Below are 110,835 nucleotides of genomic sequence, written 5' to 3' on the forward strand. Positions count from 1 at the left end.
CTATGGGACAGCGACGACCGGGCGGTGACGCCTTTTCTTGAAATGCTGCGGCAGCCCGGCGATATCGTCGTCGGCGATAACGAACCCTATGACGGCGCGCTAAAGGGCGATACCATGTATCGCCACTGCATGGTGCCCGGCATCCCCCATGCGCTTCTGGAAGTGCGTCAGGACCTGATCGGCGACGAGGCCGGCATGGATGCCTGGGCGTCAAGGCTGGCACCGATCTTCACCGCCCTCAATGCCGATCCGATGCTGCACGAATACAGGATCTTCCCGTCGCGGACCGGCCCATACCCTGCATCCGAGAAATGATCCGGAAAGGCGCAAGCATGACCGAACTGACGAAAGAGCAGCAGACCGAATTCGAGGCGGCCGTCTTCCGCCGCCTCGTCAATCATCTGCGCGAGCGCACCGACGTCCAGAATATCGACCTGATGAACCTCGCGGGCTTTTGCCGCAACTGCCTGTCCAACTGGTACAAGGATGCGGCGACAGACGCCGGCATCGACCTTTCCAGGGATGCCTCGCGCGAGATCGTCTACGGCATGCCCTATGAGGACTGGAAGAACCTCCACCAGAAAGAGGCAAGCGACGCTCAAAAAGCCGCATTCGACGCCAACAAGCCGGACCATTGATGATCAGGGCTAAATGGCAGCCGTGATTGATTGGGCTTGACCTCCGGCCCGCTTTTCGGCACTTGACCATCACTTGAAAGCAATCCGACCGAGAGCGGCAACGGTCTTGTGTTCGGAATTGCATTGCACAGGAAGACAGAGCGGTTTCGCCTTTCGAAGGAAGGTGGAAAGGCTCTTAAGAGACACTTTCACTATCAGGAGACCCCGATGTCTGATGCTCATGGCGTCGCCCGCGACCAACTCCGCGCCTTTGTCGAGCGCATCGAACGGTTGGAAGAAGAAAAGAAGACCATCGCCGACGACATCAAGGACGTCTATGGCGAAGCCAAGTCGATGGGTTACGATACCAAGATCATGAAAAAGGTCATCGCCCTTCGCAAGAAGGATGACCAGGAGCGCATGGAAGAGGACCTGATCCTCGACACCTATCTGAGCGCCCTCGGCATGATCCCCGGCGCACCGACCGACGAGGAAGAAGCCGCCTGATCCGCTTTTAAAGCCCGCCCCCAAGGCGGGCTTTTTCATGCCGTCAGCCGGCAGGCACCCGCCGCATATCTGAGCATAACCTCTCTTTGCGTGAGAAACCCATGGCAGATCACGATGTCATCGTCGTCGGCGCCGGTTTTACCGGCCTTGCGGCATCCCGCGCCCTGATCGAGGCCGGATGCGACGTGATCACCGTCGAGGCCCGCCACCGCGTCGGCGGCCGGGTGGAATCGGATTTTCTACCCGATGGCACGCGGGTCGATACCGGCGGCCAGTTCCTCTGCCGCGACATGGTCAACCTCGTCGAGGTCGCGCACCGGCACGGTGCACGCATCGTACGCTCCAGCACTGAAGGTGAGCAGTCCTATCGTCCCGCCATCCCGCCTGAAGCCGGAGAAGCTATCTGGGATGGCGTCGAGCAGCTGCGGGAGAAAATGCTGGCGCTCGACATGAGCGATCCCTCGCTTGCCCGCCTGACGGTCGGCCAGTGGATCGACCGCCAGACAGATATTGCCCCCGAGATCACCGGCTCCTTCCGCCGCCTGGTCAAGGGCCTCTGGTGCCGCGCGCCCGAGGACGTATCGCTCGCCTATCTCGTCTCCAACGATCGGCGCATCACCAATGTCTATCCCGAGCTCGAAATGTTCCTCGGCGATACGATGCATGCCTTGGCGGAAGCGCTCGCGGCACCGCTCGGCGACCGCCTGCGACTGTCGGCTCCCGCCACCTCGATTACCATGATGGACGACAGTATCGAGGTCGACATCAACGGCCAGGCCATAACCGCACGCCAGGTCATTCTCGCAGTCCCGCCCGTCATGGCAAGGCGGATCGAGATCTCCCCTGCGCTCCCTGCCCCCTTGCAAAAGGCACTGGCCGCCTGGGAACCGGGTTGCGCCATCAAGCTGCTGATCGGTTACGAGCGCCCGTTCTGGCGCGACAGGGGCCTGAGCGGCTCCGTCATCTGGAGCGATCCGCAGGGCATGTACGCCTTCGATACCAGCCACGACGCCTATTGCGGCATCGTCGTCTTCCTCGGCGGGCCGCTGGCGTCAGAATGGCACCGCAAGCCGCAGGCCGATCTCGTGGCCTTCGTCATTGGCGAACTCACCGCAGCGCTCGGCGATGACGCCGCGCACCCTACATCGACCTGCATGCGCGACTGGGTCAACGACGCCTGGAGCGACGGCGCCTATAGCGACGTCATCACCGATCTCGATGCGGCGGATGCGGAGGACGTGCTGCTTGAAGGCTTGCCGCGGCTGCATTTCGCCTGTTCGGAACTGTCGCCGTCATTTCCGGGCTATGTCGAAGGCGCGATCGTCGCAGGACGGGAGGCGGCAAAATCCGTGCTCGCCGCCTTGGGCCATCGGCAAGAGTAAACTCGACTACTGGTGAAACTCAGTTCGAACCGCTGAAACGGCCGGGATCGATCGCCACCGTATCCGATACCGGATGGAAACCGTCGCTGGCATAGACCGACGAAGACTGGCCGTCGATCGTGCGCGTCACAACGCGCGGCGCCTTCATCGAAACGACGTCGCCGGACCGCTTGTTGTCCAGCGCCCATTTTTCCAGCGCGTCCTTGGTCAAAGATCCCGGAGCAGCAGCGGTATCGGGCTTCGTCGTGCGACCGCCCTTGGTCGGCACCGCAGCAGCGGCTGCCGCGACCCATTTCGGCGTATCGAAGCCGTCGCCGAACTGCCCTGTAACGGCCGGCTGGCTGCCCCTCTTCGGCAGCGACGCGACTTCCACCGGCTTGCGAGCCGGGGCAGCCGCCTGCGCGGCCTGAGGAGCCACATTGGCAACCGGGCGGACATTCGCTGCGGCCACGGCCGGCTTGCGATCGTCATCCATGCTGCGCGACAGAGCCGCCACCAGCTCGGGCGTCAAGCTCTGCTCCCGTGTCTGACCCTGAGGCCGCTCGGATGGAACGCCGATGGTCGGCGCAGCCACCGCTACCTGACCGGCACCGGGACGATGGGTCGGCACGGGCACGCTTGCCATCTGTTCGAGCGGTACAGGCACATTGCCGAGCGAAGCCGTCATAGCCGCCGTACCCGCGTCGCGGTTTGCACCGCGGCCGCCAAGCAGCGTCGGGACGGGAATGGAATAGTTGGACAGATCGGCGAAACCGTCACCCTGCGGCACGGGCGCGGACGCCTGCATCGCAAGCGCTTCCTGCGCCGGATTGCGCTGCTGCGAATAAAGAGCGGTCGCAAGCGCGCCCGGGCCGTCCTGGCGGAATGCCGGACGCGATGCCGGAACAGGCGGCGCGATCATATCAGGCTGCTGCTGCGGCTGCACGGAAGCAAGCGCGACAGGTGCAGTGGGCGCAGCCGGGGCGCCTGGCGCAGCAACGGCCGCAGGAGCATCGTCATCACCGGCATCGCCGGGCCGTACTGCCGGGCCGGGAGACCGCGAGGCCACGACCGGGGCAGCGCTTTCGCCGTTATCCTCTTCCTCGTCGGCACCGCCGCCGCCGAACAGGCTGGCGAAGAAACCTCGGCGCTTGGCAGCCGGTGCGCCACCGGCCGTAGAGGCGATCTGGATCGAATCGGCACCGACGCGCTTCTTGTAGTCGGCCAAGGCCTCTTCATAACCCGGCAGCGGCTGGCCGTCGGCGGGCAGATGCAGCGTATGGCCCTTCGGGAAGATCTTCACGAGTTCCTCGCGGCTCATCCGCGGCCATGCACGCACGCCGCCGACATCGAGATGCACGAAGGGCGAACCGGATGTCGGATAGAAGCCGACGCCGCCGACCTGCATCTGCATGGCAAGTGCCCTGAGCGTCGCAAGCTTCACGCCGGGAATATAGAAATCCATCGCCTTGCCGAGCATGTGCTGGCTGTTCTTGGCAACACCGGTATAGCGCGTGCGGGTCCGCAGCATGTTGTTGGTGTCGGGAGAACGGAAGGCGGAAACCACGTGGATATAGTCCGTCGCGCCGCTGCGGCGATAGACTTCCCAGACGAGATCGAACAGGCGGGGGTCCATCTTGGTCGGCTGGTTCTTGCGCCAGTCGCGCAGGAACTGGTTCAGCTGCGCCAGCCCCTTGGGATCGAAACGGCCGTTGCGCTTGAAGGTGATGACCGCCTTCTCGCCGGTATGGATGAAATAGAGCTTGAGGCTGCGGTCTTCGGCGGCCGCATCGGCAACGCAGGCAGACCAGGAAAGGGCGGCAAGCACTGCAATTGCCACAGCCGTCGCGGCACGCCGAGCCAGCGATTGAAAGGCTCTGAGAGCGAGACTTTGAACGCTCGTGCCCGAGGAAGTCCTCGAGGGCATTTCTTTTGCATTCAATTCAGGCAAAGCGATCCCCGTCCGGCAGACAACGTCCCTCGTCGTCTCAATGACTGACAATTGCGGTCACACGATGGCAAATATGCCACAGGTGTACAACGATCTCTCCTATAGTCAATGATGTGCTAAAGAGAGATTGACAGAAATTGCCATGCTTCGCTTGCGTGAAAATTAACTCTCTCTAATCGAGCAAGCCCCGGCGCTATGGCCAGGGCTTCCCCATAGTCTCGGCTCAGGCCGCTTCCTTGAGCGGATCGTCCGGATCGATGCCGTAATCCTTCAGCTTGCGATAGAGCGTCGAGCGGCCGATGCCGAGCTTGCGCGCAACCTGGCTCATCTGGCCGCGGTAGAATTTCAGCGCGAAGCGGATCAGCTCCTCCTCGACATCGGCAAGCTTGCGCACCTCTCCGGTATCGTCGGTGCTGACGATGATGTTTTCTTGCGGATAGGCGGCAGCGAGCAACGCCCGCGGGTCCGGCCGGTTCGGGCGCGGCGGCATCATCGGCTGCGGGAAACCCGGCTCCGGCGAGAATGTGCGGACGACCGGCGTCTCCAGCGCAATCGGCGTGCCGACGGCGGTCGCGGCAAGCTCGGCAGAGCGGAATTCCGGCACCTGTGCGGCGATCTGCGGGAAATCGAGTTCCGTCAGCTCATCGCCTTCCGCCAGGACGATGGCCCGGAAGATGGCATTTTCCAGCTGCCGGATATTGCCCGGCCAATCATAGGCGGTCAGAAGCGCAAGCGCTCCGGCACTGACGCCGAGGTTCTGCGGCAGCTTCTGTTCCAGCGAAAAACGCTCGGCAAAGACCCGAACCAGATGCGGGATATCTTCCTTGCGACGACGCAGCGCCGGAATGGTGATCGGGAAGACGTTGAGGCGATAATAGAGATCCTCGCGGAAGCGCCCGGCGCGAACCTCTTCGATCAGGTCCTTGTTGGTGGCTGAAATCAGCCGCACATTGACCTTATGGACGCGACCTGCACCCACCGTCTCGATCTCGCCCGACTGTACGGCGCGCAACAGCTTCACCTGCACTTCGAGCGGCAGGTCGCCGATCTCGTCGAGGAAAAGCGTGCCGCCATCGGCTTCGACGAACTTGCCGGTGTGACGTTCGGTAGCACCGGTAAACGCTCCCTTTTCGTGACCGAACAGGATGCTCTCGACCAGATTGGCCGGAATGGCGCCGCAGTTGACGGTGATGAACGGCTTGCCGGCGCGGTCACTGGCCGACTGGATGGCCCGCGCAATCATTTCCTTGCCGACGCCGGACTCACCCTCGAGGACCACCGGAATATTGGAATGGGCGGCACGCTGTGCCAGATCAATCACGCGCAGCATGTCCGGGCTTGCCGAGACGATGTCGTTGAACCCGACGACGCCGGCGCGGCGGCGGCCGGCCCTGGCCTTGCCTTCGCGGTGATCGAGCTTGAGCGCATTGGCGATCGAGGTCGCGATCCTTTCCGGCGACACCGGCTTGACGACGAAGTCGAAGGCGCCGGCCCGCATCGCCTGCACGACGAATTCGATGCTGCCCTGTCCCGTCTGGACGATCACCGGCGTGGCGATCCCCATCTCGCGCAGTGCGGCGAGGAAGGTCAGCCCGTCCATTTCCGGCATCATCAGGTCGAGCACGATGACATTGATGTCACCGCTGGTACGGCTGAGGAAGTCGAGCGCGACCCGTCCGTTTTCGGCCAGATGCGCGACATAACCCTGCCGCTCGATCGCGTTCTTCAAAAGGCGGCGCTGAATGGGGTCGTCATCGACCACGAGGATATGAGCAGACATGCTTGAACTCCCGGCAACGTTCATCGTGCACCCTTTGCGGGCTCTTATGCTCAAGGTTGTGCCAGAAAGGCTTGAACATCCCCTTTTGAGAAAAGCTCACATTTTAACCGTCTGGACGGAAAACGGACGGGTGGCGACGGGGAGGCCGAAATGCTACCTCTCTGCCAGCAATTTGAGTGCCCAGTTGAGTGAAAGGAATGACCATGACGAAACGCTCTGCGCAGTCCACAAATGTCCTTGCCGCATCGACCGCGGGCGGCGGCTCCGGCAAGGCGGCGAGTGACTCCGCGCTCGGTCTTCTTCCCGTCTGGAAGCTTTCCGATCTCTATGCCTCCAGAGATGCCGATGCGTTCAAAGAAGACCTCAAGACATCGGAAACCAAAGCGATCGCTTTCGAAGCCAAGTGGAAGGGCAAGCTTGCCGAGGCCGCCACGAAGATCGGTGCCGGCGGTATCGGCGAAGCCTTGCAGGAATACGAGGCGCTCGACGAGCTCATCGGCAAGATCGGCTCCTTCGCCGGCCTCACCTATTTTTCCGATACGACCGACCCGGCCAATGGCAAGTTCTTCGGTGACGCCCAGGCACGATTGACCGACATATCCGCGCATCTTCTGTTCTTTGCGCTCGAACTCAACCGCGTCGACGACGCGACGATGGATGCCTGCATGGATCGTGATCCGGTGGCCGGCCACTACCGCCCCTGGATCGTGGACTTAAGAAAGGACAAGCCCTTTCAGCTGGACGACAAGCTGGAACAGCTTTTCCTCGAAAAGTCGATGACATCCGCTGCGGCCTTCAACCGCCTGTTCGATGAGACAATGGCGGAACTGCGCTTCGATCTCGATGGCGAGATGCAGCCGCTCGAAGTCACCCTCAACATGTTGCAGGAAGCAGACCCGGCCGCCCGCGCCAAGGCCGCAGCCGCCTTGTCGAAGACATTCGGCGACAACCTGCGCGTCTTCACCCTGATCACCAACACGCTCGCCAAGGACAAGGATATCTCGGACCGCTGGCGCGGTTTCGATGATATCGCCGATAGCCGGCATCTGGCGAACCGCGTCGAGCGCGAAGTGGTCGACGCGCTGGCGGCCGCCGTTCAGGACGCCTATCCGCGCCTGTCTCACCGCTATTATACAATGAAGGCGAAGTGGCTCGGCATGGACCAGCTGAACTACTGGGACCGCAACGCCCCGCTTCCCGAAACACCGAAGGCCGTCATCCCGTGGGAGACCGCCAAGGAAACCGTGCTCTCGGCCTATGGTGCCTTCGCACCCGACATGGCCAAGATTGCCGGCCGGTTCTTCGACGAGGAGTGGATCGATGCTCCCGCCCGCCCAGGCAAGGCGCCGGGCGCCTTTGCCCATCCGACCGTGCCGTCGGCCCATCCTTATGTTCTGGTTAACTATCTGGGCAAGCCGCGCGACGTCATGACATTGGCCCACGAACTCGGCCACGGCGTGCATCAGGTTCTTGCCGGCGGCCAGGGCGCGCTGATGTGCCAGACACCGCTGACACTTGCCGAAACCGCCTCCGTCTTCGGTGAAATGCTGACCTTCCGCGCGCTTCTCGAAAAGACCAGGGATAAGCACGAGCGCAAGGCGATGCTGGCCCAGAAGGTCGAGGACATGATCAACACGGTCGTGCGCCAGATCGCCTTCTACCAGTTCGAGCGCAAGCTCCATACCGCGCGTAAGGAAGGCGAACTGACCTCCGAGCAGATCGGCGAATTGTGGCTGTCGGTGCAGGAGGAGAGCCTCGGCCCGGCGATCAGGATCTCTGAAGGCTACGAGACGTGGTGGACCTATATCCCCCACTTCATCCACTCGCCCTTCTATGTTTATGCCTATGCCTTCGGCGATTGCCTGGTGAACTCGCTTTACGCGGTCTACCAGAATGCAGCTCCGGGCTTCCAGGAGAAGTATTTCGAGCTTCTGAAGGCCGGCGGCAGCAAGCACCATTCCGAACTCCTGAAACCTTTCGGCCTCGACGCCACCGACCCGACCTTCTGGTCCAAGGGCCTGTCGATGATCGAAGGCCTGATCGACGAACTCGACGCTCTGGACAAGGAACTGGCCTGAGGGTCTGAAACAACAAACGGCCGGGTAGACCCGGCCGTTCGCCTTTCGAAAGTAATCTCTCTACCTGACCACCGGCTCGACCGTCAGATCCCTGCCGCTCGATGCCACGACCCGTACGCGGGAGCCGACCGGCAGGTCCGGCCCCATCACCGACCACATCGTATCGTCGAGCTTGATCCGCCCTCGCCCTTCCTGGATGGGCTCGGACAGCGTCGCCGTGCGGCCGACAAGGCTTTCACCGCGACGATTGAGCCAGGGCTCGTCGGTCGTCGTCCGCTTGCCGTTATAGATCCGTCGCCCCAGCACGGCGAAGATGACCGACAGGACGGCAAACAGCAGCAATTGCAGATGCCAGCCCCAGAAGGCATCGTCCCAGAAGGCCAGCGACAGTGCACCAAGCACGATTGCCGCAGCGCCGATCCAGACGATGAACACGCCGGGCACCAGAAGCTCGGCGGCAAGCAGGATGACGCCGACGATCCACCAGCTCCACGGCCCAAAACTGTTCCACAGTTCGATGATCATCACATCACCTGTCGGATGTCGGCGGCGTGAAGGGCGGCACGACGGCCGTCACCGTCGGCGTGCTGCGCGCCGGACGCGGATTTTGAGGCCGCGGCGCAGTCGGTGCCGGGCCGTTGCCGTCGCCGAACACTTCCTTGGCAATCGCGCCGATACCGCCGAGTGAACCGATCAGCGACGAGGCTTCGAGCGGCATCAGCACGATCTTGGAATTGTTGGCCTTGCCGATCTCGACCAGCGCCTCGGTATATTTCTGCGCCACGAAATAGTTGATCGCCTGCACGTCACCCGCAGCGATGGCCTCCGAGACGAACTGCGTCGCGCGCGCTTCGGCCTCGGCCAGACGCTCGCGCGCCTCGGCCTCGCGGAACGCCGCCTCGCGCTCGCCTTCGGCCTGCAGCACCGCCGCCTGCTTGGCGCCTTCGGCCCGCAGGATCTGCGCGTTGCGCGCACCTTCGGCCTCCAGCACCAATGCGCGCTTCTCGCGCTCGGCCTTCATCTGCCGCGCCATGGATTCGACGAGATCCTTCGGCGGCTGGATATCCTTGATCTCGATACGGGTCACCTTGATCCCCCACGGATGCACCGCCTCGTCGACCACCCTGAGCAGTCGCTCGTTGATAACGTCGCGGTTGGAGAGCAGCTCGTCGAGATCCATCGACCCCATGACGGAACGGATGTTCGTCATCGTCAGGTTCTGGATGGCGTTTTCCAGATTGGCGATCTGATAGGCCGCCTGCGCCGGATTGAGCACCTGATAGAAGGCCACCGCATCGGCCGCGACGCTGGCATTGTCCTTGGTGATGACTTCCTGCGTCGGAATGTCCAGCACCTGCTCCATCACGTTCATCCGCGCACCGATGCGCTCGATGAACGGCGTCAGGATATTGAGCCCCGGCTGCAGCGTGCGGGTATACCGCCCGAACCGCTCCACCGTATAGGCATAACCCTGCGGCACCGTCTTCACCAAGGCGAACAGCAGCAGGATCGCCAGGATCACCACCACGATCACGAAAATATCGAACCCGCCCAAGCCCATATGAGCCTCCCTTATGAATTGCTTTATATGCCGCCGATCCTATTCAACCGGGACGGCATTCACAAGCGCAGGACGATGGTCTAGAAGGCGCCGGTACCACCGGTCGCAGCCTACCCGGTCAAAACAAGGACACTGAACATGAAGACATTCGTCGTCTGCTCCGGCGGACTGGATTCCGTTTCGCTTGCCCACAGCATCGCCGCCAGGGGCGAGCTGATGGGCCTCATCTCCTTCGACTATGGCCAGCGCCACCAGAAGGAACTCGAATTCGCCGCGCTGGCAGCCAAGCACCTCGGCGTCTTCCACCAGATCATCGACATGCGCGCCATCGGCAGCCAACTGACCGGTTCGGCACTGACCGACGATCTCGACGTGCCCGATGGCCACTATGCCGAAGAGACGATGCGCATCACCGTCGTGCCGAACCGCAATGCGATCATGCTGACGATCGCCTTCGGTGTTGCCGCCGCGCGCCAGGCCGATGCGGTGGCGATCGCCGTGCATGGCGGCGACCATTTCATCTATCCCGACTGCCGCCCCGGCTTCATCGACAGTTTCGATGCCATGCAGCGCCATGCGCTGGATGGCTATGCCTCGGTCAAGCTGCTCGCCCCCTATGTCACCGGCTCCAAGGCCGATATCGTCACCGACGGCGCAAGACATGGCACGCCCTTTGCCGAAACATGGTCCTGCTACAAGGGCGGCGAGCGCCATTGCGGCCGCTGCGGCACCTGCGTCGAGCGGCGCGAGGCCTTCCACCTCGCCGGCGTCGAGGACCCTACCGATTATGCCGATCCGGACTTCTGGAAGGCCACGACCCAAGGCTTCAAGGCCCCGGAATTCAAGGCCGAGGAAGTCCGCTGATGTACCGGATCACCAAGGAATTCCACTTCTCCGCCTCGCACCAGCTGTCGCATCTGCCGGCCGACCACCAATGCGCACGCCTGCACGGCCACAACTATATCGTTGTCGTGGAACTCGCCTCAGCCGGACTGAACGATGACGGCTTCGTCCGCGACTATCACGAACTCGCACCGCTGAAGCGCTATATCGACGATCATTTCGACCATCGCCACCTGAACGAGGTTCTGGGCCACGACAAGGTGACGTCGGAATATCTGGCCAGGCATTTCTACGACTGGTGCAAGGAGCGTCTACCGGAAACGTCGGCCGTCAAGGTCAGCGAAACGCCGAAGACCTGGGCTGAATACCGCCCCGATATGTACCTCGGAGCAAGGGCATGACCTCGGCTGCGGAGATCATCCGCGTCAGCGAGATTTTTGGCCCGACCATTCAGGGCGAAGGCATGCTGATCGGTCAGCCGACCGTCTTCGTGCGCACCGGCGGCTGCGACTATCGCTGCTCATGGTGCGATACGCTGCATGCGGTCGACAGCGACTATCGCCATGACTGGAAGCCGATGGATGCCGGAACGATCTGGGATGAGGTGCGGGAGCTTTCCGGTGGAAGGCCGCTGATGGTATCGCTCTCGGGTGGCAATCCCGCCATCCAGCCGATGAAACCGCTGATCCGCCGCGGCAAGAACGACGGATACCGGTTTGCCATCGAAACCCAGGGCAGCATCGCCCGCGACTGGTTTGCCGATCTCGACGTCCTCGTACTCTCGCCGAAACCGCCGTCGAGCGGCATGGAAACCGACTGGGACAAGCTTGCCGACTGTCTGGCAGCAGCTGGCAAGGCGCCGCGTATCGCGCTGAAATTCGTCATCTTCGACGACGCCGATTATGACTTCGCCAGAGAGACATCGGGCCGCTATCCCGAACTGCCCGTCTATCTGCAGCCCGGCAACCACACGCCGCCGCCACCCGATGACGACGACGCCCGCATCGATCTCGACCGCATCATGGACCGCATGCTCTGGCTGGTCGACAAGGTAACGGCCGACCGCTGGTTTTCGGCAACCGTGCTGCCGCAGCTTCACGTCCTGCTCTGGGGCAACAAGCGGGGCGTGTGAAAGGCGCCCGACACCTTCACTCGGCGTAGATCATCTTCTTCGTCATACCGCCATCGACGGTCAGCACCTGACCGGTCACAAAACCGGCGCCGGCCAGATAGAGAACCGCATCGGCGATATCCTTCGGCCGCCCCACCCGGCCGACCGGATGCTGGGCCTCGTCTTCTTCGCTCAGCTCCGTCTCGTTGGTAATCCAGCCGGGGGCGATGGCGTTGACGCGGACCGAAGGCCCGAGGCTGACGGCAAGCGCATGGGTCAGCGCCACGACGCCACCCTTGGAGGCTGCATAAGCCTCCGAATTCGGCTCCGACATGAAGGCGCGGGTCGAGGCCATGTTGACGATCGAGCCACCACCCGCCTGCATCAGCGGCACGACTGCTCGCGTCATCAGGAAGGCCCCGGTCAGATGGCTGTCGATCACCCGCCGCCAGTCGACATAGGACATGTCGGTAATCGGCGTGCCGAGCGCATTTCCTGTCGCACCCGCATTGTTGACGAGCAGGTCGAGACGGTCCCAGCCGAGTTCCGCCACCGCGATCTCGACTGACGCCTCGTCGGCGACATCGCATTCGACGGCGCGGACATTTGCGACGGAATGGATCTTGCCGGCCATGTCGAACGAGGCGACCTCATAACCACGCGCGCCGAGCGCCTCGCAGATCCCGGTCCCGATCAGCCCCGCACCACCGGTGACGATTGCTTTCATCATGGTTGGCTCCTTTGGAATTAGCTTTCCCCAAACTCGTCGCTCATCGCGGAAAGTCCCCCTCTGGCCTGCCGGCCATCTCCCCCACAAGGGGGGAGAAAATCCGCGGCACCCGCCTGCCCAAAATGAGGATTCGGCGGTAGGCCTAGGTTAAGCCCTCCCCTTTGTGGGGAGGGTTGGGAGGGGTCTTATCCTGTATGTAACCCATCCGATCACACCCAGCCCTGCAGCTCCCGCCGCACCACCGCTTCCAGCACGTTCATGCCGTCGTCGCTGTCGTTGAGGCAGGGGATATGGACGAATTTCTCGCCGCCGTGATGCATGAAGATCTCGCCCGCCTCGCCGGCGATTTCTTCGAGCGTCTCCAGACAGTCGGAAACGAAGCCCGGATTCATGATGGCGACCCGCTTGATACCCTCGCCGGCCAGCGCCTCCATCGTCTTGTCCGTGTAGGGCTGCAGCCATTCTTCCGGGCCGAACCGCGACTGGAAGGTGATGCGCAGCTGCTTGTCGCTATAGCCGAGTTCTTCGCGCAGCAGGCGGGCCGTCTTATGGCAATGGCACGGATAGGGATCGCCCGCCTTGGCATAGGATTGCGGAATGCCGTGGAACGAGGTGATCAGAAGCTGCGGCTCCCAGTCGAGCGTCGAAAGCGTCGCCCGCACCGAATTGGCCAGCGCTGTGATATAGGCCGGATCGTCGTGATAGGGCGGCACGGTGCGCACGGCAGGCTGCCAGCGCAGCTTCATCAGATGCTCGAAGGCCTTGTCATTGACCGTCGCCGTCGTCGAGGCGGCATATTGCGGATAGAGCGGGAACAGCACGATCTTGTCGCAGCCCTTCTGCTTCAGCGCGTCGATGCGTTCGGCGATCGAAGGCTTGCCGTAACGCATGCCCCAGTCGACCACCACATCCGGCAGGTCCTTCAGCCGCTCGGCCATCTTCTCACCCTGGTTGCGGGTATAGGTGCGCAGATAGCTTTCGTTGAGATCCTTGTTCCAGATCGCCTCATAGGCCTTGCCCACCTTCTGTGGTCGCTTGTTCAACACGATGCCGTAAAGGATCGGATACCAGTAGAGCTTCGACCATTCGATGACGCGGCTGTCCGACAGGAACTCGGCCAGATAGCGCCGCATCGACCGGTAATCCGTGCCGTCGGGCGTGCCTAGATTGACCAGCAGCACCCCCACCTTGCCGAAGGATACGGAAGGGTGACCGGCAGGCGAGGCAGAAGACGAAATACTCATGAAAGCTTTCCAGACAGACGAACCATACCCATTACGGTGATGGATGAGATGCGGATCATTTAGAAACAAAAAACGGCTCGGGAAACCCCGAGCCGCCATCGTCGCTGGGACAATTTGTCCCGATCCATGATTTGTTTCTAAAATCCCGGCATTGACCGGGATCAAGATCATCACTTTGCCGGCAGGTCCAGTTCCTCGCCGACCAGAATGACATCCGGGTGGCGCAGCTTGTTGAGCCTGGCAATGTCCGTCCACTTGCCGCCATCGCCATAGGTCGTCTCGGCGATCTTCCACAGAGAATCGCCCTTCAGCACCGTATACTTGCCCGACCCCTCGACCGGCGGCGTGGGCGTGGCCGTACCTGGCAACTTGGCCGCTGGTGCGGGAGCAGGCGCCGGCGCGGTAGCGGCAGGTGCCGCCGGAGCGGCAGTGGAAGCAGCCGCCGAAGGCGCTGCAGCGGGAGCCGGCGGCGGGGGCGGCGTATAGCCGGCCGGCGTCAGGTCGGTGATGCGGCCGTCCGTATAGGGCTTGTAAGGATTATGTGCACCGAGATAATCGGCAACCGCCTGTTCGAGGTTCGGGCCGAAATCATAGGCATTCTGGGCGTTGGTCGCGAAGATCTTGTAACCGTCGCCGCCGCCGCGGACATAGTTGTTGGTGACGACGCCATAGACCTTGTTCGGATCGATCGGCACGAACTTGTCGCCCTCCTTCACCTCGACATCACTGGTGCGCGAACCGACCGGCTTGGACTTGTCGAAGGAGAACTTCATCCCCGCCACCTGCGGAAAGCGCCCTGCCCCATCATCGATCTGGCTGACACCGTTCTCCAATGCGGCAACCAGATCCGAACCCTTGATCTGGAAGGTGGCGATCGTATTCTGGAAGGGCAGCACGGTCAGCACTTCGCCCATGGTGATCTCACCGGCATCGATCGAGGCGCGCAACCCGCCGCCGTTCTGGATCGAGATCGTGATGCCCTGGTCCTTGACGCGGTCGAGCTGCGCATCGGCGAGCAGGTTGCCCATCGAGCACTCGACAGCGCGGCAGACCTTGCGGTCGCCCTCGATCGGGCTCTCGGCACTACCGACAACCTTCTTCTTCAATTCCTCGATCGGCGCCTTCAGCTCGTTGATGCGGGTGACCATCTGGGCATTGGGCTGGAACTTGGTGTCGACCGGGATCGGCTCGCCCTCGGCGCTTTTCACCACGCCATTGTCGTCGAACACGACCCTCAGGTCGCCGAGATAGCGGCTGTACTGGAACGCCTGCACCACCGGCACCTTGTAGCCGCCCGGATTATCGACCCAGGTCGGGTACGGGCCGGCAGCCCCCTTGACGGTGTTGGACAGGAGCGTGTGCGTATGCCCGCCAACGACCACGTCCACATCGGGGATCTTGGCGATATAGGCGAGGTCGCGCGGATAGCCGACATGGGTGAGCGCGATGATCTTATCGACACCCTCCGCCTTCACCGCCTTGACCGCCTCGGTGATCTTGGCGACATCGTCTGCGATCGTGATGTTCGGGCCGGGATTGGCGATTTCCGGCGTGTCATTGGTCACGGCGCCGACAATGCCGATCTTCTGGCCGCCGACTTCAAGCACCAGATAAGGCTTGATTCGGTTGCCGATCTTGGCCGCGGCCGACGGCACGACATTGGCCGTCACCACCGGAAACTGGATCTTGTCGAGAAACGTGGCGAGCACATCGTCCGAATCGTCGAATTCGTGGTTGCCGACAGTCATCGCGTCGAACTTCATCGCGTTCAGCACTTCCGCCTCGACCGCGCCCTTGTAGGTCGAATAGAATAGCGAGCCCTGGAAATTGTCGCCGGCATTGAGCAGCAACACATTCTTGTTGTCGGCCTTCAGCGCATCGCGCGTCTGGTCGATCGCGGTCAGCAACCGGGCCGCACCGCCGAAGCATTCGCCCTTGCCCTCTTCCTCGGCCGAGCAGGTGCTGTCGTATTTGTTGACGGATTCGATGCGGGAGTGTAAATCGTTGATGTGCAGGATATTGAGTTCGAAATCGGCAAATGCCGCACCGCTCGACAGCACCATGACCGATGCGGTCAAAAGCCCCAACCCTATCGTCTTCATCATCGTCTCTCTCCTTGTCTATCAAGCCCCGCAACGCGCGCGGCCGTCCCCGATCTCTCGATATCCCCGCACAACCGGGCTGACGCCACGGCGATTGTGCGGCGCATGGTTTCATCAAGCAAAATCGGTTGCAAGGCGAATATGACAAGGGCCTATCGGGCCATTTTACCCCAAAGACGCGAAAACCCCGCTGTCGCGGGGTTCCCAGGGAACGGATCATGCTGCGTCCAGCAGGTTCAGGATTTGCGGCTGAGCGAGAATTGCGCGCCGCTGTCCTGGGTGCAGTTGAGCTGGCTCGGAGTGACCAGCGCGCAGTTGACGCGCGACTGTGTCTTGCGCACCAGGGAAGTCATGTTGATCTCGACCAGCGTCGGCGAAAGGCTCGTATAGGTGCCGGATGCAAGCAGGGCGTTGCTGTCGCTGGCGCGGGTATTGAACGTGCCGCCCTGGAAGGTCGAGACGATGCCGTTCGGATCGACCCAGGACCCTTCGACACCCTGCGGCTGGGGTGCCATGGCGACCTGGCGCGGCGGTGGCGAGGTCACGCAGGCACTCAGACTGGCGGCGGCGATGAGCGCAAAGCCCAATTTCAGTTTCATGATCTATCTCCCGCGGTAAGCTCGGTCATGCTGATCCTGACCATGGCGCCCCGCTACATGTATGGCAAGCTGTGAACTTGGCTAGATATGGCACAGGAAGCTTACATGCAAAACGCCCGCCTATGCGGCGGGCGTTGCAATATTGCACAATTTTCTGGGACCTGATGCCTTAGCGCACCAGGATGTTGCGGAACTGCCAGGCATCCTTCTCGTCGATATCGTCCGGGAACAGGCCCGGACGGCCTTCGAGCGGGGTCCAGTCGGTATAATGGCCTTCGACCGGGCCGAGATAGGGCATCTGCACTTCGAGGCAACGCTTGTAGTCGACCTCGTCGGCTTCGACGATGCCGGCCTTCGGATTTTCCAGCGCCCAGACCATGCCGGCGAGAACCGCCGAGGTCACCTGCAGGCCGGTGGCGTTCTGGTAAGGTGCGATACGGCGAGTTTCCTCAAGCGACAGGCGCGAACCGAACCAATAAGCGTTCTTCTCGTGGCCGTAGAGCAGCACGCCGAGTTCATCGACGCCGTCTTCCAGTTCATGCTCGTCGAGAACGTGCAGCACCGGCTGCGGCTTGCCGCCATTGCCGAACATTTCATGCAGCGACAGAACCGCATCATTGGCCGGATGGTAGGCATAGTGGCAGGTCGGACGGAAAGTGACTTCGCCGTCCTTGTCGCGGACGGTGAAATAGTCGGCGATCGAGATCGACTCGTTATGGGTGACGAGGAAGCCGTATTGCGGGCCGGGCGTCGGGCACCAGGTGCGAACGCGCGTATTGGCGCCCGGCTGTTCCAGATAGATGGCGGCCTGGCAGCCCTTCTTGTGCTTCTTGGCGTTCTTCGGCATCCAGTTTTCATGCGTGCCCCAGCCGAGTTCGGCCGGCTGCAGACCTTCCGAGATGAAGCCTTCGACCGACCACGTGTTCCAGAATACGTTGAGCGGCTTCGGATGCTTGGCCCGCTGCGTGTCGCGCTCGGCGATATGGACGCCCTTGACGCCGAGCTTCTTCATCAGCTTGGCCCAGCCTTCGCGGTCGTTCTGATCCGGCTCGTCGAACTTCAGGCCGGTGTCGTTGGCAAGGTTGACCAGTGCCTGCTTGACGAACCACGAGACCATGCCCGGATTGGCGCCGCAGGTGGAAACCGCGGTCGTGCCGCCGGGGTTCTTCTTCTTCTCGTGGCGCACGGTCTCACGCAGCGCATAATTGGTGCGCTCGGAATTCTTCATGCCCTTGTCGAAATAGAAGCCGAGCCACGGCTCGACGACCGTGTCGATATAGAGAACGTCGAGCTTGCGGCAGAGCTTGATCAGGTCGAGCGAAGACGTGTCGACCGACAGGTTGACGCAGAAGCCCTGCCCGCCCTTGCCGTCGTCGAGCAGCGACTTCAGTAGGTCCTTGTAGTTTTCCTTGGTCACGTATTCCTTGACGTGACGTACGCCGTGCTTGGCAAGGATTTCCATGTCGGCGGCATCTTCGCGCGGGTCGATGACCACCATCCGGCTCTTGTCGAACTTGAAATGACGTTCGATCAGCGGCAGCGTGCCGCGGCCGATCGAACCGAAACCGATCATCACGATCGGACCGGTAATTTCGGCATAAACCGGGTAATTGGTATCCGACATGTCATACTCCCTGTGAATGGACTTCTCTTGCACAACCGCTGCCGGTTTTCTCCGGCCTAACGGTCGTGTGTAACGCCCGTTTGATTGCGCGGCCTAGATCATAAAACTTCGTCACAATAAAGGGTTTGTTCCGCGAAGACGGCAAGCCCAAGGCACTATTCCGCCAAACTCTTAACGGCTTCTGCCCGGCGAAGCATCGCAACGATCTCCGACCGCTTTTCAGTGAGCCCCTTGTAGGCAACTTCGTCATCCGACATCGCCTCCAGCTGCCCCGCCATGGAAGCAGAAAGTTCGGCCGCATTCGGCTGGGCAAGAATGGCGGAAACCGGATCGAGATAGATGCGGATCGTAAACAGGATGTCGCCGGAAACCGGCAGCTTGCGCAAGGTCTGCCGCTCCACCCGGATGAAGGCCTTTTCGGCCGCCACGCCACGCTTTTCCTCCGGCGATTTGGCGTAAGGGTGATACAGCGAATAGGACCAGTTCATCGACCAGTTCCAGCGCACGACCAGGCGTCCGGGCGCAAGATTATCGAACATCCGGTTAATCAGCCCGGCATTGCGGCTGCCGCCCTGAAAACCCGGTACATGCGCGTGGATCTCATCCATCGGCAGGCCGAATTTTTCCGAAAGGCGCCATGACGACGGAAAGGCAAGGAAAGCGGCGGCAATTCGCCAGCCATTGTCGCCCCTGCGCATGATGACCAGATCGTCCTGTACGAGCAGCCCGGCGCGATGGAGCGGCATCATGTCGCCATCGGCAATATCCGTCTCGACACCGGCAACCGCCATGCAGGTGCCCTCAAGACAGTAGTGGTCGGGATGATGCGCCGGCAGGTAGTCCAAAAGCAGGTCGAGAACCTCCTGCTGTGCCGCCTCAGTGCCCGGCTCCGCCCTCAGCACAAGCTCGCCATGTTCGCCAGCCAGCTGCCGCTTCAACAGCACCTGCTCCGCAAGATCGTCATCCGGCTCGATCCAGCCATCCGCCTCAAGCTGCGCCAGGCCGATAGTGAACGGCTTCGACGATCCGTCATAGGGGGTGTAAGTCAGCGAAGGATGGGAGGGGACTGCAATGCTCTCGGGCCGATCATGCGCGGTTTGATCACGCGCGGTTTGGTCATGGGAAGGTGCGGGAACGGACATCGGGCGCGGCATCTCCTGTTTGCCGCAGTCTGAGTGCAAGCCATCGCCTTTTCAACCCGCCACCTGCCAGCCAAGCGGCATTTGTGACAATCAGCCGGCAAGTTGCGCGCGGATCAGGCCCCTCAGCGAATTGCCGACATAGATTGCACGGCCGGCCTTCGTCGCCTCTTCGAGATCGGCTGGCATCAGCACCGCTCCTTTCGCCCGCCTTTCGCGGATTAGATCGGCCCTCAGCACACCGGGCAGGATGCCGCTGGTAATCGGCGGCGTCAAAAGCATGCCTTCGGCATCCTCGACGAACAGATTGCTGATCGTGCCCTCGCAGAGTTCTCCGCGCTCGTTGGTGAGCAGAACCTCGTCCGCGTCCTCGGCGGGAAACTCGGCCCGCGCAGCCTCATAGGGCTCGCGCCGGGACGTCTTGTGACGATAGAGCGGATCGTCGGACTTGAGCTTCGTCTTGCCGACCCGGATCTTCCAGATCGTCTCCTCACCTTGTGGCGTAAAGGGCGTCGCCGTGATCTCGATCTTGCCGCGAAACGACATGACCAGCCGGACGCGCAGCGGCTCGTCGCCACTGACCGCATCCTTCAGGTCCCGCTCGATGTTTGCCGGCTGGCGAAAGCCGAGCGCGTCGGCCGAACGGGCAAGCCGCCGGCGATGCTGGTCCAATCGCAGAAACCCGTCATCCGGCATCCATCGCATCGTCTCGATCAACGAGAAATCCATTGGTCTCCCACCGCAAATCGCGCCTTGAGCAGGCACTCCTGATATTCCGCCTCAGCCATCGAATCGAAGACGATGCCGCCGCCGACATTGAAAACCGCGCGCCCACCGGAGAAAAGAGAGAGCGTGCGGATAGCCACCGAAAATCGCATCGGCCCGTCAGGATCGCACCAGCCGATCGCCCCGCAATAGACATCCCGCGGCCCTGCCTCGAGCTTGTGCAGAATGTTCATGGCGCTGAGCTTCGGCGCGCCCGTGATCGACCCGCAGGGAAACAGCGCCCGCATGATCTCCGGCAGCCCCGCCTCGGCCAACAGTTTCGCCCGCACATGGCTGACCATCTGATGCACGGTCGGGTAGGTCTCGATATCGAAGAGTTTCGGCACCGAGAGCGTGCCGGTCTCGCTGATCCGCGAAATGTCGTTGCGCAGGAGGTCGACGATCATCCGGTTTTCGGCCAGCGTCTTCTCGTCAGCAAGCATCGCCTTCTTGATCGCTTCGTCCTCCGAGGACGAGGCGCCCCGCGCCGCCGTCCCCTTCATCGGATGCGTCTCGATCCACCCCTCTTCGTCGACGGAGAAGAACAGTTCCGGCGAACGCGAGACGATCGCCGGCCCGCCGAGCTCGACAAGCGCTCCGTAGCGCACCGGCTGACGGGCGATCAGCGAATGAAACAGCGCGCGCGGATCCCCTTGCCAGCACGCCTCGATCGGCATGGTCAGATTGCCCTGAAAACAGTCACCCCTGCGCAGGTGGTCGTGCAGCACGGCAAAACGCTCGGCATAGGCCTGTTCGCTCCACAGGGCGCGCGGCGCGCTCAGCGCAGCAGGCATGCCCCCGTCGTCGAACGACGGCGCGCCAACCGCCCTTTCCTCGCAGGGTGCATCAAACACGCCCATGCAGACGAGCGGGGTCTCGCGCCCGGACGGCGCAAGCGGAATGAGTTTTTCCTCGAAGGCAAACCCGGCTTCATAGGAGAGATAACCGGCCAGCCACCTGCCCGAGCGCCTGTACTCTTCGAGCCTGCGTAAGGCCGGCAGAACCTCATTCACCCTTCGCGCCACCACGAGCTCGGTCGGAGCGGAAAACACCAGCGCTCTGCCGGCGAGATCGTCGCGAAACAGGATATAGGGAGACGTAAGCCGATCCATGTCCTCCGCCTGCCTCCCCCCGCAAGATCGCACTTCAATGCGAAAGCGCTAAACAAGCCGCGCCATTAACATCATGGCTGCGACGTTAGAAGCATCATTTACGAAATCGGCTGACGCCCTTCGGACGGTCAGCTGTCATGGCGGAAGCTGCGTAGGTGATCGACCAGCGCCCGCAGTTTCGGTGCCATGTTTCGTCGACTTGGATAATAGAGATAAAAACCGGGAAAACTTGGGCAGAACGGCTCCAGCACTGGCACCAATTCGCCCCGATCGATCGCGGATCGGAACGTGTCTTCCATGCCAAAGCTAATCCCTGCACCGGCAACCGCCAGCTTGACCATTAGCGCCATGTCCGTTGTCGTGATCGTGTCGGCGACCGCCACCGAGAATTCCCGGCCATCTTCCGCGAACTCCCAGCGGTAAGGCGCAACACCAACGGCCTTTCGCCAGCCGATGCAACGGCGCGTGGCGAGTTCGACAGGATGCTCAGGCGCTCCGAACCGATCGAGATAGACCGGCGATGCAACGGCAATCTGTCTCTGAGCGCCCGAAACCGGCACGGCGATCATGTCCTGCGCTATCACTTCACCGAGCCGCACACCGGCATCATAGCCTTCCGCGACGATATCGAATTCCTCGTCGGTGACGGTGATATGCAGCCTGACCTCCGAATTGACATCGACAAAAGACGCAATCAGCGGACCGGACAGAAAACCTTCGGCGATCGACGAGACGGCAAGCCGCAATTGCCCCCGCGGCCTCCCGCCAAGCTGCCCGGCGGCATCGACCGCACCTTGCATCTCGGCCAGAGCGGGCGCGATCTCCGAAAACAGCCGCTCGCCCGCTTCCGTCAGCGCCACGCTGCGGGTGGTGCGGCTGACAAGCGCGATACCGAGCGTCTCCTCCAGCTTTCGGATCGTCTGGCTGACGGCCGAACGCGTAACACCCAGCCGATCGGCCGCAGCACGAAAACTGCGCTTTTCGGCCACGATCGAAAATACGGAAAGCGCATTAAAGTCCGGCAACATTGGTTAGATCTGCTTACCTTTGAATGAACAAAAAGACGGCTTATCGCGACAATGCCCAAAGCCTACCTTCCTGGCAACCGCAATCCCGCGGACATTTGCAGGGAGTTCGTCATGGACAAGGTTGTTCTCATCACCGGCGCATCGAGCGGCATCGGCGTCGGTATAGCTCGCGAACTGGCGAAAGCCGGCGCAACCGTCGTGCTCGGCGCCCGACGCACCGACAGGCTGGAAGCTGTGGCCGCCGACATACGGGCGGAAGGCGGCAAGGCCATGACCCGCAGGCTCGACGTCACCGACCGCGCCGATGTCTCGGCGTTTGCCGACGCGGCGCGAGAGGAATTCGGACGCGTCGACGTCATCGTCAACAACGCCGGCGTGATGCCGTTATCGCCGATGGCATCGATGAAGGTCGACGAATGGGACCGCATGGTCGATGTCAACATCAAGGGCGTACTCTATGGCATCGCTGCAGTTCTGTCGGAAATGACGACCCGCGGCTCCGGCCATATCATCAACATCGCATCCATCGGTGCTTTGCGAGTATCGCCGACCGCAGCAGTCTATTGCGCCACCAAATATGCCGTCCGGGCGATATCCGATGGCTTGCGGCAGGAAAATGACCGGCTGCGTGTCACCTGCATCCACCCGGGCGTGGTTGAGAGCGAGCTCGCCAAGACGATCACCGATCCCGCCGCAGCCGAAGGCATGAAGACATGGCGCGCCATAGCGCTGACCCCGGATGCGATAGGCCGCGCCGTACGCTTTGCCATTCAGCAGCCCGAGGATGTCGACGTCAGCGAGATCGTCATACGTCCCACCCGGTCGCCGCATTGAACGGTCGATCACAGGGAATACGACCATGAGTAGGCCACTTCTCATCATCGTCGGCACGATCATCCTCGCCGCTGCCTCCGTCGGCGCGGCGGTCCATCTTGCAAAAGCAGAGGAAACCATGAGCAACGAACAGCAGATAGACACCCATCCCTATCTCGGAATGTGGGTCACCGGTGATGGCCATATCCGCCAGGAACTCCTGCCCTCGGGGCGATATGACGAGGCGCGCGGCAGCCGCAGCAGCGCCTATCAGGGCCGCTACGAGATACGCGGAGACCATATCGACTACTGGGACGACACCGGCTTCACCGCGGACGGAACATTCGTGGACGCGGACACACTGCATCACGGCGGCATGATCTTCCATCGGAAGAGATAAGACCGCAATCCTTTGATGATGGTGAAGGTGGGTGACCTCAGGCCACCCCGACCCTGAGCAGATCGTGGAAATGCACGATGCCGACGGGCCGCTTGTCTGCGTCCACCACCAGCAGCGCACCGATGCTGTGCTTGTTGAGGATCGCCATCGCCGCGGTCGCGAGCGTCTCCTTGCCGACAGTCTTTGGATTGACGGTCATCACGTCATCCACACACATGGCACCGAGATTGTTGTCGAGATGGCGGGCAAGATCGCCGTCTGTCACCACGCCGCAAAGGCGCCCTTCGTCATCGACCACGCCGACGCAGCCGAACCGCTTGGCCGACAGCTCGTGGATAGCCGCCGACATCGGGCATCCCTTGGAAACCAGTGGCAGCTGATCCCCCACATGCATGAGGTCGCTGACGTGAGACAGCATCGCGCCGAGCTTGCCGCCGGGATGGTAGACACGGAAATCGGCTGCGGAAAATCCGCGTGCCTCCAGAAGTGCCACGGCCAGCGCATCACCGAGCGCAAGCTGCATCAGCGTCGATGTCGTCGGCGCCAGCCCATGCGGGCAAGCTTCCTGGGCCTTTGGCAGAAGCAATACGATATCCGCCTCGCGTGCCAAGGTCGAAGTCTCGCCGGACGTCATGGCAATCAGCGGGATCGAGTAGCGGCGCGTAAATGACACCAGCCCCTGAAGCTCTGCGGTCTCGCCGCTCCAGGAGAGGGCCAACACCACGTCGCTCGCCGTGATCATGCCGAGATCACCGTGATTGGCCTCAACCGGATGGACGAAGAAGGATGGCGTTCCGGTGGATGCGAGGCTGGCGGAAATCTTGCGTCCGACATGGCCACTCTTGCCGACGCCGGTGATGACCACCCGCCCCTCGATCGTGCCGATCAGCTCGACGGCCTTGCGAAAACAGGCACCGAGCCCGTCCTGCAGCGCCGCATCCAATGCGGCAAGCCCTTGCTGGCCATAAGAAACAGTCCGCAGGGCGGACTCCACGACGTCATGTTCGACGAGTTGTAAAGCGCGCTTGATCATGGCCGAAGGCTTAGTCCTTTTGGGAAATCAAGTCCATTGGCATTATTGACTACAGGTTACCCCGTCCACCGCTGTTCCATTTCCTCACCAGATCGTCGACGGCCGTGTTGACCATTTTGCAGGCCATCTTCGAGCCGGCAACCATCGATGGTATTCTTCAGTTCCGAATCACGACCAACACGTTCAAGGGCAGATATCGAAAGGCTTGCCGTCATGCCTTTACCACCTGTTAACCATAAACTAACCCTTCTGCCCTAGGATGCCGGCAAGCGCCCGAAAGCATGGAAAATCATTATCTCTCATGCACTTACCATATAGGTGGCTGTGGAGGAAAGATGACGGCGAACATGCATTCGGGCAGAGATCTGAGCTTGCCGGGCATTTGATGAAGAACATCCTACAGACAGGTGCGACCCGACAGGGGCGACGGACGACCATCGGTGTCGTCGCCGCACTGGCATCCCTGTCTGCAGCCTGCAACGTCGCGGCCCAGAGCCTCCCGTCGTCCGGCTCAAGCACGCTCCCCGCTCTCTCAGACAGCCAGTTCGGCACGGCCGGCACGACAACCATCACGCAGGGCGCGGCCACCGCCGATCCTTCAGCCATAACGGACCAGTCAGACCCGACGCTCGATCCGACCGGCATCGCCACGGCCGATCCGAGTGCATCTGCCGTTCGCACCAACGCCAGCACCGCCGCCAGAGCAGCCCAGCGGAATGCCGATGGCGCACTGGACACCACCCAGCCCTATGAGGAAGACCTCAACCAGCCTGCCGATGAGGCGATCGATCAGGGCACGACGCCGATCGGGCGGCCGGAATGGGAAGAGCAGCGCGCCTCGACCGATGACGCGCCCGGCATTCCTCTGGGCACCTTTCGCCTCAGGCCCACGGTCAGCCAGAGCATCAATACCGAAGTCACCCACGACAGCGGCTACAAGGAAACGCGTAACTTCCTGGCCACGGGCATTCGCGGCACGCTTTCCTCGGACTGGTCCCGCCACGCGCTGACCGTCACCGGCGACGGCGTTTTCCAGCGCAACATCAACGGCAGCCAGAACGATACGGAACCGCACGCCAACATCGAGGCAGACCTGCGCCTTGACCTTGCCGACCACACGACGGGCCATGTGATCGGTCGCTACAATTTCCAGCGAGAGGATGTTTCGGATCCGAACGCCATCGGCGACGCGTCCGAGCAGGCCGGCGTGCACGAATTCGGCGGCGAGGCTTCGATCGAAAGAGAAGCGGGTCGCATTCGTGGCCTCGCGGCGATCGGCGCAAGCCGGCAGGTCTATACCGATGCCAAACTCGCCGACGGCACGGTGCTGAGCATGAAGGACCGCGACCGCACCGGCATCGATGGCCGTCTGCGCCTCGGCTACGAACTCTCACCCGCCATCATTCCCTTTGCCGAAATCGCCATGGGCCATACAGTCTATGACCGGCGCCGCGACGATTCGGGCTATGAACGATCGTCCAACAACTATGCCGGCCGCGCCGGCGTGGCATTCGATTTTGGTGAGAAGCTTAGTGGCGAACTCGCTGCCGGCTACCAGCACGTCGCCTATGAAGATCCGCGCCTGAAAGCTGTCGATGGCCTGACACTGGATGGCAAGGCCAACTGGTCGCCGCATCGCGGCACCGATGTCAGCTTCGGGCTGCGCACTACAGTCCAAGATTCCACCACGCCCGGCGAAAGCGGCTGGGCCGAATACCAGTTGAGTTCCGTCCTCGCTCACCAGATGCGCGACCATCTCGTCGCCCGTCTCACCGGCAGCACGACATATCGCGACTTCGGCAATGGCGGCGAGGATAACGTCACGTGGATCGCCGGCACCGGCCTCACATGGAGCATCAGCCGCTATGTCGAACTGACCGGCGACGTCGAATATGAACGCACGACGGGCGGCGGCTCCGATCAGGGTATCCTGCGCGCCGGCGTCGGCCTTGCGGTGAAACGATGATCACTTTTCCGTGATATTCGGATTGCAATACAAGCATGGATACCTAAGGCGGACCAATAACTTTGCACTCAATTTGAGCAGATGCATAAGAGGCAGCTTAATTTCTCGGGCCAATATGCCGCATAGTGTCCTTACTTGACAGAGGCACGAACGATTGTTTCGCCGCCCCATCACAACCGATACTTTTGCCATGTCTCAAACGCAAAGGTAGCAAGCCATTTTTCGAAGCCGCGATCCGCTTTAACCGGTGGAGTATTCACAATTGCAGCGAAAACCCTCTTCCAACTGTGAGCAACTGCAACATATAGCGGATTCAGACGGCACATTTTTGCCGCAATGCAGCATTGCCGCATGGCGTAAGTTTGAGGTTCCAAATTGGCTAGTCCCATCACCAGCAGCACAAAGGCCGGAGGCGCCCAGCCGTCCGGCACCGGTGCCAACAACTATCAGTTCGCTCTTGTCGCCCTGACGTCGCTCTTCTTCATGTGGGGCTTCATCACCTGCCTGAACGACATCCTGATCCCGCATCTGAAGAACGTCTTCTCGCTGAACTACACGCAGTCCATGCTGATTCAGCTCTGCTTCTTCGGTGCCTACTTCATCGTCTCGCTGCCCGCCGGCGCGCTGGTCAAGCGCATCAGCTACAAGTGGGGCATCGTCGTCGGCCTGCTGATCGCCGCACTCGGTTGCGCGCTCTTCATTCCGGCCGCCAGCTACCGCGTCTACGGGCTGTTTCTCGGCGCGCTCTTCGTTCTCGCCGCCGGCGTAACGGTGCTGCAGGTCGCAGCCAACCCCTACGTCACCGAGCTTGGTGCACCTGAAACCGCAGCCAGCCGTCTGACCCTCACCCAGGCCTTCAACTCGCTCGGCACCACAATTGCCCCGCTGTTCGGCGCCTTCCTGATCCTGTCGGCAGCCACGGGCGACATCGCCACAGCAACTGGCCAGCAGCTGGAAACCCTGCGCCTGGAAGAAGCCGACTCCGTCCGCTTCCCCTACATGATCCTCGCCATCGCCTTCCTGGTCCTGTCGGCGATCTTTGCTGCACTCAAGCTTCCCCATATCGAGGAAGAGGAAGTATCCTCCGAAGGCGGCGAACGTGCCTCCGCATGGTCCTACCGGCACCTCATCCTCGGCGCGGTCGGCATCTTCGTCTATGTCGGCGGTGAAGTCTCGGTCGGCAGCTTCCTGGTAAACTATCTGCACGAACCGTCCATCGCCGGCCTGCCGGAATCCGAAGCCGCCCACTACGTCTCCTATTTCTGGGGTGGCGCAATGGTCGGACGTTTCATCGGCGCCTATGCCATGCGCTATATCGCCGATGGCAAGGCACTGGCCTTCAACGCCCTCCTGGCTGCGATCCTGCTTCTGGTCACCGTCTTCACCGGCGGCAAGCTTGCCATGTGGGCAGTGCTGGCAGTCGGCCTGTTCAACTCGATCATGTTCCCGACGATCTTCAGCCTGGCGCTGAAGGGCCTCGGCCGCCATACCAGCCAGGGCTCGGGCATCCTGTGCCTGGCAATCGTCGGCGGCGCCATCATCCCGGTGATCATGGGCGCCCTGGCTGATGCGTTCACCATCCACATGGCATTCCTGATGCCGGTCCTGTGCTACATCTACATCTTCTATTACGGTCTCAAGGGCCACAAGGTGGTCTGAGACCGAAGACAGGACGGGCAGGTCCCCGCCCGCCCAATAGGAAAAGCCCCCGCGGATGCCGCGGGGGCTTTTCTGTTTCGGGATATCGGTCTCGTTATTTCAGCTTGGCGGCCAGCGCCTTCAAGGGACCTTCGATCGCCGGACGAATGTCCGCACGCTGTAGCGCGAAAGCAAGGTTGGCCAGAATGAAGCCGTCCTTTGCGCCGCAGTCATAGGTCTCGCCGGTGAACGGATAGGCGGCGAATTCCTGGCTCTTGGCAAGCGCCAGCATGCCGTCGGTCAACTGGATCTCGTTGCCGGCACCGCGTTCCTGGGTTTCGAGGATCTTGAAGATCTCCGGCTGCAGGATGTAGCGGCCGTTGATGAAGAAGTTCGACGGAGCAGTGCCCTTGGCCGGCTTTTCCACCATCTCGGTAATCTTGAAGCCGCCATTGCCGACGGAAGCGCCCTTGCCGACGATACCGTATTTATGGGCCTGTTCCGGATCGCATTCCTCGACGGCGAGAACGTTGCCGCCGGTATGCTCGTAGAGCTCGACCATGCCCTTGAGGCAGCTCTTTTCCGACGACATGATCATGTCGGGCAGAAGCACGGCGAAAGGCTCGTCGCCGACGATGTCGCGGGCGCACCACACGGCATGTCCAAGACCGAGCGGCACCTGCTGGCGGGTGAAGCTCGCCGTGCCGGCCTTCGGCAGGATGTGGGACAGAAGCGTCAGTTCGGCATTTTTGTTGCGCTCGCGCAGCATCTGCTCGAGTTCAAATTGGATATCGAAATAGTCTTCGATGACGCCCTTGCCACGACCGGTGACGAAGACGAAATGCTCGATACCGGCTTCGGCGGCCTCGTCGACCACATACTGGATGACCGGCTTGTCGACGACAGTCAGCATTTCCTTCGGAACGGCCTTGGTGGCCGGCAGGAAACGCGTCCCGAGCCCGGCGACCGGGAAGACTGCTTTGCGGATCTTACGCTTTTCAGACACTCATGCCTCCTGAATGCACATCATTGTGCAGAATTGAACTTTTAGGCGTCTAGCGCTCATTTGCTACCGTTTCGCAAAGGACTGCCACAAACGCGCTACCTATGGTAAAGAATTTGTTGACTCTATTCCGTTAAGACATCGTTGAGCCGCATACCAGTCACGCCATGAACGGCGAATGAAGGAACGGATAGACTACCGATGACGAATTTCCGCACCCGCTCGCGTAGCTTCGCCCTCATGCTTGCAGCAGGCCTTGCCATGGGCATGATGCCATTAGATGCCCGCGCAGACGCCGGCTTCAAGGCCTGGGTTGCAAATTTCTACCGCACAGCCGCAGAGAGCGGCATTACCCGTACGACCTATAACAAGGCTTTCGCCGGCGTGAGCGAGCCTGACCAGGAAGTGCTTGAGAAGGCGCAATTCCAGCCGGAATTCAAGACGCCGATCTGGGAATATCTCGATAGCCGCGTCAATCCCTATACCGCCCAGGTTGGCCGTCAGATGTTGTCTCGCCATGGCGCGACGCTCAACGCGATCGAGCGGCATTTCGGCGTCGATAAATATATCCTGCTCGCCATCTGGTCGATGGAATCCAATTATGGGGCAGTGCTGGACAATCCCGAGCGCATGCATCACGTGCCGCAGGCGCTGGCGACCCTTGCCTGGGCCGATCCCAAGCGGGCAAAATTCGCTCGCACCCAGCTCATCGCAGCGCTGAAGATCCTGCAATCCGGCGATGTGACGGCAAAACAGCTGACCGGCTCCTGGGCCGGCGCCATGGGCCATACCCAGTTCATCCCGACGAGCTATCTTCTCTATGCGGTCGATGCCGATGGCAACGGCAAGCGCGACATCTGGCACTCGATCCCGGACGCGCTGGCAACCTCCGCCAACCTGCTTTCGCAGAACGGCTGGACGCCCGGCAAGACCTGGGGTTACGAAGCCGTCCTGCCCTCTGGCGCCGCCAGATACGAGGGCCAGACGAAGACGCTCTCCCAATGGGCAGCACTCGGCTTTACTCGGCCGAACGGCAAGAGCTTCCCGCGCGGCTCCGACCGCGCGACGCTCAAGCTGATGGCCGGCGCCAACGGCCCCGCCTTCTTGATGATGAAGAACTTCTATACCATCAAGAAATACAACGCCGCCGACAGCTACGCATTGGCAGTCGGGCTTCTGGCCGACGAGATCGCCGGCTATGGCGGCCTGCAGCAGTCCTGGCCGCGCCCGGATGGCACGCTCGACGTCAAGGAGAAATTCGAGCTGCAATCGCGCATGAAGCAGCTCGGCTATTATGACGGCGAGATCGACGGCAATTTCGGCTCCGGCTCGAAAGCGGCGATTTCCGCCATCCAGCAGCGCCTCGGCATGCAGGCCGACGGCGAGCCGTCGCAGCGCCTACTGCGCGCCCTGCGTTGACCGACGGACGGTATGGGCGCAGGATCGTGTAGAACCATAGCCCGTCTGGATCGATGAGAATGGCTGGATTGGCGAAAATGTCTGGCAAAAGTTCCGAACGCCCTCTTCTGCGACGCCTCGCCTGCGGCATCCTCGCGGCGATCATGACGGTTGGTAGCTATCCGCTTACCGCGGAAGCGCAGGAAATGGTGCGACGGCGCAATCTGTTCGATCTGCTGTTCGGCGGACCCCGCTACGAGCGCGAGGAGCCGCCGCCGCAATATGACCGGCGTGACGGTTCGATCATCGACATGGCGCCGCGCCGCGACCGCAATCGCGGTTCGGTCCGCGCCACGCCGCCGACTAGACCGCCCGTCCCCATGACGCCGCCCAAGCCGGAGCCCGTGGCGAAGCTGGAAAATGCCCGCAAGATTCTGGTTGTCGGTGACTTCCTTGCCGGCAATATCGGCGCGGAGCTTGAAACTACCTTCGAAGCCTCGCCCGGTGTCGCAGTCATCACCCGCAGCGACGGATCCTCCGGTCTCGTCCGCGACGACCACTACAACTGGATTGCGGAGCTTCCCGGCATACTGGACGAAACCAAGCCGGCAATCGTCGTCGTCATGCTCGGCGCCAACGACCGCCAGCAGATGACCTCGGGCGGCAAGGAGAAGTTCCGCACCGACGCATGGTTCGACGAGTACCAGCGCCGCGTCACGGAGATCGCCCGCATCGTGACCGCGCGCAAGCTGCCGCTTCTCTGGGTCGGGCTGCCCTCCTTCCAGTCGCCCTCGATGATGGCCGATGCCGCCAAGCTCAACGCCATCTACCGTGCCCGTACCGAAGAGGCCGGTGGCGAATTCGTCGACATCTGGGACGGTTTCGTCGACGAGGACGGAAAGTTCATCGTCACCGGTTCCGATGTCAGCGGCCAGCAGGTGCGCCTGCGCAGCGCCGATGGCATTACCTTCACCCAGGCCGGCAAGCAGAAGCTCGCCTTCTATGTGGAAAAGCTCGCCCGCCGCCATCTGGGCGACATGGCAAGCCCCGAAATCGTCAATCTGGATGCTGCAAGCCTGCCCGCCCTCGGCCTGCCGGCAGATCCCGCAGCGGCCCGTCTGGCGCAGCCGATCAGTCTGTCTGATCCCGATCTCGACGGAGGCAAGGACCTGATGTCCTCGGTCCCCGCAGCAGGCGGGCTCACCCAGTCGCCGCGCGACAAACTCGTCAGGCGCGGCGAACTCGACCCGGCCCCGGCAGGCCGTGTCGATAATTACCGGATGATCAAGACACAATAACAGGACAGGCGCCGCTTCCGGCGCCTGCTCCATTGCTTATCGAAAGGATCTGCTGCGCGGCAGCGGGCTCACCAGTAGCCGAGAGCCTTCCACCAGATGGCGCCGGCGACCGCGAAGATCACCAGATTGACCACGCACATGATGAAGCCAACGCCCCACCACTTGCCCATGGTGATGTAACCGCTGCCGAAGATGATCGGCGAGGTGCCGGTGGCATAATGGGTGAGCGTCATCATGATCGACGAGGCGGCCGCCATCATCAGCAGGAACACGGCCTGATACTCGGCCGGGATCAGCATCACGCCGACGGTGAGGAACGCAAGCATCATGGCGCTCACATGCGCGGTCGTGCTGGCGAACAGATAGTGCGACAGGGTGAAGATCAGCACCAGCACCGCGGCGGTCATCTGCCAGCTGAGGTCGGCATGGGCGATGACGTCCTTCATGCCGGTCGAGAACCAGCCGATCACCCCGAGCTTGGTCAGCTGGTCGGCCATCATCACCAGCGCACCGAACCAGATCAGCGTATCCCAGGCACTCTTTTCCGAAAGCACGTCGTTCCAGTCGATCGTGCCGGTAATCAGCAGTGCGAAGAGGCCGATCAGTGCAACCCCGGTCGGGTCGAGCGTGAAGGCATCGCCGAAGATCATCGCCGGCACATTGGCCCAGAGCACCAGCAGCAGCGCGAAGGTGCAGATCATCACGATTTCCTTGCCGGAAATCGGGCCCATCATGGCCAATTCCTTGCGGGCATAGGAAACAGCGTCCGGCGTGCGCTTCAATTCAGGCGGCGAGATAAGGTAAAGCACCAGCGGCATGATCACCATCGCGATCACGCCCGGAACGAACATGGCAAGCGCCCAGCTGACCCATGTCAGGTGCATGTGTCCGCCGGTCGCCTTCGAGATATATTCGAGCACCAGCGGGTTCGGCGCAGTCGCGGTGACGAACATGGCCGACGAAATCGGGTTGGCGTGATAATTGACCAGCGCCAGATAGGTGCCGACGCGCCCTTGAGTGCCCTTTTCCGGCTCCGAATCGAAGGCATGCGCGATCGACTTCATGATCGGATGGATGATGCCGCCACCGCGCGCGGTGTTGCTGGGGGTGAAGGGGGCGAGGATCAGTTCGCAAAAGACCAGACCGTAACCGATGCCGATCGTCCGCTTGCCGAGCAGAGCGATGAACCCGAGGCCGATGCGCCGGCCAAGCCCGGTCTTCCTCAAGCCCAGCGAGATCAGAACCGAGATAACGATCAGCCAGATCAGCGGATTGGCAAAGCTACTCAAGGCATCGGCAACCGCGCCCTTGGAACTGGGCGAGGTGACCTCAGCAAGCGAGACGATGACGATCGCCATCAGCGCCATGACGCCGATCGGCATAACCTTCAGGATGATGGCCAGAATGGTGGTGAGGAAGATGGCCAGCATGCGCCAGCCGTTCTCGTCGAGGCCCGTGGGAGCGGGCAGCGCCAGAAGCACGACGAGGAAGACGGTGGTGATGACGGCAGGGATGATCCGGAACGGAACCATCGCCTTGAAGTAATTCAGGATGGCGGGGATGTTCATAGGCGGAGGCCTTGTATTGCGGGTGTCTCGGGCCAAGACTTCTGCCTTGCCCTGTCCCTCAAGGCGTTACCTCCCCGAATGCCCTCTCCCCTTGACGTTGGTCAAATTGGCGTGAATTCCGCGGCACCATCCATGCAATAAAAAACCGCCTTGCCCGGTGGGAGCAAGACGGTCTCGTTTCGTGGCGACGGGGCCTGCTGGCCCCTCTGCATCTCAACGCGGCAGGACGGAGCTTCCCATCAGAGCTTCGTCGATCGCGCGGGCAACCTGACGGCCTTCGCGGATTGCCCAGACGACCAATGACTGGCCCCGGCGCACGTCGCCGGCGGTCCACAGCTTGTCGACCGAGGTCTTGTAGTCGCGATCATTGGCAACGACATTGGTCGAGCCGCGGCGGTCCACATTGATCTCAAGCTTGCCCTCGAGTTCGCTCAGCACACCTTCCTTCATCGGACCGGAGAAACCGATGGCGATGAAGGCGAGATCGGCCTTGATGATGAAATCCGTGCCGGCGATCGGCTTGCGGCGTTCATCCACTTCGCAGCAGCGCACGCCGGTCAGCTGACCGTCTTCGCCGATGAATTCGAGCGTTGCCACCTGGAACTCGCGGATCGCACCTTCCGCCTGGGAAGACGAGGTGCGCATCTTGGTGGCCCAGAACGGCCAGACGGCAAGCTTGTCTTCTTTTTCCGGCGGCTGCGGACGGATGTCGAGCTGGGTCACCTTGACGGCACCCTGGCGGAACGCCGTGCCGACGCAGTCGGATGCCGTATCGCCACCGCCGACGACGACGACATGCTTGGCACCGGCGAGGATCGGCTCGGCCGGCCATGCGACGCTGTCGATGTTTTCGCGGCCGATGCGGCGGTTCTGCTGCACCAGATAGGGCATCGCATCATAGACGCCATGCAGTTCGGTGCCGGGAATGCCGGCCGGGCGCGGGGTTTCCGAACCACCGCAATAGACGACGGCATCATATTCCGCCGTCAGCTCCTCAACCTTCTTGTCGATGCCGATATTGACGCCGTAATGGAAGGTCACGCCCTCGCCGGTCAACTGTTCGACGCGGCGATCGATGAAGTTCTTCTCCATCTTGAAGTCCGGAATGCCGTAGCGCAGCAGGCCACCGGCCTTGCTCTCGCGCTCGTAGACATGCACTTCATGGCCGGCGCGGGCGAGCTGCTGGGCAGCCGCCATGCCTGCCGGGCCGGAGCCGATCACGGCAACCTTCTTGCCGGTCTTCACCGTTGCCGGCTGCGGCACGATATAGCCGAGCTCATAGGCCTTGTCGGCAATCGCCTGCTCGACCGTCTTGATCGCAACCGGCGCATCCTCAAGGTTCAGCGTGCACGCTTCCTCGCAAGGCGCCGGACAGACGCGACCGGTAAATTCCGGGAAGTTGTTGGTGGAATGGAGGTTGCGGATCGCCTCTTCCCACTTGTTGTTATAGACCAGATCGTTCCAGTCCGGGATCTGGTTATGCACCGGACAGCCAGTCGGACCGTGGCAATAGGGAATGCCACAGTCCATGCAGCGGGCGGCCTGCTTGGTCACTTCCGCATCCGACATCGGAATGGTGAATTCGCGGAAATGGCGGATACGATCGGATGCAGGCTGATACTTGCCCACCTGCCGGTCGATTTCCATGAAACCCGTAACCTTGCCCATGTCATTCCCTCTTCAAAGCAGGGTGCCCGTTGGCCCCCAGTACCGACAGGCGACACCCACGGTCGCCCCCAGCACGATGAATTCTATTGCGAGATTGCCGCTCGCCAGGAACACGGCCGCCGGAATGGCGACCGCGATGCCCACCGCAATCAATCGGTGGGCCAGAGCCATTCGGCTTACTCTGCCGCCACGCCCATCCGCATGCGTTCCATCTCGACTAGCGCGCGGCGATATTCGACCGGCATGACCTTGCGGAACTTCGGACGGAACTCGGTCCAGCGGTCAAGGATCTCCTTGGCGCGGGTCGAGCCCGTATAGTGCATGTGGTTGGAGATCAGCTGGTAGAGACGCTCCTCGTCGTGGCGCGTCATGTCCTCGGAAACGTCGACACGTCCCTTGTGCATGATGTCGCCGCCGTGATGGTGCAGCTTCTCCAGCATGTCGTCCTCTTCCGGAACCGGCTCGAGTTCGACCATCGCCATGTTGCAGCGCTTGGCGAAATCGCCCTTCTCGTCGAGCACATAGGCGACGCCGCCCGACATGCCGGCCGCGAAGTTGCGTCCCGTTTCACCGAGCACGACGACGATGCCGCCGGTCATGTATTCGCAGCCATGGTCGCCCACCCCTTCGACGACCGCGATCGCGCCCGAGTTGCGCACCGAGAAACGCTCGCCGGCAACGCCGCGGAAGTAGCACTCCCCCGTCGTCGCACCGTAAAGCACGGTATTGCCGACGATGATCGAGTTCTCGGCGACGATCTTGGAATTCTCCGGCGGGCGCACGATGATGCGGCCACCCGACAAGCCCTTGCCGACATAGTCGTTGCCGTCGCCCACGAGATCGAAGGTGATGCCGCGCGCGAGGAAGGCACCGAAGGACTGGCCGGCCGTACCGGTCAGCGTCACATGGATCGTGTCGTCCTTCAGCCCCTTGTGGCCCCAGCGCTTGGCAAGCGCGCCCGAAAGCATCGCGCCGGCAGAACGGTCGACATTCTTGATCGGCACTTCGAAGACCACCGGCTCCTTGTGTTCGAGCGCGGCTTGAGACTTCTCGATCAGCTTGCGGTCGAGAATGTCGTCGATCGGGTGCTTCTGGCGGGTCGTCCAGTAGGTCTCTTCCTTCGGAGCATCGACCTTGTGGAAGATCTTGGTGAAATCGAGCCCCTTGGACTTCCAGTGCGCCAGCATGTCGTCCTTCTCGAGCAACTCGGAAAGACCGACGATCTCGTCGAACCTGGTGAAGCCGAGCGATGCCAGGATCTCGCGCACTTCCTCTGCAACGAAGAAGAAGTAGTTGATGACATGCTCCGGTGTGCCCTTGAAGCGCTTGCGCAGAACCGGGTCCTGGGTGGCAACGCCAACCGGGCAGGTGTTGAGATGGCACTTGCGCATCATGATGCAGCCGGCGGCGATGACCGGAGCCGTCGCGAAGCCGAATTCGTCGGCGCCGAGAAGCGCGCCGATGACGACATCACGGCCGGTCTTCAGGCCGCCATCCACCTGCAGCGCGATACGCGAGCGAAGACCGTTCAGCACCAGCGTCTGCTGGGTCTCGGCAAGGCCGATTTCCCACGGCGAACCGGCATGCTTCAGCGAGGTGAGCGGCGAAGCACCGGTACCGCCATCGAAGCCTGCGACCGTGATATGGTCGGCGCGCGCCTTGGCCACACCGGCGGCAACCGTGCCGACGCCGACTTCCGAGACCAGCTTGACCGAGATATCCGAGGTCGGGTTGACGTTCTTCAGGTCGTAGATCAGCTGCGCCAGATCTTCGATCGAATAGATGTCATGGTGCGGCGGCGGCGAGATGAGACCCACACCCGGCGTCGAGTGACGGGTCTTGGCGACGGTTGCATCGACCTTGTGGCCGGGCAGCTGGCCGCCTTCGCCGGGCTTTGCACCCTGCGCCACCTTGATCTGCAGCATGTCGGCATTGACCAGATACTCGGTTGTGACGCCGAAGCGGCCCGATGCGATCTGCTTGATTGCCGAACGCTCGGGGTTCATCGAACCATCCGGCAGCGGCAGGTAGCGATCGCTCTCCTCGCCACCCTCGCCGGTGTTCGACTTGCCGCCGATCCTGTTCATCGCGATCGCAAGCGTCGTATGCGCCTCGCGGGAGATCGAACCGAAGGACATGGCTCCCGTCGAGAAGCGCTTGACGATATCAACCGCCGGCTCGACCTCGTCGATCGACACCGGCTTGCGGCCGAGCGCATCCGCCGACTTGATCTTGAACAGGCCGCGCACGGTGTTCATCCTGACCGAGGTCTCGTTCACCATCTCGGCGAACTCGCGGTAGCGGTCCTGGCTGTTGCCGCGAACGGCATGCTGCAGGGTCGCCACGACATCCGGTGTCCAGGCATGGCTTTCGCCACGCATGCGATAGGCATATTCGCCGCCGATATCGAGCGTCGAGGCCAGAACCGGATCCTTGCCGAAGGCGGCATGGTGACGCGACACGGTTTCGTCGGCGATCTCGGTCAGGCCGATGCCTTCGATCGAAGTCGCCGTGCCGAAGAAATACTTGTCGACCAGCTCAGAGTTCAGACCGACCGCATCGAAGATCTGGCCGCCGCAGTAGGACTGGTAGGTCGAGATGCCCATCTTGGACATGACCTTGAGGATGCCCTTACCGACAGCCTTGATGTAGCGATAGACGATTTCCGACGCATCGACTTCCTTCGGAAACTCGCCGCGCATATGCATGTCGGTGAGCGTGTCGAAGGCAAGATACGGGTTGATCGCTTCCGCGCCGAAGCCGGCAAGGCAGCAGAAATGATGGATTTCGCGCGGCTCGCCGCTCTCCACCACGAGGCCGACCGAGGTGCGAAGCCCCTTGCGGATCAGGTGATGATGCACGGCAGCGGTCGCCAGCAGCGCTGGGATCGCAATGCGGTCCGGACCGATCTGGCGGTCGGAAAGCACGATGATGTTGTAGCCTCCCTTGACCGCCGCTTCTGCCCGTTCGCAAAGGCGGTCGAGCATTTCCGGCATGCCTTCGGCGCCACGCTCGATGTCATAGGTGAAGTCGAGCGTCTTGGTGTCGAACAGCTCTTCCGTATGGCCGATGGAGCGGATCTTTTCGAGATCGCCATTGGTCAGGATCGGCTGGCGCACTTCAAGACGCTTGGCATTCGCCATGCCCGTATGGTCGAGAATGTTCGGCCGCGGCCCGATGAACGACACGAGGCTCATGACCAATTCTTCGCGGATCGGGTCGATCGGTGGGTTGGTCACCTGCGCGAAGTTCTGCTTGAAATAGGTATAGAGCAGCTTCGACTTGTCCGACATGGCCGAGATCGGCGTATCGGTGCCCATCGAGCCGATCGCTTCCTGGCCCGTCGTCGCCATCGGCGACATCAGGATCTTGGTGTCTTCGCTCGTGTAGCCGAAGGCCTGCTGGCGATCGAGCAGGGACACGTCGCGGCGCAGCGCGCGCGGCTCGACCGGCTTCAGGTCTTCGAGGATGAGCTGCGTGCGATCGAGCCACTGGCCATAGGGATGGCGCGTGGCAAGCGAGGTCTTCAGCTCCTCGTCGGAGACGATCTGGCCCTTCTCCATGTCGATCAGCAGCATCTTGCCCGGCTGCAGGCGCCACTTCTTGATGATCTTCTCTTCCGGCACCGGCAACGTGCCGGCTTCGGAAGCAAGAATGACGCGGTCGTCGTCGGTGACGAGATAGCGGGCCGGACGCAGGCCGTTACGGTCGAGCGTCGCACCAATCTGCTTGCCGTCGGTGAAGCAGACGGCCGCCGGACCGTCCCACGGCTCCATCAGCGCAGCATGGTATTCGTAGAACGCCTTGCGCTCCTTCGACATCGACTGGTTGCCGGCCCAGGCTTCTGGGATCAGCATCATCATCGCATGCGCGAGCGAATAGCCGCCGCGGGTGAGGAACTCGAGCGCGTTGTCGAAGCAGGCCGTATCGGACTGGCCTTCGTAGGAAATCGGCCAGAGCTTGGAAATGTCGTCGCCGAACAGCGGCGAAGACACGGAAGCCTGACGCGCCGCCATCCAGTTGACATTGGAGCGCAGCGTGTTGATTTCGCCGTTATGGGCGACCATGCGGTAGGGATGCGCCAGCTTCCACGACGGGAAGGTATTGGTCGAGAAACGCTGATGGACGAGTGCCACCGCCGTCTCGAACCGCGGGTCGGCCAGATCCTTGTAATATGCGCCGACCTGATAGGCCAGGAACATGCCCTTGTAGACGATGGTCGAGGACGACAGCGACACCGGATAAAAACCGGTCTCCTGCCCGCCGAACTGGTCATAGATGCGGTTGGAAATAACCTTGCGCACGAGGAAGAGCTGTCGCTCGAATTCGGCATTGGTTGCGGCATCGCGACCCGCACCGATGAAGACCTGACAGTGATAGGGCTCGGTCGCGGCAATCGCCGGCGCCTTGGAGAGCGACGAGTTATCGACCGGAACCTCACGGAAGCCAAGAAACTGCTGACCTTCTTCGGCGATCACATCGATGATCGCCTGCTTGAAATGTTCGATCTGCTCGGGATCGCGCGGCATGAAGAAGTGACCGACGGCATATTCGCCGGCCTTCGGCAGGGTGATGCCCTGCGCCGCCATTTCCTCACGGAAGAAGCGATCGGGGATCTGCACCAGAATGCCGGCACCGTCGCCCATCAGCGGATCTGCACCCACGGCACCGCGATGGGTGAGGTTTTCAAGAATAAACAGACCATCCTTGACGATCTGGTGCGACTTGATGCCCTTCATGTTGGCGATAAAGCCAACGCCGCAGGCGTCATGTTCGTTGCGCGGATCGTAGAGACCCTGTGCCGCTGGAATGCCGGACGCAACGAAAGGCACACGCTCTTCCGCCTTCGCGGAAGCTATGTCGGAGGGACAGTGCACGTCTATCGTCTTCTTTGTCATCGTCATTCCTCCTGTTGGCCGCCGATCAGGCGAGCAAGGTGGCACTTTATCAAATCCTGCAGATGACACCTGCACCTGCCGGTCATGCGACGGCGCCGCTCAGGTACCAAACGAGAACCCAAATTAAGTTCAAGTCCAGCCCGGATCGGCGCTGAGGTCAGCGGCACGCATCCGATTTAGAAGCTTTGCCGCCGGAATTAGGACAGAAAAGCTGTCCTAATTTCCATTTTTCTATCGCACGATTTTAACCTTCCGGCAAGGGCATGTCTGCAAAAAACCACACCGTAGACGACACTCTGTTACGATTTCCGTGAGTTACACGAAATTTAATTACGCCGATTGCAACCGGAACACCTTTTCATTGCCAGACGGAAAGGACCGCGGCTCCCGGACCGGCTTTCCCGTTGCGTGAAAGCGAAAAAGCCTTAATCTCCACACACCCTCCAAACCAATCCCAAGGTGCCTTTCCATGTTCTTCGCCTCCGACAACTGGGCAGGAGCCCATCCTGCGATCAACGACCGTTTGTCGAAGGAATCGACCCGCTTTGCCGCGGCTTATGGAACGAGTGACCTCGATCGCTCCATCGAGCAGCGATTTAACGAAATATTCGAGAAGGAAGTCGCGGTCTTCTTCGTCGCCACGGGCACGGCAGCCAACTCCCTGTCGCTCGCCAGCCTGGCGCGGCCCGGCGGGCTGACCTTCTGCCATTCCGAAGCCCATGTGATCGAGGATGAATGCGGTGCTCCGGACTTCTTCTCCGGCATGCGCATGGTGGCGGTCGAGGGCCCGGCAGGCAAGATGCTGCCGGAAAACCTGGTCGAACGGATCGCAAGATATCCGCAGGATGCCGTCCATCACGGCCGCGCCGCCGCCGTCACCATGACCCAGGCCACCGAGGTCGGCACCATATATACGCTCGATGAGATCGACACGATCGCCAGGATTGCCAAGGACAACGACCTGCCGCTGCACATGGATGGCGCCCGCTTTGCCAACGCATTGATGGCGCTGGGATGCACGCCGGCCGAGATGACCTGGAAGCGCGGCGTCGACGTTCTCTCCTTCGGCGGCACCAAGAACGGCTGCTGGTGCGCCGAGGCGATCGTCTTCTTCGATCCCGAACTGGCCAAGGATTTCGCCTTCCTGCGCAAGCGCACCGCCCAGCTATTCTCCAAGTCGCGCTTCATCGCCGCCCAGTTCGAGGCCTATCTCAAGGACGATCTCTGGCTTGGCCTCGCCGGCCATGCCAATGCGATGGCAAACCGCCTGCGCACTGGCTTCGGCGCACTCAACAGCGCCCGCCTCGCATGGCCGACCCAATCGAACGAAGTCTTCGCCATTCTGCCCAAGTCAGCAGCCAAGGCAGCAGCCGACAAGGGCGCCAAGTTCTATGACTGGCTGGAACCGCGCGACATGCCGGAAAAGGTCGGCGAGGACGAGACCCTGATCCGCATGGTCACCTCGTTTGCCACGACGGAAGAGGATGTCGACCAGTTCCTGTCGATCTGCGCCGCTGCCTGATCCGAGCCTTGCGAGCAACAACCACGAACTAGACTGATTGCGGCGTAATCCGCGCCGCAATCAGGCTCGACAGGGCCTCGACCATCACCGCATCGGCGCCACGCCGCGGGATCAGCACGAACTCAACGTCATCGAGCCGCGGCAGCCGGTCGCCGGCAATTTCCCGCAACCCCTCCGGCACCATGCTGCGCGGCTGCACCATGACGCCCATGCCGGCTCGCGCTGCGGCCGTCAGCCCGCTCAGGCTGCCGCAGGTGCAGACGACCCGCCATGCAAGCTTCTCCCGGTCCAGCGCCTCCTGCACCACCCGTCGCGTGATCGAGGGCGGCGGAAAGGCGATCAGCGGCAGCACGCCATCCTTGGCCGGCGCAAAGTGGGGATCACGCGCCAGCCATACCAGCGGCTCGCGATAGAGCAGCCTGCCATGCGTTTCGCCGATATGGCGCTTGGCCAGCACGAGATCGAGATCGCCGGCATCCTGCATCTGGTTGAGCACCGCCGACAGCGCTACAGTCAGTTCCAGGTCGACCAGCGGATGCAGTCGGATGAAATCCTCCAATATGCCCGTCAGCCGATTGGCAACCACATCTTCCGACACGCCGAGCCGCAGCCTGCCGCGCAGCCGGCTTTCGCCGAACAGCGACAGGACCTGACCGTTGAGATCGAGCATGCCGCGCGCATAGCCGACCAACGCCTCGCCATCGACAGTCAGCCGCACCTGGTGAGTGTCACGGAAGACCAGTTGCCGCCCAAGCGACTTCTCCAGCCGCTGGATATGCTGGGTCACCGTCGACTGGGACAGGCCGAGCCTTGATGCCGCCTCGGTGAAACTGCCGGTCCGCTGCAGCATGAGGAAACTGTCGAGATGATGAAGGTTCAGCATCGCAATTACATTTCACAATAACTGTTAATGGTTGCATTCTAATTCACGATAAGAGAAACCACAAGAATTCCATTTTGACGGGCGCAGCTTGAGGAGCATCCGATGAAACGTTTCCTGCCTGACCAATATACGATGATGCTGGTCGGGACCGTGATCCTGGCCTCCATCTTTCCCGTTTACGGGGCTTTGGCGGATTGGTTTGCGATCGCAACCGACATCGCCATCGGCCTGCTGTTCTTCCTGCACGGCGCCCGCCTTGCCCGCGACACGGTGGTCGCCGGCCTGCTGCACTGGCGTCTGCATCTGACGATCCTGCTCACCACGTTCGTCATCTTTCCGATTTTGGGCCTTGCCCTCGGCTTCATTCCCGAAAGCATCCTGCCGAAATCGCTTTATCTCGGCCTGCTGTTCGTCTGCGTCCTGCCCTCGACGGTGCAGTCGTCGATCGCCTTCACCTCCATGGCGGGCGGCAATGTTCCCGCCGCAATCGTCGCGGCATCCGGCTCCAACATTTTCGGCATGTTCCTGACGCCCGCGCTGATCGCGCTGCTCCTCTCGACGACCGGCGGTGGCGGCGTGTCGCTCGACGCACTGGAAAAGATCGCACTGCAGCTTCTCGCACCTTTCGTCCTCGGCCAGTTGCTGCAGCCCTGGATCGGCAGCTGGATCCGCTCCAAGAAGAAGCTCCTGATGCCGTTTGACCGCGGCTCCATCCTGATGGTCGTCTATTCGGCCTTCTCGGCGGCCGTCATCGGCGGCATCTGGCACACCTTCTCGCTGGCCGATATCGCCGTCGTCATCATCCTCGATATAGTGCTGCTCGCAGCCGTCCTGTGCATCACCATGTTCGGCAGCCGCCTGCTCGGCTTCAACAAGGAAGACGAGATCACCATCACCTTCTGCGGCTCGAAGAAATCGCTCGCCAGCGGCGTGCCCATGGCAAACGCCATCTTCGCCGGCGGCTCCGCCTCGATCGGCGCCATCGTTCTGCCGATCATGCTGTTCCACCAGATCCAGCTGATGACCTGCGCAGTGCTCGCCCAAAAATATGCCGAGCGCCTCAAGGCCAAGGAGATCAAGGCAGAACCAGCCGCGGCCTGACCGCCGCTAACACGAAAGCGCCCCCTCCGTTTCCGGAGGAGGCGCCTTGGACTGTCTTCGACTGGAGATCGAAGGATAGTGCGTTAATTGACCTGCTGCGGAGCGATCTGTGCCTCGATCGTCTTGGCGGTATCGCCGGCTTCGGCGGCGATCGCGATGCGACGCGGCTTCATCGCTTCGGGGATATTGCGCACCAGATCGATGTGAAGCAGCCCGTTCTTGAGAGATGCGGTCTCGACTTCGACATGATCGGCAAGCTGGAAGCGGCGCTCGAAGGCGCGCTTGGCAATTCCGCGATAGAGATATTCGCTCTGGTCTGCCCCGTCTTCCTCGCTCTTTTCACCCTTGACGGTCAGCGCATGGGCCTGGAATTCGATCGAAAGCTCGCTTTCGTCGAAGCCGGCGACGGCCATGGTGATGCGATAGGTGTTTTCGCCGGTCCGCTCGATATTATAGGGCGGATAGGTCTGGGTCTGGTCGGCAAAATTGCGATTGTCGAGCAGATTGAAAAGACGGTCGAAACCGACGGTGGAGCGGTAGAGAGGGGAAAAATCGACGTGACGCATAATGTCCTCCATTGAAGCGACGTTGCGGTTTTCGGTTTGGGTGTCGACATCCCGTTCTGGCGATGAAGACCCCGTTCAGCGGACCCTTTCGGCGCCCGCAGAATGAAGATGGGAATTGCCAAACCCGGCTTCAAGCCCCCTCCGAAACCACCTGAAAATTCCGAGGCCAACGGCATCGAGGGCGCCGGAACCAGCCATGAATGCCGGGTGAATGCCCGGTTCGGCAGCGGTTCAGCCGCCGGCATCTAGAACGAACACAAGGGAGGTCGAGTACCCCTCCCCGGCTGAAGTCGCATACGTGCCTTCTTCGCTTCAGCTCCTTTTGCCGGAACCGTGCAGCCCCCGTAACGCCGGTTCCGGCCTTCTTTCCCCACCGGCAGAAACCCGCCCACGCCGCAGCTGTTCTTTGTGTCGGGGATATTTCACTTGACCTCGACGCCCCTTCGCCCGACCCTGACCGGCATGAGCGAACTGCCCCAGATCAACGACGACATCCTCCATCCGACCCCGGACAATCCGGCACCGGAGGATTTTACCGCCGGGTATTTTGCCGGTCATCGCGGTGCGAGGCTGCGCTATGCCCTGTTCCGCAGCCACATCCTGCCGGCCCGCGGCACGATTGTGCTGCTCCATGGCCGCAACGAGTTCATCGAGAAATATTTCGAGACCATCCGCCAGCTGAACGACATGGGATTGTGGGTCGCCACCTACGACCTGCGCGGCCAGGGCGGCTCGGAGCGACTGACGAAGGATCCGCGCAAAGGCCATGTCCGCCGCTTCAGCGACTATGAGAAGGACCTCGAGATATTTCTGGAGCAGATCGTCCTTCCGGATGCCCGCCTGCCCTTCTTCCTCGTCGCCCATTCCACCGGCGCGCTGATCGCGCTTTCGGCCGCGCCGCGACTGTCCAACCGCATCAGCCGCATGGCGCTCTGCGCCCCCTATATCGGCTTCCACAATCAGCCCGCCTCAGAAAAACTCGTGCGGCCTCTGGCAAGGGCGATGGCCTGGACCGGCCTTGGCGGCATGCAGCTCGGCGGTGACCACCGCATCATCCCCTTTGAAGGCAACGGCCTGACCGGCGACCGCCCGCGTTTCGAGCGTAATATCGAACTCTACAAGACATTCCGGGAGCTGACGGTCGGCGCGCCGACGGCACGCTGGGTTCACGAGACACTGAAGGCTGCAAGCCGCGTATCGCTTCAGGCTCACCTCACGAAGATCACGATCCCCACCTTGATCCTCGCACCGGTCCTCGACGGCGTCGTGCCGTACCGGCTGCAGGAGGAACTGTCTCGCAATTTCCGTGCCGGACAGCTGATCACCGTAACCGGCGGTCGCCACGAACTGTTTCAGGACAAGGATATCTATCGCGCCCAGGCTATGGCCGCGATCGAGACATTCATGCCCGGCCTCGACGGCGGGCTGGATATTTTCGAGACCGCCGCCTGAACGGACATGCGGACAGCGCCGCCGCGCAAACCGTCGATCAGGCCTTCGAAAGCAGTTCCATCGCCTCTTCGTAAACGGCCCTCGATCCGGCCGCGATGATATTTCCGCCGCCTTCCGGACGCCCGCCATCCCAGGTGGTGATGATACCGCCGGCCTGCTCGATGATCGGGATCAGCGCACCGACATCATAGGGCTGCAGGCTGTTTTCCACCACCAGATCGACATGGCCTGCAGCAAGCAGAGCATAGGCATAGCAATCACAGCCATAGCGGAACAGCCGCACCTTGCCCTCGACCGCACGATAGCGGACGAGATCCTCGCCCTTGAAGATATGCGGCGAGGTGGTGAACAGGATCGCATCCGAAAGCGACCCGCAATCGCGCACGGAAATCTGCCGCTCGCCATCCGGGCCGGAATACCAGGACCGGCTGCCATCGGCGAAATAGCGCTCGCCGGTAAACGGCTGATCCATCACACCCATCACCGCCCGTCCGTTGGAGCGGAAGCCGATCAGCGTGCCCCAGACCGGTAGGCCGGAGATGAAGGCGCGCGTGCCGTCGATCGGATCGATCACCCAGACATGCTCCCGGTCGAGCCCGACATTCTCGTGCTCCTCGCCCAGAATGCCGTGATCTGGAAATTTGTCCGCAATCAGCGCCCGGATTGCCGTTTCGGCCGCCCGGTCGCCCTCGGTCACCGGATCGAAGCCGCCCGCCGCCTTGTTGACCACCGAAATGCCGGTGCGGAAACGCGGCAGGGTCTCCTCCTTTGCAGCTTGGGCAAGCGCATCGAAGAAAGCGCGGTCGGGCAACATCGGCAACTCCTGTGTCTTTGAAATACGGCGCATGGATACGCCTGTCATAAGACGTCCCGACGACGATGAAAACCACGATAACCGCAAATCCATGCCGCAGCATTCATCATAAAGCCTAAAAATGACGCAAATTTAATCACCACAAAAAGATGCTTGACAAATGTGCATACCTGACAGTATGTTCTTCCTCACAGTCTTTGACTGTAAATACCCTCCTTGGGTGTTTCCTCCCTAGACTTAGCCGCGCGAATAGCGCGGTTTTTTTTGCCCGTTTTTCCGCTTCGAAGCACAGCAAGAAGCGTGCTGCGCCCGCGGGCGCCCATCCAGCCAGAGATTTGCAAGATTTTTATTCCGCCGCGAGCGCGGTCATGCCGCCTGAGAAATCAGCGACATAGTCGGACATCCGACGCATGAAGGTCGAAAGCGCTGCAGCGATGATCGGAAATTCGTCCCGCTTTTCGAGTGTCGTCTCATCAACATAAAGACCACGGTTGATCTCGATCTGCAGGGCATGCAGCCCCCTGACCGGTCGGCCGTAATGCTCGGTGATGAAGCCCCCGGCATAGGGCTTGTTGCGCACGGCGGTAAAACCCATGTCGTCGAAAAACTGCAGGGCTGCACGCGACAGCTCGGCCGATGCACTGGTGCCGTAACGATCGCCGATGATGAAATCAGGCCGCACATCCGATCCGGAAAGCCGGATATTGCCAGGCATCGAATGGCAGTCGATCAGTACGCTGAGGCCAAATCGCGCATGGGTGCGCGCGATCAGCTTCCTGAGGCAGGCATGATAAGGCTTGTAGATGCCCTCGACCCGCGACAACCCCTCGTCCACCGACAGACGCTTGCGATAGATTTCCATGTTTTCCGCGACGATCCGCGGGATCGTCCCGAGCCCTCCGGCGACCCGCATCGAACCGATATTGACGTATGGCGGCAGAGGACCGTCGAACATCCTGGGATCGAGCTCATAGGGCTCGCGATTGACATCGAGGTAGGCACGCGGAAAGTGTGCGACGAGCAGCGGCGCGCCAAGCTCCGGCGCATCGGCAAACAACTCGTCGACGTAATGATCGGCCGAACGACGGATGGAAAGCGCGTCCAGATTGCTCTCCGCCAGGAAATCCACAGGATATTGGCTGCCGCTATGGGGAGAGTTGAAAACGAAGGGAATGGTTTGCAGCGCGGGCTCTCTGACCTCGAAATGCTGGCAATCTCCCGCGGCCTGATCCATCCTGCCTTTACCATTTCACGAACTAGTCTGACGCGTCATGTTGCCAGTTGCCCGGCGCCAAGTCCATACTATCTATAACCTACCAACACCCTTCCAGGCCGGTTAAACGGAAATTTACCGCAAACAGGCATTGTGGAGTGACCATTACAACCTCTGGCATGCACGGATAGCGGTCTCGAAGATGATACAGAAAATCCTTCTCGCCGAAGACGACAACGATATGCGCCGTTTTCTGGTGAAGGCACTGGAAAAGGCGGGATACAAGGTCGCCTCTTTCGATAATGGCGCAAGCGCCTATGACCGGCTCCGCGAAGAGCCCTTCTCCCTTCTTTTGACCGACATCGTCATGCCGGAAATGGACGGGATCGAGCTTGCCCGCCGGGCGACCGAACTCGACCCGGACCTGAAGGTGATGTTCATCACCGGTTTTGCAGCGGTCGCGCTCAACTCCGATTCCAAGGCTCCGAAGGATGCCAAGGTCCTGTCCAAGCCCTTCCACCTTCGCGACCTCGTCGACGAAGTGAACAAGATGCTTGCCGCAGCCTGATTCAATCGGCTGATTCTTTTGAGAAATCCGGCCCCGCCAGACGGAGGCCGGATTTATTCGGGGCCAAGGCTGGCAATCCACAGCCGCAAAATCCCGGAAATGTGGGGCCTTCAAAAAAGCTTCGCATTTCTTCCAAAAAACCAGTTGACGGCCCGACCACTCTATGGTCTATGCGCCGACATCGGATGGGCGTGTAGCTCAGCGGGAGAGCACTACGTTGACATCGTAGGGGTCACAGGTTCAATCCCTGTCACGCCCACCATTCCGATACTCGCAAGGCCCTGTTAACGCAGGGCTTTTTGCTTTTCTGGGGCTATCAAGACCCCTCACCTACCCCCTCGCAGCGCCCATTGAAAACGTTGAGCAACCCGCTACGCTCCCCTCACCTAAAAATCACTTTCGGAGGGGTTTCGCATGAGTCGCGGTGCATTCCGGCAGGCCGATCTTGAGAGGATTTTCCGAGCCGCCAAGACGGTTGGATCAATAGTAAAGATCGATCTCCGAACGCTGGTCGTTACCGTCATTGCCAGGGAAGAAGCAGAGCCTGATCCCTTGACGGACTTGGCACCCGACGGGAAAGATAACTTTGACGATTAGCGCGAGATGGAATGGTGCCCGACGAGGAATACAATCCCCTAATCGAACTCGCCAAAGCACTTGCCCGCCGTCAGGCGAGGATAGATGCTGAGGAGGAATCGAACGGGAGGGATAGGATGGACGGTCCTGCAGGGGGAAGAGGAAAATGGTCGGAAGCTGGCGTTCCTAAAAAAGGTTGGGAGTGCATCAACGTCGAGGATCTAGGCGAGCCGGCGAAGCGGTGCGAGATGTGCGAGGCAGTCGAAATCCGCTACGTTCACTACATGGTCAATACACGATACGACGGGCAGCTTGCTTGCGGCGTAGTTTGCGCTGGTCATATGGAAGAGGATTTGGCAGGAGCCGAGGTCCGTGACAAATCAATGCGTAGCGATGCCGCAAAGCGGAAACGCTTTCCTACCCTAAAGAGCTGGGGGTTAAGTCAAAAGCAAAATCCGACCCTCAAGAAGGGGCCATTCACTATTACTGTTTTTCAAAGAGGGAAATATTGGCGAGCGGTTGTTAACACCCGAGGCGTAGACAAACCGCTGTATACTCGCGATGTGTTCTCAACCAAGGAGGAAGCGCAACGCGCCGCGTTCGACACGCTCATCGTTGCGGAGCAACGGGCGAAGAAAAACCGTCGAACCGCCCCTCTTGCAGATGATTTCGATCTAGAGTTCTAACGTCTGAATGTTGAGTACGCTTCTCATCTGCGCTTCGCTGTTCGTAATCGACGGCGATACCGTGAAGTGCCAGCCCGGCGGTCAGAACCTTCGCCTGCTTGGCGGTGGCGTCGTGAACGAGTGGGGGATAGACACGCCTGAGATCGGCAGTCACGCCCGATGCACGAAGGAACGCAAGCTGGCACTGATCGCCAATAAGCGCTTGCGGGATATCATTGAGGGGAAAGATATCAGGATCGAGGTGAAAGGCCACGACCGGACGCCGAGCAAAAGGCCACTTGTGAACCTCTATCTGCCCGATGGGCGCGAGGTTGGCCAAATCCTAATCAAGGAAGGGACGGCCCGAGCATGGCGCCCGGGCATCAGGAACGATTGGTGCAGCGGCCAGCAAGGTAACGGTCGATGATGATCAGTTTCCTTGTGCGGCTTTAAATACCTCGAGCAGGTGCTGGAGATGAGGAGGAAGCATTTCGTCCTTGTTACGGTCTCCATGCGTTCTGAATAGCCCAGCGAGGATCTTGATTATTATTATGACGCTCGATGAAATGACCGCCACGATCAATCCCACTCGGCCGTAATTACCAATCAAAATGAAGAACCATTGATGGTAAAAGAGCATGCAGACCAAAAGAAGGTTGACAAACAGGACGTAGACCAGTGCGCATGTGACCATCAGCTTACGAAGCTTGCTTATCGTCGAAGCCTCGCTTCGCAGGTCTGAGACGTAATCGCGCACCTCGTTAATGAGATCCGACTGCAGACCTTTTTGCTCGAGAAGCAGCTCTACTGCAGGCCATTTCTCAAGGATCATAGAGACTTTGTCTTGTCCCTGTCCATGCGATGGCTCTCCGAGCGGGTTTTCACCGGTGATAGCCATTTAGATGCTCGCAATGCCGCGCTGCTTCGCGAGAGATCTATAGTGCTCTTTCATCCCTGATTCCGGTATCTCTGAATAGGCTCCAGTAGAGTTAAATGCCTTTTCCCACGGCCCGCCGTCCTGATGGGTAATACGGGAAAGCTCGAAGGCGTGCTTCTTGCCGTAACTCTTGAGAACTGCATCCACCACACGCTTTTGATAGTCGGTCAGACTTGGATAAAACTGGGCTCCAGTAAGACGATCGGTCACTCTGTCCGTCACAGGGTTTCCACCAAAATGGTTGAGAGCTCGGTAGACCTGCGGATACACGGGTCCATACTGCCAGGCCTGAGGCGTTTGCTCCACCAAAGGTGTATCACTGAACGCCAGGGACCAGCCGTGCGAAAGGTAGACCAGCTTCAGGAGCTGCATAATAGTGAGCTTTTCGACGCCTAACGCCGGCGCACGATCCAGTATGTAATTGGCAACCGCACGGGCGTCTTGCGACCGCTCCGGCGCGGTCATGTTCGGTTCCTTCGATACAGAGTAATCATGGAAGCTCCGACGTTAACGAGAGTTTTGCTCGCCTTAGCACCGGCGACTAACATAAAGATAGTTGATTCTCGTAAAGTTCACAGTGCAAGACTTGACACGCTGCCTAAACGTCGTGCAGCGACAAGAGAAATTCTTATTCATTTTGCTGGCGTGAATCCCTTTTTCTCAGCTTCGCCGACCGTTCGGAAGCACCATTCAGGCGACATCATCGCCCGGTATTGGCTGTCGGCAACGTGATACTTCCGGTTTTCAGACCCCCATATCTGCCGATCAGGAGGGCAGACAGGCCGATCGGCAAAAGCACCTCGGATTGATCGCCAGTAGACCGCCTGCTCTTGCGGCACAGTCTTACGGCCGGCGAAGAATGATCCGACAGCAACCGCCACAATCAGCAGCACAATCATAATGAGGTTCGGCATCTTCACGCCCGACGGCGTCCTGTCAGGGCTGAGGGCCATCATCGCAAAGCCTACCGAACAAACGGCGCGACCAAATCCAGATATCGACGTCCCAAGCCATGATTGCGGCTGATCGGCCAGCACCCACAGGAAACCAAACATTCCTATGAAGCAGGAGCCACCTGCTATCAGCGTGGCCCCATAGAGTGAGATATGGCTGTTCTCTCCGCCCTCCCCGCTATCTCGTCGGCCATTGACGACGACGTCGAAGGCATGCGGCGCATACCGCAAGAACATCCATGCGCTCGATAGTAGCAGCGCGAGAGAGGCGGCGCTGGAAACATACGGGTTTGGGGTGATGGCTCCAGCGAGCCAGTAAATCGCGTTCGCTACCAGCGTCCAAAAGACGAGCTGGTTACCTTTCAGTCTTGCCACCATCATTCTCCATTAAGAGGCGCATCATCCCCGACATGTTCCGGAGCGCGCGGTCTCCTGAATCGATGGCGACGGAATTGTATCGGGTCTTTTCCTGAGCCTCGGATATCGTTTGGCTCATTTCCGCCAGCCGGTGTTGCTCCGGGTGACCTCTAATGATCCGCGAAAGGATGCCTGATAACGTCATGCTCTCCCCCTATCTCGCAGGATCTCGATAGTGGTCTTCATGAGGTCGGCCTGATCCTCCATCTGATTTTTCATGACCTCGGACATGCCCGACCATTTCACCGCGTCGTCTTTGTGCGACGTCACGGCATCCATCAGTTTGTCCTGGACCGAAAAAAGCCTCTTGGTCACGAAGACCAGCGCCGCCATCGTGAGCAGCAGCACGGCACCGACGACGCCGACGTCGATAAGGCTCTTGCCCGCGCTGATGGCTGTTTCATCTGGCAGCAACGGAATTCCTTTCAGGCATGAAAAAGCCGCCCAGAAGAGCGGCCGAAGATTGCGCAGAAACGCGCAGATTTACGCAGAAATGCGCAGGCGACTTTCCCTCAAAAACGAGGGAAAGGTAGCAGCTTTTGATTTCCGGGCGGTGGCTCCACAGACTGCCTGAAGCTCATCGTGTGATGAGCGCGGGGTTCACGACGCCCGTATTTTTCAGCCAGACATTTCCGGGCGGTGTCAGATGCAATCCGTCAGTCGTGAAAAATCCACCCGCCGTTATCGTCGTGCTGGCGACCGCGCTAGCTGGTCGAGTGCCAAGCGTATATGTGCAAGTTGCGGTGCAAACACCCAAACTCGTTACGTTCGTTCCGTAACCGGCGATAAACGTTCCCGGTGCAACGTTCGTGCCGACGATAGACGAGCCGATAGGCAAGGTGCAAACCGTGCAAGCGGTGATCGTCAATATTCCCGGTGTTGCGACCGAAATACTTCCTGTCCCGCTGAACACTGGCGACAAAGCCGTCGCGTATGGATTTGGCGCAACCGGCCAAATATTCGAGCGCGTCGGATCAATCGCCCATGCAATATCAAAGACGCCTTTTTCGCCAGCAATACCCGCGCGCACCAACTGATTGAATGCAGCAATTTTCGCGTTGGGCGTTGACTGATTTGCAAGCGTGGTGAAATTATCGGTTGATAAAAGCGACGGTTCAATTGTCGTGCCAAAACCGATCAGACCGGGGTAGAGCGCCGCAATAGAAGCGCGATTTGCAGCGCACTGAGCGGCGGTCGTTGCTGTCGCCAGATCGTTGATGCAATAATTGTCGATGAAGTGCGAAAAATAGGTCGAGACAAACGCGTCTCGAAATGTCCGCGCATTCGCCAAATATTGCGCCGAAAGAGACGCACCGATACCGAGATTTGAATATCCGAACGCGGGGCCGATAGAGCGCGCCACGTTGCCGATGTCGCCGGTATAATCTGTCGCGTAATCGACACCGCCTTGAATTTTGCTGTCACCAATCAAAACGACTGACGGTCGTGTTGTAATCGAGGCAATACCAAGGGGGAATACAGTGTATGATCCGCACTGATTATTTGCAAAGCTTCCGCTTGTCAGCATGTCGGTGACGGAAAGATTTCCGGTTGTCCAGCAATCCGGCGCAGCGTCCTGATCGGGAATACTTTGCGGGCTGATCTGAGTGAAAATAGCGCCGCTTGCGTTGGTCTGGAGCATTCGCACATAGAAGCGGGAGTTAATCGGGATCGTTAAGCCGCTGCACTGGATGGTATTCAGGCCGATCGTAGTTGCGATGGTGCGCGGCCCGGTCCCGCAAAGGGTGTAGTTCGAACCGACATTGCACCGCGTAAAATCGCCAACGCAGATAGAAGCGCCGAGAGTTCCCGGTCCTGTCGTTACCTCCCCCGCCCCGTTGGTGACATAGAAGTTTCCGAAGATCACGACAGGGTCGACCATGCGGTCACGCGACCAGTGCATGGTCTGCGACATCGTGCCAGAGTTGGCGCCGAGTGATTGATACGCAATTCGCCCGCGTGTCGCGGTGACACCGAGATACGGCGTCGTCACGGCCATTTTGCCGACATAGCCGTTGGCATCATGGCCAACGACGTTCGTCAGGTTCCGGGCGGGGAGCTGGTCGATTTGCAAGGTCTGGGCAGTCGCCAGAGACGCAAGCGACAATAGGCACAACAGCCCATAGAAAAATCGGCGGATCATGGTGCAGTCTTTCCTGTAAGGGGGGAAGTGGTGCCGTCCGGGCCTTTGCCAGTCAACGTGATGTAGGAGCCGTCCGGCTGCTTGCCGGTCAGAGTGGAGTAGCCAGCAGGCGGCGCTATTCCACCGCCCTGGCCCATGGGTCGCGAAAGCGAAAGAGAAATACCGATCTCCATTGATCAGCTCCCCAGTGGCTTCTTTGCGACCCATCGGCCATAGAGAGCGAGGGCACCACCGATCAGCGGAGCGCTGGCAAGCACAAGGTCGATGATCTGGCCCTGCAGCTCAGACGGGAAGGCATAACCGAACAGGCTGAGGAGGCCGGCCACCAAGGCGAGGATCGACCCCAGCGTCACGCGGGACTGATACCAGGGCTCAGAATTGGTGACGTGGGCCACCACCGGCGCAACCTCCGTCAGCACCTTGGACGTGACCGCGCTAACATCGGCGCGATCAGTCGACAGCTCGGGATCGCTGGCGGCCTTGGCAACACCTTTGACGATGGCGGTACGGACGAGATCAACGGCTGACATTCTTGGCCTCCTTGAGGGCGAGCGAGATGGTGGCGTAGGCCGTGGCAGCCAGGACAAGCGCATTTGCCGCGGTGACCCTCGTCGGATCGGCGCAGACCACCATGGCGCCACGATAAGCGGCGTCTTCCTTGGCGATGGTCGATGCCTTGATGTTGCCGGATGCCGAGGCGGCGATGAACGCCGCATGGCCGGTCTGGATCAGGTTGCAGGTGGCCGGCAGGTTCTTCTGGATCGCCGTGTCGATCGAACCGGTCGTGGTGCATGCGGACAGCACAACGGCTGCCGCGCAGAGAACTGCGATGCTCTTCATGGTCTTGTCCCTTGTTGAAAGATCAGGCTGCCAGTCTCGAAAGTGCGTCCTTTCGCACGTCGAATGATGGGCATGCCTTGTTGGCGTACTGGTTATGCCCGGTCACCTTGGCGATCGGGAATTTGCGGCAGAGCTGGGCTGTCAGCCGGAGCATCGAAGAGCGCTGCGCAGCGGTCCGTGTGTCCTTGGCAGTCTTGCCATCGGCAGAGACGCCGCCAACATACGAAATGCCAATGGTGCCGGTGTTGTGGCCCTCGACGTGAGCACCGATCTGACCGATCGGTCGGCCAAGCATGATCCGGCCATCGCGATAGATGATGTAGTGATAACCGATATCGGAAAAGCCGCGTAGCTTATGCCAGGCGCGGATGTCGTCGACCGTGAAGTCTTTGCCTTCAGGCGTGGCGGTGCAATGAGCGATGATCTCATTGATGAACCGAGCGGTATCGAGCAGCCTCAAGCTGGCTACGTTAGGCGGCGGCATTGCGATATCGGCGCCAAGCCCGAACGCCGGCACCGGCTGAAGCATCGCGCTCTTGTCCGGTTCCGTCCTTCCCGGCTTCGGATCGGCCTCTGCGCGCTTCAGAGCGGTCATGGTCTGGGGGCCGGCGATGCCATCAACGACCAGGCCGTATTTCTGTTGAGCAGCCTTCACAGCGTCGATTGTCTTCTGACCCTTGATGCCGTCGATCGGGCCGGGATTGAAGCCAAGCGCCGTCAGCCGCCGCTGGAGATCCAGCACGGTATTACTCATGGTGATTTTCCTTTGGGGTTAGTTGCCGATCGCCCGAACGGTGATCGACACGCCGGCACCGGCTTTCTGGAATGGACCGGAGCTGAGTAGCAGTGTGGCCCGTGAGACCATAACTTGCACCTGGCAGCCTGTCTTGCTGACCGATCCGGCAACGACTGCGCCGGTGATCATCTGTTCATTGCTCCATCCCTCGATCACGTCGACGTCAGGAATGGCATCGAAGGCAGGGCTGAACACGATGGAAGCGATACCTGTGCTCAATGTCGCGCCGGTGAAACGCTCTACCCGCTTCGGTGCGCCGGCAGCGCCCGGAGAGCCGTCTTTCCCCGGTAGGCCAGGTGATCCGTCTTTTCCCGGGAGGCCATCCTTGCCGGGAGTTCCAGCCGCACCGGCCGAGCCGTCTTTTCCGGGCAGCCCGTCCTTTCCCGGAGCGCCGTCCTTGCCGGGGATGCCCTGATCGCCTTTGACGGTCTGGGCCCTGCCCGCGATGTCTTGAACTGTGGTGCGGACGGCTTTCCCGCTCTGGAAGACGATAGCGGTCTCTGCGCCGGTAAGCGGGGCGGCCGGATCAATCTTCTTCGTCATGTTCAGGTCTCCGGCGCGAGAAGCTGATCAGCACGATCAGAACCGAACGCATTCACCAACATCTCGTGAAGCGTTGCCCAAAGAGGATCATTCGACGCGAGATAGGTTGCCGCCATGTAGATCTGCTTGAGCCGAGCGGTTGTCTCGCTCATGACGGCATCCATCGTGGCGGCTTCGTCATCTGTCATTCGAAGCCACGGCGTGGTTTTGGAGATCTGATAGACCGAAGGGGGAGCGGGAGGCGGATCAAGTATGACGAATTGCCCAGCATGATCGCCCAGCCACTGCTGGAACAGCCCGTTCATGCTGTTCGGACCGCCATCGGGATCTGATGGACGAGTGCAATACTCGCAGTCATAAGTCTCCCCCTGCATATCAGTTATGTTGGCGACGACGATCAACGCGCTAGCATCGGTCGGAACGCTGTAGACGGCGGAGACGGAGTTGATAGCAGGCATTACGCCCTCCTCTGGACCAAAGATGAATCCGACGTGAGCGCCGCTCGATAGACGAACGTTCCGGTAACCGGCGTGTTGCCGCTAGCCGAATACGTGTATCGATCATTGTTCGACCCGTCGTAATAGACCGATACTGTCGAGTTTCGCGGGCCTCGCGCGCTGCTCGCAAGCAGGCCAATGTAAGCGCCAACTGGGACGCCGCCTGCAATGCTCGATCCCGTATAGAATAGGTCTGTGAGGTCCATTGTCGCCAACCCCCCAAGACCGAGATTGGTGCGAGCTGCCGATGCCGTAGTCGCAGCTGTCCCGCCTTTTGCTATAGGCACGGTCGGAAGGCGCGCGCTGTCGATAGTCCCTGAATCGATGTTGCCAGCGCCAATGCTCGCGACAAGTGTGCCGTCAACATTGACGCGGAAACGCTCGACGTTGTCGTAGGAATAAAGAAGAGTTCCTGCGGTCGAGAGGCCCAGCTTTCCCCCGCTTGTACCATCCCCCGTATTGACCAGATATGCGAGGCCATCATCAGCATCGCTCGAATAGAGATGTTTTAATCTCCCATTGGCTACGAAACCGGTGCTTAGGTCAGACGCAGATCCAGATGAAGCTATTGCCGCCAGCCCGAGGTTCGTTCTCGCCGCGGCTGCCGTTGAAGCTCCCGTACCGCCGTTTGCAACAGACAGATCGGCACCGGACCAGTTGCCATCGTTGATGCCGTTCAGGGTGGACACGTTACCGAGGCCAAGTGTGGCCCGTGCTGCCGCTGCATCCGCATCATCGATCAGAGAGCGACCGTAAGCCGATAGCGTAGTCAAGGCGACGGTATCGGCGCCAGTGGTGTAGATCAGCTGATTATTTGCCGTGACCAAACCAGACATCGCCTGAAGTAAGGCATCATAGGCCTGAATATTGGTGCCGATTTTCAGGCCGAGCGCTTCTCGGGCAGCAGTGGCATTGGTGGCGCCGGTACCGCCCGCAGTGATCGGCCTCGCGGCGTTAGCATCCGCGACCAAGTCGTCGACGAAGGCATTGTAGGGCGCCGACTGGATTGTCGTGTTCGGCGTGCCCTTTGTGCCGGCCGGTTCTGAATAGACACCACTGGAACGGGGCATCGCTTTCTCCATAAAAAAACCCCGCGACCGCGAGGCTTAACGATAATTCGATTTCGGATTCGACTTATGCGCGAACAAAGCGATGATCAGCGCGCCAACAAAGGAGGGCGAAATGGCTGACAATGCAGTCGTACATATCGGGGAAAATTCGCCGGAAAAGATCGCTTACAAGCTTTTCGAACACATCGCGGCTTGTGAGAAAAAAGGGATAAACGGAGGCAACGCCAACGGCTACACGCCTGCCGACAAGGAGTACATCCTCAAGACTTTTGCGGAAGCGATGAACGTTGTACGGAATCCAAGCTACCATCTGTGACGAACTTATAATACGCCTCCGCCTTCTCGACGTCCTTGGTAGGAGTTGAGCTGCCCTGTGCGAGCGCAAGGCGGAGGCATTCCATCCTTATATCAATCTTGTTCATTTCCATTTCCTTTCGTGTATTGTCTTGACCATGCAGATCGACCACGACCCGAACGAACCTAAGATCGACCGGAAGCCAGAGAGCTTCCGGCTGTTATTTGCCGTTATCGCGGTCGCATGGGCGGCACTGCTTTACAGCACGGATTTAGATTGGCGATCAGCAGTTGCAGGCTTTGCCACTGGCGCAATCTTCATGCTTTGGGCGTCTGTACGCTTCAAGCACTTATGGTGACGTGATCCTTCCCGAACCGGCACCGGTTCCCTGCAGCATGCTCGACAAGACCAAAGCCCTGAGCTGATCACGGCTCATCTGCTGACGACCTACTCGTGCAAGAGCTTGCCGAGCAGCATCCGGATTTGTCTCGATTAGTTGGCGGCCAACACGCTCCACCACACGGGGTGGAAGTCCCTTCCCTGCACTGAAGGCCTGCCGAACGCCAGCGAGCGCAGCCTGCGGGAAATTTCCCTGCAGCAGGTTCGACAAGACCGCTGGATCAAAGTTCGCCATATCATCGATATCGCCAAGGTTATCCGCGGTTCGCGAATTACCAAGGGCGGCATTGTTCGTCTCGAACATGCGGTTTTCACGACCGATCTGCCGGCCAAGTTTTTCCGCGCGGCCAGGAGCCGCGAACGCTTGGAACTCCTGCTCGTACTTAGGCGTGGTCAAAGCCCGAGCGCGATTAGTGGAAGGCCCCATGGCCTTGCTCTCGATGTCCGCAATGATCGGATCGACATAACCAGAGCGAAAAGCTTGCTGCTGGTCGGGCGTCAGGCGATTGAACTGATCAATGCTGTCCTCAGCCCTGACACGGCCCGACTTGGCGGCCTGACCCTCTGCAACACTATCGATCACGCGGCTGCGCGTTGCGAAGGTATCGTTGGCCTGACGGAATGCAGGAGAGCCAGCCTCAAGGGCGCGGTCCACTTCTCTCTTGACCTGCGTCAGGGCGTGAGCGCGGTTGCCAGCGCCTTGCCCTTCGGCTCGCGTGATCGCGTCGTCGAGATCCAGCTTCACACGGAAAAGCGCGTTGAAGTCGGTTATCTGACTATTGCCATCGGAGATCATGCGACGGACCCGGGCAAGCGCGCCCTCAATCGTATCATAGCCGATATTGTCGCGCGGGTTCACAATCTGATTAACACCGGGCGCTAAGGTTTCGTCGATACGCTCAAGGATCGGCGTGACGTTGACAGAGCCGGCTTGCCGACGGGCAGTGCCATAAAGAGCATCCGCCTCAGTGTCGCGAGCGTCGGTCAATGTCCTCGTCAATCGATCGGAGGTTACGGGAGCGTCAAAACCCTCTGCGAGATTGGCCGCAAGGCGTTCAGGCTGGCCCATCTGCCGACGAACAAGGAAGTCTGTCACTTCTTGCCGAGCGTCGTTCGGGGTCCGTGTCACCGGTACCAGCGCGCGCTGACCGGCGTTCCCCATTGCATCCGCCATCGTGTACATCGGCTGACCTTCATCAGCAGCAAGACGCATGATGTCTGCAATCTGGTCAGGCGTCTTGCCTGAGCGCTGGAGGTAGGTTCGCATAGCCTTGTCGGTATAAGCCTCGGGACGGAACGGTGCGAGAAGCGGGGCTGTAGCTCCTTTGAACGCACCTGATACAGCCGTCGTGACGGAAGGCAGAGCCGCACCAAGACCCGCACCAACGAACGCGCCCGTCCCGAGGCCAAGCGCGCGACCTTCCAAGCCTTCTCCGTTGCCCGCTCCTTGCGCGGCACCGAGCAGAGAGCCTTCAAGCGCAGACGCCTTCGTTACGCCAGCAAGCCCCTTGCCCGCATTGATGGCGTTTGCAGTGGCAGACAAGCCCGCCTTTGCCAGACCAGTGCCGCCTGCGATACCGCCTGCAAGCTGACCGGCGAGGAATGATCCGGGATTGGTTTCTTTCGCCCGCGCTTCCTGACCGCGCATCGCCTTCAGCAGCTCGTCATAAGACCGCGGCTTCTCACCGGTGATCATGGACGCAAGATATTCAGACGCGGCTCCAAGACCTGCACCTAATTCGTCACCGAAGCCGAACGACATCACATCGCCGGCACCTAGAGCAGCGGCACCGGCCATTCCGCCATCGAATTGAACTGGCTGACGGGTTTGAGTTGCTGTTTGCTGTTGAACTGGCTCCGCCGCGGCGGGAGGGCTGCCCAGATGCTGCTGGAGAGCCTGCATCGCGCCTTCCGGGTTCTCGCCCGTGACGCGATAGACTTGCCCATCAGGTCCGGTAATCTTGAATGTCGGCATTATTCAGCCTCGATCGTGTAACCGCCGATATTGACGGGCCCGCCCTGCTGGCGTGGCTTGTAGTAGGTTCCGCCGCGCAACTCTTTCGCGCGGTCCTGATTGTAGGCGAGTTTCTTTTCGGCCTGACGGATCGCCTTCTGGATGATGATCTTCCGCTCTGCCGGCGTTTTGTCGATGCTGGCCTGGAGATCGAGAAGGATCTGGCGCTCGCCTTCCGTCGGAGCAGCGCCGAAGATAGACTTCAGCGAGCTCAGCGCCTGATTGAGCACCGTGTTCGACAGCTCGGTCGTGGCCTCACCTTTCGTGTCGTCGAAGAAGCCTGTCGGATCATTTCGGGCCGCCCAAGACTGCCAGCCAGCAGAAGCACCATAACCAGCGCGATCATTGAGCGACGGGCCGTTTTCGGGGCCGGGAGCAATGACACTCTGCAACTGCTCGATGACGTTCTGGGCAGCGAATGCATTGTCTTCCGAATCCCTGATCGCCTCCCGATCGCCGGCGGTGACGCCGCGGTCGGATGTAGGCAGCGTGCCGGTCAGGATGAAACGCTGGCCCTCTGGTGATTTCGGATCAATGCCGTAGCGTGCTGCTAGGGCCTCACGCTGCGATGCTTCAAAACCCGGATTGTCGGCAGCGCCCTGACCGCCCACAGCGGAGACCTGACCTTCTCGGCTGATCTGGTAAGGACGGCGATCGTATTCAGGGATGCCATAGGCTCTGCGCTCATCGCTGGTCAGCATTCGGTAACCCGGCTGGTTCATCCGGTCGATTTGCGTTTGCGTCTGCTTCAGGCCAAGCTGATATGCCGGGTCGCTCTGTTTCTGATAGCGCTCGTAGTCCTGCTGATATTGCCACATCGCCTGTTTCTGGCGCTGCTCGTATTGCTCCTGCCGCTGCTGGACGGCCATCCGAACCGCCTGCTTCTGGCCTTCGTCAGCAAAGGGGCTGGACAGGAAGCGAAGGGTTTCCTGATCAATCTGGAACGGCTGCATCTGCGGCATCTGCGGAGGCTGCATCATTGGCGGCTGTGGAGCCGGTGCGGCCTGCTGAGGTGCTGGGGCTGCCTGCTGAGGCGCAGAAGTGACCTGAGGCGCAGCGGCCACATTACTTGCCGGAAGCGCGCCACCGCCAGCCTGTGGAGGCACAGCGGCAGGCATAGGCAGACGACCGCCTTTCTGGGGTTGCTCAGGACCGAACCGGGACACATCGAAAGGCTGCTCCGGCCGTGCCTGCGGGATCGGCGGCTGCATCGGCTGTGGCTGGGAATTCGGCGCGCTGACCGTCGGGTCGACATATCCGGAGCCGGGAGCCTGACGCTCGATCGCGGCAGCCCCTGACATTCCAGCCGATGGATCGAGCGAAGCCACTTCAGTGCCGCCGCCCTGCCCGCCTTGGAACTGCGGCAGATATCCCGCGGCATAGCTCTGGCGACGGCCGGCCTCACCACCAGGACGATTGTAGCCCGCGAACTTCCATGCGTTGTTCATCAGCGACTGCGCTTCTTCGACGCTCTGGGCGCTGTTGAGCTTTGCGACGAGCTGCGGATCTTCACGCAGGAAGAACTCGCCCTGTGTCTGCGGAGAGCCGTTGCCCTGCTCACCCTTCGATCGCGCGTAGGCCTGAAGGGCAGCGAGGCGCGGACCGCGAAGAGACAGGATGCCGCCAGACGTGCCCGGCTGGCCGCTTTCCGAAGGATCGTTCCAAGTCCGGCCGGCGTTTTCAGGTGACCATCCGCTTTCAGCGCGGCCCGTGGCAGCGACGGCAGCCAAGCCATAGGGGTTCGTCAAGCCGCCAGCCTTCACACTGTCGATAAAGGGGGAGAAGGTCGAACCGTTTTTCGACACGTCTGCCGGAGCGGTTGCGCCGATTTCGGCTGCAGCTCCTGGCATCGGCAGCGTCGAGCCGCCCGTCGATGGCTGGCCGGTGATCTTGCTCAGGATGCTGTCGAACTGCGACGAAGCCTGCTGCTGACCTTCACGCATGCCCTTGTTTGCCTGCCAGCGGTTGATGCCAACACCAATACCGCCGAGTACAGAACCGATGCCCTCGGCAACGGTTTTCGGCTGGCGGCCAAGGATCTGCGCCGCGAGGAGATCGGCGCGCGTCCTCTTGTCCTGCAGATCCTTGTAAGACACACCGGTGTTTCCGCCGAAGATAAACCCGACCATCGATTATGCTCCTGCCTGGAAAAGAGCGCCGTAGTTGACGCGGCGGAAACCATCCGCCCCCTTGCGCACAACGTCAGGCCGGACTTTTTCGACCTCTTGTGCCATGACGCCAATCCGCTTCGGGGCGTTCTTGCCCTCGCCTTTGTAACGATAGGAGTACAAGCCTCCGACCTTCTTGATGTCGGTTTTCGCGTCCTTGTCGGAGAGCGAGAACAGGCCAGCAAGGCCGCCGAGGAGCGCGCCGCCATTTGCCTGCTGCTGCTGGTATGCAGCCATGTCGGCCTGATATTTCTGACCTACGAGGCCGGCATAATCGACCGTCGGCATGCTTTGGCCTTGCGTGGGAACAAACTGCGGGTTCGTCACCTGACCGCCAGAGAGCAGCGCCGAAATCTCGTTGATCGGCTGATTGCGCAGCGCATACTGCTCGTTGAGGTAGGTAGCCCGTGCCTGGTTCTGCGCATTGTTCGCCGACTGCTGCGCGTTGAAGGTTTGATCCTTCAGGGCATTATTCGCCGCCGTCGCGCTGTTCTGGTTGCTGAACATCTGCTGGTTAGCAGTGTTCGCGAACCCGGCGTTATTGGCATTCTGCGAATACTGCTGGGCCTGAGCCGAGTTCTGGAATGCCGCTTGGTTGGCTGCAAGCCCTGCCAGACGCGACTGCTCCTGTCCTGCATTCAGGATTGCGCCGTAGCGAGCATCGTTCTCCTGCCTCGTCGCGGCGTCGATTGCGCGGTCATACGCGACCGATCCGGGCTCAAGCCCCTGCTGGCGAAGGCTGTTATCCAGTGCCTCACGGCTTGCGGTAAGCTGCGGGTTCATCCGCTGCATGAGAGCGTCTTCGTACTTCGACGTATCGAAGTCGACGTTGTAGCTCTTCGTGATGTCGCCCGCCGGCGCGATCGAGGTTTGGAGTTGAGGACCAGAGCCAAACTGCTGATAGGTCGGAACCTGCAATTTCGACGGATCGGCAGCGGCCGGCGCCCCATTGAGATTGAACGGCGTGCCAAGGAGCCCATCGAGGCGACCTGACTGGTTTGCAGCGAGGCTCGCAAGGTTCAGGCTTGCCTTGTCATTCTGGTTCTTGATTGCCTGCTGTTGGGGGGAAAGCGTCTGCGTGACGGTCGTGGTCGGCACCTGATAGGTCGCGCCCGTCGTCGGGTCGGTGACAGTTTTCATGTCACCATAGGTGTATTTCAGGCTTCCGTCCGGCGTGTTCTGATTGATGTTGCCGAGATAACCGTTCGCGATGGCCGTCGTGACGTTTGTGCCGGTCTGAGCGGCCGCAGTTTCGCGGGGATCAGGAGCCTTAGGCGTGTCTTTCTTGCCCATTTACGACCTGCTCTTTCTGTTGACAGCATGATTGGCCCACTGGTCATCGGTGAAGGTGAAGATGATCTCCGCCTCGTCGCGTCCGTGCAGCCTGGGAATGACGTATTTGTTGAAGCCGAAGTCTTCGCAGATCTTGGCCATGGCTCGGTTCGTCTCAGCCACGCGTACGGCCACCATCTGGCAGCCAAGTTGCTCGAACGGGTATCCGAACATTTCTTTCAGCACCGGACGGGTCAGCCAGCGCTTGCTTATGGACGCCGCCGAAAACTCGATGACGCCATGCTGAGGGTAGTAGTTGTTGTAGATGACACAGGCGATGAGCTGGTCGTTTTCGATCACGCCAAAAGAAACGAAGTCCCTGAAGCCGGTGCAGCCATCGATATGGCGCGCGACGAAATCACCGAACGCTGCGTTGAGTTCAGGAAGCGCATGGCTCGCCCATACGACTTCGATCGTCATGCGCTCTGCTCTCCCAACGCAACCTGCATGGTTCCGAAATCGAGCATCACCTTTAGGGCAAACGGGCCACCGGAGACGACGACACAGCCAAGGGCGAGCGTGTCGCCGGCTGCCCGGACGTTCTGCCGATACTCAAACCGGAACAGCGACGACGAGGCGTCCCATTTCGCCACGTCCCAGAGACCGACGTCCCATTCCGACGCGCCTTCTTCGCTTTCGGTGACTTCCGAGAAATTCGGGATCCGATCGTCGCCGTCGGCGCGGGCGAAAAGGCGCAGTTTCGGCTTTTCCTTGGCCTTGACGTGCATCTGCCCAAGGGTCGCCTCTTTGCGCTGACCAAACGTCCCTGCTGTCAGGAACTGCGACAGGTAAGCGGCCTGGAACGGTTTGCCGTCGTCAGTACCGGTGATGTCGCCCTGCCACACCAGACCGTTGAGCGAGCCAAAGAACAGACTGCCCTGTATCGAGCCGAAGCAGGTTGCCTTCCAGTTCTTGATGATGCCCCATGCACCCGTCACCGCATTCATGACGAAGGTCGTGTCAGGCGAGACGATATTGTCGGGAAAGGAAACGAAGATCAGCTTCTGCTCGGGCCAATAGGTAAGAGCCCAGCCAGACGACACCGCGGTCGCCGCCATCGTCCAATCATCCTCGATCGGCCGAGACTTCGACAGGGTCGAGAGCGATTCTGCGCTGCGCTGGAGAACCTGCGACATCGGGATCAGACCGGAGACTGTCGCCACCAGCACGTCACCGCCAACCTTGATGAAGGCGTTTTTCCCCAGCGGCTTGCCGATCTGGTAAACGCCCTGCAGAGTGAACTGGCCGGCCGTGTCAGGATCGGAGCCCTGGAAGATAGCAACCTCGCCCTCAGTCGTCACGAACACACAGAACTCGTTGGGGCCGCTACCGCTCTCGATTGACCAGTTGAAGCCCATCAGCAGCGAACCGCCGTTCTTGAAGGTGCTGCCCAATGGGAAGGCCTTCGCCGCACCGCTGATCGCCTCTGTCGGCAGATAGTAGGCATCCATCGTGCCTGCCTTCACGAAGAACTCACGCTTCTTGAACAGCCAGCCCTGCGAGAGCTGTGCAGTCGTCGTCGTATCTCCGGCCGGGAACGTAATTGCCGGCGTGGTCCAACTGGTGCCGTTGTAGACCTGGCGCGGGTTCGCGCCGTTGGTGATGATCAGGTAGGAGCCGGACGCGTTCGAATGCTGGAATGCTGACCAGTCACCGCTCACCATGCCCGACAGGACGGGAGCCGTAATGACCGGAGGAGCCGCGGGCGATGTCATGTCGAAGATTGCCGAGGCAGTAGCCATGAACAGCTTCTCGGCGCCTCCATACTTGAACGTGAAGGCTGTGACGAAATCAGCCCCGCCTGCAATGAGTGCCTTCTTCTTCGACCCGCCACGGATGCGAGCGCCTGTCAGCGTCGGCAGCCAGTTATTCAGGACGGCAGCGGCACCGGGTAGCTCATCCGACAATGCAGTGGTTGTGTAGAGACCCTTGGCCGGCGCCTGGAACGTCATAGGCGTCGATTTCTGTGGCGGAACGGCGCGGATCGGACCGCGGTTGGACTGTGCCACTCGACCGGGGCGAAGCTTCATCCTCGATCCTCCTCAGTGGCGGCACCAAGGGCGGCCTCAAACTCAGCCAGGGGATCATCGTAGGCCAGCCCCTTCTGACGTTTCCAACGCCAGATGAGATCAAGCACCAGCAGATCTTCGGGGAACGCGACGGTATCGTCGTCCGAGCTCCAGTCGGTCTTGCCCTTCGTATCGCTGCCAATGATCCAGTTTTTAGTGATGTAGGTGAGCGTGCCGCCTACGGCGTCGGCTACCGGTGAAAACTCGATCTTCTGGCCGTTCAGGTAGAAGAATGGAGTTACCGATGCCACGCGCTTGATCACCGTCCACTGCGACGGGTTCTTGACGGGCCGGTAGAAGTCGCCAATGACCGACATCACCGCGCCACCGTCAATCATCCGGTCATAGTCTTCCGGCAAGGGGCTGGGGATCTGCTCGATCGGGGATACCTTCTCAAGGCACTTCCAATCGAACCGGCCGGCAATCTCTTCACCGCCGATCTTTGCCATTTCCAGCATGGTCGAGGCCTGCGGATCGCTGGAGCCATAGACGCTGCCGAACTGATCGAGACTGACCACATCGCAGACGCTGTTGATGACATCGAGAATGCTCATGGGGTCAAGCCTCCGACCATCACCTGGCTATTGCCCCAGCGTGCGCCCTCGTCCTGAAGCGACAGCCCCAGAAGGGCGCCTTCCTTCAAGCTGCGGAAGTTTGAGACCTTCTCGACGTTCTTCTCCCAGATGCCGATTTCCTCGACGAGCGCGTACAAGTAGGCGTCAGGCGCCTTCTGCAGCAGCCAGTTCGTGGGATTGTCGATCGTGAGCGGCGGGATCTTGGCGTAATAGTCGATCGAGATGTCACCTGAAGCGACCGGTCGAACCTTGATCGTCGAGCCGACGACGGAATAGGCGCGCGGGAAGCCGCCACCCGAGCCATAGCGCCGGTTCAATTCCTGCAACGACCACGAGGAAAGCCCGTGCCCTGCCGGGCCGAGGATCATGCGAGCCTCAAGGAAATCTTCTGGCAGAGAGCCATCACCCTCGACGATCGACACGATGGCCGAGGTTTCCATTTCGCCCACGCGGAGAACGCGATTGATCTTCGCCTCGGCGAGGCCAATGAAGCGAGGGAATAGGTGCGCGACGTCGTCACGGTCCGAATACTCGCCGACGTCGACGAGCAGCGATGCATAATCTGAAATCGTCATCACGCTACCCGGAAGCCTTTGGAGGCTCGTTGAAACGCCCGCTCTGCATCGATCAGGCGTGAAATCTCTTCATTGATGCGACGGAACCCATCAGGATCTTTTTCCGGATCGGGCCGGCGCGCTTCCAGCTCGGCAAGCTGCTGGCGTGCGTCGGGGCTCATACGCGGCCTTCCTTCGTGCGCCAGGCGCGGTTATCGCTGTCGTTGAGAAAGCGAGAGACGAACTTGTCGTCTTGCTGTGTGATGGCATCCACAAGCCCGCTGTCGTAGGCCATGTTGAGCGGGACAGAGCCGATCTTGTGCCAGTCACCCTTCCATCCTGCCGGCGTCTCCTGACGCTCCAGCAGGTTCTGCTCGACGAGGTGATGAACAGGATAATCCGTGCGGAATATCGTCTGTTGTCCGTCGAAATAGCGCCATACGGAACGGCCCGTGGCATAGTCGTAATCGAACAGTTCCCAGTCACCGTCCCGTATGGCCATGTCAGATCACCGCTTCTTTGAGGGCGTCATCTTGCCGGCGTATTCGCCCTTGCCCTCGTCGATAAGCTTCTGCATCTCGTTGAGCGGCATCTCGACGACCTCATCACGCGGATGACGGACGCCCTGACCATCCCACCAGTCATAGAGCAGCCGAACCGGATAGACGTCTTCGGCAACGTCGGCGGCATTCACAGAACCTGCGGTCGGCAGATCCTGCGGCTCAGCTACCGGCTGCACCTGGGAAAGCTCGACAGCGAGAGCATGAGCTTCTTTCGGATCACCCGGAGCCGGCGCGACTGGCTGGCCTTCGGCTTTCTTGGTGGCTTCGACTTCAGCAGCCGTTTCGACGCGCATGCCGCCCATATCCGGTACAAGTCGAGCCTCGCCTGGTGCAGGTGTCGGAGCCTGCTTCTCATCTATTTTCTTGTTCATGGTCGTTTCCTCAATGAAAAAAGGCGGCCCGTTATTAGGCCGCCCGTTGCTCGTTCCCCCGCCTGTCGGTTAGACGGTCGGGCTGAGGCCGAAGACATCAGCAACAACGCCATGAGCGGCTTCGTTGCTGATCTTCAGGTGACCTTCGCCGATGATGACGAACTTCGTGTTGTCACCGGTCTTGGCGATGTCTTTGTCTTCCTTCATTTTGCGGAGCCATTCCCATTCGGCATGATCCGGGTCGATGAAGAAGACGTTGCGGGCCACTGCGGCGCTTGCGGCCTGAACGCGGTTCGGGTGCATCAGCACCTTGCCGAACGGGCCTTCATAGAAGTCCGCATTGGCAACGATGGTGCGACGGCCGCCGTCTTCCGCCGAATAGCGGAACTGAGCGACAGACGGATCGGACATGAAGCCGACGAAGACCGACTTGACGTACGGCGCTGCGAAGACGTGCTTCACGTTGCCGCCGGCCTGGTACGCAGCCTGCATGACACCATCGGCAAGAGCCTTTGTGAAAGCGCGCTTCGTGCCATCCGTCGCGGGAACGGTCACCTTCGTGGTCTGGTTGAAGCCGCCGTTGGCGCCGCCGGCACCGCGGGAGACGTTCGTTTCCAGCCAGGAAGGAAGACCGCCGGAGACGCGGGTTGCGCCACCGACCGAACCGACGTTGGAGACGATCGAGAACTCGACGTCCTTACGCAGCTCGATACCCTTCTTGAGCTTCTGCTTCTTGACTTTTTCCACGTCGCCAGCGTTGCTGACTTCTTCCTGCGTGTTGGAAACCACGCCATCCTTGCGGAAGATCTGCGTGTAGTTGCCGACACGGACAGGCGGAGCGGTCGCACCGAAGGTGTATTCGTCACCTTCCGTGTTCACGTTGGCGCCGGGAGCTGCCAGCTTGTCGATCTCCCATTCCGGGTGCACGCCATCGGCCTTGCCCTTGGAGATGATCGAGTAGATCGGGGTATCTTCCGGCGTGATACGGGAGACCACGTTCGAAAGGGTTTCTTTGTTGCCGACGGCCGTGGTCGTCGAATAGGTGTTGGCAGGCGCTGCCATGGTCATTTCCTCGATAGCTTGGGGTTAATCCCAATCGACCTTGAGCGCGTCATCGATCGATCCGGACTGTCTGAGCCGAGCCATTGCCGTTTTCTGCTTGTTAGCCTGCTGCGCTGATGCGTTCTGCGCTCGTCCCTTCGCCGCTGGCGGAGGAGCGTTGTTCACCTTCGTCATGGCCTTCCGACGCGCTGCGACGGCTTTCAGGCCGATCTGGGCGTAATGAGCCAGTGCGAACAGGCGATGATCCGTGACGCCTTCCATCTCCTCGTCGGAGTAGCCGAGTTCACGGGCAGTTTCGAACGCTTCCTTGAAGAAGGTTTCGCGCTTGGCCGGGTCCGCGGTATGCGGAAAGACCTCTGCGAGCTTGGCGCTTTCATCTTTCAGAAGAGCGTCATGCTGTTCCTTCGTCAATTGGCCGGCAACCTGCTTCGGCACATTCGCCATTTCGAGGATCTGGTTGACCCGCTGGGCAGCGGTTTCAAACATCACCCGTTGGCGCGTGTACTGATCAGGGTTCTGCATCGCCAGCGCCGGATCTGGTTCCGGTGGCATCTGGGCAATCAGAAATTCGGCAAATGCTTTGGCGGTGTTGTTCACGCGGTCAGACATTTCGGAGAGCGCCCGGCCACGATTGCCGAGTTCCTGTGTCTTCGCGCTGTAGTCGCGCTGGCGCATGTAACCGAGCTTAAGCTCCTTTACGGGAACCTGCTCACCGCCCTTGAGAGTGACGACGGTTTCGTCGAGCTTGGTCTCTTCAGACTGCTCTTCGTTGCCGGTTCCATCATTCTCGTCGTCGGTACCTTCGCCTTCGCCGGTCTCTAGGCCTTCATCGGCCGCACCCGTCTCGCTATCGGTCTCGTCGGCTCCACCGGTGGGATTGTCCGCGACGTCGCTGAAGTCTTCTTCATCGTCGTCTTCGGGTTCCCAGACACCGCTGTAGTCATCGGAGGTATCGAGGTCAGTCGAGGGTTCAACGGTTTTGCTCCCGCCGTTGGTCGGCAGGTTGGCACTCTCGTTTACAGTCATGGCTTTCCCTATTGGGTTTTGGCCCTGGCGTTATGCCGGGGCGCGGGTTCCCGAGGCCTTGGCTTCCTCCAGCAGGAGGTTGAGCGTATCTCGGAAATTCCTGATCGCGCGTACTTCAGCCGCGTAGGCTGCGCGCTTGGCGTCATCCGTGATTTTGGCGCCTATAATTGCGTCTACCGCGTCCTGCTCCATCTCGTGGAGGAGCAACAAGGTCAGCGGGTTTTCGATGAGGTTGCGGGCTGCTGCCGTCTTCTGTTCGGGCGTCATCCTGCAGCACCTCCCAATACGACAGGCCGGGGCGCATTACCCGCCATGATTTCAGCCATGTTCTGCTGCCGGCGAAGCTGAAGCTCCTGGTCGATCTGGTAGCGCTTGCGGGCGTCTTCCATCTCAAGTTCCTTCATCTTCAGACGCTCGTTGGATTCGGCCTGCATGGTGGCTATCTGAAGCTGGCTTGCTGCCTTTGCCTTTTCGGTCTCGGCCTGCATCTTCGCCTTTTCCATTTCAGGATCGGGCTTGTTCGCCATCGAATCCATCAGCGACTTGAGCTGTTCCTCTGTCGGCTTGGTGAAGAACATGTCCCCAGATGGCAGGCCGACGGCTTCGACGAACTTCTCAATGCCGTTGTAGAGGTTCTGAGGCGTCACAAACGGGTTGTTCACCGCGCCCAGGCTCTGAAGCAGCTTTTCCTGCAGGTTCATGACCGCCTGCACTGCCATCATGTCGCGCTCGCGTGTGCCGGCCCCTAGGCCGACATTGACGGTCGCATCCATTTCGGCATTCCACGGCCGGGGATCGAACGTCACCCACTGACCACGCAGCTTCAGCGTGCGCGGCTTGTCCTGATGCTTGATCGTCAGGCGGAGCAGGCCCTTGAACACCCGCTTGAGCCCGCGCGCCACCGTGCGAACCATCAGTTCGGTCTGGCCGATACCCGATTGTTCGATCAGCGCTGATGCCTTTGCAGTGACGTTCTGTAGCGCGTCAGGCGGTAGGCCAGCAGCGGAGTCCGAAATACCGGTGCGCTCCTGCCCCTCGTTCTTCATGTACTCGATCATCTGGAAGGATCGATCGCCGACGAATGGCACTTCGGTCCATCCAAGAGCTTCACGCCAGTTGCCAACCGTCGCCTTCATGCGGATAGGTTTTCCGAACGATGGGTTCAGCACCGAGTCCGGGTTCTCGACTGTCCCGGTCTTCACGATCGGCTGGGGCTTGTTCTGCCAGTAAATGTTATCCAGTGTTTCGCGTAGCAGAACCGTGTTGACCTTCTGGATTTCCATCAGATCGTCAGCGATCGATACTCCTTCTCGCTGATGCGGCCTGCGTTCGGTCGTGATGTCGGCGAATGGCACCTCGTCCCACTCATCGTTTTCGAGCTGGAACTCCTGCTTGATCGATCCGACATAGACCAGGCGGCGCAGCTCGGCGATGCCGTCGTCGTCTTCGTCGACCCGGACATAAAGCTCGTAATACTCAAGCTCTTCCAGCTCGCGCGCGCCGCTTTCATCACCACGGTCGTACATATCGCGCCTGCGAGTGTCTTCCTCTTGGTCCTTCTCGTCGTCGCCGTCGCCGGCTGGGATGCTCTCGATCTTGGCTCGATCGTAGCCCATCGCGATCAGGTCGGACCGCGTGTATTTGTCGTTGAACCCGACAATTGGGCTCTCCTCGATGTCTAGCGCGTTCGGGTGGATCAGGAACTTCTCGCCCGGTACCGCCTCGATCTTGTTCTTGCCGCGCTCATCGCGTCGTCTCAGCTTCAGATCGTAGACAGGCATAAGCTGCATGCTGCCGTCGGGCTGCTGCATCGCCTCAAGCTTCTGCTCCGCTTCCAGAACCGTGACATTGTCGTCAGCCACGAGCTGGACGAGTTCATCTTCGCCAACGCCTGTATGCTCCGAGACCGAGACCGTGATCTTCTTGTCGCGATACCAGCGGATAATCCCGTTGCGCAGCTTCAGCGCGTCGTTGATTGCGTCCTGCACCGCCTCATAGCCGTTGCTCTCGGGAAACACGACATAGTTGATGTAGTCGGTTGCTTGTGCTGCATGCTCTTCGTCGCCCTCGGCAACGGGCTCAAACTCAACGACCTTATCATTGCCGAGAATGGTTCGGATCAGAGAAGGAAGAGCCTTCTTCGTGATCGCACGGACATCGCGAGAAACGACCTCAGACCGGCCAACCTGTGGCGTCATGCCGGGGTCGGTCATCTTGCCGTCGAAATACTCGTTCGCCCGTGTGCGGTCCTTCTCGCCTTCGTCGCGATAGGTCTCGCAATCCTCGACAAGCGACTTCACGACCGACGTGAGCCGATCGATTGTCTTTTCGCCATCAGCCATCAGGCCACCCTTACGGTCTTGAATTTATCCCATGCGTCATCGTCGTTCACCGGTGGCGTGTATCCATCGGTGAAGGTCATGAACGCGTCGGTGCCGTGACTATGCTCGTCGTGCCGCGGGTAGTTCCGCCACACGCCCATCTTCTCATCCCAATCACGGCTGTAGTTTTCGATATGCTCAACGCCCTTGGCGGTCTCAGCCTCGTCGAAGCAGCAGCCAGGCAGTTTGGCACGAACACCCATGATCGCATTCTGCTTGTCCGGGTTCCGGGTAACTGTCGTGAACATCCAGCCCTGAGCGGCGGCCATGGTCTTGATCGTCTCTGCCTTGCCCGACGTTCCAGTCTGGCGGCGATGGTCGATGTCATGCGGCCCGTAATGCACACCCCAGCGCGCGCCGCGTATCGTTGCCCACTTATCGAGCCAGTTGAAATAGTAGCCCAGACCCATGCCGCTATCTTCGAAGTAACCAACAAAGCGATTATCGCCGGCTACTTCCTGATGCAGCCATATCGACTGAGTGTCGCCGAGGCCGAAATCCCAGAACGTGTTTACGACGATGTTCGGCACGAACGGGAAGCTGCCGATCCTGCCACGCTGGCGCAGCGCCCGCATCTCTGATCCGAAGTAAGCGCCCTCTTTCGCGGCCCGGAATGCCTCGTCTGGGGTCGACGGATATTCCTTCCACATGTCATCGCCTTGCTCGGCCTTCTTCGCGACGTACCACCACTTCTGTGGGTCGGTCAGGCGAATGCCATGCTCTGATGCCAGCTCGTCGAAATACTTCTGGTCTTCAGCGGTTATCAGCACCTCTTGGAAGAGCTGATACGTCGCGTCCTGCCACCATGGGAAAAAATGGAAGCGGTAGTCCATATCCCCCGGCTCTCTGCCACTGTCGATTATCTTCCGGGCCTGCTGAACCTTATCGTAGAAGTCACCGCCCCTACCCTCTGCCGTGCTCTCGATGAAGCAAAGCTGTCGAGCTGCCAGCGTGTTCAACGAACCCGACTTCACTTCCTTGGCCTTGTCCGGCGCCTTGGCGCAGATCTTCCCGTATTCGGAAATATGCAGCAGGTTCTTCGTGCCGGAGCGAAGAGATACTCCGACCTCGACACCTGAGCCGTTGCTGAACTCCACCTCAGTCTGGTTTTCCGTCGTGATCTCGACCGCGCGCTGGATAGCCTCAGGCAGCCGAGCATACGTGAACTTGATCCTATCCAGCAGGTTCTGTGCGTTCTTGATCGTGTCCGCGATCAGGCCTGCCGAAAAGTGGGTATTGAAGATGCAGCAGTCGAGCGCCAGGATGAGGATGAACGTCGAGAATCCCATCTGCCGGGCTTTCAGCACGATGTTCAGATAGTGCAGCTCGTCGAGCAGCTTTTCCTGAGCCGCATTCATCTGAAACAGCACGACGTTGCCGTACTTGTCCTCGATGTAATACAGGTTGTTCAAGCGCCACCGGCGATCAGCCCAGCGCTCGACTATCTCCTCACTTAGTGCGGGTGCGCCCATCGATCGCCTGCATCAGCGCTGTAATGCTGTCGCCTGCCTCAACCGTCGTTTTCTGGTCGATATCCAGCTTGTCGCCGTATTTCTTCGGCTGCAGCTTCGATGCCATCCACTGACGGGTCTTGATACGAAGGTCAGAGCGGCGCAGCGCTTCTCCATTCTCCTGCCAGCCGATGTTTTCACCGTCGGCGTTCCGCTTTTCCATCCAGTCGTTGCGGCCATCGTCGGCAATGTCGATCATGTCATCGAACAGAGCGTCGGCCTGCATTTCGCGCGCCCGCGCGTACTTGGTCGCGAAACCAGCGTTTTTATCATCAGACAACCAACGCAAAACGGTCGCCTTGTCTGGCATTGCATCGTCTTCACAGATCGAGCGAAGGCTTTCCCCGTCCGCAAGCCGAGAGCAGATCTTGTCGACCAGCTGCTCGCTGTATTTCGTTGGGCGTGCCATTTACCAGAGTGCCACCAGGTTGGTTGCCGTGGTGTTGACGGCATTGATGCGCGCTACACGGATCGGCAGCAGCGTGCCCGCTGGGACGGCCTTGAACACGACCACGTTGCCAGAGACGTCAACAGCAGCGATATCGCCAGCGCCACCCACATAGATGGCACGGGATACAAAGCCGAGGTCATTGCTGGCATGGGGCGTGACGGCTGCGAACTTCCCAGCGGGCGCATTGATTGCATTCCCGCCGTTGGCGAGATCCTGAGCGGCCATTGAAGCCTCCTAAAGTTGATGTTCCGATTTGTCCGCTTGCGCCGGTATATGTGGGGGCTTCCGTCCCCGGAGCGGCCGGCGAGGTTCTGAGCCGCGAGCGAAACCTTGTTTTCATGCAATGAGGCCCGGGATCGGTTGCCCTAGCCTGGATAACCCGCTCCCTCCAAACGTCAGAAGAAGTTATTGCACGCGAAGGGGCAGACCATTGTCACCCCCGGCTTGAGTTGAACCCGACCGATACGGCAACGCCACAACCGATCGGGAAGCATCATCGTGAAGCGCGTCAAGACGTCGCCTCTGCCTGGCTCATGGTGTTGACCGCCGTGCCGCAATCAACACGGCTCGAACGAAGGGCGCGAACAATCGCATCAACCACGAAAGCTTGCTCGCTCGAGATAACCTCGATGACATGCCCGTCGATCAGGATCGCTGAACCATGGGAAGTTTTGACCACCTTGGCGAAGCGGCTGTCTTCGATGAACTGCTGGATCGCCTTGTCGCGCTGCGCGGTGGCTTCATCATTCGGAGCGTTAAGCATGTTCCACACCCTCCGCTTCGTCGTCACTCACCGGCGATTTCACACCCTTTGCGCCAGGCGGTGGCGGCTTCGGCTTGTCGGCGTCCTTCAAGAAATGCACTCGGCGATCGAGAAGGCCCGCAAGGTCTTCACCCATCGTCTGAGGGCGAGCCGGGATCATGCCGAGGACCACGACCAAGGCGTCGTATGCCTGAGCCTTCGGCGCGAGGAAGGCGATCTGACCGCGCAGAGCCTTGATTTCGTCGCTGGCGCGCGATGCCATGGCAATGAATTCCTGCCGATCGACGACTGTTTCGTCTTCTGCACTCATCTGGAAATCCTCTGGTTGGTGGTTGGATACTGGCAGGCCGCGACGTGCTGCTTCGCCCAGCGCCCTCTGAAAGGCTCCTTGGCTGGGTACCCCTTACCGACTTCAGTTCGGGCCAGATCTTCGTTATGCGGTGACGTGCTTGACCGCCCACATGACCGACTGCTCGGCATTTGTCAGTGCCAGCGAAAGTTCACGGCTCTTGCCGGTCTCGTTGATGATATCGATGAGGGCCTGACCGGCGTCCTTGATCTTGACCATCTGCGCCTTCTCTTCGTCACTGAGGACGCGATAGGTATGGCGCACGGCGTTGTTCACGGTGCGGGCGTCGGATTCGCTTTTGACGTGCTCGGTCATTGTTGCCTCTCTGGGTTATGACAAAGAAAAACCCCGCACGATGGCGGGGCTAGGTGGGTACGGGAAGCACCTAGCTAGCAGCTCTATCCTCGCTGCGCAGGGTTTACGGCCCTGGCCCTCGGCACCGAACGGAGATGCTTCCCGATCTGAATTATCGTCCCGAGTATAGTCTACTCAGGCAATCGAACTCTCCCTCCGTGAAAGAAAGACCGGTATCCGATTGGTGTCCGCAACCATTCGCGGTGCATACGGACGCTATTAGGAAAGGGGGTGATCAAATGATCGAGAAGATAAACGAACTGCTGCCCTTGGGATACTTCCTGCTGACAGCGCTGCAAATTTACCTGAACCACCAAAAGCAAAAGGCCGCCCGGTGACTAATCGGACGGCCTTCAATTTTTACCACGGAAACCGTGGATTTACACTTGCGTCCCCACGGAAACCGTGGGACAACAATGTTACCGAAGCAATCCCGCTTCGGTAGGACTAGGAGGGCCACATGAGCATCAAGCTCACCGTCCAAGTCCGGATCGGAAGATGGAGACTGACTATCTCCATTAGCCGGTAACCGGGGGCCGGAGGGGTCTAGACCACCCTTCCGGTTCCCGAAGTTTATCAATAGAAAGGTGAAAATTCAATGTTCAGGTTAACGACTGTAACCGGCGAAAACATCCTCAAACACTGGCGCACTGGTGCCCAGATTTCGCAGGCGAAATTCGCTGCGATCATGGGCATTCCTGTTCGGACATATGAGGATTTAGAGGCGGGCCGGGCCAAAGTCAGGGACGTGCACATCTCCGCCGCGTGCTGGGCTCTTATCCAGCTAGCATCGGAAAGCCCGCTGAAAATGGGTTTCCTGCCGCCTGAGATCAGCGCCGTGATTGAAAAGCTGAAATGAAAAGCCCCGTCGTGCAGGGCCTCTGGCGGTGTGCGTCACGCGCAAATCACCGATTATTTCACGCAACATGGCATTCGGTGCCAACTATGCCAAGCGTTTTGTAGGCAATTTCACCAAGAATTTCGATTTTCATGGTGAAATCACACATTAGCTGCGATCCACGCATCGGTGATAGCCGTTTCGAACCTCTTACGGGCTGTTTCATCACTTCGACCGATGTACTTGCCGATCACGCCGAACGACAGCTCGAAGGATCTCCACCAAAGGATCTGCCAAGCGGCTCGGTCCAGGTGACGGACCCACGCCAGCGCATAAAGGCAATCCGAGACATCGGCCGGCGACGGCTGGAAGCGCGGACCAATATCCTCGACCGAAGCGTAAGCCGTCACGGATTCCTGCACGTAGTCCGGCGACGACGACTTCACGATGAAGAACCGGCGCTCCCGATCGGGCATGGCGCGCAGCGTTCGCATGGCCGTCATCAGGCGACCTTCCACTTCAGTGCGGGAAACCTTCACCTTTGACGATTTTACGCGAGGAGCCGGCGTCCTTGGCGGCTGTGGCGGCAGCTTCATGCGAGCCGTAGGCATGCGGCTATCCTCTGGCAGCACCATGCAGCCAGGAGCCGGCAGCGCAGGCTTCTTCGGCTTCGGCTGGCGTTTCAGTTTGATCTTCGGCATTACAGCGCTCTCCTCGCATTCGACTTCAGCAGCGCCCGGCGCTCTGGGGTAAGGAAGCAATAGGCAGGCCGCCAGTTGATCGCCTTTGCCAGCGGCATCGACGAAGCGTCCGCGCGGTACCAGTTGCCGTCGGCATCGAGGAAGAACCTCACACCTTCCGCAGCGAAATGCCCGACCATGTCGTCAAACAGCAGATCGCAGATCAGGCCGACCGGAGCTTTCTCGCTCATCGGGCGCCACGGATTTTCCCGGTCGTGAGCCTCACGGGCTTTGCGTTCGGCTATGGTCATCGACCCAACTCCTTCAGAACTTCACCGGCGATCGCGTGGGCAAAGGCGATGACCAATAACATGGCGACATATGCATCTGGGACTGTTCCGAGATACCAGGCCCATGCGGTCATCCCTGCGTAAACGTAGGAGATAAATCGCAGGTCGGAGCTGCGAGGTTTCGTTTGGAGGACCATCCGCTGGGTCGGCAGCGGATCGATATTCATCCGCTTCAGGTCTTCGCTGATCGACACCGCAGCGGCTATCGCCGCCTGTCGGCATACGTCCATGACATTGTCGCGCAGCTCTTCGACAGATGAGGATGCCGCATCGATGTGCATGGAATGCGCGAGGTGAACACCTATCGGGTCACCGTCGAAAGCCGGCCGGTCGTAGATTGCTTGGGCAGCATTATCGAGCATCGCAGAATGATCCGTCATGCCTGTTGCTCCAAGCAGATGCCCACGCAGAGATAGATACACTCGTCGCAGATGAAGTTGTTCGTTGGTCCGGCAATCAGCTTGCGGACCTCGTGCTGGCTCTTTCCGCAGAACGAGCAATGAAGAACCGTTTCTGGCTTTGCCTTCAGCTTTTTCAACTCGGCTTCGGCCACCTCGGCTCTCCGCTCGGCCTCGATTTTCTCACGCATCGCGTCGAGTAGCTGCTGCTGTCGGCGATCGCGCTCCTTTCTGCTGAAAATCATGCCGCCCTCCCCACCTGCCGGCGCTTCTTGCGCCTTGAGCGCACCTCTGTCGGCAAAGGCCCAACAGGGTGAACTCTTGGTGGGTTCTTCATCGGCGCCCCACACCAGTACGGGCCGCGTGGTTTCGTCGGAAAAGGGATGACCTTGCTCATGCTGCTTGCTCCCACTCGCGCCAGTTAGCGCCGTCTTCGGGTTGGATGAGATTTGCCGGGACGATGCAGCCTGGCTTGCCTGGTGCTGGGCCCCATTTGGTGGAGGCCCATTTGCCCTCGCGCCGGCCATATGTGAGGCGCTTCGTCCACGTAGCCTCGTCGACGACGGCTGGCGAGACCGATGCAGTCTCTGCAGCGTTGTTCCAGCTTTCGCCGTTGAGGAATTTCGATGCATGCCGAATGAACCGGGGCTCGCTGCCGGCCACCTCGGCAGCGAATGCGCGAAGGCCGGCCATGATCGTGTCGAGGGAGGCAACGCCGCGAGCCTTGAGGAACGCTTTCAGAGCATCCTTCTTTTCGACCTTGCGAGGATAGGCAGGCCAGAACGTTTCGTTGAATTCAGCTTCAAGAGCTTTTTTCTTCGAAAGGGCCTCATTCACCTTCGCGGCCGGAGGCTGCGATGAGGAAGAATCTTTATCTTCTGTATCTGTCTCTGTCTCTGGTCTAGCATCCGCTTGCGGAGCGCTATCGTCCGCTTGCGCTGGTCTAGCATCTGCTAGCGTATTTTCGAGAAAACCGCATGAAATCAATGGCTCAAGATTTGGCGTCGCATCAAGATACGCAACGCGCTTGAGGTAAGCCGGATTGTTCGGAACGAAGCCATTATTCCGGGACGCGACCAGCATGCACACAACTGCTAGCAGCTTGCTAGCATCGTCTACGGAAACCCAATCCTCGCTAGCGAGAAGAGCGAAATGCAGCTTGATCCACGGTGGATTTCTATCCTTGTAATGCTGGAATTGCTCCCAATTCCGCACCTTGAGTTGAGGGGCTTGGGCCATTAGTCGTCACCGCTCTGGTTCGCGACATCGACAATCTTCCGAGCAACATCAATCGCCTTCTCTAGCGGGATGACGACGAAGACATCTTCATTTTCGATGTATGGGTCAGCCTGCCGCCTGATGACGATATCGCCATCATCGTTTTCGTAGACGGCGATCGCATCTTGGGAGCGAACGATTATGTCGCCCGCTTTAGCTGCTTCATTCCAATCAAAGTCTGACATCAAAAATACCTCACGGCGTTGCGAACAGCCGAAGACGCGATGTCGACGAATAGGTCGATCGTTCGTACTGATCCGTTGCGCTGCTTTGCGATGATGAATTCGAGCTTGTTCTCGCACTCGGCGAGCTTATCCAGGCGCTCCATATCGGCGTCTGGGTCTTTCCCCTTCTGGTGGGCGAGGTAGTAGGCCTCCCGGTAGAGGAAGGCGACCGTATCGGCGTCCTGCTCAAGAGAGCCAGAATCGCGCAGGTCGGCCAACATCGGCCGCTTGTCTTCCCGGCTCTCGATACCGCGGCTGAGCTGGGATAGCGCCACCATCGCGATATTGTTTTCGCGGGCGATCTGGCGAAGGCCAAACGATATTTCAGACACCTCGTTGTTGCGGTTGCCGGAGTATCTCGACGAAGCAGATAGAAGCTGCAAGTAATCCACGATCAGAAGGTCGATCGTCTTGCCGCCTTGAGCGGCGACATCCTGCATCCGGTCGAGCTTTACCCGCAGGTCGGCGATCGAAAGACTGGGCTGCTCTTCGATCCACAGAGGGAGCTTATTGAAATCCTGCTTGGCGGCGACAATTGCTTCGAAGTCGTTCTCGTTGACGCGACCAGTGATAAGGTCGTTGTACGGAACCTTGATGTTCCAGTCGTAAGCGATGTCAGTAAGGGCGCGCATGGCGAGGCGGCCGGATCGCATCTCTAGCGATATGAAGCCTACACCGGCACCGGATCGCGCGGCCTTCATACCAACGCCGAGAGCAACGGCGGTCTTGCCCATGCCGGGACGAGCGCCAAGGATGACCATTTCGCCCTTGTGGATGCCGCCTGTCGCTTGATTGACGTCGGTCAGGCCCCAGGTGATGCCAGTGAGGCCTGCTCCGGATGTCATGGCCTTCTGCGTTTCTTCCAGCGCTTCGTCGGCGGCTTCTGAGAGCGAATAGCGTGTCCTGCTCCTACCTGCACCACGCAGACCCGCTGCGACGTCATCGAGCGCACGTGTAGCGGTCCGGATCAGCGCGCCAGCATCAACCGAAGGGTCGGTAGACGCCAGACGCACCCGATCGGCCTCGATGCCGGCGGATATACGGCCCCACTGCTGAATGAGATTCGGCACGCTGTTCTTCAAGCCGCCGGCACCGCCGACGGTGTATCCTGCCAGACCGGTGAGATATTCCCGAAGTGGTGCTTTGAGATCGTCGGACAGCCGCTTTACGTCCTCAGGCGTGAACATCCTAAAGACGAGGTCAAGCCTCGAAGATCCGTATTGATCTGCCGCCATCTCAATGGCTTCGAAGATCCGTCGATGAACAGGCTGGATGAAATGCTCGGCCCGGACTGTCCCGCGAACAACGGAATGCTGTCCAGAAAGCAGAAGCGCGCCAAGCACCTCTTGCTCCAGTTCGGGAACGAAGCCGCTTTGGTCGAGATTGAGGGCGACGACGGGCAGCTGCATTAGGCCCTCCCCTCGCACGCGTATGCATGTGCGTGGCGCATCATGGGGACACCGACGGCTTAGAAGCCTGGGGCGGCTGAAGAACCAGGTTAAGGAGGAGTTTCTGATATGGCTTGCCAATCTTCTCTCCGAGCTCGAACTTGGAGATCCTGCCTTGTGAACAGCCGAGATAGTCGGCCATCTGAACCTGTGACCAGCCGCGCTTCTTTCTCACTCCTTTAAGGAATGTCCCATCAATCGGGGGCAAATCGCTCACTTGGAGCCTCCTGACTTGTTATGCGGTCAGGCAATTATGCATTAAGTATATTTCTAATTCAATCTTCGAAAATGCATTACGCGTATTTTTCTGTGCTATACGAATTTTATGAGCACGAACACCCCACACGAACGACTGGAAAAGGCTCGCAGATATGCGGGTTATTATTCAGCAATCTCCGCTGCGGAAGCATTGGGGATGGCATATCCCACCTACGCGGCACACGAGAACGGCCAACGAAAGTTTGACCGGCATGCGGAACGCTATGCGCGCTTCTTTAAGGTCTCGATCGACTGGCTGCTTGCTGGCCGCGGCCCCGGACCAGGAGAGACGGAAGCCAAGTCGACATCTGCTCCACCCGTCGCGAAGGAGCCTAGCGCAACGCTGGACAAGCTAGAACCATCGAATGCTAAAGTGGGAGAAAAGCTGGTTGGCTATGGTCAGACCATTCCTGTGTATGGGCAGGCGGTCGGCGGAATAGACGGTGAATTCATCATGAACGGCAACATATTGTTCGAAGTTCTTGCTCCTCCGGTCCTATCCCACGTCTCTGGTGCATACGGCGCTCAGGTATCAGGCGAGAGCATGTCGCCACGATATGAGGATGGCGAAATTTGCTTCGTAGACCCGACGCGCCGGGTGCGTAAAGGCGACTATGTGATTGCCCAGATCCAAACGGAAGAGCATGGCCAGCCTTGGGCTTACGTCAAAAAATTCGTGCGTCACAATGCCGTCGAGCTTGTACTTGAACAGTTCAACCCGCCGAAGGAGCTACGCTTTCCAGCGGACTCTGTGGTCAGTGTCCATTTTATCGCCTTGGCGGGCGCCGCTTGATTTCTACATTTCGAATAATTATCAAAATGGCAGCTTGACGTAAAATATTCATTGCGCATAATTAGCTCCAACAACGGAGCTGAACATGATGTTGAACATCAATCCTGTACTGCATGCGATCGAGTCGCACCGCGCCTCAGTCATCGCGGACGAAGCAACATTCGACGATGCCGGCCAGTCATTCGACCAGGTCGAAAGCGATCGCACACAATCTGCCGAGATCGAAGCATTCCGAAACTTCGTGAGGCTTCCATGCCTTACGGCAAAAGACGTGCAGAGCAAGATTGCATATCTGCTCAATGGGACCGTCGGTGACCGCGACACCCTGCTCACTTGCCTTGATATGCCGGAGTATGGCGGAAAGGACTACGCGCTGGCGGAGCCTTTCCTTCGGTCTCTCCTGGTCGAGGGGGAGAAGTGATGACCCAGCTCGTCTATCAGGGACAAATTATCGACCTCAAAGCCGACCGCATGTCTCTCACCAGCATGTGGAAGGCCGCAGGCGAGCCTGAAAACAAGCGCCCTGCCGAATGGGCTAGGAAAGAAGGCTCCGCCTTTATCGAAGCGGTGTCTGTTTCCCTTAATATGGCCCACAGCCACATTATGAAGACGCAGCGCGGCAAGGGTGGCGCCACTTGGGCTCACTGGCAGATCGCGTTTGCTTACGCGAAGTACTTGTCCACCGAGTTCCACATGTGGTGCAACACCCAGGTTCGCGCCGTGATGGAAGGACGAGCTGCAGGTACGGCCAGCGGCTTATCGGAATACGATCGCCAGATCATCGGCAGCATTGTCAAGAACTGCACTGGCGTCATGGTCCGTGAAGCCTTGGCACCTATGGTGGCCGAACTCGCGGAAGCCAAGCACGAGCTGGAAGAGCTTCGCAGCCGGATTGAATCGCCGTCGACCTGTTCGGCCGGGGAACTTTGGGCCGAAGAAAAGTGGCCCTCAATTAGAGGCGGCACCGTCTGGCTGGGCAATCGACTGATCGAAATGGGATGCTCACCGGACTACGGCAGCAGATCAAAGCTCGGTGGGCGCTGGCGCCGTCTTTTTGATGCGGGGAAAGCCCGCGCAGCTATCCGTAACGGCCTCGGGTTTCGTGTCGAGCGCTACATCGCCGAAAGCATCGGCCAGAAAAAATTCAAGCTGTGAAAGAGACCGACATGACCAAATCAAAATTTCTAGCGACGGCTGAAATCAACGGCAAGCCGGTTTCGTTTTTCACACCGCCGCACGACGAACCGGATTTCCTTTGGGTTGACATAGAAGAGCTGGCTGGAGCCTTTTTGCCCGAAGCTGACGCTAAGCGCATGGTGCAGCACGCGCAGAATTTATTCCCTGGACAGCGTAGCGTTGCCACGGCAACGAACGGGGATCGGATCGCGACTATAGCATGCCACTCAATGGCACAGGGGTTTTGCGGATTCATCGATCATCTGAACGGCCATAACGTCGAAGAGGATGGTGCCATGCATGGGCCGGCGCACATAGCATACTGCTTTGCCAGCGCGGACATGGAAATCGAACATCGGCCAAAGTCGTTCGAGGAGATATTTGCGGCGTTCAAAAACAATGGCGGCCCCTTCATGCGCGGCCTGCGTGAGTGAGGGCGTGATGCGTCAGTTTTTCAATCCATCACTAGCCGACGGCGTTTTTCCCGCGATAGAAGGCTGTAAGCTTCGCCAATTGCTCGACGCGCCTTTCTTGAGGCTCGCGCTTCGTGTCAATGAAGTTGGCTTCGATGCGCTCGACGCTGTCACCGAAAGCTTCTCTGATCGCCTTCAGGTGGGTAAGCGCCTCGTCCCAGCTCTGCGGCACGCCTTCACCGTCCAAGAGAATGTAAGCGGTGTTCTCGTCCGTGAACTGGCGGGTAGCCCACTCTTCCCAGCCTTGAGCAATGCGAGCACTATCAGATCCCTGCCTTTCGTAGGCTTCTTGAAAGCGCTTAAGGGTCCGGTTGGATTCCATAAGAGCTTGATTTTGGGTCTTCAGATCCGCGATTTCCTTCATCAGCTTTATGAGTTCTTCGTCGACGCCGTCAAAGCTGTATTTAAGACGCTCGACTATCTCACCGTTCATGGAACGATTGTTCCTGCCAGATGCATTCGTCAGCCTATCGCGCAGCGCCACTGGCAAACGCAAGGTTATCCGAGTTTCAGCATCAACCATTATCGACCCCTGTAAGAATTCACAGGCTCGATAGCACTATTTTGGTGCTATGTCTTGACACTAAAATGGTGCGACACTAATGTGGTGTCATTAACCTTAACGAGGACGAAATGTCGAGGGTTACAACTTCACTGCGGCTTCCAATCGACCTCAAGCTTTTCGTCGATCAGGAAGCTGAGAAAAACGGAAGTTCGCAGAATAGCGAAATCATTCGGGCAGTCCGCGAGCGGATGGATCGATTGACGAAGGAAACGCCGGCATCGGCCGGAGAATAGCAGCAGGCGGGGCGAGTGTTTGGCGACCTTCCCCGCCGCTGCGTAGTCATCAACAGAACAGAAGGAACTGCCTGATGAGCGATCACCGGGATAGCACAACTGCGCCTAAAAGCATAGGCGAACTAAGCGCGAACGTTGTTTCGCAGCTCGAATTGATCCGAGGCTTTCGCAACCTGGAACACCAGATCTGCTGCCTCACCCACATGAGCAACATTCTTGGCGATCTGCTTGATCATGCGATGGTTGATCGGACGGGTGATCGCAAGCCGGACGATGCCTTCCACATTCTCCTTAGCGCCGATGAAGTCGACCAGCTGGCATTCGCGTGGAATGACGTCAGCTATCGTGCCAGACTTCTCGAAAACGCATTCTTTGCTATTGGGAAGGACATGTGATGATCCTCTCTGACAAGCTTAACGACGCCATCGCCCGATACCTTTGCGCTGAGCAGCAGGTGAACGATCTGCCTTTCTCTATCGAAGGGACACCTGAAGAAGGCGAGTTCCATGCTTCAATCGCGGCGATCGAGGATGGTGAGCATGTTGCCACGACCGCGGCTAGCGCATTGGCGGCCCTTCGCCTCCTACAGAAAGAGGCGCGCGCCTTTGCCGGCAGCAAAATGTCTGAGGCGCTGATCGAAGGAGCGATGGCATATTTCGAGCAGATTGAAGTTCGAAGCTCCGGCGCCCTTAACCGTTCGTTGGAGATGATCGAACGGTTCCCGCCGCTGGCCGAGGTACGCGGCACCGGACACCTCGCCCTGTTCGATGCGTTGAATGGCTGCATCGATCTCGTAGGGGGCATCATGGAGCGCCCTCAATGCGGTAATAATTACCGTCTGAATTCAGCCGGCAAGTATCTAGAGGCGATCCAAACATTCCTCATGCACGAGCTGCAACGGGCGATGTTGTCAGCGGAACAAGGCGCCGAGGACGAAGGCGACGGGAAGTATTTCCGGCTTCGCGCTGTTCTGCAGTTCAAAGCATCTCTGGCTGAGCTATCCACCGAACAGCTTCAGGAGGTTATTGCCTGGATCGATGAGCGCGATGAAGGGAGAAAGGAAGCATGAGCGACCTTTGGAGAATTCCAGCGCTGAATATTTCCGTCGATCAGGGCAAGTTTGAGCCTTCCGACCTCTTCTATGCGTTGAATGACCTTCATCATCTCACAATGATGGCAAGGAAGTTCATGGAAGATATGAACTATCCTGAGGGCGAGGCTGGCGCAAATATGCACATGCTCTCCGGTGTTCTGAAAATCATATCCGATGACGTCTGCATGATCCGTGAAGGGGCATCGGTGTTCGACGGTAGCTGGAAAATGGGCCTTGCGGAGGATCCGCGATGAGCAAGACATCCACCATTCACCCGATGCTTCAAACGCAAGTCGCAAACGCAAGCATCAGAGCCGTGCAGATTGCCGCCGTGGCGAAACATTTAGCCGACTTGATGCGAGAAGTTCACGGCGGCCGGTGGAGAACGGTAATCAGTCACGACACCGGCTTCGTGCTGATAAATCAGGACCTATCCGACCCTGTGGATAAGTCGAATAGTGGGGAGAACTGATCGTGTCAGCCCCTGCTCTCATCCGAAAAGAAGACATGCGCCGGGCCGCGGAAGTCGCCAAAGAAACAGGCTGCCGTATCGAGATACGCATCGGTGACGCAGTGTTTGTCGTCGATCCGACCGCGCCGGCCGCGAAGGAAAGCCCAATTGACTATTCGCGACCCAGCCTGTGAAGAATCAGGGATGCCCAGAAAGCTCCCTCTTCACGTTCACAAGCAACTGACCCGCCATAAAAAGTGGGTCTTTTATTTTCGCATCGGGAAGGGAAAGCGCACTCGCCTGCCGAACCCGGCCGATCCGCTTTTCAAAGCTGCTTACATGGCAGCGCTGACCGGAAACCCGATCGAGGCCCCGAAGGTTTACGAGGGAACGCTGGGCTGGCTCTGGGACCGATACACCAGCGAGAGCGCCAAGTGGGCCGGTTACAGCCCGGCAACACAGAAGCAGCAGCGCCTGATCATGGCAAAGGTGCTCGAGAAGAACTCTCGCCACGCGCTCAACGCTTTCACGAATGATGTCATCCAAGAGGGTGTGGACAAGCGTCACGAGACGCCAGCGCTCGCCGGCAACTTCCTGAAGGTCATGAGGGGAATGTTCGGCTGGGCGCGGCGGATGCGTATTGTGCCGGTCGACCCGACGATCGACATCGTTCTGCCGACATACCGGACTGACGGCCACCCGCCTTGGACGGTAGACGACGTGCGCGCTTTTCGCACTAGGCATGCCGTAGGCACCGCCGAGCGGCTGGCGATGGAATTGATGCTGCTGGCCGGTCTCCGCCGTGCCGACGTCTCCGTGGTCGGAAGGCAGCACATTCAGGGGCGCTTGCTGTCGATCGATACCGACAAGACCGGTGCCAGGGTGACGATCGAGCTTCCCGACGATCTTCTCGACTTGATCAACGCGACCCCGCGGAAAGGCCTTCACCTCGTAGAGACGAGCCACGGCAAGCCGTTTACCCGCGCCGGTTTCGGCAACTGGTTCAGGGATAGATGCGATGAGGCTGGCGTGAAGAAGTCGTCCCACGGCCTCCGCAAGCTGTCGGCCACACTAGCGGCAGAAGGCGGCGCTGGCAGTCACCAGCTCATGGCTCAGTATGGCTGGACGAAGATCTCGACCGCCGAAATCTACACCAAGGGCGTGGACCGTAAGAAGCTCGGGATCGAGACAAGCCGCATCGTCGCGGACCAGATCGGGAACATAGAAATCCCTCACCCTAATTCAGGTGAGGGAATTAAAACGAAAAACACAGCAAAAACAAAGGCAAAATGATTAATTCGCCTCCCTGTCACGCCCACCATCCTTCCCCTTCGGGGGATGAAGAAGCCCCATCAGGGGCTTTTTTCTTTTCAAGATCAAGCTAGTAGGTCACCGTCACGGCAACTGTGTCGGAATAGGTTCCAGGCGATGGCGTCACTTGGGCCGGCACCCGCCCATAGACCGAGAGGTTTTGCGCGATGCCGGTTCCGGTTCCGCCCACCGTCGCCCCGACGGCACTTCCCCAGGCCGTCGTGCGGCCGACATTCTGGTAGAGGCCATAGGTGATGTACTCGCTGCCATTGGTCATCCGCCTCGCTGTCGGCGCGTGGTTTCCCACGCCGCCATCCAGCCCCACCGAATAGGCCAGTCCGAACGTGCAGTTCACCGACAGTTGAGACGTCGCATCGGTGACGGTGCCCAGAACCCCACGACTGCCGAAATTGAGGTTCTGCGCCGAGACCGTGCAACTGCGCAGCACGAAGGCACTCGCCGTGAAGGTCGGATTGACCGGATTGCCGGTGACTGCGGAGCAGGCGGGCGGCGTGACCAGATAGGATGCCACATTGAACCGCGCCTGTGCGCCGGAAAAAGCCGAGGTATAAGTGCCTCCGAGCGTGGTCTGCTGACTGCCGAGGATCTTGGCATAGATCGTCTTGTTGATCGCTACACTGGTCAGCGGCAGCAAGGTGATATCGAGCGTGCCCGCCGTGCCGAGGGTTGTGTTGTCCGTATGCCCCCAGGGCACGGTCCGCGCGGCATCTTGATAAAGCTGGTATCGGAGTTGATTGGAGCCGTTGATCATCAGCCTGTTCCCGCCGGACGACCCGCCGCTGCCAGCATTGATGTTGAAACAGATACGAGCGCCGAGACTGATCGACGACGTGTTCGTGCAGGTGCCCTGGATCGTCGCAGAGCCGTTGATCTCGGCACCGGAGAGCAGATTGACATTGCCGAACGCGACATCCGAGACCGTATAGGTGCAGGATTGCCCCATGGCCGGAAAAGCGGCAGCGATGGCGATGAAGATCGCGGTGAGCAAAGCCTTCATTGGATCCTCTTGCAGATGACTTCCGGCAAGGTCGCGACCGCGCCTTCCTGCTTCGGAATGTCGATTTCGGCCGTGCATGTCCCCTCGGTCGGCTGCTGCACCGAGAGTTTCAGATGCCCGCTCTGGCCGGTAATATAGGCCTGCCCGTCATAGCCGATGACGAATGTCTGGTCGGTGCCCTCGAGCGAGATCACCGATCCGGTTTCGACGAACACGTCGTCCTCGGTGCGAAGCGTCGCCAGTGCCGCGGCGACATCGGATGCAACGTCGAAACGCACCACCACGCCGCCGCCCCGCTGCGGCATGACCTCCTCGCGCGTGCTGTTGATCGCCGAGTTGATCGGCAGGTTGGACGGGTCGATGGACAGATTGTTGGCTTCATAGGAGCGCAGGTCCGGCACCAGCAGCCGACCGCGCGCATTGGTCCTGCCGGCCGGACGGTTCTCGAACTGGACATCCACATCGGGGGCACCGGCATCGACAATGGCAAAGGCATCGTCGATCCGGTCCGTGACGAAGACGTCTCCGCCCGCCACGACCAGCGACCCTTCGATCTGGCCGCGCGCCTGCACGGTCCTGTCGGTCTGTTCGACATAGCCCTCGACGCGCCCGCTCGCGCCCTGGCGGGCAATGCTTGCGGCCCGCGATGTCCGCGCCCCCTCGACATCGCTGGCCCGCAGATCCCACTCCGCGCCGCCGCGTTCGATCTTCTTCGCCACGCTGGAAGAAACAGAAATTCCCTCGTCGTCGCGGGTCATGCCGGTCGAAACGGTGAGGTCGTTGCCGAAACTCCAGGTCAGTCCCGCAAACAGCCCGATCGCGTCGCTATGGTCGAGATCGGCATAGGCGGTGACGAACATGTTGCCGTTCTCGCCGATCGACCGATTGGCCGTCACCCCGACAATACGCGACCGCTCGTCGTCGGCCGAGACGACATGCGTCATGCTGAAATTCAGCGTCGTCTCATCGAATTTCAACGGCACCGAAAGATTGAGCTGGTCGAGTGCCTTGGGCGGGCCGTTGCGCGATGCGGGAATGCCATGCGCACGATCCGCCGTCACTGACGCAGCATCGTTATAGTCGCCGAACGTCCGCTGGCTGCTCGCCCGCCAGTGGACATCCCAGAATTCGCCTTCGACGCTGACCGAAGCGAGATAGCCCTGTTCGGCCCCGAACCGGCTTGCCGCGACGGCCGCCGTGCCGAGACCGAACGAACCCAGCTCCACTGCAGCGCCGAACCCGCCATTGACATAGTCCATCCCGCCTTCCAGATGCCCCTCGAGCGTCAGCCGGTCGGTCACCCCGTAGCGGCCGGTCACAAGTCCGATCAGCCGCTCATCGTAGGAAAAGGACGAAGTGCCGTAATTCTGGCGGGCAAAGCCGAGCTCAGCCGAATAGTCGAAGAAGCCGGTGGAGAGCAGGTCGGCCGAGACATAGAGCGGCGTCTCGGTCACCGTCTCGCGGCCGAGCGCATCGCGCACGACGAGGCGTGCCGTCGCATTGCCGGTGATCGCCGGGATGTTGCTCAGCGTAAACGGCCCGGCCGGCAGGTCGTAGGAAGAGCGGCGCGCATCGTCGACATAGAGATCGACAGTCGAAGGCACGGCAGCGGTTCCGGAAAGCTCCGGCAGCGGCATGGTGATGATGTCGGGTCGCAGGTCGAAATTGCGCTGGATCTGCACCCCGCCGAGCCTGACCGGCCGGGTCCATCCAAGCGCGCCGGAAATCAGATCGCCTGCTTTGTAGGTCAACATCCGATCGGTATCGGAATAGCTCCAGGATGTATCGAGCCGGACGGTCGAATAGCGGTCGTTGGCGGACAGCGCGACGATCTGCGATGAGCCGAATACGCCGAGTGGCCCGAACAGGCGCGCATCGAAGGAAGCCGATACGCCCTGCAGATCCCAGAGGCTGGAGAGGCCCTCGCCTCCCGTGGAACCGAAGAATGTATAGTTGAGAAGCGCGCCGGGACTCGACGTCGGCTTGAGCCGGGGTTTTTCCTCCCCGCCATCCGGCGCCGCGCCATCGCCATTCACCTGGGCCGCAACGGAAATCCGCCTTGTCGCAAGCGACTTCGGCTCTGCCGTGAACGTCACCGTCTGCATGGCTTCGTCGAGAAGGAAGGAAACGCCCGGCAGTCTGCCGATATCGATGCGCCCCTCACCATTTCTCGCCTCCCTGGCGGCGTGGATGCCGCAATTTTCCAACTGCTCGGCCTCGATCGTCAGCCGGCCGTCCGGCTCCTTCCTGAAAGCCGCGATAAAGCCGCTCGGATTGCCGTTGACGATCACTTCGAGCTGCAGATCGAGCGCCATGCCGGCCGGCTGCGCTGCTGGATCTGCCGATGCTGCCCGGCCGAACGAAGGGGCTGCGCCGAAGGCCAGCATGGCCGCAAGCGCAAACACCAGGCGCCTGTCAGCCTCCCTGGGGTTTCGCCCTTGCATCGAAACTGCCCGCCTCGCTCTCGCCGTGAATGGTGATCGCGCCGCCCTGGCGTCCGCGTGCCGGCACGATCCATTGCGCCGTCGAGCCGCCCAGCACATAGCCGACCAGTCCGTCGCGCTCGCCGACGGTGCTGCCGCCGCTCTTCAATTCCAGATTTGCGACCTTGAAACGCTTGGCGCCGCGATTGCGCGCCGTCACCTGATAGCCGCCAGCCACCGGCTGGACGCTCCAGTCGACGACGGCACCGGCAGCACTCGGATCGGCGAAGAACACCGGGATCGAATGGCGCACCACCATGATCACGGTGATCGCCTGCCGCATCGAAGGCGGCAGCTCGTCGACGACGACCCGGTAGCTCTCCTCGCCCTTGACCGGCGTCTTCGAGGTCCGGACGATCCGCACCATGTTTTCGCCGCCGGGCTTCAGCTGCGCGATCGGCGGACTGACCGCGACGCCATTGGCCGGCTCCAGCACGTCCTTGCCGTCCTTCTGGCTCCATTTGAAGATCCGGACCTGCACATTGATCGGCTTCATCGCATCGTTGAATACCGAAAGCTGCGTGGTCGCCGCCGGCGCCGGCAGGTCGACGATGACCGGCGAGACCCGAAGTGACGCAGATTCTGCAAAAGACGCAAAGCCGAAAGCGGCCGCCAGTGTGATGGCGGTAAACGAGGAACGCATATTGCCTCCTGTCGGTTGTCAGTAATTGAGCGTGGCGGTGACCGTGTCGGTATAGGGACCCGCCGCCGGCGTGGTCTGCGGCGGCACGCGGCCATAGACCGTATAGGGCTGGGCAGCACCGTTGCCCGTGCCGCTGACCGTGTTGGTGCCGATCGTATTGCCCCAATAGGTGTTGCGTGCGACATCGCTATAGAGCGAATAGCCGATCGTCGCACCGCCTGCGCCGCTCATCAGGCGGGTGGCGATCGTCCCACCCGTGGTGGAACCAGCATTCAGGCCGATCGTATAGCCGGTTCCATTGGTGCACTGGACGGTGATAGTGCTCGTCGCATCACGATTGGCGGCAATCACACCGCTTGAGCCGAAATCCATGTTGGTGGCGGAATTGATCTGGCAGGACGAAGTGATCGTCATGGTCACGTTGAACGTTGTCGTCGCGGTCTGGGCAAGCGCCGGACCGGCGGCGGCGAAGAAGGATATGGCAATGCCGGCCGCAATGATATTTCGCATCGGTACCTCACTCTTCAGCCCTGCCCGCTTCAAGCAAGCCATTATTTATTTAGTTATTTCTAAATTAGGATTAACGACGTATGGTTAACGAAACGTTTCAGTCGGATGGCTAGGTCTGTTCAACCCGCATGCCCTGACGATCGCAGATGGTCACCGTCAAGAGGTCGGCGCCCGAAAACACAACGGCCCGGTCTGCATCGCAGCCGGGCCGTCTCGTCATCTCGACAGATCGTATGTCTCAGAATTCTTCCCAGCTGTCGGCTGCGCCTGCAGGCGACGCACCTCCGCCGAAGGCCTGGGCAAGCTTGCCGACCATGCCCCGCGCCGGTGAAGCCTTGGGCGACGAATGGTCATCAACCGGCCTTACCGAATTCACCCGGCGGAGGCTGGCTGCCACCGACTTCGCGTGAGCGGAAAGCGGCGGCGATGCGACCTCGAACGCCTGCCGTACGCCATATGCGCTGTCGCCATCCTGGCTCTCGCCGAGCTGGAACTGCGACACGAGCTCCCGCAGCCGGCCGGCCTCCATCGCAAGTGTGGCGCCGGCCGCATTGGCCTCTTCCACCATCGCAGCATTCTGCTGCGTCACCTGGTCCATCTGGTTGACGGCATTGTTGACCTCTGACAGTCCAACCGACTGTTCGCGGGCAGAGGTGGCGATCGCATCCATGTGCTGGTTGATGGTGACGACATAGGCCTCGATCGTCTTCAGGGCATCGCCCGTGGCACTGACCAGCTTCACGCCGCTGTCGACTTCCGCCGAGGACTTGCGGATCAGTTCCTTGATCTCCTTGGCAGCCGTCGCCGAGCGCTGCGCAAGTTCACGCACTTCCTGCGCCACCACGGCAAAGCCCTTGCCGGCCTCGCCGGCCCGCGCCGCCTCGACGCCGGCATTGAGCGCCAGGAGATTGGTCTGGAAGGCGATATCGTCGATCACCCCGATAATGCTGGAGATCTGGCTTGATGACTGCTCGATCCGGCTCATCGCCGTCACCGCCTCGGCAACGACGGTCTCGGACGTCCTGGCACTCTCGTTCGCCTTGATCGCGACGCTGCGCGCCTCCTCGGCCCGCTTCGACGAATTTGTCACATTGGCGGTGATCTCGTCCAGTGCTGCCGCCGTTTCCTCCAGCGACGCGGCCTGCTGCTCGGTTCGCTTGGACAGGTCGTCGGCACTGTGGCTCACCTCGCGGGCACCGCTGTCGATCGCCCCTGTGGCGGTCGAGACTGCGGCAAGCGTGTCGCGTAACTGCCTTGCAGTCTGGTTGAAATCGCTCCGCAGCCCCTCGAAATCTGCCGCAAAGGAGGTTTCGAGCTGATAGGCAAGGTCGCCAGATGACAGATGCTTCAGCCCCTCCGCCAGGCCTCGGGTGGCCTCGCCCATCGCGCGGGCACGCGCACTCTCCTGCTCGGCGACCCGACGGCGTTCCGCCTCGCTCTCGTCACGCTGGCCGACGGCCTCCGCCTCCAGCGCCCGCGCCCGCAATCCGTTCTGCTTGAACACGGACACCGCACGCGCCATGCCGCCGATCTCGTCCCTACGATCCTCGCCGACCACATCCGCCGTCAGTTCGCCGCCCGAAAGCTTGCCCATCGTCAGGCCAAGTGCCTGGATGGGACGCACCAGCCACGCACGGATCGCAACGAAGCTGACCATCGCCATCATGACGAGCGCGGCAAGCACGCCGCCGATCGTCGTCCAATAGATCCGGTGGGCATCGGCAGACAGCGTTGCGGCGCTGGCGCTGGTCGCCTTGGTCAGCTCGTCCACCTTGTCGCTGATTGCCTTCGACATGATCTGGAACTGCGGCTGGCACTCGCGGAAATACACGTCCATCGCGCCCTTGATGTCGAGATAGGTCAACGCCTTGGTACCGAGCGCGACCGAATTGGCGCAGGACTGGTCCAGCACAGTCATCGCCTTGGTCTTGAGATCTGCGATCGCCGGATCGCCCGGCATCGCCGCCGACACCCGGTCGATATAGGTGAGGAACTGCTGCCGCGAGGCGGCAAGTTCGTCCATCGCCTTCTTGTCCTGCTCCTTGGCGGTCGTCAGCAGCACGTCGCCAATGGCGCCGCGGATCGTCTGGAACGTCTGGCTGGCGCGCGACAGCGAGGTCGCAGCGTCACCCTCCGTCGTCACCAGACGCGAATAGTCCCCGTCGACCCTGAGGATCTGGCTGCCGGCATAATAGGCCAGCACCAGCGTGACCAGGCCGAAGGATGCGAGAAGTACAAAGAACTTGCCGGTAATGGATATGTTTTTCATCGCGGACCCGAACAGAAAGCGAAAAGGCAAAGTGGCTTTGACGCATCGTTGATCGATGGTCGCAGTTCTGCGACGACGTTCCCCCCACTCCCCGGAACGAGAGGAAGTGTAGCCGCACATCTTTTACCATGGGTTAAAACGAAAAGATTCTTGCAACCTTGTCGCGATGAACACCCGCCAAAACCTGAAGAAGCGCAAAAATACAAAGTCTTGCACTGTTTTGACTTACGCTTTGGTCACTTGTTGCCGCTAGTCTTCTGTTGACCAACGGATCAGACCGAGAGGTTAGATGGCACAGTACAAGTATTCCGATCGCCTCGTTGAGGCCAAGTCATGGGCTTTCGATCAGGACTGGAAGCCCGGCCAGCCGGTCACCAATGCAGGCATTTATCGCTGCCGCACCTGTGGTGACGAGATTGTCGCCGACAAGGGCAGCGTCCTGCCGAAGAGCCACCACGAACATTCCCTTCTCGGACCTGTCGTCTGGCAGCTTCTCGTCTTCGCCCAGAAACACCCCGGGCGCTGATACTCGCGAACGCGCCATGCCAGACATGAAAAAGCCGCCTCGGAAGAGCGGCTTTGTCGTTTTTGACCCTGTCGAGGCCTACATGATCGCGCTGCCGGCCATCAATGCCATGACTAGGAAGACCAGGAAGATCACCAGGAACAGGAAGAACAGAATCTTGGCAATACCGGCCGTTGCCGCCGACACGCCGGAAAATCCGAGAAAACCCGAAATCAGGGAAATGACGAGGAAGATAAGAGCCCATTTCAACATGGATGTTGGTCCTTCGTGTTTGATGGCCGGATAACGCCCATCAATGTTCCCGGGTTCCATTGTCAGCCTGCTGTTTTATAAAAAACGGCATGGCAACAGACCGTTAGCGAAATACGTGAGCGGTTCCCGCAACCGAGAGGGCAACATCCTGTCCCTCCGCAAAGGCGGCCCGGCTCGGCACTTCCACCGCAAAGGCAATATTCTCGTCTGCATGTAGCACTACCTGCAGCTCGCATGTCGATCCGCGGAAGCGGACATCCCTGATCCGCACCATGATCGCGCCGTCTCTAGCACCCGGCTCGGCAAGCGTGATCTGTTCCGGCCGCAGCATGATCGTCCGCGCACCACCGGCCCCATCGACCGCCCCATGGCCTGCCCCATCGCTTGCATCGGCCGGCAGCAGCCCGAGCGCACACTCCGCCTGCCCGCCGATCAGCCGCGCCGGCAGGATGATCGCCTCGCCGAGAAAACGCGCCGTCTGCGGATCGGCGGGGCGTGAATAGACCTCCCGCGGGCTCCCGACCTGTGCCAGACGGCCTCCGCGCATCACCGCCACCTGATCGGCAAAGGCAAGTGCCTCCGCCTGGTCATGGGTAACGAGCAGTGTCGCAATCCCCTCCGCCTTCAACACGTCGCCCACAGCCTTGCGCGTTGCAGCCCTGAGTCCCGTATCGAGCGCCGAGAACGGTTCGTCGAGCAGCATCAGCCGCGGCTTGCGGGCAAGCGCCCGCGCCAGCGCCACGCGCTGCTGCTGGCCACCGGAAAGCTCGTCGGGCCGGCGCGCCAGCATCGAGCGGTCGAGCCCGACCATCTCCATCAACTCTGCCGCACGACGCTCTTTGACCGGCATCTCGTCTGTCATGCCGAAGACGATATTGCCGGCAACCGTCAGATGCGGGAACAGGCAGCCGTCCTGCGCCACGATGCCGATATTGCGCTTGTGCGCCGGTACCGCCGCCGCCCCCTCCACCATCGTCTCTCCGCCGATGACGATGGCGCCCGCATCCGCCGCCTCGAAACCCGCAACGAGCCGCAAAAGCGTGGTCTTGCCACAGCCGGACGGCCCGACCACGACCATGCGGCTGCCCCGGTCGACAGAGAGGTCGATCCCGTCAAGCGCCGTCACCGGCCCGAAAGTCTTGCGCAATCCGCGAATGTCTACAAAGCTCATCGGCCGGCGATCTTCTTCGATTGGTGATGGAGCAGCGCCGTCATCGGCAGTGAAAACAGGATCATCAGCAGCGCATAGGGTGCGGCTCCGGCATAATCGATCTCGCTCGTCAACGCCCAGAAGGCCATGGCGAGTGTGCGCGTGCCGTTCGGCGCCAGCATCTGCGTGGCGGTCAATTCGTTCATGATCCCGAGCGAGGACAGGGCAACCGCCACCGCGCCCCCCGGCGCGGCAAGCCTGACGGTCGTCGACCAGAGCGCCCGGATCGGCGAACGGCCGAGGCTCGCCGCCGCCTCTTCCAGCTCGGCCGGCACCTGCGCGATACTGGCCCGCAGGCTGATCAGCGCCCGCGGCATGAACATGATCACATAGGCAAGCACGATCGTCGCCACCGTCTGGTAAAGCGGCAGCGTCACTCTGACGGTGACCGTCACCAGCGCCAGCGCCACGACGACGCCCGGCATCGAGCTCGCCAGATAATAACAGCCCTCGATCAGCCTGCTTCGCGGCCCCGGCCGGCGCACCGAAAGCCATGCAATGGGAAGTGCGGCCGCAGTCGTCGCAATTCCGCCTGCAAGGCAGATGGCGAGCGTCTGGCCAAGAGCAAGCCCGATCTCGTCGAGCTTCCATATGCCGGCACCCCCGGCAATCAGCCAGCGCGACAGCGTCAGCGCCGGAATGCCGAGCGAAAACGCGACGGCGGCAAGCGGCAGAAGAAGGCAGACATGTCGCCAGCGTCCGAGCGACACGCGCCGCGGCCGGCGTGCGACGCCCGAGCCGATCCGCGCATAGCGGCGACGTCCCCTGAAACCCGCGTCGAATGCCAGAAACACAAGGCAGCAAACGACCAGCACCAGCGCCAGCATATTGGCCGCAACGCCATTATAGGTCGACTGGAACTGATCGACGATGGCGGTGGTGAACGTGTCGAAGCGGATCATCGCATAAAGCCCGTATTCCGACAGGAGATGCAGGCCGATCAGCAACCCGCCGCCAAGGATGGACAATCTCAGCTGCGGCAGCACCACGCGCGAAAACACCGCGCCATCGGAAAGGCCGAGCGATGCCGCCTGATCCTCGAGTGCCGGATCGAGAAGCCTGAGCGAGGCCGCGATTGGCAGATAGAGAAACGGAAAATAGGCGGTGACCGAAATCGCCACCCCCGCCGGCAGGCCGTGAAAGCCGGGCCACAGGCCGATCCAGGCATAGGAATGCACGAAGGCGGGGATGGCGAGCGGCGCGACGCATAGCACCGACCACAGCCGCGCCAGCGGCAGGTCGCTGCGCTCCGTCAGCCATGCGAGCGCACTCGCCAGCACCGTCGTCACCGGCACGGTGATGATGACCAGCAGCAGCGTGTTGACCATCAACTCGCCCACTCGGGGGCGGAAGATCATCTGCCAAGCCGTCTCCCGGCCGGTCACCGCCGCAGCCCAGAAGACGAAGCCAAGCGGTACCAATGCCAGCAATGCGATGACGATCGCCACGGCAAACGTGCCGCGCGTTCCCGATCGCAATCGGAGACGCGGCATGGAAAGAGGCTTGCTGTCAGCGATGGACGTCATGAAACACTCGAAAATGACGAGACACCGCAGGTAAGCCCTGCGATGTCCTGGCGCAACCGGAATTATTCGTCCGCCTGCGCGGCAACTTTAGAGAATGCCCGCCGCGGTCAGCATGTCGGTCACCTTGGCATTGTTGAGCTCGGTCGGCTCGACCTTCGGAGCATCGAGATCGGCAAGCGGCACCAGCGCCTTGTTGGAAGCCTCGCCCTTGCCGACGGCATATTCGAACGAGGTTCCGTCCCGCAGGACCTTCTGGCCGCCCTTGCCGGCAACCCATTTCAGGAATGCCTGCGCCTGCGGCTTGTGCTTGGAAGAGGCAAGGATGCCGCCGCCGGAGATCGACACGAAGGCACCCGGATCCTGGTTCTTGAAATAATGCAGCGCGACGTTCTTGCTGTTCTCGCCGGTCTTCGCCTGATCGCCGAAATAATAGTAGTGATAGATCACCGCGCCCTCGAATTGGCCGGCATTGACGGCCTTCATCGCCGTCGAGTTGCCGCGGATGGCGGTGAAGTTTTCCTTCATGCCCTTCAGCCAGGCGGCCGTCTGTTCCTCGCCCTTCAGCTGCAACAGCGCGCCGACGATCGCCTGGAAATCGGCACCCGACGGCGAGGCAGCCCAGCGGCCCTTCCATTCCGGCTTGGCGAGATCCATGAGCGATTTCGGCAGCTTGTCCTCGGTGAGCTTGGTCTTGTCATAGGCAAACACGGTGGAACGTGCGGCAATACCGATCCAGTGGCCGTTGGCCGGGCGGAACTGCTCCGGCACCTCGTCGAGCGTTGCCTTGTCGACCGGTTCGAACAGGCCCTTGCCGTCGACCAGCGCCATGGCCGGCGAGTTTTCGGTCAGAAACAGGTCGGCTGGGGAGTTGGCCCCCTCCTGAACGATCTGGTTGGCAAATTCCATGTCGCCGCCATTGCGCACCGTCACGACGATACCGGTCTCCTCGGTAAAGGCATCGACCCATTCCTTGGTCAGCCCCTCGTGTTGGGCGTTGTAGATGGTAAGGCTGTCGGCCACCTGGGCGGAAGCCGGCGTGGAAACCGCAAGGATGGAAAAGGCCAGAGCAGACAGGGCCGGCGCAACGCCGGCCAGGAGAGAAGAAGTTTTCAAGATCGCCTCCATGGAAAATTCACGGCGACCTCATAGCGAAACAAGACAAGAACAGTCAAGTTTATTCTCAACAAAAACAACTTAAAGAATTGGAATTAAACATTAAAAAACAACATGTTAAAACGTCCATCGAAACATTTCGATAGACTTAAAAAATCTCCGGTTGATTACGGGGGTAAATAACCTTCAGTGAGCTGGATCCGTCGCGATGCGTCCTCGTTTGCACCTTTGCCGGACGCTGACTGCACGTTGATCCTGACAGACAGCTGAAAGCCGGGCGGTCACCACATGCCGCGGCATTCCGCTCTCCACAGCCTGCTATGCCTGTTCCCGAACGAATCAGCTATTGCTTAGATGAACACATCGGGAACAAGCTTGCGGATCTGAATGTCGGTCGCCTATCTGGAAAAACTCAATGAGGCCCAGCGCCGGGCCGTGGAACATGGATCGGATGTGCCGAATGGCGGCCCTGCCGGCCCCCTCCTCGTCATCGCCGGCGCCGGTTCCGGCAAGACCAATACGCTCGCCCATCGCGTCGCCCACCTGATCGTCTCCGGTGCCGATCCGCGCCGTATCCTGCTGATGACCTTTTCCCGCCGCGCCGCGACCGAAATGGGTCGCCGCGTCGAGCGCATCTGCAAACAGGTTCTGGGCGCCAATGCCGGCATCATGACCGATGCGCTCGCCTGGGCCGGCACATTCCACGGCATCGGCTCCAAGCTTTTGCGCCTCTACGCCTACCAGATCGGCCTCGACCCGGATTTCACCATCCACGACCGGGAGGATTCCGCCGACCTGATGAACCTCGTGCGCCACGAACTCGGCTTCTCCAAGATGGAAAGCCGTTTCCCGACCAAGGGCACCTGCCTTGCCATCTATTCCCGTGCGGTCAATTCCGAAACGCCGCTGGATGAAGTCCTGAAGAACTGGTTCCCCTGGTGCCAGGCCTGGGAAAAACAGCTGCGCGAGCTTTTCGCATCCTATGTCGAGGCCAAGCAGGCGCAGAACGTTCTCGATTACGACGATCTGCTTCTCTACTGGGCGCAGATGATGGACGAGCCGTCGATCGCCGAAGATGTCGGCGCCCGCTTCGACCATGTCATGGTCGACGAATACCAGGATACCAACCGGCTGCAGTCATCCATCCTGATGGGCATGAAACCGGGCGGACGCGGCCTCACCGTCGTCGGCGACGACGCCCAGTCGATCTATTCCTTCCGTGCCGCGACGATCCGCAACATTCTCGATTTCCCGAAGACATTCGATCCGCCGGCCAATATCGTCACGCTCGACCGCAACTATCGCTCGACCAGCACCATCCTTGCGGCCGCCAACGGTGTGATCGAGCTCGCCCGCGAGCGCTTCACCAAGAACCTCTGGACCGACCGGCAGTCTGAAGAGCGCCCGCGCCTCGTCACCGTCAAGGATGAGGCGGAACAGGCCAACTATATCGTCGAGAAGGTGCTGGAAAACCGCGAGACTGGCATGACTTTGAAACAGCAGGCCGTGCTGTTTCGCGCCTCGCACCATTCCGGCCCGCTGGAAGTGGAACTGACCCGCCGCAACATTCCCTTCGTCAAGTTCGGCGGCCTGAAATTCCTCGACAGCGCCCATGTCAAGGACATGCTGGCGGCGCTGCGTTTTGCCCAGAACCCGCGCGACCGCGTCGCCGGCTTCCGGCTGATGCAGCTGATCCCCGGCATCGGCCCGCAGACCGCCGGCAAGATCCTGGAGGCGATCGCCACCGATCCGGAACCGCTTGCAGCCCTGCAGGAAATCCCGGCTCCGCCGCGTTCCGGTTCCGACTGGGGCGCCTTTGTCGAGATGCTCGCCGCGATCCGCCAGAGCGAAGGCTGGCCGGCTGACATCGGCACGGCCAGAGAATGGTACGAGCCGCATCTCGAACGCGTCCACGAGGATGCCGAGACCCGCAAGTCGGATCTGTTGCAGCTCGAGCAGATCGCCTCCGGCTATGCCTCGCGCGAACGTTTCCTCACCGAACTGACGCTCGACCCGCCGGACGCGACGAGCGATCAGGCCGGCGTGCCTTTGCTCGACGAGGATTACATGATCCTCTCGACCATCCATTCGGCCAAGGGCCAGGAATGGCGCTCGGTCTTCCTGCTGAACTGCGTCGATGGTTGCATACCGTCCGATCTCGGTGTCGGCTCGACCGCGGAGATCGAGGAGGAGCGTCGCCTGCTTTACGTGGCGATGACGCGCGCCAAGGATCATCTCCACGTCATCACCCCGCAGCGCTTTTTCGTCCACGGACAGCATTCACAAGGGGACAGGCATGTCTATGCCGCCCGCACCCGCTTCATTCCGGCAACGCTTCTGCAGTTCTTCGAGACCTCAGCTTGGCCGGTGGTTGCACCGATGTCCGATGCCGAACGCCAGCACCGCCAGCAGGTGAGGATCGACGTCACCGCCAGGATGCGCGGCATGTGGCGTTAGCACATGTCCCTCGAAAGGGGTCACCGGTTTCGGGAGGCACGCGCCAGAATAAAAGTGCCTAGGCGTTCCTCGCCCCGCGATAGGACGCCACGGTCAGCCACAGCGCGGACAAGAGGAAATAGAAGGCGCCGAAGCCGACATAGGGCGCGATATCGAGGATCGTCGGCATCTTGTCGCCGAAGGCACGGCTGATCATGAACACGCCGGCCAGCGTCGACTGCGCACCGCTGAGGATCATCACCCATTGGGCACCGGCAGTCCGCCAGCGACGCACACCGGTATAAAGCTGCAGCAGTCCCGACAGGATCGCCCAGACGCCGAAGACGGTGAGTACGGCATAACTGCTTTGCATCACCGCAATGAACACCACCGCCGTCATCACCGTGCTGGCGACGACGTTCAGCATCTGCGACCTGTTGGCCGCAAGCCCGCCATTGGCACGCGCATCGATGTAATTCGCAAGCGCATCCCATGCCGGATAGATCACCAGCAGGAACGACACGATCGCCATCTGCCCGGCACTCAGGACTGCAACGACAATCCAGGCAATCGAGAAGACGGCACGCAGGAAATAATAGGACCGCAGCCAGTTCGACTGGACGGTGGGTTGAACGGACATGACAGGCTCCTTGTTTGACATTTATCTACCTACTGATAGGTAGAATCAAAAAATGAGTCAATTGCCCTCCCCTCACACTCCCGTGAGTGGCATTCCCTAAAGCAGGCAACCCCGTCGTGTCGTCACGGTGACACACGCCCAGCATGTGGCGATGGGACCTTTTCCATCCACTCCCGAAACACTATAGGGCTGGTTTCGTGCCTCCACGGCACGGGGAGACCGAGGAAGCCTGGGGAGGCTTGGGGAGGATTGAATGGAAAAGGCACAATCGACGGCGAAAGCCGCCGCATGGATGATGGCGTCGATCGCCCTCCTGTTGCTCATGGCTGTTTCCGGCCGGGCCATCACCCTTGAAATCAACGTCTTTCAGGTAATGGAGATGCGCTCCGTCATCGCCTTCTTCATGCCTCTGCCATTCGTTTTCCGCGAGGGCGGCTTTCGCGCCATGCGCACCGCGCATCTTATGAGCCATATCGGCCGCAACCTGGCGCATTACACCGGCCAGTTTGCCTGGCTGATGGCACTGACCATGATCCCGTTGGCACAGGTCATCGCCATCGAGTTCACCGCGCCGATCTGGGCAGCCCTGATGGCCGCGGCTTTCCTTGGAGAACGCCTCACATGGCGCAAATGCGTGGCGATCAGCTTCGGCCTCGCCGGCGTGCTGCTGATCCTCAAGCCGGGCGTGGCGCCGCTCAATCCCGGCCACATGTTCGTGCTGGGTGCAGCCTTCCTCTTCGCCATTTCCTTCATCATGACCAAGCTTCTGACCCGCAGCGACAGTCCGACGACAATCATCTTCTGGATGCTGGTGATCCAGTCGGCGATCGGCCTGATCCCCGCCCTGCGGGTATGGACCTGGCCCTCGGCCGGACTCTGGCCCTGGATATTGGTGATCGCCTTCACCGGCACCTTCGCCCATTTCTGCATGGCGAAAGCACTGCAGCACGCCGATGCCACGGTCGCCATGCCTATGGATTACCTGCGCGTGCCGCTATCGGCCCTGATCGGTTACCTGCTTTACGCCGAGGGCGTCGATGGATGGATGGCAGTGGGTGCGGCGCTCATCCTCACCGGCAACCTGTTCAACCTCCGCCGCCCCAATGCCGGCAGGATACAGCAGACGCCGACGTGAGCTTAGGCTAACCAGAACCCTCCGCCTGTTTATTATCCGACATCTCTCACTCCTTCCGCGGATCGTCCCGCTTCTCCAGAAGCTCGATCTGGATCTGCTGCAATTCCGCCAGGCGCTCCCATTGCTTGGCCATCTGGTGGTCCATCTTTTCGTGCAATTGCCGGATCTCGAGTTCGGCGCGCAGGTTGATCATGTAGTCGTTCTCCGCCCGCAGCCGATCCTTCTCTTCCTGCCGCTTCTGGCTCATCATGATCACCGGCGCCTGAAGGGCCGCGAGGCATGACAGAACCAGATTGAGAAGGATGAACGGATAGGGATCGAAAGGCTGGGAGAAGAGGCCCACGACATTGACGCCCATCCAGATCACCAGAATGGCGATGAAGGACAGGATGAAGGTCCAGGACCCGCCGAAGGACGCCACCTTGTCGGCGACGATCTCGCCAAGGCTCGGCACTTTGTCTGTGGCGGCCTCGGAGCTTGCCTGCACCGTCAGCGTACCCTTTTCAAAACTGTCGAGTACCTTCTGGTCGAGGTCGGAAAGTTCTCCGCGCTCCTCCGCCAGAAGCCCCTCGACATAGCGCCGCCGGAACCGCGCCAGATCCTCGTCGCAGATCAGGCTGTCATGTACGCAGTCCTTCACCTCTTCGGCGATCATGTCATAGAGATGCGGCCGGAGGTTTCCCGCCTTGTGCAGCTTCGAAAACGGAAAGGTCCGTCCGCAGACGACGCATTGCCCCGTATTGGATTGACCGCTCTTGGGGAGGGAGGAATGATGGTTCATTGTCTTTCACCGTCCGTCGCGCCGCCATCTGGACCAGCGCCATCTGAATTACCCTCCCTGGTCGTTCCCGCAGCCTCCGTATTCCCGTTTGGATGAAGCGGCGCCACGTGGAAGACCTTGGGCTTGAACTTCGCGGCAAACTCTTCCGAGCGCCCGACATAGATCAGCGTCGTGCCGTCAAGACCAGCCAGGACAGCGATCAACTGTTCGCGCACTTCCGGCTCCAGCCCTTCCAGAATATCGTCCATGACCAGCCAACCGGGCTTGCGCAGCACGGCATTGGCCACCTGCAGCGAGGCCTCCTCCTCCTTGTCCAGCACCCGGTCCCAGCGCTCCTGCCGGTCCAGTCGCTCCACATACCGGTCGAGCCCGACATCGACGAGCGCCGCCTTTAGGGCCTCGTCGCTCACGCCGCTAATACCGGAGGGATAGGTCATCACCTCACGCAGCGTCGCAGTCGGCAGATAGCCTTCCTGCGGCATCATGATCATGCGGTCCGCCTGCGGCAACGCGATCTTTCCCTTGCCCCAGGGCCAGATACCCGAGAGCGCCTGGAAAAACAGGTGCCGGTCGGTGCCCGGATCGCCGTTGACCATCACGCGCTCGCCGGCTGTCACCGAAAAGCCGTTCTCCTTCAGCCTGATGCCGTGGCCATCCGCTCCCTTGTCGGGCTCGCCATAGACTTCCAGACCTTCCAGCGTGATGCCTTGATCGGCGCCACCATGCTCATAGGCGATGACCGAGCCTTCCTTGGCCGGCGTGTCGGTCATCAGAAGCGCGTTGCGAAAGAAGGAAACACGGGCAAGCGTTGCCCGCCAGTCGGCGATGACGCTGAAATTCTGCACATACCAGCGCAGCGCCGTATTCACCTGGTTGAAGGCGCCAACTGCCATCATTAGCCCGCCAAAGGTCAGTTCGCCGGAAAAATACATCGGCGAAGCGATGATGATCGGTGCCACCAGCGCCAGCCAGCCGAAACCGGATGACACCCAGGTGAGATTGGTGAGCGCCCAGGCGAGCTTGCGCAGCATGCCCAGCACGCCGCCGATCGCCTCTTGCACACGGGCAAGCTCGTTCGGCTCGCCGCGGGCAAGCGTGATCGGCTTCATGTTCTCATTGGCCCTGACAAGCGCCGAACGCATGTCCGCCTCGCGGGCATAGCGGTCGGCATTGAGCCGCGCCAGCCTGCTGCCGACGACATTGCTGAGCACCGAACCGGTCAGCGCATAGAGAATGGTCGCCCAAAGCATGTAGCCCGGAATGACGAGATGATGGCCGGCGATGTTGAAGCCGAAATCCGTCGAGATCGACCACAGAACACCGATGAAGCTGCCGAGCAGGATCGTCGAATTGACGAGGCCGATGGCCAGTGCGGTCGTGTTCTCCGCCAGGATACGGGTGTCTTCATGCAGCCGCTGGTCGGGATTGTTGGCGATCGATCCGGCACTCGCAAGCTTCAGCGCCCGCCCTGGCGTCAGCCACACATTGACGAGATCGCGCGCCAGCCCCTCACGCATCTTCAGCGCCGTGATCTGGTTCAGCCATGTCTGTATGACGTTGAGCAGCGTCAGGCAGAAGGCGATGACGCCGAACACCCCGAGCTGAGTGAGGAACCCGGCCATGTCGCGCCGCTCCAGCGCATCGTAAAACGGCCCGTTCCATTCGTTCAGCCGGTAGGTCGCGTAGGTCGTGGCGATGATGATGACGAGAAGTGCCACCGCCAAAACCACCAGCTGCCGCTTGACCGGCGAGGCCCAGAAGGCCGCCGTCATCATGCGAAGCTGACCGGAAAGCGAAAGCTCGTAGGGCTCCGTCGGTGCTGCGGATGGTTCTGACATCAGCGACTGGCTCCTCTCGCAATGCCCTATTGTCTATGCTCTCCGGAGACTTACCACGCGGTAAAGGGTTGTACAGCGCAGCAGGTTCACCTTCGATTTCATCCTGTCATCACCCTATATCGGTACGAACGCGTTCATCCGGGAGGGCATCTGCTTGCAGATCGATATGAAGAGCGCCAATGCCGACGGCCGTTTCGTCCACAGGAATGGCACGTCCTGTTGATTTCGCCTTGCCGGCAGCAACGAACGATAACCACGCAATCGTCCTTGCAATCTTCTCCTGCATTGCACAAACTCGCATGCAATGAAGATGCGTCGACCCGCTCAACGAGGTCGAAAAATCAGCATCGAACGGGAACGCCCCTCAAGGGCAAACGGGAGCGCCCCAAGGGGCATTCAAAGGGACAGCATGTCGATCAAGGCGAGCATCTACCATCTCACCCACTACATATACGACAAGCCCGTCCGCCTCGGACCCCAGATCATCCGCCTGAAACCCGCCGCCCATTCGCGCACCAAGGTCCTGTCGCACTCCCTGAAGGTCACGCCGGACAACCACTTCGTCAACCTGCAGCAGGACCCTTACGGCAACTACCTCGCCCGCTTCGTCTTTCCCGAACCGGTGAGCGAATTCAAGATCGAGGTCGATCTCGTCGCCGACATGACGGTCTATAACCCCTTCGACTTCTTCGTCGAGGAAGAGGCGACCAAATGGCCGTTCAAATACCCCGAGGAACTGATCGAGGACCTGTCGATCTACATGATCCCCGAGCCGCCCGGCCCGGCGCTGATCGAATATCTCAAGGGTTTCGACATGTCGCCGGACCAGCCGACGGTCGACATGATCGTCGGCATCAATGCGCGGCTGCAGCAGGCGATCAACTACGTCATCCGTATGGAGCCGGGGGTCCAGACACCGGAAGAGACGCTCACTGCAGCGCTCGGCTCCTGCCGCGATACCAGCTGGCTTCTCGTCCAGATCCTGCGCAATCTCGGCTTCGCCACGCGCTTCGTCTCGGGCTATCTCATCCAGCTGACGCCTGACCTGAAGGCGCTCGACGGCCCTTCCGGCACGGAAGTGGACTTCACCGACCTTCACGCCTGGTGCGAAGTCTATCTGCCGGGCGCCGGCTGGATCGGTCTTGACCCGACCTCGGGCCTTCTGACCGGCGAAAGCCATATCCCGCTGGCAGCGACCCCGCATTACCGCAACGCCGCCCCGATTTCCGGCGGCTATTACGGCGAGGCGGAAACCTCCTTCGATTTCGCCATGAACGTCGCCCGCGTCGCCGAGCATCCGCGCATCACCAAGCCGTTTTCCGATGAAAGCTGGGAAGCGCTGAACGATCTCGGCGAACAGGTCGATCGCGTGCTGCAAGCGCAGGACGTACGCCTGACCATGGGCGGCGAGCCGACCTTCGTGTCGATCGACGACTTCGAATCCGACGAATGGAATACCGGCGCCGTCGGCCCGACCAAACGCGAAAAGGCCGATGTCCTGATCCGCCGCCTGCGCGACCGCTTCGCGCCCGGCGGCTTCCTGCATTACGGCCAGGGCAAATGGTATCCGGGTGAAAGCCTGCCGCGCTGGACCTTCTCGCTCTATTGGCGCCGCGACGGTCTGCCCGTCTGGGCCGACCAGAACCTGATTGCGAGTGAAGGCAAGAACTACAACGTCACCGAGGACGATGCCGGCAGGCTGCTGACCGCGCTCGCCGGCGAGCTCGATATCTCGCCCGATTTCGTCGCCCCCGCCTTCGAGGATCCGGGCGAATGGATCCTCAAGGAAGCAAGCCTGCCCGACAATGTCGACCCGGCCAATTCCAGGCTCAAGGACCCGGAAGAACGCAACCGCATCGCCCGCGTCTTCGAGCGTGGCCTCAACAAGCCGACCGGCTATGTGCTTCCCGTCCAGGCCTGGAACTCGCGCGCCAGCGGACGGACATGGCAGTCGGAAAAATGGACGACGCGACGCGGCCGCATCTTCCTCGTGCCCGGCGACAGCCCCGTGGGATACCGCCTGCCGCTGGGATCGCTGCCCTGGATACCGGCATCGCAATATCCCTATATCAACCCGATGGACCCGACGATCCCGCGTGCGGATCTGCCGGATTTCGCCGCCGATTCAGCCCGGCCGCAACAGGCGGCAAGCTTCCAGCCCTCTTCACCCGATCAGCAGCCGCAGCAGCGTTCGGGCGCCGAGATCGGTGGCTTTGTCCGCACCGCGATCTCCGTCGAGCCCCGCGACGGCCGTCTCTGCATCTTCATGCCGCCGACTGTCTCGGTGGAAGAATATCTCGATCTCATCGCCTCGGCCGAGCGCGCCGCAAAGAGCCTCGGCCTGCCCGTGCATATCGAGGGCTATGCGCCGCCGCATGACGAGCGCCTCAATGTCATCCGCGTCGCACCCGATCCCGGCGTCATCGAGGTCAACATCCATCCGGCCTCGAGCTGGAAGGAAACCGTCGACATCACCACCGCCGTCTACGAGGAGGCCCGCCAGAGCCGCCTCGGCGCCGACAAGTTCATGATCGACGGCCGCCACACCGGCACCGGCGGCGGCAACCATGTCGTGGTCGGCGGCGCCAACCCGAATGACAGCCCGTTCCTGCGCCGCCCCGACCTGTTGAAGAGCCTCGTGCTTCACTGGCAGCGCCATCCATCGCTCTCCTATCTCTTTTCCGGCCTGTTCATCGGCCCGACCTCTCAGGCGCCGCGCATCGACGAAGCCCGGCACGATTCGCTCTACGAACTGGAAATCGCGCTTGCCCAGGTGCCCGCCCCCGGTCAGGGCGTGCCGCCGCTGCCGTGGCTGGTCGACCGCCTGTTCCGCAACCTCTTGACCGATGTCACCGGCAATACCCACCGATCGGAAATCTGCATAGACAAGCTGTTTTCGCCGGATGGCCCGACCGGCCGTCTCGGCCTTGTCGAATTCCGCGGCTTCGAAATGCCGCCGAATGCGCGCATGTCGCTTGCCCAGCAACTTCTGGTGCGTGCGCTGATCGCCCGCTTCTGGAAGAACCCGGCTCAGGGCAAGTTCGTCCGCTGGGGCACGGCACTCGCCGACCGCTTCATGCTCGGACACTATGTCTGGGCAGACTTCATGGACGTCCTTCAGGATCTTCGCGAAAACGGCTTCGATCTTCGCCCCGAATGGTTCGAGGCCCAGCTCGAATTCCGCTTCCCCTTCTTCGGCGAGGTCGAATACGAAGGCGCCAAGCTGGAACTCAGACAGGCGCTGGAACCCTGGCATGTCATGGGTGAACAGGGCGCCATCGGCGGCACCGTGCGCTATGTCGATTCGTCGATCGAGCGCCTGCAGGTGAGGCTGGAGACCTCCAATCCCCAACGGTATGCGGTCGCCTGCAATGGCCGCGCCGTGCCGCTGAAGCAGACCGGGCGGTCGGATGTTTCCGTCGCCGGCGTGCGCTTCAAGGCCTGGCAACCGGCCTCCGGCCTGCATCCGGTCCTGCCGGTTAACACGCCGCTTACATTCGATGTTTATGATACATGGTCTGGCCGCGCCATCGGCGGCTGCAGATATCATGTTGCGCATCCCGGCGGTCGCAATTATGAGACCTTCCCGGTGAACGGCAACGAGGCGGAAGCGCGGCGTCTGGCGCGGTTCGAGCCCTGGGGTCACACGGCGGGATTTTATCCTTTGCTGCCGGAAACCCCTTCGCCCGAATTCCCCCTGACGCTCGATCTTCGCCGGCCGCAAGGAGTATGACGAGAATTGAGCACGAGCCCGGCAAGCGAACGACGCATGGATGAGGAGATCGAAAACGATCCGATCCTCGGCTATGCCGCGCTTCCTGGCGTGGCAGACGAAATGCTCGATGCCAAGGGTGAGATCAAGCCGGTCTGGCAGAACCTCATCGCCCATCTGAGCCGGCTGTCGGAAGGCGACCTGCACGAGCGTTTCGCCCGTGCAGACCGTTATCTGCGCGATGCCGGCGTCTTCTACCGCACCTATGGCGCCCCCGGACAGGGCGGGCAAAGCGAGCGTAACTGGCCGCTGTCGCATATCCCGGTGCTGATCGACGAAAAGGAATGGGAAGGCATTGCCCGCGGCCTGAAGCAGCGTGCCGATCTGCTCGAGGCGATGATCGCCGACATCTATGGCGAAAACCGTCTCGTCCAGGAAGGTTTCCTGCCGCCGCAGCTCGTTGCCGCCAACCCGGAATTCCTGCGCCCGCTGGTCGGCGTGAAGCCGGTCGGCGGCCACTACCTGCATTTCTGCTCCTTCGAGATCGGCCGTGGCCCCGACGGCAACTGGTGGGTCTTGTCCGACCGCACCCAGGCACCTTCGGGTGCCGGCTTCGCACTGGAAAACCGCGTCGCCACCACCCGCGCCTTTTCCGATATCTACGGTGAAACGCACGTCCATCGCCTCGCCTCCTTCTTTGGCGCCTTCCGCGATGCGCTGCAGTCGCGCAAGCAGTATCCGGACGACCGGATCGCCGTCCTGTCGCCCGGCCCCGCCAACGAGACCTATTTCGAACACGCCTATATCGCCCGTTATCTCGGCTTCATGCTGCTCGAAGGCGAAGACCTGACCGTCGTCAATAACCGCGTCATGGTCCGCACCGCAGCCGGGTTGAAGCCGGTCGGCGTCCTCTGGCGCCGCCTTGATGCCTCCTATGCCGACCCGCTGGAACTCGACCAGAACTCCCATATCGGCACGGCCGGCATGGTGCAGGCGCTGCGCTCCGGCTCGCTGACACTGGTCAACGCGCTCGGCTCCGGCATTCTCGAAACCCGTGCATTGCTGGCATTCGCCCCGACCATTTGCCGCCACCTTATCGGCGAAGACCTGATCATGCCGTCGATTGCCACCTGGTGGTGCGGCCAGCAGTCCGAGCGTGAGCATGTGGCGAAGAATATCGAGCGCATGGTCATCGGCCCTGCCTATTCACGCCTGCCCTTCTTCGACGACAACGGCCAGTCGGTTCTCGGCTCGTCCCTGCGGGCGACTGCCAAGGATACGGTCGGCGACTGGCTTGCCAACGAAGGTGCAAAGCTCGTCGGCCAGGAAGTCGTGACGCTCTCGACGACACCCGCCTGGGTCAACGGCAAGCTGACCCCAAGGCCGATGTCGTTGCGCGTCTTCGTTGCCCGCACCGAAAACGGTTGGGAAATCATGCCGGGCGGCTTTGCCCGCATCGGCTCCGGCGACGACGTTTCGGCAATCGCCATGCAATCGGGTGGTGCGGCCGCCGACGTCTGGATCGTGTCCGACAAACCGGTCACCA

General features: G+C 60.4%; 115 protein-coding genes, 1 tRNA gene and 1 pseudogene (2 of these 117 running past the window's edge). 40 read left to right on the plus strand and 77 right to left on the minus strand.

Features of this window, described 5'->3' with window-relative positions; genetic code table 11:
* From NCHU2750_RS13870 to NCHU2750_RS13885, 4 genes are all read left to right on the plus strand, one after another.
* Positions 1-315, plus strand: the final stretch of a protein-coding gene (locus NCHU2750_RS13870) for an N-formylglutamate amidohydrolase (RefSeq protein ID WP_119941034.1). 489 nt of this gene lie to the left of the window's left edge; only the last 315 of its 804 coding nucleotides appear in the window; its start codon lies beyond the left edge, outside the window; the stop codon is at positions 313-315.
* A gap of 17 nt (positions 316-332) precedes the next feature.
* On the plus strand, positions 333-638 hold the full coding sequence (locus tag NCHU2750_RS13875) for a DUF1244 domain-containing protein (RefSeq protein WP_119943353.1): 306 nt from the start codon (positions 333-335) through the stop codon (positions 636-638).
* Positions 639-845: 207 nt separating this feature from the next.
* Positions 846-1,124 carry a DUF2312 domain-containing protein gene (locus tag NCHU2750_RS13880; RefSeq protein ID WP_119941035.1) on the plus strand — a complete coding sequence of 93 codons (279 nt, stop codon included), beginning with the start codon at positions 846-848 and terminating at the stop codon, positions 1,122-1,124.
* A gap of 101 nt (positions 1,125-1,225) precedes the next feature.
* Positions 1,226-2,506 carry a flavin monoamine oxidase family protein gene (locus NCHU2750_RS13885; protein ID WP_119941036.1) on the plus strand — a complete coding sequence of 427 codons (1,281 nt, stop codon included), beginning with the start codon at positions 1,226-1,228 and terminating at the stop codon, positions 2,504-2,506.
* A 19-nt stretch (positions 2,507-2,525) separates the two neighbouring features.
* Here the strand turns inward: NCHU2750_RS13885 and NCHU2750_RS13890 are convergent, their stop codons facing one another.
* On the minus strand, positions 2,526-4,412 hold the full coding sequence (locus tag NCHU2750_RS13890) for a peptidoglycan L,D-endopeptidase MepK (RefSeq protein WP_119941037.1): 1,887 nt from the start codon (positions 4,410-4,412) through the stop codon (positions 2,526-2,528).
* 247 nt (positions 4,413-4,659) lie between these two features.
* A complete protein-coding gene (locus NCHU2750_RS13895) occupies positions 4,660-6,240 on the minus strand; it encodes a sigma-54-dependent transcriptional regulator (RefSeq protein WP_502703792.1) in 1,581 nt (526 codons plus the stop codon).
* A 179-nt stretch (positions 6,241-6,419) separates the two neighbouring features.
* Here NCHU2750_RS13895 and NCHU2750_RS13900 point away from each other — a divergent pair, with 179 nt between their 5' ends.
* Complete coding sequence (locus NCHU2750_RS13900; RefSeq protein ID WP_119943355.1) at positions 6,420-8,294, plus strand: M3 family oligoendopeptidase; 1,875 nt, start codon at positions 6,420-6,422, stop codon at positions 8,292-8,294.
* Between the two features lie 60 nt (positions 8,295-8,354).
* Here the strand turns inward: NCHU2750_RS13900 and NCHU2750_RS13905 are convergent, their stop codons facing one another.
* Together NCHU2750_RS13905 and NCHU2750_RS13910 are read right to left on the minus strand one after the other, a co-directional pair.
* Complete coding sequence (locus NCHU2750_RS13905) at positions 8,355-8,819, minus strand: NfeD family protein (RefSeq protein ID WP_119941039.1); 465 nt, start codon at positions 8,817-8,819, stop codon at positions 8,355-8,357.
* Between the two features lie 4 nt (positions 8,820-8,823).
* Entirely contained in the window at positions 8,824-9,855 is a 1,032-nt protein-coding gene (locus NCHU2750_RS13910; protein WP_119941040.1) for an SPFH domain-containing protein, read from the minus strand.
* A 138-nt stretch (positions 9,856-9,993) separates the two neighbouring features.
* Between NCHU2750_RS13910 and queC the strand changes: the two genes are divergently transcribed.
* Genes queC through queE form a run of 3 tightly spaced genes read left to right on the plus strand, consistent with a single transcriptional unit; the run spans position 9,994 to position 11,830 of the window.
* On the plus strand, positions 9,994-10,719 hold the full coding sequence (gene queC / locus NCHU2750_RS13915; protein WP_119941041.1) for a 7-cyano-7-deazaguanine synthase QueC: 726 nt from the start codon (positions 9,994-9,996) through the stop codon (positions 10,717-10,719).
* Positions 10,719-11,099, plus strand: a complete 381-nt coding sequence (queD, locus tag NCHU2750_RS13920; protein WP_119941042.1) for a 6-carboxytetrahydropterin synthase QueD — start codon at positions 10,719-10,721, stop codon at positions 11,097-11,099. The genes queC and queD overlap by 1 nt, the downstream gene beginning before the upstream one ends.
* On the plus strand, positions 11,096-11,830 hold the full coding sequence (gene queE, locus NCHU2750_RS13925) for a 7-carboxy-7-deazaguanine synthase QueE (protein ID WP_119941043.1): 735 nt from the start codon (positions 11,096-11,098) through the stop codon (positions 11,828-11,830). Before queD ends, queE begins: the two co-directional genes overlap by 4 nt.
* A 16-nt stretch (positions 11,831-11,846) precedes the next feature.
* Here the strand turns inward: queE and NCHU2750_RS13930 are convergent, their stop codons facing one another.
* From NCHU2750_RS13930 to NCHU2750_RS13970, 9 genes are all read right to left on the minus strand, one after another.
* Positions 11,847-12,539: an SDR family oxidoreductase gene (locus tag NCHU2750_RS13930; protein ID WP_119941044.1), complete on the minus strand. Its 693-nt coding sequence runs from the start codon at positions 12,537-12,539 to the stop codon at positions 11,847-11,849.
* Positions 12,540-12,748: 209 nt separating this feature from the next.
* Positions 12,749-13,783 carry a ferrochelatase gene (hemH, locus tag NCHU2750_RS13935; RefSeq protein WP_119941045.1) on the minus strand — a complete coding sequence of 345 codons (1,035 nt, stop codon included), beginning with the start codon at positions 13,781-13,783 and terminating at the stop codon, positions 12,749-12,751.
* Positions 13,784-13,953: 170 nt separating this feature from the next.
* Complete coding sequence (locus NCHU2750_RS13940) at positions 13,954-15,888, minus strand: 5'-nucleotidase C-terminal domain-containing protein (protein ID WP_119941046.1); 1,935 nt, start codon at positions 15,886-15,888, stop codon at positions 13,954-13,956.
* A 233-nt stretch (positions 15,889-16,121) separates the two neighbouring features.
* Positions 16,122-16,484 carry an outer membrane lipoprotein Omp10 gene (gene omp10, locus NCHU2750_RS13945; protein ID WP_119941047.1) on the minus strand — a complete coding sequence of 121 codons (363 nt, stop codon included), beginning with the start codon at positions 16,482-16,484 and terminating at the stop codon, positions 16,122-16,124.
* 169 nt (positions 16,485-16,653) lie between these two features.
* A complete protein-coding gene (locus tag NCHU2750_RS13950; protein ID WP_119941048.1) occupies positions 16,654-18,108 on the minus strand; it encodes a homospermidine synthase in 1,455 nt (484 codons plus the stop codon).
* 155 nt (positions 18,109-18,263) lie between these two features.
* Positions 18,264-19,250 (minus strand): heme-dependent oxidative N-demethylase family protein, encoded by a 987-nt coding sequence (locus tag NCHU2750_RS13955; protein WP_119943357.1) that lies wholly within the window; start codon positions 19,248-19,250, stop codon positions 18,264-18,266.
* A 90-nt stretch (positions 19,251-19,340) separates the two neighbouring features.
* Positions 19,341-19,976 (minus strand): aminotransferase class IV family protein, encoded by a 636-nt coding sequence (locus NCHU2750_RS13960; RefSeq protein WP_119941049.1) that lies wholly within the window; start codon positions 19,974-19,976, stop codon positions 19,341-19,343.
* Positions 19,961-21,124: an aminodeoxychorismate synthase component I gene (locus tag NCHU2750_RS13965; protein WP_119941050.1), complete on the minus strand. Its 1,164-nt coding sequence runs from the start codon at positions 21,122-21,124 to the stop codon at positions 19,961-19,963. Before NCHU2750_RS13965 ends, NCHU2750_RS13960 begins: the two co-directional genes overlap by 16 nt.
* Positions 21,125-21,252: 128 nt before the next feature.
* Positions 21,253-22,152, minus strand: coding sequence for a LysR family transcriptional regulator (locus NCHU2750_RS13970; protein WP_119941051.1), 900 nt, complete (start codon positions 22,150-22,152; stop codon positions 21,253-21,255).
* Positions 22,153-22,263: 111 nt separating this feature from the next.
* Here NCHU2750_RS13970 and NCHU2750_RS13975 point away from each other — a divergent pair, with 111 nt between their 5' ends.
* Both NCHU2750_RS13975 and NCHU2750_RS13980 read left to right on the plus strand, forming a co-directional pair.
* Positions 22,264-22,986: an SDR family oxidoreductase gene (locus tag NCHU2750_RS13975; RefSeq protein WP_119941052.1), complete on the plus strand. Its 723-nt coding sequence runs from the start codon at positions 22,264-22,266 to the stop codon at positions 22,984-22,986.
* Between the two features lie 25 nt (positions 22,987-23,011).
* Complete coding sequence (locus NCHU2750_RS13980; RefSeq protein WP_119941053.1) at positions 23,012-23,365, plus strand: Atu4866 domain-containing protein; 354 nt, start codon at positions 23,012-23,014, stop codon at positions 23,363-23,365.
* 37 nt (positions 23,366-23,402) lie between these two features.
* Here the strand turns inward: NCHU2750_RS13980 and NCHU2750_RS13985 are convergent, their stop codons facing one another.
* On the minus strand, positions 23,403-24,398 hold the full coding sequence (locus NCHU2750_RS13985) for a KpsF/GutQ family sugar-phosphate isomerase (RefSeq protein WP_119941054.1): 996 nt from the start codon (positions 24,396-24,398) through the stop codon (positions 23,403-23,405).
* Between the two features lie 385 nt (positions 24,399-24,783).
* Between NCHU2750_RS13985 and NCHU2750_RS13990 the strand changes: the two genes are divergently transcribed.
* Positions 24,784-26,364, plus strand: coding sequence for an outer membrane beta-barrel protein (locus NCHU2750_RS13990; protein WP_162939624.1), 1,581 nt, complete (start codon positions 24,784-24,786; stop codon positions 26,362-26,364).
* Between the two features lie 387 nt (positions 26,365-26,751).
* The gene (gene fucP / locus NCHU2750_RS13995; protein ID WP_245480410.1) at positions 26,752-28,023 is read left to right on the plus strand and encodes an L-fucose:H+ symporter permease; all 1,272 of its coding nucleotides are present in this window, start codon (positions 26,752-26,754) and stop codon (positions 28,021-28,023) included.
* A gap of 94 nt (positions 28,024-28,117) precedes the next feature.
* Here the strand turns inward: fucP and galU are convergent, their stop codons facing one another.
* Positions 28,118-29,008, minus strand: a complete 891-nt coding sequence (gene galU, locus NCHU2750_RS14000) for a UTP--glucose-1-phosphate uridylyltransferase GalU (protein WP_119941057.1) — start codon at positions 29,006-29,008, stop codon at positions 28,118-28,120.
* A gap of 237 nt (positions 29,009-29,245) precedes the next feature.
* On the opposite strand from galU, the gene NCHU2750_RS14005 reads away from it, so the two are divergent.
* Together NCHU2750_RS14005 and NCHU2750_RS14010 are read left to right on the plus strand one after the other, a co-directional pair.
* Positions 29,246-30,424 carry a lytic murein transglycosylase gene (locus NCHU2750_RS14005; protein WP_245480411.1) on the plus strand — a complete coding sequence of 393 codons (1,179 nt, stop codon included), beginning with the start codon at positions 29,246-29,248 and terminating at the stop codon, positions 30,422-30,424.
* 77 nt (positions 30,425-30,501) lie between these two features.
* The gene (locus tag NCHU2750_RS14010; protein ID WP_119941059.1) at positions 30,502-31,701 is read left to right on the plus strand and encodes an SGNH/GDSL hydrolase family protein; all 1,200 of its coding nucleotides are present in this window, start codon (positions 30,502-30,504) and stop codon (positions 31,699-31,701) included.
* 68 nt (positions 31,702-31,769) lie between these two features.
* On the opposite strand, the gene NCHU2750_RS14015 is transcribed toward NCHU2750_RS14010, so the two are convergent.
* The 4 genes from NCHU2750_RS14015 to gltB all read right to left on the minus strand — a co-directional run bounded on the left by NCHU2750_RS14015 (position 31,770) and on the right by gltB (position 39,835).
* Positions 31,770-33,269 carry a DASS family sodium-coupled anion symporter gene (locus tag NCHU2750_RS14015; RefSeq protein ID WP_119941060.1) on the minus strand — a complete coding sequence of 500 codons (1,500 nt, stop codon included), beginning with the start codon at positions 33,267-33,269 and terminating at the stop codon, positions 31,770-31,772.
* A 213-nt stretch (positions 33,270-33,482) separates the two neighbouring features.
* Positions 33,483-34,937, minus strand: coding sequence for a glutamate synthase subunit beta (locus NCHU2750_RS14020; protein ID WP_119941061.1), 1,455 nt, complete (start codon positions 34,935-34,937; stop codon positions 33,483-33,485).
* A gap of 12 nt (positions 34,938-34,949) precedes the next feature.
* Positions 34,950-35,108, minus strand: coding sequence for a hypothetical protein (locus NCHU2750_RS30520; RefSeq protein WP_162939625.1), 159 nt, complete (start codon positions 35,106-35,108; stop codon positions 34,950-34,952).
* A gap of 5 nt (positions 35,109-35,113) precedes the next feature.
* Positions 35,114-39,835, minus strand: coding sequence for a glutamate synthase large subunit (gene gltB / locus NCHU2750_RS14025; protein ID WP_119941062.1), 4,722 nt, complete (start codon positions 39,833-39,835; stop codon positions 35,114-35,116).
* Positions 39,836-40,304: 469 nt separating this feature from the next.
* On the opposite strand from gltB, the gene NCHU2750_RS14030 reads away from it, so the two are divergent.
* The gene (locus NCHU2750_RS14030) at positions 40,305-41,357 is read left to right on the plus strand and encodes a threonine aldolase family protein (RefSeq protein ID WP_119941063.1); all 1,053 of its coding nucleotides are present in this window, start codon (positions 40,305-40,307) and stop codon (positions 41,355-41,357) included.
* A 28-nt stretch (positions 41,358-41,385) separates the two neighbouring features.
* Here NCHU2750_RS14030 and NCHU2750_RS14035 read toward each other — a convergent pair whose 3' ends face one another.
* A complete protein-coding gene (locus NCHU2750_RS14035; RefSeq protein WP_119941064.1) occupies positions 41,386-42,240 on the minus strand; it encodes a LysR family transcriptional regulator in 855 nt (284 codons plus the stop codon).
* A 102-nt stretch (positions 42,241-42,342) separates the two neighbouring features.
* Between NCHU2750_RS14035 and NCHU2750_RS14040 the strand changes: the two genes are divergently transcribed.
* Positions 42,343-43,341, plus strand: a complete 999-nt coding sequence (locus NCHU2750_RS14040) for a bile acid:sodium symporter family protein (RefSeq protein WP_119941065.1) — start codon at positions 42,343-42,345, stop codon at positions 43,339-43,341.
* An 83-nt stretch (positions 43,342-43,424) separates the two neighbouring features.
* On the opposite strand, the gene NCHU2750_RS14045 is transcribed toward NCHU2750_RS14040, so the two are convergent.
* On the minus strand, positions 43,425-43,907 hold the full coding sequence (locus tag NCHU2750_RS14045; RefSeq protein WP_119941066.1) for an Hsp20 family protein: 483 nt from the start codon (positions 43,905-43,907) through the stop codon (positions 43,425-43,427).
* Between the two features lie 462 nt (positions 43,908-44,369).
* Here NCHU2750_RS14045 and NCHU2750_RS14050 point away from each other — a divergent pair, with 462 nt between their 5' ends.
* Positions 44,370-45,359, plus strand: a complete 990-nt coding sequence (locus NCHU2750_RS14050; protein WP_119943359.1) for an alpha/beta fold hydrolase — start codon at positions 44,370-44,372, stop codon at positions 45,357-45,359.
* A 37-nt stretch (positions 45,360-45,396) separates the two neighbouring features.
* On the opposite strand, the gene hisN is transcribed toward NCHU2750_RS14050, so the two are convergent.
* Positions 45,397-46,173 (minus strand): histidinol-phosphatase, encoded by a 777-nt coding sequence (hisN, locus tag NCHU2750_RS14055; RefSeq protein ID WP_119941067.1) that lies wholly within the window; start codon positions 46,171-46,173, stop codon positions 45,397-45,399.
* A gap of 346 nt (positions 46,174-46,519) precedes the next feature.
* Positions 46,520-47,407: an N-formylglutamate amidohydrolase gene (locus tag NCHU2750_RS14060; RefSeq protein WP_119941068.1), complete on the minus strand. Its 888-nt coding sequence runs from the start codon at positions 47,405-47,407 to the stop codon at positions 46,520-46,522.
* A gap of 181 nt (positions 47,408-47,588) precedes the next feature.
* On the opposite strand from NCHU2750_RS14060, the gene cpdR1 reads away from it, so the two are divergent.
* From cpdR1 to NCHU2750_RS14085, 4 genes are all read left to right on the plus strand, one after another.
* Positions 47,589-47,954 carry a response regulator CpdR1 gene (gene cpdR1, locus NCHU2750_RS14065; protein WP_112457710.1) on the plus strand — a complete coding sequence of 122 codons (366 nt, stop codon included), beginning with the start codon at positions 47,589-47,591 and terminating at the stop codon, positions 47,952-47,954.
* Between the two features lie 187 nt (positions 47,955-48,141).
* A tRNA-Val gene (locus tag NCHU2750_RS14070) sits at positions 48,142-48,216 on the plus strand.
* Between the two features lie 346 nt (positions 48,217-48,562).
* Complete coding sequence (locus tag NCHU2750_RS14080; protein WP_119941070.1) at positions 48,563-49,216, plus strand: hypothetical protein; 654 nt, start codon at positions 48,563-48,565, stop codon at positions 49,214-49,216.
* 7 nt (positions 49,217-49,223) lie between these two features.
* The gene (locus NCHU2750_RS14085) at positions 49,224-49,622 is read left to right on the plus strand and encodes a thermonuclease family protein (RefSeq protein ID WP_119941071.1); all 399 of its coding nucleotides are present in this window, start codon (positions 49,224-49,226) and stop codon (positions 49,620-49,622) included.
* Between the two features lie 3 nt (positions 49,623-49,625).
* Here the strand turns inward: NCHU2750_RS14085 and NCHU2750_RS14090 are convergent, their stop codons facing one another.
* From NCHU2750_RS14090 to NCHU2750_RS30835, 12 genes are all read right to left on the minus strand, one after another.
* Positions 49,626-50,093 (minus strand): hypothetical protein, encoded by a 468-nt coding sequence (locus tag NCHU2750_RS14090; RefSeq protein WP_119941072.1) that lies wholly within the window; start codon positions 50,091-50,093, stop codon positions 49,626-49,628.
* Positions 50,094-50,597: a Panacea domain-containing protein gene (locus NCHU2750_RS14095; RefSeq protein WP_119941073.1), complete on the minus strand. Its 504-nt coding sequence runs from the start codon at positions 50,595-50,597 to the stop codon at positions 50,094-50,096.
* Between the two features lie 167 nt (positions 50,598-50,764).
* Positions 50,765-51,466, minus strand: a complete 702-nt coding sequence (locus tag NCHU2750_RS14100; RefSeq protein WP_162939626.1) for a sunset domain-containing protein — start codon at positions 51,464-51,466, stop codon at positions 50,765-50,767.
* A gap of 177 nt (positions 51,467-51,643) precedes the next feature.
* Positions 51,644-51,916 (minus strand): hypothetical protein, encoded by a 273-nt coding sequence (locus NCHU2750_RS14110; RefSeq protein ID WP_119941076.1) that lies wholly within the window; start codon positions 51,914-51,916, stop codon positions 51,644-51,646.
* Between the two features lie 163 nt (positions 51,917-52,079).
* Entirely contained in the window at positions 52,080-53,645 is a 1,566-nt protein-coding gene (locus NCHU2750_RS14115; protein WP_119941077.1) for a hypothetical protein, read from the minus strand.
* The gene (locus NCHU2750_RS30525) at positions 53,642-53,818 is read right to left on the minus strand and encodes a hypothetical protein (RefSeq protein WP_162939627.1); all 177 of its coding nucleotides are present in this window, start codon (positions 53,816-53,818) and stop codon (positions 53,642-53,644) included. The genes NCHU2750_RS14115 and NCHU2750_RS30525 overlap by 4 nt, the downstream gene beginning before the upstream one ends.
* A gap of 3 nt (positions 53,819-53,821) precedes the next feature.
* On the minus strand, positions 53,822-54,175 hold the full coding sequence (locus NCHU2750_RS14120; protein WP_119941078.1) for a hypothetical protein: 354 nt from the start codon (positions 54,173-54,175) through the stop codon (positions 53,822-53,824).
* Positions 54,162-54,485, minus strand: coding sequence for a cell wall anchor protein (locus NCHU2750_RS14125; RefSeq protein WP_119941079.1), 324 nt, complete (start codon positions 54,483-54,485; stop codon positions 54,162-54,164). The genes NCHU2750_RS14120 and NCHU2750_RS14125 overlap by 14 nt, the downstream gene beginning before the upstream one ends.
* A 22-nt stretch (positions 54,486-54,507) precedes the next feature.
* Entirely contained in the window at positions 54,508-55,239 is a 732-nt protein-coding gene (locus tag NCHU2750_RS30940) for a peptidoglycan recognition protein family protein (protein ID WP_119941080.1), read from the minus strand.
* 18 nt (positions 55,240-55,257) lie between these two features.
* Entirely contained in the window at positions 55,258-55,824 is a 567-nt protein-coding gene (locus NCHU2750_RS30530) for a collagen-like protein (RefSeq protein ID WP_162939628.1), read from the minus strand.
* Between the two features lie 2 nt (positions 55,825-55,826).
* Positions 55,827-56,282, minus strand: coding sequence for a hypothetical protein (locus NCHU2750_RS14140; protein ID WP_119941081.1), 456 nt, complete (start codon positions 56,280-56,282; stop codon positions 55,827-55,829).
* The gene (locus NCHU2750_RS30835) at positions 56,282-57,391 is read right to left on the minus strand and encodes a hypothetical protein (protein WP_119941082.1); all 1,110 of its coding nucleotides are present in this window, start codon (positions 57,389-57,391) and stop codon (positions 56,282-56,284) included. Before NCHU2750_RS30835 ends, NCHU2750_RS14140 begins: the two co-directional genes overlap by 1 nt.
* Before the next feature lie 112 nt (positions 57,392-57,503).
* Here NCHU2750_RS30835 and NCHU2750_RS14150 point away from each other — a divergent pair, with 112 nt between their 5' ends.
* Positions 57,504-57,707 carry a hypothetical protein gene (locus NCHU2750_RS14150; protein WP_162939629.1) on the plus strand — a complete coding sequence of 68 codons (204 nt, stop codon included), beginning with the start codon at positions 57,504-57,506 and terminating at the stop codon, positions 57,705-57,707.
* A gap of 130 nt (positions 57,708-57,837) precedes the next feature.
* Complete coding sequence (locus NCHU2750_RS14155) at positions 57,838-58,044, plus strand: hypothetical protein (protein WP_205583852.1); 207 nt, start codon at positions 57,838-57,840, stop codon at positions 58,042-58,044.
* On the opposite strand, the gene NCHU2750_RS14160 is transcribed toward NCHU2750_RS14155, so the two are convergent.
* The 20 genes from NCHU2750_RS14160 to NCHU2750_RS14250 all read right to left on the minus strand — a co-directional run bounded on the left by NCHU2750_RS14160 (position 58,036) and on the right by NCHU2750_RS14250 (position 75,589).
* Positions 58,036-60,060 (minus strand): hypothetical protein, encoded by a 2,025-nt coding sequence (locus tag NCHU2750_RS14160; protein WP_245480247.1) that lies wholly within the window; start codon positions 60,058-60,060, stop codon positions 58,036-58,038. The genes NCHU2750_RS14155 and NCHU2750_RS14160 overlap by 9 nt on opposite strands.
* A complete protein-coding gene (locus NCHU2750_RS14165) occupies positions 60,060-62,228 on the minus strand; it encodes a hypothetical protein (RefSeq protein ID WP_119941084.1) in 2,169 nt (722 codons plus the stop codon). The genes NCHU2750_RS14160 and NCHU2750_RS14165 overlap by 1 nt, the downstream gene beginning before the upstream one ends.
* 3 nt (positions 62,229-62,231) lie before the next feature.
* A complete protein-coding gene (locus NCHU2750_RS14170; RefSeq protein WP_119941085.1) occupies positions 62,232-63,560 on the minus strand; it encodes a tail fiber domain-containing protein in 1,329 nt (442 codons plus the stop codon).
* On the minus strand, positions 63,561-64,019 hold the full coding sequence (locus tag NCHU2750_RS14175) for a GNAT family N-acetyltransferase (protein WP_245480248.1): 459 nt from the start codon (positions 64,017-64,019) through the stop codon (positions 63,561-63,563). It lies immediately after the preceding gene.
* A complete protein-coding gene (locus tag NCHU2750_RS14180; RefSeq protein ID WP_119941086.1) occupies positions 64,016-65,629 on the minus strand; it encodes a hypothetical protein in 1,614 nt (537 codons plus the stop codon). Before NCHU2750_RS14180 ends, NCHU2750_RS14175 begins: the two co-directional genes overlap by 4 nt.
* Positions 65,626-66,222 (minus strand): hypothetical protein, encoded by a 597-nt coding sequence (locus tag NCHU2750_RS14185; protein ID WP_119941087.1) that lies wholly within the window; start codon positions 66,220-66,222, stop codon positions 65,626-65,628. Before NCHU2750_RS14185 ends, NCHU2750_RS14180 begins: the two co-directional genes overlap by 4 nt.
* Entirely contained in the window at positions 66,219-66,818 is a 600-nt protein-coding gene (locus tag NCHU2750_RS14190; protein WP_119941088.1) for a phage adaptor protein, read from the minus strand. The genes NCHU2750_RS14185 and NCHU2750_RS14190 overlap by 4 nt, the downstream gene beginning before the upstream one ends.
* Positions 66,818-66,979 (minus strand): hypothetical protein, encoded by a 162-nt coding sequence (locus NCHU2750_RS30540; RefSeq protein WP_162939630.1) that lies wholly within the window; start codon positions 66,977-66,979, stop codon positions 66,818-66,820. The genes NCHU2750_RS14190 and NCHU2750_RS30540 overlap by 1 nt, the downstream gene beginning before the upstream one ends.
* On the minus strand, positions 66,976-67,299 hold the full coding sequence (locus tag NCHU2750_RS14195) for a hypothetical protein (protein ID WP_119941089.1): 324 nt from the start codon (positions 67,297-67,299) through the stop codon (positions 66,976-66,978). The genes NCHU2750_RS30540 and NCHU2750_RS14195 overlap by 4 nt, the downstream gene beginning before the upstream one ends.
* 6 nt (positions 67,300-67,305) lie before the next feature.
* Positions 67,306-67,731, minus strand: a complete 426-nt coding sequence (locus NCHU2750_RS14200) for a hypothetical protein (protein WP_119941090.1) — start codon at positions 67,729-67,731, stop codon at positions 67,306-67,308.
* A gap of 69 nt (positions 67,732-67,800) precedes the next feature.
* Entirely contained in the window at positions 67,801-68,793 is a 993-nt protein-coding gene (locus NCHU2750_RS14205; protein WP_119941091.1) for a DUF5309 domain-containing protein, read from the minus strand.
* A gap of 24 nt (positions 68,794-68,817) precedes the next feature.
* Positions 68,818-69,819, minus strand: a complete 1,002-nt coding sequence (locus NCHU2750_RS14210; RefSeq protein WP_119941092.1) for a hypothetical protein — start codon at positions 69,817-69,819, stop codon at positions 68,818-68,820.
* Positions 69,820-69,849: 30 nt separating this feature from the next.
* Positions 69,850-70,086: a hypothetical protein gene (locus tag NCHU2750_RS14215; RefSeq protein ID WP_119941093.1), complete on the minus strand. Its 237-nt coding sequence runs from the start codon at positions 70,084-70,086 to the stop codon at positions 69,850-69,852.
* A complete protein-coding gene (locus NCHU2750_RS14220; protein WP_119941094.1) occupies positions 70,083-72,161 on the minus strand; it encodes a portal protein in 2,079 nt (692 codons plus the stop codon). The genes NCHU2750_RS14215 and NCHU2750_RS14220 overlap by 4 nt, the downstream gene beginning before the upstream one ends.
* Positions 72,161-73,672, minus strand: a complete 1,512-nt coding sequence (locus NCHU2750_RS14225; RefSeq protein WP_119941095.1) for a terminase large subunit — start codon at positions 73,670-73,672, stop codon at positions 72,161-72,163. Before NCHU2750_RS14225 ends, NCHU2750_RS14220 begins: the two co-directional genes overlap by 1 nt.
* The gene (locus NCHU2750_RS14230; RefSeq protein WP_119941096.1) at positions 73,650-74,120 is read right to left on the minus strand and encodes a terminase small subunit-like protein; all 471 of its coding nucleotides are present in this window, start codon (positions 74,118-74,120) and stop codon (positions 73,650-73,652) included. The genes NCHU2750_RS14225 and NCHU2750_RS14230 overlap by 23 nt, the downstream gene beginning before the upstream one ends.
* Positions 74,121-74,387, minus strand: a complete 267-nt coding sequence (locus NCHU2750_RS14235; protein ID WP_119941097.1) for a spike base protein, RCAP_Rcc01079 family — start codon at positions 74,385-74,387, stop codon at positions 74,121-74,123.
* A gap of 283 nt (positions 74,388-74,670) precedes the next feature.
* On the minus strand, positions 74,671-74,925 hold the full coding sequence (locus NCHU2750_RS14240) for a hypothetical protein (RefSeq protein WP_119941098.1): 255 nt from the start codon (positions 74,923-74,925) through the stop codon (positions 74,671-74,673).
* Entirely contained in the window at positions 74,918-75,235 is a 318-nt protein-coding gene (locus NCHU2750_RS14245) for a hypothetical protein (protein WP_119941099.1), read from the minus strand. Before NCHU2750_RS14245 ends, NCHU2750_RS14240 begins: the two co-directional genes overlap by 8 nt.
* Before the next feature lie 123 nt (positions 75,236-75,358).
* Positions 75,359-75,589, minus strand: coding sequence for an Acb2/Tad1 domain-containing protein (locus tag NCHU2750_RS14250; RefSeq protein ID WP_119941100.1), 231 nt, complete (start codon positions 75,587-75,589; stop codon positions 75,359-75,361).
* A gap of 637 nt (positions 75,590-76,226) precedes the next feature.
* Here NCHU2750_RS14250 and NCHU2750_RS14255 point away from each other — a divergent pair.
* Positions 76,227-76,487, plus strand: coding sequence for a helix-turn-helix domain-containing protein (locus NCHU2750_RS14255; protein ID WP_119941101.1), 261 nt, complete (start codon positions 76,227-76,229; stop codon positions 76,485-76,487).
* Between the two features lie 140 nt (positions 76,488-76,627).
* Here the strand turns inward: NCHU2750_RS14255 and NCHU2750_RS30945 are convergent, their stop codons facing one another.
* The 8 genes and pseudogenes from NCHU2750_RS30945 to NCHU2750_RS31300 all read right to left on the minus strand — a co-directional run bounded on the left by NCHU2750_RS30945 (position 76,628) and on the right by NCHU2750_RS31300 (position 80,986).
* Positions 76,628-77,167 (minus strand): DUF6362 family protein, encoded by a 540-nt coding sequence (locus tag NCHU2750_RS30945; protein WP_245480249.1) that lies wholly within the window; start codon positions 77,165-77,167, stop codon positions 76,628-76,630.
* A complete protein-coding gene (locus NCHU2750_RS14265) occupies positions 77,167-77,457 on the minus strand; it encodes a hypothetical protein (RefSeq protein ID WP_119941102.1) in 291 nt (96 codons plus the stop codon). The genes NCHU2750_RS30945 and NCHU2750_RS14265 overlap by 1 nt, the downstream gene beginning before the upstream one ends.
* Positions 77,454-77,858 (minus strand): hypothetical protein, encoded by a 405-nt coding sequence (locus NCHU2750_RS14270; RefSeq protein WP_162939631.1) that lies wholly within the window; start codon positions 77,856-77,858, stop codon positions 77,454-77,456. The genes NCHU2750_RS14265 and NCHU2750_RS14270 overlap by 4 nt, the downstream gene beginning before the upstream one ends.
* Before the next feature lie 23 nt (positions 77,859-77,881).
* Positions 77,882-78,034 (minus strand): annotated as a pseudogene (locus NCHU2750_RS14275) (ClpX C4-type zinc finger protein); the annotation flags it as partial.
* A gap of 253 nt (positions 78,035-78,287) precedes the next feature.
* Positions 78,288-79,133, minus strand: coding sequence for an LvrA C-terminal domain-related protein (locus NCHU2750_RS30545; protein WP_162939632.1), 846 nt, complete (start codon positions 79,131-79,133; stop codon positions 78,288-78,290).
* Positions 79,133-79,357 (minus strand): hypothetical protein, encoded by a 225-nt coding sequence (locus tag NCHU2750_RS14285; RefSeq protein ID WP_119941105.1) that lies wholly within the window; start codon positions 79,355-79,357, stop codon positions 79,133-79,135. The genes NCHU2750_RS30545 and NCHU2750_RS14285 overlap by 1 nt, the downstream gene beginning before the upstream one ends.
* Positions 79,357-80,805: a replicative DNA helicase gene (locus NCHU2750_RS14290; protein WP_119941106.1), complete on the minus strand. Its 1,449-nt coding sequence runs from the start codon at positions 80,803-80,805 to the stop codon at positions 79,357-79,359. The genes NCHU2750_RS14285 and NCHU2750_RS14290 overlap by 1 nt, the downstream gene beginning before the upstream one ends.
* A gap of 40 nt (positions 80,806-80,845) precedes the next feature.
* Positions 80,846-80,986: a hypothetical protein gene (locus tag NCHU2750_RS31300; protein ID WP_502703850.1), complete on the minus strand. Its 141-nt coding sequence runs from the start codon at positions 80,984-80,986 to the stop codon at positions 80,846-80,848.
* Between the two features lie 183 nt (positions 80,987-81,169).
* On the opposite strand from NCHU2750_RS31300, the gene NCHU2750_RS14300 reads away from it, so the two are divergent.
* From NCHU2750_RS14300 to NCHU2750_RS14315, 4 genes are all read left to right on the plus strand, one after another.
* Positions 81,170-81,895: a LexA family transcriptional regulator gene (locus tag NCHU2750_RS14300; protein WP_119941108.1), complete on the plus strand. Its 726-nt coding sequence runs from the start codon at positions 81,170-81,172 to the stop codon at positions 81,893-81,895.
* 85 nt (positions 81,896-81,980) lie between these two features.
* Complete coding sequence (locus tag NCHU2750_RS14305; RefSeq protein ID WP_119941109.1) at positions 81,981-82,316, plus strand: hypothetical protein; 336 nt, start codon at positions 81,981-81,983, stop codon at positions 82,314-82,316.
* Positions 82,316-83,050: a KilA-N domain-containing protein gene (locus NCHU2750_RS14310; RefSeq protein ID WP_119941110.1), complete on the plus strand. Its 735-nt coding sequence runs from the start codon at positions 82,316-82,318 to the stop codon at positions 83,048-83,050. Before NCHU2750_RS14305 ends, NCHU2750_RS14310 begins: the two co-directional genes overlap by 1 nt.
* A gap of 11 nt (positions 83,051-83,061) precedes the next feature.
* On the plus strand, positions 83,062-83,505 hold the full coding sequence (locus tag NCHU2750_RS14315) for a hypothetical protein (protein WP_119941111.1): 444 nt from the start codon (positions 83,062-83,064) through the stop codon (positions 83,503-83,505).
* A 31-nt stretch (positions 83,506-83,536) separates the two neighbouring features.
* Here NCHU2750_RS14315 and NCHU2750_RS14320 read toward each other — a convergent pair whose 3' ends face one another.
* Complete coding sequence (locus NCHU2750_RS14320) at positions 83,537-84,067, minus strand: Arc family DNA-binding protein (protein WP_119941112.1); 531 nt, start codon at positions 84,065-84,067, stop codon at positions 83,537-83,539.
* A gap of 110 nt (positions 84,068-84,177) precedes the next feature.
* Here NCHU2750_RS14320 and NCHU2750_RS14325 point away from each other — a divergent pair, with 110 nt between their 5' ends.
* The 7 genes from NCHU2750_RS14325 (at position 84,178) to NCHU2750_RS14350 (ending at position 87,179) form a co-directional block, all read left to right on the plus strand.
* The gene (locus NCHU2750_RS14325) at positions 84,178-84,342 is read left to right on the plus strand and encodes an Arc family DNA-binding protein (protein WP_119941113.1); all 165 of its coding nucleotides are present in this window, start codon (positions 84,178-84,180) and stop codon (positions 84,340-84,342) included.
* A gap of 74 nt (positions 84,343-84,416) precedes the next feature.
* A complete protein-coding gene (locus tag NCHU2750_RS30550; protein ID WP_162939633.1) occupies positions 84,417-84,737 on the plus strand; it encodes a hypothetical protein in 321 nt (106 codons plus the stop codon).
* Entirely contained in the window at positions 84,737-85,411 is a 675-nt protein-coding gene (locus tag NCHU2750_RS14335; RefSeq protein WP_119941115.1) for a hypothetical protein, read from the plus strand. Before NCHU2750_RS30550 ends, NCHU2750_RS14335 begins: the two co-directional genes overlap by 1 nt.
* Positions 85,408-85,689, plus strand: coding sequence for a hypothetical protein (locus tag NCHU2750_RS14340; RefSeq protein ID WP_119941116.1), 282 nt, complete (start codon positions 85,408-85,410; stop codon positions 85,687-85,689). The genes NCHU2750_RS14335 and NCHU2750_RS14340 overlap by 4 nt, the downstream gene beginning before the upstream one ends.
* Entirely contained in the window at positions 85,686-85,907 is a 222-nt protein-coding gene (locus tag NCHU2750_RS14345) for a hypothetical protein (RefSeq protein WP_119941117.1), read from the plus strand. The genes NCHU2750_RS14340 and NCHU2750_RS14345 overlap by 4 nt, the downstream gene beginning before the upstream one ends.
* Before the next feature lie 2 nt (positions 85,908-85,909).
* Entirely contained in the window at positions 85,910-86,080 is a 171-nt protein-coding gene (locus tag NCHU2750_RS30555) for a hypothetical protein (RefSeq protein WP_162939634.1), read from the plus strand.
* Entirely contained in the window at positions 86,055-87,179 is a 1,125-nt protein-coding gene (locus NCHU2750_RS14350) for a tyrosine-type recombinase/integrase (RefSeq protein ID WP_162939635.1), read from the plus strand. Before NCHU2750_RS30555 ends, NCHU2750_RS14350 begins: the two co-directional genes overlap by 26 nt.
* Positions 87,180-87,267: 88 nt before the next feature.
* Here the strand turns inward: NCHU2750_RS14350 and NCHU2750_RS14355 are convergent, their stop codons facing one another.
* The 5 genes from NCHU2750_RS14355 to NCHU2750_RS14375 all read right to left on the minus strand — a co-directional run bounded on the left by NCHU2750_RS14355 (position 87,268) and on the right by NCHU2750_RS14375 (position 94,120).
* Positions 87,268-88,215 (minus strand): Csu type fimbrial protein, encoded by a 948-nt coding sequence (locus NCHU2750_RS14355; protein ID WP_119941119.1) that lies wholly within the window; start codon positions 88,213-88,215, stop codon positions 87,268-87,270.
* Complete coding sequence (locus NCHU2750_RS14360) at positions 88,212-90,659, minus strand: fimbria/pilus outer membrane usher protein (protein ID WP_119941120.1); 2,448 nt, start codon at positions 90,657-90,659, stop codon at positions 88,212-88,214. The genes NCHU2750_RS14355 and NCHU2750_RS14360 overlap by 4 nt, the downstream gene beginning before the upstream one ends.
* A complete protein-coding gene (locus tag NCHU2750_RS14365) occupies positions 90,631-91,341 on the minus strand; it encodes a fimbrial biogenesis chaperone (RefSeq protein WP_119941121.1) in 711 nt (236 codons plus the stop codon). Before NCHU2750_RS14365 ends, NCHU2750_RS14360 begins: the two co-directional genes overlap by 29 nt.
* Positions 91,342-91,359: 18 nt before the next feature.
* Complete coding sequence (locus NCHU2750_RS14370) at positions 91,360-91,851, minus strand: Csu type fimbrial protein (RefSeq protein WP_119941122.1); 492 nt, start codon at positions 91,849-91,851, stop codon at positions 91,360-91,362.
* 238 nt (positions 91,852-92,089) lie between these two features.
* Complete coding sequence (locus NCHU2750_RS14375; RefSeq protein ID WP_119943367.1) at positions 92,090-94,120, minus strand: methyl-accepting chemotaxis protein; 2,031 nt, start codon at positions 94,118-94,120, stop codon at positions 92,090-92,092.
* A 289-nt stretch (positions 94,121-94,409) separates the two neighbouring features.
* Here NCHU2750_RS14375 and NCHU2750_RS14380 point away from each other — a divergent pair, with 289 nt between their 5' ends.
* Positions 94,410-94,646: a hypothetical protein gene (locus tag NCHU2750_RS14380; RefSeq protein WP_119941123.1), complete on the plus strand. Its 237-nt coding sequence runs from the start codon at positions 94,410-94,412 to the stop codon at positions 94,644-94,646.
* A 78-nt stretch (positions 94,647-94,724) separates the two neighbouring features.
* On the opposite strand, the gene NCHU2750_RS14385 is transcribed toward NCHU2750_RS14380, so the two are convergent.
* The 4 genes from NCHU2750_RS14385 to NCHU2750_RS14400 all read right to left on the minus strand — a co-directional run bounded on the left by NCHU2750_RS14385 (position 94,725) and on the right by NCHU2750_RS14400 (position 98,747).
* Positions 94,725-94,898, minus strand: a complete 174-nt coding sequence (locus NCHU2750_RS14385; RefSeq protein WP_119943369.1) for a DUF1328 domain-containing protein — start codon at positions 94,896-94,898, stop codon at positions 94,725-94,727.
* Positions 94,899-95,001: 103 nt separating this feature from the next.
* Entirely contained in the window at positions 95,002-96,069 is a 1,068-nt protein-coding gene (locus NCHU2750_RS14390; RefSeq protein WP_119941124.1) for an ABC transporter ATP-binding protein, read from the minus strand.
* Positions 96,066-97,634 (minus strand): ABC transporter permease, encoded by a 1,569-nt coding sequence (locus tag NCHU2750_RS14395; RefSeq protein ID WP_119941125.1) that lies wholly within the window; start codon positions 97,632-97,634, stop codon positions 96,066-96,068. The genes NCHU2750_RS14390 and NCHU2750_RS14395 overlap by 4 nt, the downstream gene beginning before the upstream one ends.
* A gap of 87 nt (positions 97,635-97,721) precedes the next feature.
* Positions 97,722-98,747, minus strand: a complete 1,026-nt coding sequence (locus tag NCHU2750_RS14400) for an iron ABC transporter substrate-binding protein (RefSeq protein ID WP_502703793.1) — start codon at positions 98,745-98,747, stop codon at positions 97,722-97,724.
* Positions 98,748-99,134: 387 nt separating this feature from the next.
* Here NCHU2750_RS14400 and NCHU2750_RS14405 point away from each other — a divergent pair, with 387 nt between their 5' ends.
* Positions 99,135-101,204 carry an ATP-dependent helicase gene (locus NCHU2750_RS14405; protein WP_119941127.1) on the plus strand — a complete coding sequence of 690 codons (2,070 nt, stop codon included), beginning with the start codon at positions 99,135-99,137 and terminating at the stop codon, positions 101,202-101,204.
* A gap of 58 nt (positions 101,205-101,262) precedes the next feature.
* On the opposite strand, the gene NCHU2750_RS14410 is transcribed toward NCHU2750_RS14405, so the two are convergent.
* Complete coding sequence (locus NCHU2750_RS14410) at positions 101,263-101,823, minus strand: DUF308 domain-containing protein (protein WP_119941128.1); 561 nt, start codon at positions 101,821-101,823, stop codon at positions 101,263-101,265.
* 253 nt (positions 101,824-102,076) lie between these two features.
* Here NCHU2750_RS14410 and NCHU2750_RS14415 point away from each other — a divergent pair, with 253 nt between their 5' ends.
* Complete coding sequence (locus NCHU2750_RS14415) at positions 102,077-102,958, plus strand: DMT family transporter (protein WP_162939636.1); 882 nt, start codon at positions 102,077-102,079, stop codon at positions 102,956-102,958.
* A 46-nt stretch (positions 102,959-103,004) separates the two neighbouring features.
* On the opposite strand, the gene NCHU2750_RS14420 is transcribed toward NCHU2750_RS14415, so the two are convergent.
* The 3 genes from NCHU2750_RS14420 to NCHU2750_RS30560 all read right to left on the minus strand — a co-directional run bounded on the left by NCHU2750_RS14420 (position 103,005) and on the right by NCHU2750_RS30560 (position 105,863).
* Entirely contained in the window at positions 103,005-103,739 is a 735-nt protein-coding gene (locus tag NCHU2750_RS14420) for a DUF1003 domain-containing protein (RefSeq protein WP_119941129.1), read from the minus strand.
* Positions 103,736-105,577 (minus strand): ABC transporter ATP-binding protein/permease, encoded by a 1,842-nt coding sequence (locus tag NCHU2750_RS14425; RefSeq protein WP_119941130.1) that lies wholly within the window; start codon positions 105,575-105,577, stop codon positions 103,736-103,738. Before NCHU2750_RS14425 ends, NCHU2750_RS14420 begins: the two co-directional genes overlap by 4 nt.
* A gap of 109 nt (positions 105,578-105,686) precedes the next feature.
* Positions 105,687-105,863 (minus strand): hypothetical protein, encoded by a 177-nt coding sequence (locus NCHU2750_RS30560; RefSeq protein WP_162939637.1) that lies wholly within the window; start codon positions 105,861-105,863, stop codon positions 105,687-105,689.
* 123 nt (positions 105,864-105,986) lie between these two features.
* On the opposite strand from NCHU2750_RS30560, the gene NCHU2750_RS14430 reads away from it, so the two are divergent.
* Positions 105,987-109,310 (plus strand): transglutaminase family protein, encoded by a 3,324-nt coding sequence (locus NCHU2750_RS14430; RefSeq protein WP_119941131.1) that lies wholly within the window; start codon positions 105,987-105,989, stop codon positions 109,308-109,310.
* Between the two features lie 36 nt (positions 109,311-109,346).
* A protein-coding gene (locus tag NCHU2750_RS14435) for a circularly permuted type 2 ATP-grasp protein (RefSeq protein WP_119941132.1) crosses the window boundary here: on the plus strand, positions 109,347-110,835 show its 5' portion. It continues 902 nt past the right edge of the window; only the first 1,489 of its 2,391 coding nucleotides appear in the window; its start codon is at positions 109,347-109,349; the stop codon falls past the right edge of the window.

Origin of the sequence: Neorhizobium sp. NCHU2750 (assembly GCF_003597675.1) — a bacterium.
In the GTDB taxonomy this organism is placed as follows: Bacteria; Pseudomonadota; Alphaproteobacteria; order Rhizobiales; family Rhizobiaceae; genus Neorhizobium.

What these genes read in the sequence shown, in the direction of transcription:
- NCHU2750_RS13875 (WP_119943353.1), top strand. Translation starts at nt 333, where the DNA reads ATGACCGAACTGACGAAAGAGCAGCAGACCGAATTCGAGGCGGCCGTC.
- NCHU2750_RS13880 (WP_119941035.1), top strand. Translation starts at nt 846, where the DNA reads ATGTCTGATGCTCATGGCGTCGCCCGCGACCAACTCCGCGCCTTTGTC.
- NCHU2750_RS13885 (WP_119941036.1), top strand. Translation starts at nt 1,226, where the DNA reads ATGGCAGATCACGATGTCATCGTCGTCGGCGCCGGTTTTACCGGCCTT.
- NCHU2750_RS13890 (WP_119941037.1), bottom strand. Translation starts at nt 4,412, where the DNA reads ATGCCCTCGAGGACTTCCTCGGGCACGAGCGTTCAAAGTCTCGCTCTC.
- NCHU2750_RS13895 (WP_502703792.1), bottom strand. Translation starts at nt 6,240, where the DNA reads ATGAACGTTGCCGGGAGTTCAAGCATGTCTGCTCATATCCTCGTGGTC.
- NCHU2750_RS13900 (WP_119943355.1), top strand. Translation starts at nt 6,420, where the DNA reads ATGACGAAACGCTCTGCGCAGTCCACAAATGTCCTTGCCGCATCGACC.
- NCHU2750_RS13905 (WP_119941039.1), bottom strand. Translation starts at nt 8,819, where the DNA reads ATGATCATCGAACTGTGGAACAGTTTTGGGCCGTGGAGCTGGTGGATC.
- NCHU2750_RS13910 (WP_119941040.1), bottom strand. Translation starts at nt 9,855, where the DNA reads ATGGGCTTGGGCGGGTTCGATATTTTCGTGATCGTGGTGGTGATCCTG.
- queC (WP_119941041.1), top strand. Translation starts at nt 9,994, where the DNA reads ATGAAGACATTCGTCGTCTGCTCCGGCGGACTGGATTCCGTTTCGCTT.
- queD (WP_119941042.1), top strand. Translation starts at nt 10,719, where the DNA reads ATGTACCGGATCACCAAGGAATTCCACTTCTCCGCCTCGCACCAGCTG.
- queE (WP_119941043.1), top strand. Translation starts at nt 11,096, where the DNA reads ATGACCTCGGCTGCGGAGATCATCCGCGTCAGCGAGATTTTTGGCCCG.
- NCHU2750_RS13930 (WP_119941044.1), bottom strand. Translation starts at nt 12,539, where the DNA reads ATGATGAAAGCAATCGTCACCGGTGGTGCGGGGCTGATCGGGACCGGG.
- hemH (WP_119941045.1), bottom strand. Translation starts at nt 13,783, where the DNA reads ATGAGTATTTCGTCTTCTGCCTCGCCTGCCGGTCACCCTTCCGTATCC.
- NCHU2750_RS13940 (WP_119941046.1), bottom strand. Translation starts at nt 15,888, where the DNA reads ATGATGAAGACGATAGGGTTGGGGCTTTTGACCGCATCGGTCATGGTG.
- omp10 (WP_119941047.1), bottom strand. Translation starts at nt 16,484, where the DNA reads ATGAAACTGAAATTGGGCTTTGCGCTCATCGCCGCCGCCAGTCTGAGT.
- NCHU2750_RS13950 (WP_119941048.1), bottom strand. Translation starts at nt 18,108, where the DNA reads ATGTCGGATACCAATTACCCGGTTTATGCCGAAATTACCGGTCCGATC.
- NCHU2750_RS13955 (WP_119943357.1), bottom strand. Translation starts at nt 19,250, where the DNA reads ATGTCCGTTCCCGCACCTTCCCATGACCAAACCGCGCGTGATCAAACC.
- NCHU2750_RS13960 (WP_119941049.1), bottom strand. Translation starts at nt 19,976, where the DNA reads ATGGATTTCTCGTTGATCGAGACGATGCGATGGATGCCGGATGACGGG.
- NCHU2750_RS13965 (WP_119941050.1), bottom strand. Translation starts at nt 21,124, where the DNA reads ATGGATCGGCTTACGTCTCCCTATATCCTGTTTCGCGACGATCTCGCC.
- NCHU2750_RS13970 (WP_119941051.1), bottom strand. Translation starts at nt 22,152, where the DNA reads ATGTTGCCGGACTTTAATGCGCTTTCCGTATTTTCGATCGTGGCCGAA.
- NCHU2750_RS13975 (WP_119941052.1), top strand. Translation starts at nt 22,264, where the DNA reads ATGGACAAGGTTGTTCTCATCACCGGCGCATCGAGCGGCATCGGCGTC.
- NCHU2750_RS13980 (WP_119941053.1), top strand. Translation starts at nt 23,012, where the DNA reads ATGAGTAGGCCACTTCTCATCATCGTCGGCACGATCATCCTCGCCGCT.
- NCHU2750_RS13985 (WP_119941054.1), bottom strand. Translation starts at nt 24,398, where the DNA reads ATGATCAAGCGCGCTTTACAACTCGTCGAACATGACGTCGTGGAGTCC.
- NCHU2750_RS13990 (WP_162939624.1), top strand. Translation starts at nt 24,784, where the DNA reads ATGAAGAACATCCTACAGACAGGTGCGACCCGACAGGGGCGACGGACG.
- NCHU2750_RS14005 (WP_245480411.1), top strand. Translation starts at nt 29,246, where the DNA reads ATGCTTGCAGCAGGCCTTGCCATGGGCATGATGCCATTAGATGCCCGC.
- NCHU2750_RS14010 (WP_119941059.1), top strand. Translation starts at nt 30,502, where the DNA reads ATGTCTGGCAAAAGTTCCGAACGCCCTCTTCTGCGACGCCTCGCCTGC.
- NCHU2750_RS14015 (WP_119941060.1), bottom strand. Translation starts at nt 33,269, where the DNA reads ATGAACATCCCCGCCATCCTGAATTACTTCAAGGCGATGGTTCCGTTC.
- NCHU2750_RS14020 (WP_119941061.1), bottom strand. Translation starts at nt 34,937, where the DNA reads ATGGGCAAGGTTACGGGTTTCATGGAAATCGACCGGCAGGTGGGCAAG.
- NCHU2750_RS30520 (WP_162939625.1), bottom strand. Translation starts at nt 35,108, where the DNA reads ATGGCTCTGGCCCACCGATTGATTGCGGTGGGCATCGCGGTCGCCATT.
- gltB (WP_119941062.1), bottom strand. Translation starts at nt 39,835, where the DNA reads ATGACAAAGAAGACGATAGACGTGCACTGTCCCTCCGACATAGCTTCC.
- NCHU2750_RS14030 (WP_119941063.1), top strand. Translation starts at nt 40,305, where the DNA reads ATGTTCTTCGCCTCCGACAACTGGGCAGGAGCCCATCCTGCGATCAAC.
- NCHU2750_RS14035 (WP_119941064.1), bottom strand. Translation starts at nt 42,240, where the DNA reads ATGCTGAACCTTCATCATCTCGACAGTTTCCTCATGCTGCAGCGGACC.
- NCHU2750_RS14040 (WP_119941065.1), top strand. Translation starts at nt 42,343, where the DNA reads ATGAAACGTTTCCTGCCTGACCAATATACGATGATGCTGGTCGGGACC.
- NCHU2750_RS14045 (WP_119941066.1), bottom strand. Translation starts at nt 43,907, where the DNA reads ATGCGTCACGTCGATTTTTCCCCTCTCTACCGCTCCACCGTCGGTTTC.
- NCHU2750_RS14050 (WP_119943359.1), top strand. Translation starts at nt 44,370, where the DNA reads ATGAGCGAACTGCCCCAGATCAACGACGACATCCTCCATCCGACCCCG.
- hisN (WP_119941067.1), bottom strand. Translation starts at nt 46,173, where the DNA reads ATGTTGCCCGACCGCGCTTTCTTCGATGCGCTTGCCCAAGCTGCAAAG.
- NCHU2750_RS14060 (WP_119941068.1), bottom strand. Translation starts at nt 47,407, where the DNA reads ATGGATCAGGCCGCGGGAGATTGCCAGCATTTCGAGGTCAGAGAGCCC.
- cpdR1 (WP_112457710.1), top strand. Translation starts at nt 47,589, where the DNA reads ATGATACAGAAAATCCTTCTCGCCGAAGACGACAACGATATGCGCCGT.
- NCHU2750_RS14080 (WP_119941070.1), top strand. Translation starts at nt 48,563, where the DNA reads ATGGTGCCCGACGAGGAATACAATCCCCTAATCGAACTCGCCAAAGCA.
- NCHU2750_RS14085 (WP_119941071.1), top strand. Translation starts at nt 49,224, where the DNA reads ATGTTGAGTACGCTTCTCATCTGCGCTTCGCTGTTCGTAATCGACGGC.
- NCHU2750_RS14090 (WP_119941072.1), bottom strand. Translation starts at nt 50,093, where the DNA reads ATGGCTATCACCGGTGAAAACCCGCTCGGAGAGCCATCGCATGGACAG.
- NCHU2750_RS14095 (WP_119941073.1), bottom strand. Translation starts at nt 50,597, where the DNA reads ATGACCGCGCCGGAGCGGTCGCAAGACGCCCGTGCGGTTGCCAATTAC.
- NCHU2750_RS14100 (WP_162939626.1), bottom strand. Translation starts at nt 51,466, where the DNA reads ATGATGGTGGCAAGACTGAAAGGTAACCAGCTCGTCTTTTGGACGCTG.
- NCHU2750_RS14115 (WP_119941077.1), bottom strand. Translation starts at nt 53,645, where the DNA reads ATGATCCGCCGATTTTTCTATGGGCTGTTGTGCCTATTGTCGCTTGCG.
- NCHU2750_RS30525 (WP_162939627.1), bottom strand. Translation starts at nt 53,818, where the DNA reads ATGGAGATCGGTATTTCTCTTTCGCTTTCGCGACCCATGGGCCAGGGC.
- NCHU2750_RS14120 (WP_119941078.1), bottom strand. Translation starts at nt 54,175, where the DNA reads ATGTCAGCCGTTGATCTCGTCCGTACCGCCATCGTCAAAGGTGTTGCC.
- NCHU2750_RS14125 (WP_119941079.1), bottom strand. Translation starts at nt 54,485, where the DNA reads ATGAAGAGCATCGCAGTTCTCTGCGCGGCAGCCGTTGTGCTGTCCGCA.
- NCHU2750_RS30940 (WP_119941080.1), bottom strand. Translation starts at nt 55,239, where the DNA reads ATGAGTAATACCGTGCTGGATCTCCAGCGGCGGCTGACGGCGCTTGGC.
- NCHU2750_RS30530 (WP_162939628.1), bottom strand. Translation starts at nt 55,824, where the DNA reads ATGACGAAGAAGATTGATCCGGCCGCCCCGCTTACCGGCGCAGAGACC.
- NCHU2750_RS14140 (WP_119941081.1), bottom strand. Translation starts at nt 56,282, where the DNA reads ATGCCTGCTATCAACTCCGTCTCCGCCGTCTACAGCGTTCCGACCGAT.
- NCHU2750_RS30835 (WP_119941082.1), bottom strand. Translation starts at nt 57,391, where the DNA reads ATGCCCCGTTCCAGTGGTGTCTATTCAGAACCGGCCGGCACAAAGGGC.
- NCHU2750_RS14150 (WP_162939629.1), top strand. Translation starts at nt 57,504, where the DNA reads ATGGCTGACAATGCAGTCGTACATATCGGGGAAAATTCGCCGGAAAAG.
- NCHU2750_RS14160 (WP_245480247.1), bottom strand. Translation starts at nt 60,060, where the DNA reads ATGCCGACATTCAAGATTACCGGACCTGATGGGCAAGTCTATCGCGTC.
- NCHU2750_RS14165 (WP_119941084.1), bottom strand. Translation starts at nt 62,228, where the DNA reads ATGGTCGGGTTTATCTTCGGCGGAAACACCGGTGTGTCTTACAAGGAT.
- NCHU2750_RS14170 (WP_119941085.1), bottom strand. Translation starts at nt 63,560, where the DNA reads ATGGGCAAGAAAGACACGCCTAAGGCTCCTGATCCCCGCGAAACTGCG.
- NCHU2750_RS14175 (WP_245480248.1), bottom strand. Translation starts at nt 64,019, where the DNA reads ATGACGATCGAAGTCGTATGGGCGAGCCATGCGCTTCCTGAACTCAAC.
- NCHU2750_RS14180 (WP_119941086.1), bottom strand. Translation starts at nt 65,629, where the DNA reads ATGAAGCTTCGCCCCGGTCGAGTGGCACAGTCCAACCGCGGTCCGATC.
- NCHU2750_RS14185 (WP_119941087.1), bottom strand. Translation starts at nt 66,222, where the DNA reads ATGAGCATTCTCGATGTCATCAACAGCGTCTGCGATGTGGTCAGTCTC.
- NCHU2750_RS14190 (WP_119941088.1), bottom strand. Translation starts at nt 66,818, where the DNA reads ATGACGATTTCAGATTATGCATCGCTGCTCGTCGACGTCGGCGAGTAT.
- NCHU2750_RS30540 (WP_162939630.1), bottom strand. Translation starts at nt 66,979, where the DNA reads ATGAGCCCCGACGCACGCCAGCAGCTTGCCGAGCTGGAAGCGCGCCGG.
- NCHU2750_RS14195 (WP_119941089.1), bottom strand. Translation starts at nt 67,299, where the DNA reads ATGGCCATACGGGACGGTGACTGGGAACTGTTCGATTACGACTATGCC.
- NCHU2750_RS14200 (WP_119941090.1), bottom strand. Translation starts at nt 67,731, where the DNA reads ATGAACAAGAAAATAGATGAGAAGCAGGCTCCGACACCTGCACCAGGC.
- NCHU2750_RS14205 (WP_119941091.1), bottom strand. Translation starts at nt 68,793, where the DNA reads ATGGCAGCGCCTGCCAACACCTATTCGACGACCACGGCCGTCGGCAAC.
- NCHU2750_RS14210 (WP_119941092.1), bottom strand. Translation starts at nt 69,819, where the DNA reads ATGACTGTAAACGAGAGTGCCAACCTGCCGACCAACGGCGGGAGCAAA.
- NCHU2750_RS14215 (WP_119941093.1), bottom strand. Translation starts at nt 70,086, where the DNA reads ATGACGCCCGAACAGAAGACGGCAGCAGCCCGCAACCTCATCGAAAAC.
- NCHU2750_RS14220 (WP_119941094.1), bottom strand. Translation starts at nt 72,161, where the DNA reads ATGGCTGATGGCGAAAAGACAATCGATCGGCTCACGTCGGTCGTGAAG.
- NCHU2750_RS14225 (WP_119941095.1), bottom strand. Translation starts at nt 73,672, where the DNA reads ATGGGCGCACCCGCACTAAGTGAGGAGATAGTCGAGCGCTGGGCTGAT.
- NCHU2750_RS14230 (WP_119941096.1), bottom strand. Translation starts at nt 74,120, where the DNA reads ATGGCACGCCCAACGAAATACAGCGAGCAGCTGGTCGACAAGATCTGC.
- NCHU2750_RS14235 (WP_119941097.1), bottom strand. Translation starts at nt 74,387, where the DNA reads ATGGCCGCTCAGGATCTCGCCAACGGCGGGAATGCAATCAATGCGCCC.
- NCHU2750_RS14240 (WP_119941098.1), bottom strand. Translation starts at nt 74,925, where the DNA reads ATGCTTAACGCTCCGAATGATGAAGCCACCGCGCAGCGCGACAAGGCG.
- NCHU2750_RS14245 (WP_119941099.1), bottom strand. Translation starts at nt 75,235, where the DNA reads ATGAGTGCAGAAGACGAAACAGTCGTCGATCGGCAGGAATTCATTGCC.
- NCHU2750_RS14250 (WP_119941100.1), bottom strand. Translation starts at nt 75,589, where the DNA reads ATGACCGAGCACGTCAAAAGCGAATCCGACGCCCGCACCGTGAACAAC.
- NCHU2750_RS14255 (WP_119941101.1), top strand. Translation starts at nt 76,227, where the DNA reads ATGTTCAGGTTAACGACTGTAACCGGCGAAAACATCCTCAAACACTGG.
- NCHU2750_RS30945 (WP_245480249.1), bottom strand. Translation starts at nt 77,167, where the DNA reads ATGCCGAAGATCAAACTGAAACGCCAGCCGAAGCCGAAGAAGCCTGCG.
- NCHU2750_RS14265 (WP_119941102.1), bottom strand. Translation starts at nt 77,457, where the DNA reads ATGACCATAGCCGAACGCAAAGCCCGTGAGGCTCACGACCGGGAAAAT.
- NCHU2750_RS14270 (WP_162939631.1), bottom strand. Translation starts at nt 77,858, where the DNA reads ATGCTCGATAATGCTGCCCAAGCAATCTACGACCGGCCGGCTTTCGAC.
- NCHU2750_RS30545 (WP_162939632.1), bottom strand. Translation starts at nt 79,133, where the DNA reads ATGGCCCAAGCCCCTCAACTCAAGGTGCGGAATTGGGAGCAATTCCAG.
- NCHU2750_RS14285 (WP_119941105.1), bottom strand. Translation starts at nt 79,357, where the DNA reads ATGTCAGACTTTGATTGGAATGAAGCAGCTAAAGCGGGCGACATAATC.
- NCHU2750_RS14290 (WP_119941106.1), bottom strand. Translation starts at nt 80,805, where the DNA reads ATGCAGCTGCCCGTCGTCGCCCTCAATCTCGACCAAAGCGGCTTCGTT.
- NCHU2750_RS31300 (WP_502703850.1), bottom strand. Translation starts at nt 80,986, where the DNA reads ATGGCCGACTATCTCGGCTGTTCACAAGGCAGGATCTCCAAGTTCGAG.
- NCHU2750_RS14300 (WP_119941108.1), top strand. Translation starts at nt 81,170, where the DNA reads ATGAGCACGAACACCCCACACGAACGACTGGAAAAGGCTCGCAGATAT.
- NCHU2750_RS14305 (WP_119941109.1), top strand. Translation starts at nt 81,981, where the DNA reads ATGATGTTGAACATCAATCCTGTACTGCATGCGATCGAGTCGCACCGC.
- NCHU2750_RS14310 (WP_119941110.1), top strand. Translation starts at nt 82,316, where the DNA reads ATGACCCAGCTCGTCTATCAGGGACAAATTATCGACCTCAAAGCCGAC.
- NCHU2750_RS14315 (WP_119941111.1), top strand. Translation starts at nt 83,062, where the DNA reads ATGACCAAATCAAAATTTCTAGCGACGGCTGAAATCAACGGCAAGCCG.
- NCHU2750_RS14320 (WP_119941112.1), bottom strand. Translation starts at nt 84,067, where the DNA reads ATGGTTGATGCTGAAACTCGGATAACCTTGCGTTTGCCAGTGGCGCTG.
- NCHU2750_RS14325 (WP_119941113.1), top strand. Translation starts at nt 84,178, where the DNA reads ATGTCGAGGGTTACAACTTCACTGCGGCTTCCAATCGACCTCAAGCTT.
- NCHU2750_RS30550 (WP_162939633.1), top strand. Translation starts at nt 84,417, where the DNA reads ATGAGCGATCACCGGGATAGCACAACTGCGCCTAAAAGCATAGGCGAA.
- NCHU2750_RS14335 (WP_119941115.1), top strand. Translation starts at nt 84,737, where the DNA reads ATGATCCTCTCTGACAAGCTTAACGACGCCATCGCCCGATACCTTTGC.
- NCHU2750_RS14340 (WP_119941116.1), top strand. Translation starts at nt 85,408, where the DNA reads ATGAGCGACCTTTGGAGAATTCCAGCGCTGAATATTTCCGTCGATCAG.
- NCHU2750_RS14345 (WP_119941117.1), top strand. Translation starts at nt 85,686, where the DNA reads ATGAGCAAGACATCCACCATTCACCCGATGCTTCAAACGCAAGTCGCA.
- NCHU2750_RS14355 (WP_119941119.1), bottom strand. Translation starts at nt 88,215, where the DNA reads ATGAAGGCTTTGCTCACCGCGATCTTCATCGCCATCGCTGCCGCTTTT.
- NCHU2750_RS14360 (WP_119941120.1), bottom strand. Translation starts at nt 90,659, where the DNA reads ATGCAAGGGCGAAACCCCAGGGAGGCTGACAGGCGCCTGGTGTTTGCG.
- NCHU2750_RS14365 (WP_119941121.1), bottom strand. Translation starts at nt 91,341, where the DNA reads ATGCGTTCCTCGTTTACCGCCATCACACTGGCGGCCGCTTTCGGCTTT.
- NCHU2750_RS14370 (WP_119941122.1), bottom strand. Translation starts at nt 91,851, where the DNA reads ATGCGAAATATCATTGCGGCCGGCATTGCCATATCCTTCTTCGCCGCC.
- NCHU2750_RS14375 (WP_119943367.1), bottom strand. Translation starts at nt 94,120, where the DNA reads ATGAAAAACATATCCATTACCGGCAAGTTCTTTGTACTTCTCGCATCC.
- NCHU2750_RS14380 (WP_119941123.1), top strand. Translation starts at nt 94,410, where the DNA reads ATGGCACAGTACAAGTATTCCGATCGCCTCGTTGAGGCCAAGTCATGG.
- NCHU2750_RS14385 (WP_119943369.1), bottom strand. Translation starts at nt 94,898, where the DNA reads ATGTTGAAATGGGCTCTTATCTTCCTCGTCATTTCCCTGATTTCGGGT.
- NCHU2750_RS14390 (WP_119941124.1), bottom strand. Translation starts at nt 96,069, where the DNA reads ATGAGCTTTGTAGACATTCGCGGATTGCGCAAGACTTTCGGGCCGGTG.
- NCHU2750_RS14395 (WP_119941125.1), bottom strand. Translation starts at nt 97,634, where the DNA reads ATGACGTCCATCGCTGACAGCAAGCCTCTTTCCATGCCGCGTCTCCGA.
- NCHU2750_RS14405 (WP_119941127.1), top strand. Translation starts at nt 99,135, where the DNA reads ATGTCGGTCGCCTATCTGGAAAAACTCAATGAGGCCCAGCGCCGGGCC.
- NCHU2750_RS14410 (WP_119941128.1), bottom strand. Translation starts at nt 101,823, where the DNA reads ATGTCCGTTCAACCCACCGTCCAGTCGAACTGGCTGCGGTCCTATTAT.
- NCHU2750_RS14415 (WP_162939636.1), top strand. Translation starts at nt 102,077, where the DNA reads ATGGAAAAGGCACAATCGACGGCGAAAGCCGCCGCATGGATGATGGCG.
- NCHU2750_RS14420 (WP_119941129.1), bottom strand. Translation starts at nt 103,739, where the DNA reads ATGAACCATCATTCCTCCCTCCCCAAGAGCGGTCAATCCAATACGGGG.
- NCHU2750_RS14425 (WP_119941130.1), bottom strand. Translation starts at nt 105,577, where the DNA reads ATGTCAGAACCATCCGCAGCACCGACGGAGCCCTACGAGCTTTCGCTT.
- NCHU2750_RS30560 (WP_162939637.1), bottom strand. Translation starts at nt 105,863, where the DNA reads ATGCAGGAGAAGATTGCAAGGACGATTGCGTGGTTATCGTTCGTTGCT.
- NCHU2750_RS14430 (WP_119941131.1), top strand. Translation starts at nt 105,987, where the DNA reads ATGTCGATCAAGGCGAGCATCTACCATCTCACCCACTACATATACGAC.